This is a genomic window from Cyclobacterium plantarum (genome assembly GCF_011290685.1).
Classification (GTDB): domain Bacteria; phylum Bacteroidota; class Bacteroidia; order Cytophagales; family Cyclobacteriaceae; genus Cyclobacterium; species Cyclobacterium plantarum.
Genome location: NZ_JAANYN010000005.1, coordinates 288358 through 403700, shown reverse-complemented (window position 1 = coordinate 403700; position 115343 = coordinate 288358). Strand labels below are relative to the sequence as shown.

Here is a 115343-nt window from a genome sequence, read left to right as displayed (position 1 = left end):
AGCCACCAATTCATATTTGTGTTTTTGACAGGTTTTCTTTACCCCATTTTCAAAGTAAATGTATTCAGCTTTTGATTCAATACCTGCTAATTTAACTAAATCTTTCAAATGATCATTATACCTTTGATTAGTAATTTTAAGTGGTGATAAGTCATAATCATACTTTTCAAGGATATTTTTTAAGGCTGGATGAAGTGGAATGTTGATATTTTGGTTGGTTTTTTCCGCTGTTATTGCCAATTGTTCATTGAAAATATTGGACTGATTGATTTTAATGGCATCCGAATACCTTAAGCCTGTAAAAAGCTGGATTAAGGCCAAATCCTTAACCCTTTTAATTGAATCCCTTGTGGGTTGGTATTCAATTAATTTCCTGATTTCTGATTCAATGAACACCATTTGTTTTTGTGTGAATGCTTTGGGGTAATTCAGGGATTTAAAACTATCATCAATCACTCCGGTTTTGGAATAAAAATGAAGCACCTGTTTTAAGAATTTAAAAGTTTTGTGAATTGTTGCTGGTTGTTGTCCGGTTCTCAGATACTTATTAGGGTGGTTAGGTTGTGGTGTTTGTAAGTATGTGGAAAAAGCATTAACCCATTTTTGATTTATTTGACTATGGTAGAATTTCTTGCCATTTGAAAAATCTTCCAATCTGGTAACAAGATTGTTTAGTTTATCCCGTAATCTTTTTGTTGCATCAGTTCTAATGGCAATGTATTCCTTAGCAAGGGTAACAAGGTCTTTGATTCCCTCATTTTTTTTGTCTCTGTAAGACTTAAATGAATCAGAGGTAATTGGTACCCCTTGAAGCCTTAAGTCGTTCACAAGGTCTAAAACAGCACCTTGTTCACTTGCTAAAAGTTGGGAGTATTCATTGTAATTAGGATGGGACTTTCTGATTTTACCATTATTCCAATAACGCTTTTCAATCCTGATTGGAGTCTTTACAAAAATCTGATTTCGGTCAAATTCAGTCACGAAATTTAAATAAATGTTGATTGTTCCAATCTTACTTTTTGGATTTACATTCTTTAAAACTGCTTGTATGTTCATTTTAGGAGGTTTTTTTGATTTCCTAAACATAGAAAAATTCAGTCACAATTCAGTCACAGAAGTGTTCAAAAACGGGTGATTTTCGATCTACTAAAAAATTAAAATAGCCTTTAAACGCTGTATAGGGCCTATCTGGACGCGGGTTCGAATCCCGCCAGCTCCACAAAAAAGGCCTGAAAATATTCAGGCCTTTTTTTATATTTGAAAATGTATATTGCGGAACCGATAAATTATCGAAATAAGGGGCACCTTCTAACCAACACAAACCAGCTCCCTTGTTGCGGATTCAAAATAAACTTTAAAGGGTATAAAATAATAAAAGTCGAATCAATAGATTTTGCTGAATATATCCTCCGTGAACCTTTTTGTAGGAATTGCCAAAGGATATTTTTATCAGACCCTCTGAAAAATGAATAAAGGCAGTATTTTTATTGTAAAAAGCTCCATACTAAAAAAAGTACTATTACCACAAGTACGGTAAAAATAATATTTTTATCAGTATCTGAGTATTCGTTTTGACTGATTTCATCAAATTTAGTGGGAGGTTCTAATTCTTTAATTTTTCTAAGGTAACCTTCCAAGTTTAAATCAGGGATTTCCTTTTGGTTTACAAAGCATAAAAAATCAGTAGTTATCCCATCCTTTTTAAGAATTAGAGCATTACCATCAGCAAATACTTCGTTTAAAAGGAGCTTCTTACCTCCAACATTTACCACCAGGGAATCCATGGCAGCCAAATACTCCCATTTACTCTCCTGAATTTCACCTTCTTTGACAATGTACAGGGATTTGTCCTTGCGGAAAATGAGTCGTTGAATATTTAGCTCACCATCCACAATAGTCCAGGGAATATCCACCAGCATGTTTTTTTTGGCTAATCCCTGATTATAGGATTTTAGGGAGGATTGGACATCTTTGAGAAGTTCTTGGAGGAGTTGCATATTTATTATTCATTCAAAAGCCAAGTTCAGTTTTTATTGTGATTAATAATAATTCCTTCAAAACAGAAAAGGGCATGGAAACACCTTCACTTATAGTTGTACTCTTAACTTTATCCCAGGCTTTATCATTTTTGGCAGCTTCAAGAAATTCGTGCCCTTGCCAAGTTAAACAAATTGGTGCCCAATCAGGATTGCCTTTACTCGACATGTCTATTGCTTCGATCAAGTCTGCCTGCCAAAGCAATTTTATGTGGTAGCAATAGCTAATCTTATCAGCATATTCAAATGATTTCCAGTCAAAGGGGGATTGATCCTTTTCTAATTCTAAAAGAATCTTCTTAATTAGTTCTAAATCTCTTTTCATCGTTATTGATTAATAAAAAACAATCAAATGTATAAATTTAGCGAGGAGGAAAATTCAAAAGATTACCTTTCCCCTATTCTTAAGCCAAAAAACTTACTGAATTTATCCATTTCCTCCACATTAATTCCCTCCGCAATATCGACATATTTTTGAAGTGTTACTAACTTCTTATGACCTGTAATCCTTTGAATCACAGATAATGGTATTCCAGCAAGGATTGCATTGGTAATAAAGGTTCTCCTTCCCGTATGGCTGGCTATCAACTTGTATTTGGGGATTACATGGTATTTTTTAATCCTTTTCGCATACTTAACCACCTCCACATCTGCGTTGATTCCTGCTTCCAGACAGCGTTCCTTCACGTACTTATTGAATTTTTGATTGGAAATAGCCAGACTGGACAAATCATAGTCGTATTTCTCCAGGACTTCCTTCAAATTAGGATGCAAGGGAATGCTTATTATTTCATCTGTCTTATGTGTAAGGATATGCAGCATACCATTTACCACCCACCTTTTGGAAATACAGATGCCATCACCAAATCTTAATCCGGTATAAATCAAGACCAGAAAGAGGGATTATTGGTTGGTAGGTTTAATTTGGGGATATTTTCCTGATTTGTACTATTATTTGCGGTTAACTCTGAGTAATTATCTAAATGGTAAAATTGCTTCTTCTTCTTTTTCAACTTATTCTTATTATAATGAAAAATACCTGATCAAATTCGGTATTACAGTTTTTTTTTTAATGTGGATGAGATTATTGCTGGAACAGCCTTATTTCCATTCAGTTGGTTTATTCAGAATATACCCGTTTTGCAACTTAATTTGTTCTTGGAATTGGGAGTCTTTTAGTTTTTTCCGCCCAATGATCATGCTTCCTTTTGCGACATTTTTTACACTTACATTAGATCTATTTGGTGGGAATGCAACAAATACTCGCTTTTGAGGGAATTTTTCATGGATAGCAAGAATAGGAGGAACCAAATCACTATCACCTGAGATCAACATGGCCATATCAAACTTATCTTCCATTGCATCTTTCAACATTTCCACAGCAATATTTACATCTGTCATCTTTTCTTCATTGTCATTCCAAATATGACCACAGCGTTTACATGATTTAGTTTTAGATTTATAATGACCATAAATTATTTGAACTGATGTGGTTTCAAGTGCACTGATATAAGCTCGTTGTCTTTGTTCCTTAGGAGGATTATTGCTGACCATGGAAGTAAAATATTTGATTCCAAATAATTCCTGAGAACTTTTTAGTAAATTATTGGCCAGAAGTTCAACATTTAACCATTTAATATCAGGATAACTTGATGTCATCCCAAAATAAAGGTTAAACCCATCGATGTAAACAATAACCCTTTCTTTTTTTTCCATATTGTTTGGAATTAAAAAATTCCTTTTTAGGTTTGCATTACTAGAACATCTCCAAGAGTAGCTCTCTTGGACCGACGCTTCCCAAAAGGAAGCGTTTCTTTTTTACCTTAACGTTCTAAGATAACCGTTTTCCCATTAAAATCCCTTATTGCTTTCAATTCTTTAGAAATTAGTTTTAATAGAAGTGTATCCCTTTCAGAAATTGATTATTCTTGGTAATTGATTTAGTGCATTAACTTAATCAAAGACGATCGAGCCCATGATCCGACAATTCAGTCAGTTGCTGAAAATACCGGTAGAATGGCTGAGAAAGGAATATCCACTTTAAAAAGCTATATAATTTGCAGGGGTGCCAGGCCAGGATCAACAAAACTCCCTACTCAAAGAGAGCTGCAATCCCCAGAATGGGCACGCAAGCAGGATTGCAAATCCTGATATATCTGGGGTTCGACATTGCAAATGTCGAACAGCTCGTCCCCGATACGCTCCGCGGAATTTGCATTTCCGTGGTACAGATAAGGGGGATTTGTAATCCCCCGAACGAGCTCGGAAACAGGATTGCAAATCCTGATTTATCGGTGGTCCGACAATACAAATGTCGAACAGCGCAAGTGTATTGTATCATTTCCCCGCTCCCATACGTCTTAAACATATGAAGATTTATAAAGTCAAAACCTTGTTGTTTTTCCTCATCCTGATTTTTTCCTGCGAAAATAGCATGGATCCAAATAAAGAGGGTACTGCTGAGGTGGTCATCTCAGTAGCTTCAAGGGGATTTTATCAGTTCCTCATCAAATTCGACGACGATCTTTATTATCCTGAAAACCTACCAGAGGAATTTAAGCTGGTATCTCAGGAACCCATACCTGTGAATATCAAATTTCAACTCCTGGATGACCAGGAAGACATCTTTCAACCAGCTCTAAATGACGTACCTGTTTTCCTGATGGCTGTACCCGTGATCAGGATATTATCGATCGAAAAAATTAAATCAATTTACTAAAGTTTCTGCACTTAATTTATTTCACTCGAATTCGAAGACTTGCGGTAATTTTGTCCGGAATTTTTTACTTGTCAGGGGATTCCTTGAAATGCAGAATGGCAACTGGTCCCAATGATACAGCCCGACTTGTCAACACATCAACCAAAGAGGACCACTTATAAGCCATCGAATCCAAAATCCCAATTTAAGGGGGGGCGTTTGAATTAACCTTTCACCAACCTCAATTGATTGATAGTCCTTCCAATCGGTCATTTTTTACCGACTCTTACTACATCTATAAAAACACCTTTCAAATGCTCGAAATCAGCATCCTTTGTATATAGAGTGGCTTTAGTTACATAGGCTATGGCTGCAATCCACATATCATTTTGACCAATCGTTTTGGATTGACCTGCCTTCAATGTGGGGTGATTGTTTTGACAATATGCTTGGATTTCAGCATAGGCCTTCATTAGTTTTTTATCCTTCCCATCTATGTTAAGGACAATAGCCTTTCCCAAAAGCTTGTCCCATCTCTCGCTTTGCTTTGCTCCATATTTATTCCTTAAGAAAAACCCCTCAATTTCTCCAATAGTGATGGCACTAAATAAAATTATTTTTACGGGATCACTCAGTAAATGATAAGTATCCTCAGTTCTCCTTGCTAAATCATCATTCCGCATATAATGAAGAAGCACCGAAGTATCTAACAATACTTTTTTCATCAATCCAGATCTCTTAGCAATGCTTCAAACTCTTCATCTGTTTCATCCCCAGGCCATGAACCCCAAATCATATTCAAGGGATTGTTTTCCTTCCCTTCCTGTATTTGTCGAGCAATCTGCTCCTCAAGACTTTCATATTTTTGTTTCTTGGAGAAAAATTCGTCCCCTGGTTTAGATTCAAATATCCTCTCTATTTCCAATACTGATTTACTCCCAGGTTTGTAGTGCATGGTCCCTTCAACAGTAGCCTCCCTTCCCCACCATCTTTTAATTTCCTCAGGATTCATGCTTTCTGATAAAAATCCCTCTACAATACCCTCATTGGTTTGAATTTTTACTTTGAGCTTGCTGTAAGTCAATTCCTCAATTATTCCATTCACCAGGGCAGCCTCAGGTTGTGGGATTTCCTCCTCTGCCATTTTAATTTTACTAAAGTCAGACTTTTTAAGGGTAAGTTTTTGAAAAGAGCCCTCCTTCTGAAAGGAAAATATCTCATTGTCATTCAGAAATGATTTTTTGAATTTTAAAAGCTCCTTCATCAAAAGTTTGTCCAACAACTCACTACCATTCGGATTATGTAAGGCTTCATCAAAGGATTCAACAAATAATGCAATGGGTGTTTTATCTGGCAATTCTTGTTGATGTCCCAACATAAAAATATCAGTCTGATATCCTGAAAGTGTCCTTTTAAACTTTTCAGACTCCAAATTAAGAATGGTACTGCCTTTCTGGATTCCAGTTAAAGAAATTTTCAGCGCATCATTTAGCTTGATGTTTTTTTTGGCTTTGCTTAAACCCTTTAGCCTCAATTGAAGGGCGCCCTCGGCAATTTTTCTTAGGCTTTCCGCAATAGATGCTAATCTTTGGAGGTCTATGCTGCCGTTTTTATCGGATGCATGCTCTATTTTAAGTCTATAATTCATCTTATCCTCCTTCCCATTTTAAGTAACCTTATTTCACTTTCAATATATAAAAACTATAGTAAGGTTTCGCTAGTTTAATTTTTAAATTTGAATCTCTTCCCACAGCCTCCAAAACCCATTCATGCTTTTGACAGGCCTTTTAATTTTCAAAGTAAATGCATTCAGCTTTAGATGCTTATCCTGCTAAATTAACTAAAACTTTCGAATGATCATTATACCTTTGGTTGGTAATTTTCAGTGGTGGTAGGACAGGATCAACACAATTCCCTACTCAAAGACACCCGTATTCGCAAGGATGAGTACGTAAGCAGGATTACAAATCCTGACTATCTTTGGTCCAACATTACAAATGTCGAACAGCGCATCTACGTACCGCTCTGCGGGACTTGTAATCCCGTGGGGCAGATGAAGGGGATTTGTAATCCCCAATTCGGAAACCTAAGCAGGATGGCAAATCCTGCATTATCTGAATTTCCTGATTGAAAAGAGTTTCTCTAAAAACCATACTCAGTACCTGGAAACCCTATTTTTTTACCCCGTTTCTTTCATTTTCCTCCACCCTGAAAACCACAATTCTCTCAATCAGGTCAAAAGGAATAGGTTTGGTCAAGGGAAATTGTACGGATCCCTTGCCTTGCTTATAGGGAGCAAGTTCCCTTTCAAATTCAGCATGGCCTGTTGGAGTGGCATAGAAGCCGATATGGTTTTTATAGGCCGCAAAATATACCAGGGGTTTGCCCTGGGTCTTGTATCCGGGCATACCGTAGGACAGAATTTCCTCCGCTCCGGGCGCACAGGCTTTGATTATCTTGCGCATGTGCTGCAAGATGTCTTGAACATCCCTGGGAAAACCGGCCATGTACTTGTCGATTACATCCATATTTACTTTTCCAGAAGGTTTCCCGATTACAGGGGTTTTGCGAAAAAAAAATTATTGAAATGAAGTCTGAAAAAGTAACTTGTAATGAGCCGGCAATTTAGAAACCATTTAAGCCACAATTGTCAATTAAAAATAAGGGTTTGGAATAAAGAATCCATTCATTTAAGCAATTTTTTTAATAAAAAGCCGCCCTGCGGAATTTGTAATTCCGTGGTACCGATAAAGGGGATTTGTAATTCCCGGAACGGGCACGTAAGCAGGATTGCAAATCCTGATTTATCTGAAGCCCGACATTACAAATGTCGGACAGCAATGTTCCGTACCGCTCCGCGGAATTTGCAATTCCGTGGGGCAGATAAAGGGGATTTGTAATCCCCGAACGAGCTCGGAAACAGGATTGCAAATCCTGACTATCTGTGGTCCGACATTACAAATGTCGAACAGCGCAGCTACGTACCGCTCCACGGGATTTGTAATCCCGTGGGACAGATAAATGGGGATTTGCAATCCCCCTGACGTACACCAAAGCAGGATTGCAAATCCTTACTTATCTGTGGCCCGACATTACAAATGTCGAACAGCACATCCACGTAGAATGTGCAACTTACTCCACCCATTTATCCCAGGCCGGAGGGGTCAGGCCCAGCAGATGCTTTACAAAGAAATCCCTCCGCTTCCGCTCACCGTAGGCCCCTCCCGAACTGTGGCCCATCCCGGGTATCATTAAAAATTCGAATTCTTTGTCATTTTTGATCAGTTGGTCTGCAAACTGATACGTAGACGAAGGATCTACATTGTCATCAACCTCTCCCACAATCAGCAGGAGTTTGCCTTCCAGGTTTTTTGCATGCACCACATTCGAACTCTCCTCGTAATGTACATCCACCGGATAGCCCATCCACTGTTCGTTCCACCAGATTTTATCCATGCGGTTGTCGTGGCAGCCGCAGGAAGATACCGCCACTTTGTAAAACTCAGGGTGAAATAGCAGGGCTCCGGCGGCACTTTGCCCGCCAGCGGAGGTGCCAAATACCCCCACCCGCTCCAGGTCCATATAGGGCCGCTCCTTTGCGGCGGCCTTCATCCACTGAATCCGATCGGGAAATCCGGCGTCTTTCAGGTTTTTCCAGGCGACATCGTGAAAGGCTTTCGAGCGATTGGAGGTGCCCATACCATCCATCTGCACCACCACAAAACCCAGTTCGGCCAATTCGTTGAGTCCATTGTAATTGGGCGCAAAGGATTTGGGCACAAAAGCGCTGTGCGGACCGGCATAGATGTACTCGATGACCGGATAGGTCTTTCCGGGGTCAAAATTCGACGGCTTGATGATAAGGCCCCAGATATCCGTTTTGCCATCTCTTCCTTTGGCCCTAAAAATCTCCGGTGCCGACCAACCTTCCGCCAGCAAGGCAGTTATATCCGCTTTCTCCAGTTCCATGATTAGCTCCCCATTTCCGGCATCCTTTAATACGGTGGCCGGCGGAAGGTCTTGCCGGGAATAGTGATCCACAAAGTATTGCTGATCGGAGGACAAAGAAATCTCGTGATTGGCATTGCCTTCGGTCAGCTGAACGAGGTTTTTTCCGTCTATGCCGATTTTATACAAATGCAAATGGTAGGGATCTTCGTTTTTGTTTTTTCCGCTGGCCGTAAAGTAGATCTCGCCGGCTTCCTCATCCACCTGCAGGATTTCCCGTACCACCCATTCTCCCCGGGTTATTTGCCGCAGCAGCTCACCGGTACCGGCGTCAAACAGGTACAAATGCCGCCATCCGTCCCTTTCCGATGCCCACAGGATCTGGTTTTCTTTTTCCAGGTCATTCCTGAAATATTTGCCGCTGTAATCGATAAAGGTGGGACTTTTTTCCTCGATCAGTGTACGCAAGGTTCCTGTTTCGGCATCCATCTCAAATACCTTATACAGCTGATGGCCCCGTTGGTTGTACTCCCAACGGACCGCTGAACCGTCTTTTTTCCAGTTGAGGCGGGTCAGGGCAAATTGATGATCCATTTGGTTTAGTGGTGCTTTCCAGCTGCTGCCATTTTCCAGATTAAAAATAACCGGCACGCGTACGGGTAGAGCATCTCCAGGCTTCAGGTAGTCCCTTTCTATCAGCTTGGGCTGTAGCTGGTCTGGGGGTGATGACGCGATCAGGGTCAATTTCCGGACCTCACTGGGCCTGAATTTAAAGGTAGCTATCTTTTTGCTATCGGCTGACCATTCCAATCGGGCAGCATAATGGTCACCAATGACCCCATCGCTGCTCAATTTTTCCTCCTTGCCCGTAGCCAGTTCTTTTACATACACATTATAATCCCTGATAAACGCTTCCTTATTACCATCCGGAGATGGCACTGGCTTCCCTTCGTATGCCGGACGTATGGTTCCCCAATAGCGGGAATCAGGGGATTCAGACTCTTCGATTTTTTCAAGCCGGCTTTGAACCTCATCCCATTCCCATACCAGCCCCTGGTTTTTGAACTGGATTTTGCCTTTTTTCAATTTGATATCCGTTAATTTCAGTTCCCTTGCTGAAAATTCCCTGCCGGTACTATCGGACAGGGCTTTTGCCAGGAGGTGCCGGTCAAACAAGGGGGCTTTCTCTTTAACTTTCGGATCAATTTTCAGGTAACGGATGCCTTCAGCCGTTCTCACCGAGTAGGTAAGCACATTTCCCTCCTGCCATTGGATACCCATTGGGGAATGGTATACTTTGTCCTTGTAGGCTTCTTTTACAGCGGCAGCCCGTTGGTAATCTTCCAGCCTCCCCTGCCCATACCCCGTCCAGGGAAGTATCAAAAATGTCAGGGTAAAGAGAAGAGGGTAAATTTTCATGGTTCAATTCAATTAAAGGTGTCCGGAAGAATTTCACTCCGCGGAATTTGTAATTCTGTGGTACAGATAAAGGGGATTTGTAATCCCCAGAACGGGCACGAACCCAGGATTGCAAATCCTGAATATCTGTGGTTCGACATTGCAAATGTCGAACAGCTCGGCCCTGTCCCGCTCCGCGGAATTTGTAATCCCGTGGTACAGATAAAGGGGATTTGTAATCCCCCTGACGGGCACGAAAACAGGATTGCAAATCCTGAATATCTGTGGTTCGACATTGCAAATGTCGAACAGCACGTTCTCGTACCGCTCCGCGGGATTTGTAATCCCGTGGTACAGATAAGGGGGATTTGTAATCCCCGGAACACACAGGTAAGCAGGATTACAAATTCTGATTTATCTGAAGTCTTACATGACAAATGTCGGATAGCATGACCCCAGGTGCGGTAAACCCAGCCCTAATATTATCAATTTTTTTAGTATTTACCGCCTTTTTCCCGTTTTGTAACCATTTCTTGTGCTATAATGGAAAGGGCCTATAACAGGAATCAGCACGGGCCCGTTCCAAATATTCTCCATTGGAAAGGGCTTGTTCAATGCAAAAAAAGCCAACCATGCCAACCACTCCCTTTACCCATCAACAAACGCCTATTCCCTCACCGGTTTACAGCCGAATCAATGTGGGGAATTTTATGGCCCGGCTTTTGGTGGAAATTGAATGCCGGGAGCAATGGAAAGGTCAAATGCCCGTACTGTATAACCGAGCCTTAAAAGGCTCATAAAACAGGTCTCGATAATCCTGTAACTACATTTGAACTCTTTGACTAATTAAAAAATAACCCACTATGAAAAACGCACCGTACACCACCTTTGTTTTGATGCTGGCCTGTTCGGCCATTTCCATGTACATCACCATGTATTTCAACACCTATGAGCTAAGTCATGTGTTTTTCAGCTGGACCAGAATGTACATGACCCTGATCGGTATCGGTGGCATGTCCATCATCATGTTTTTGTTTATGCGGAAAATGTACGCCAACAAGAAAAAAAATGTAGCCGTTATACTAGGCAGTATTTTACTGATGGCAAGTGCTACCTTTTTGGTAAGACAGCAGATCCCTATTGAAGATGTGAAATGGATGCGGGCGATGATACCCCATCATTCCATAGCCATCCTGACCAGTAAACGCGCAGACCTAAAAGATCCGGAGGTGAAAAAATTAGCCGATGAAATCATCAAAGCCCAGGAAAGAGAGATAGCCGAGATGAAAGCGATGATCAATCGATTAGAAAATAATCAATAGGAAAAGATGGAAAATATTTGGTTTGACAACTGGGAAAGCCTTATCCGCACCATTTGTTTAACTACCATGGGATACATCGCCATGGTGCTGTTGCTGAGGGTGTCGGGCAAACGGACCCTGTCTAAAATGAATGCTTTTGATTTTATCGTAACCATTGCCTTAGGCTCTTGCCTGGCAAGCGTGGCCCTGAACAAAAACATATCCCTTGCCGATGGGGCGACGGCCATTGGTCTGTTTATCGCCTTTCAATATGTATTGACCTGGCTTTCAGTTCGGATTAAGCCGGTAAAGAAATTAATTACCAGCAGTCCCTCCTTACTGTTTTACAAAGGTGAATTTCTATATCCGGCCATGAAAAAGGAGCGAATCACCATCGAGGAGATTTATAGCAAAGGCCGGCAGGAAGGCATGGCTAGCCTGGAGGATGTAGATATGATCATTTTAGAGACTACCGGTGATATCACCATTATCGAAAAGGCCATTGGGGGTAAGAAATCTACCTATGAAAACGTTAAGGTAGCCACCTGAAACAGCTTCTCTAATCGAAGCCACTTGGGTGTAAATGGGTATCTTCTGACCTGGCAAGAGCTATCTTTTGCATGGCTACCGGTTCACCGGATATTCATTTATCCAATGAAATCCCCTCCTCAGCAGGAAGTAGTCTGACTTCATTTTCCGCTTTGCCTTTAGCGTAAATTGCTCATCGCCGAAAGTGGCTGCCAGTTGATACTCCTCCCCGGCTTCCCGCAAGTGCAAGGTCGGTGTATCGTTCCCTTCAGGCGAACCCGACAGGGAAATCAAACCGTTTTCCCCAACTTCTACTATGGAATAATAGGATTTATCTCCGGAAACCCGCTCTATCAGGAGCGTTTTTCCGTCCAGAATCACCCTCGCCCATTTGGCATCGGACTTAAGGTCTACCATGTCCTCACCATCACTAAGAATTTCATACGCCCCCTCCCAGGGATTATCGAAACTCCTGTAGGATTGGGATAGCACGTGCCCTACCATCATGCTGACCGGCACAAACACCACCATGTAAAACTTCACCAATCGGTAAGCCCATTTCTTTTTCGGGGACAAAAAAGTTCGGGGCTGGTAGCTCAATTGTCCCGGCCTGTGAAGAATAAGCAAGCCGAATAACTGCTTTAGATAGGGAGCAAGGATAAGTACCGAGAATAGCAACAGGTGTGATGAAAGGATTTTCACAGGAACGTCAAAGGAAAAATTGACCAGCACGATATTCGTCACCACGGCAATGGAAAGCATCGCTCCGACTACCACCGTTCGCCGGAAAAGCAAGAGCGCCCCTGCCGTAATCTCCGAAAGGCCCATAAAAACCTTGTATAAATCTGAGTAGCCAAAAAACCGCCAGGCCAGTCCCATGGGCGAAAAATCACCAAAAGACTGGTCCATGGAGATGAGGCTGGGACCGGGGAACTGCCCGATCATAAATTTGGCGACCCCATAGTGGATCAAGGTGAGCCCTACAAAATACCTCGCATAGACAATCATGGAAGGGTAAGTCTTTCGGATCCAGGTAAGTTTGCTTCTCAACAAAAAGAGCAAGACTGCCAGCAGAAAAGACAGCAGCAGCCAGGTTACCAGGTAGACATAATCGAAGCGCGTATCCCCACTTCCCCTGCCCCCATCATAGGCCAGGTCTTCCAGTCCAAGTAACTGCCGACCCACCAAAAAATTAAGGCTTTCCATTCCCAATGAAATGGGAGCAGCAATCAGTTCATGGGCAAAGGGAATGTGCCTTACCGGAAACGGCAGCATAAAAAGGAAGGCATATCCTGCTATCCAAAGCAGCATAAAAGATAGTAAGGGGCTTCTGTTGTCCGTTTTCATAGGCTGGAGTTGAATCGTCTGGGTCTTTTACCAATTCCAGCAACTAAAATAGTAAATAAAATAAAAGCAGTTACTAAAATTAACGGAGATTAACATGGAAATGATTTACGGAATATTTTATTTGATGTAGCATAGCGCTAGTGCTTATTACCGATTTTTCCGCCCTTGTGATCTGAAAAATACAGCTATTTTGTACCCACCCGATAAGTTTAAACCAACTCTTTGAAATAATTAACTGTTTTCAGCAATCAAACTACAAACGCGAAGATTAGGGCCATGCGAAATTTACCGATACCGTCAACACGCCAATTCGAGGAAGAAAACCTACGATTACCTGAATAAGGAAGTTGGTTCGGATCCTTGTGATTGCGGAAAAAGAAGTACCTTGTATACCCTAACTGCCAACGAAAAATGCCAACCACCATCCTGCACCCATGAACCCTTTCCACCCCACCTATCAAACCGACCAAACGGACAAAGAACTCATCCAACAGATTTTGGATGGGAACCAACCAGCGTTGACAAACCTTATCGAGCGCCATCAACCCTTTATCTACAACATCGCCTGGAAAATGACAGGAAGTACCGCCGATGCGGAGGACCTTACCCAAGAGACCCTAATAAAGATTATTTCCAATTTGAGTACGTTTAAACACGAAAGTGCTTTTCAGACCTGGGCTTATCGCATTGCGAAAAATCACTTTCTAAACGATCAAAAAAAGGCACCTAATATCTTTGCCAACAGTTTTGAAGAACTGGGGACTCGTTTAGATGCTGCTCCCAACACAGATTTATCTGAAAGCGAAAAAAAGGACCAGAGAGAAGCCATTCGTGAAGTAAGGCTACAATGCCTTTCGGGTATGCTCCTCTGCCTGACCAAAGAACAACGCATGGTTTATATAATCGGTGATATTTTCGGTGCGGACCATACAATCGGCTCGGAAATTATGGAAATAAGCAAGGATAACTACCGCATGAAATTGAGCAAAGCCCGAAAAGACTTGTATAATTTTATGCAAAACAAATGCGGGTTGGTAAATAAAGCCAATCCGTGCCGGTGCCATAAGAAGGTAACTTTTGCCACCGAAAATGGCATGGTCGATGCCAAAAACCTGCTTTTTAACCGAAAAGAGTATTCAACCTTCAAAGAGCAATTGGAACCTGATGCTGATTTTTTGGTGGACGATGCAGAATTAAAATATGCGGAACTTCACCAGGGCCACAGCTTTAAGACGCAGTTTGAAAAGAAAAACTTCCTGGTAAAAATTTTGGAAGATGCTAATTGGCAACGCCGTTTGAACTTGAACTAAAGACCAAGACAGCTAGAAAAAAATTGCCCTTAAAAAAGGACAAATCCTTCAAAGTCTTTACACATGCCCTCTTTTCTTGTCTAATAGAAAAAACCAACAATTGACCGTTGGGTATGGATAATTCTATAAACAAAAAAGCAAAGAAATAGGCATGAGAGAATACATTGAACAAATCTCTGGAAAATTACCTGATGAGGCTTGGATACTCTATCAACAAAATCTGAAAGCCATGCGGTCGGAAAAAGGACAGCTCATCCTTGGCCTGCACAAGCCCTGCAAAACGATTTGGCACATGACCAAAGGCGCCGTAAGAAAACTTGAAATGGATAATGGCATTGAGAAGACCACGCACTTTTACGTAGCACCAAAAGTATTTACTGTTTTACACAGTGCCCTTACCGGTGAGCCAAGTGATCTTTCGATCATTAGTGAAGAAGATTGCGAGTTTTTAACGCTGGATATTGATCAACTAAAAATTTTGTATCAACAATCCATCTATATAGAGCGAGTGGGAAGAAGAATGGCAGAAGAGGAATTCATTGAAGAATTTAGCATGCGCAGGATGTTTCTCAAGTTGGATGCATTACAACGCTATGAATACCTGGAAAAAAAGCATCCTGAAATTCTTAGACGATTTCAGTTAAAGGATGTCGCCACTTTCCTGGGCGTAACCCCTGAAACATTGAGTAGGTTAAGAAAGCTCAGATTATCGGTTTAGACTGCTTCGAACTTATCATTTGTCAAGTGGATTCAGATAACCCGGTCTTACTTTTATAAAAAATGATAAGACTTTAATGGATACTCAATCTTTCAAGAATCCACTGGATAAAAATCTGTCCGGATACATTAGGACGGGCGTGTGGGCAAGCCTTGTCTCTGCTTGTATGCTAATTGGTATTGGGCTTTTCTGGGTAATACATCCCCTTTCGGCCGAGGCCTCTTTTTCTATCGTTGCCGATTCGGATGCCGCTATCCGGTTCGCAAAGATCACGGCCATTTTTAAGGCAGTGGGCGATGTAGTCCCACCCATTTTCGTGCTGCTCGCCATTGGGTTCCACCAATTTAGGCTGGCGGGCCTGTTTCATGTGGTGACACTCGTGCTGGTCATATTGGTGGACATGATTACCTGGGCGACCTATGTGCCCCAGGTACAGCCGCTGGATGTACTGCAGCATATCCCCTTTGCCATTCCCATCATCATTGCGGCTTATTGCTTTCTCAAACCAATCGCTAAAAATTCATAACAATGCTACTCTTTATACGTATTTTCCTGGTGCTCTATGGGCTGATTGCTGCTGCCACCGGGTTTATGGGCACAACCGCTGCCTACAATCCGGCCGCGACAGATGCCATGACCGATAACAACCATCGCTATGTGGCCGCTATTTGGATGGCTACGTCACTGGCGTTTTTCTATGTGGCCTGGAATCCATCAGAGACCGCTTTATTCCGTTTTCTGATGATTGCACTTTTCATTGGTGGCATCGCCAGAGCCGCAGCACTAACGAATTATCCAGCGACTCCCTTTCTCATTTTCCTGATTGCGATTGAATTGGTTCCAACTGTTTTGATGCTATGGATGCACAACAAACTTTTGACTGCAGGTTCACTTTAAAATAAATCATTGATGATTGATAATTTTTTTTTAAAGTCTTTACACATTTCAACATCTCTTGTCTAAATAAGAAAAAAGATCTCGAATGATAACATCCAATCAAAAAGTACTTATTACAGGTGGTGGTTCAGGCATCGGGCTTGCCCTTGCCAAAAAATTTCTGTCCCATAACAATACGGTGTTTGTTACGGGCAGAAACTTATCCAAACTGGAAAAGATGAAGGCTGAACTTCCTGACATTCATTTTTTTCAAAGTGATGTAACCCAAGAGGAAGATGTCAAAAAGTTGGCGGATGCTATTCAAAATGAATTTGGCGGGATCGATGTCTTAATCAACAATGCGGGAATAATGCTGCTGCTGGATACGGGAGCTGAAAGCAATGATTTGCAAAAACAAGCGGAAGAAATAGCCATCAACTTCCAGGCACCTATCCGGATGTTGCATCATTTTTTACCCCAGTTAAAACGGAGCAAGAATGCGGTTTTGGTCAATGTTTCTTCAGGTTTGGCCTATGTCCCATTCACTCAAGCACCGGTTTATTCGGGCACAAAAGCGGCAGTGCATTTTTGGACAAAATCTATTCGTCCGCAATTAAAGCCGCACGGTATTAAAGTCATCGAATTATTACCGCCTGTGGTAGATACCAAATTAGCCAAAGATGCCGATTTGAAAGCCGATAACTTGAAACCCATGCCACCCAAAAAATTAGCAGACATTTTTTGGAAAAACTACTCCAAGGGCAAGGAAGAAATAACGCCGGGCATTTCAACGGCACTGAAGATCATGGGCCGTTTGGCACCAAAATTCATATTCAAACAACTGAACAAACAACCTATTCCAAATAAATAATATGATGAAATCGAGCATGACGGGATCGTCACACACAGGGATGATTATAAAGCATGCGAGATTCTCCCGAAGGTCGGGACAGGCTATCCCGATAAACCGGGACAAGTTATGGCCGCTAAAAAACAATTATAAACATATGAAAAAGATTCTTCCGTACATTTCGATCATCGGCATTGCCGCATTTGTGGGCAACATGCTCGTCATTGGTTTTGGTTTTGGCAGCTATTGGCAAACGCTGGAACCCATGGAATTTATGAAGCAATTTACGCTTCAATTCCCCAATCTCTTGCCACCCACCATGGGCATTTTATTGCCGGCATTAATCGCCACCATCGCTTTGGTTGTGCAGACAAAAGGGCAAAAAGAAGTGCGGAAAAACTGGAGCTTCGCGCTTGCTGGCTTGGTCATCGCCTGTACCATTACCAGCGTATATCACCTGCCCGCTAATTTGGGTTTTATGGAGTCGGCCTATTCCGCCGAAGAAGCGGTAAGCAAACTCAACTGGTGGATGCGTTTACACTGGGTACGAACGATCACCGTTTTTGCAGCCGCCATTTTTGCGGTAAAAGCCTTTAAGTTAGCCACTATCAAAACGCCATAACAAAAATCCATGGACAATTTCACGATTTTCAATATGCAAACCGTTGCAGGTTTGCTCACGTTTTACTTCGCGTTCAAATGGTTTGTATTCCCAAAACTGGCCAAACTTAGTGTTAACGATGCATTGGTTCCGATGGTGCTTATTCACGGATTACGCTATTTGGGAATGGCCTTTATGGTCGATACCCAGGTGTACGACGAATTCCCGGACGACCTGGCGTTTACCATTGGCATATGGGATTATGCTACCGCCATTCTTGCGGTGATTACCGCCTTTGCCTTGCGCAATAAATGGACCTACGCCATCCCACTCGCCTGGGTATTCAATGTGTTCGGGTTTACGGACCTGATCCTCGCCTTTCCTCAGGTGTTTGCGATTGAATTTTACAAGTACGACCTGGGAACCCTGTGGTGGGCCTTTTCGACCATTGGCGTGGTGAATATGATTTCTCACGGGTATATTTTTTACAGACTTTTCGGCCATCGTACCCGGAACCGTCCGCCTGTTTTGGTAAAAACGTAGAAAGCCAACCGGGCAGGAGACGAATTCCAAATGCTTCTTGTTGGGCGGGGATGGATTTTTGTAGCCCTCGCCCGTACATTTTTAAGAAAACTACTGTCTTGTTAACCTCACTGATTAACAAGCTACTAAGACATACCTGTCAACTGGAAAAGATTTCGCTATCCGGGTATTGCGATAAGGTGCGGCGAAGAGTACAGTTGGTATCCGTCCAGGCATATTGCCGCATCGGCTGCCGCTGTCCGTTTGTTCCTCAAGAGATTTCAAACCCCGAATCAAGCTCAAATCCGAAACCAACCGTTGGTGAAATGGTATTTTTCCGGTATATTGGAATGGTGTTTTTAGGTAATGAAGTTTTTTCAAAGGAATGAACGGAGGAATCCGGAAGAGAATTGGTTGAGGGGCTGGTATTGGGCTGTTTTTATACGCTAGTGTACAAAGGGGAACAGCACTATCCAGACATACAGTAGGTATAAGTAAGCAAAAGGGACTGGTAGGAGAAGGTGCTATGTGCGGTATCATGGAAGTAATTTATACCTGATAGGCTAGTTTGAAATAAGGAGAATAAACCGGTTTTTATGCAATCCTTTTTTTAAAATAAGGCGGATAAAATAGTTACAATAAGCAAGTTACCATTAATAGTTCAACGAACATAAAATCAATGACCAAGTATATTACTTAATTTACCTTTTTAGAAATACGACAATATGAATATTTAATTAAATGTCGTAAAAATGCCGTAAACAAACCAGTACCAAACCGTTATCAAAAATATAGTTTCATTAATAACTTTGAAGAAATTTAAACAGAATTTATAATGAGTATAATTGGGAAAAAAATTAGTGAAACTAGAAAGTCAAAAGGGTTAACTCAAGAAGAGTTAGCCGAATTATCAAAAGTAAATTTAAGAACAATACAGCGGATTGAAAATAATGAAAGTGAACCACGAGGAAAAACATTAATATTAATATGCGAAGTACTAGATATTAATATAGAGGATTTAATAAACAGCAAAAAAATAATTGAAGATAATATTAACAGTAATCTAGTTTACGGATTTAGATTAGCATCGAAAGGAAAACGATTTTTAGCAAATTTAGTAGAATCATTTATCTATTTCATCACTATTTTAATCCCCTATAGAATTTATAAGACCCCATCATTAAAAGAGTTACTTAATGAAAATTCTATTGATTTTGTATTTGCTCCTGTTTTAGGGCTAATTGTTGGTGCCATATTTTACCCAATGTTTATAGGGAATTTAGGACACCGTATCTTTGGTTTGAAAGTTATATCATCAGAGACTGGAGATGACTATAAAAAAGCAGAAGAAGGTGCCATTCGTGAGCTTTTAAAAGGTGTATTGAGTTTTTTTCTTATTCCTATTATCTGGATTCTTTGGGATGATAAAAATCAAAACTTATATGATAAACTGACTAAAACTTATGTCGTAGAAAAAAATGATAAAGGAACAATAACTTATTAAGTAACTAAAAATGGTAGTCTCGTGTAAAATTAATCGCTAGCTCTGCCCTATTTACGAAAATCCTTGGGGGTTTTCTATTCAGTTTGTATTTGCTAAATCAGGTGCTAAACAACGCAACTAATCTTATGCATAAACGTTAGTCAGAATTAAAAAGAACCAAAAATAAAAACGAAACTAAATAGAATTAAAGAACTCAAAAGAGATTGTATTTATTCCAATAGGTGGTATTCGAGGAATCGGGCCGGTAACAAAGCTCGTTTCTTCAAGAGATGAGTCTCTTCCATATGTTTTGTTGGAATTTGATAATGCCGGAAGGGATTATCAAAAACAACTTAAGAAAGGAAGGTATCATGATGAAAAAGAAAGGGTTTTCGGTGTAGGAAATAAAGAATGGGAAATTAAGCTCATAAATATAGCCCGGGCAAGTTTACAAGAGCTTCAAATTGACTATGAGGATTTTTTAGAACCCGGGCGCTTCCGATTTGGGATAAGCTTCATCGCCTTGTTTACCGCGTGCGCGAACTAAATAAAAGCACTCCGACGCCAACCTACGACACATTCAAAGAAGCCATTGAGCACGCAGATCCGGAAATTTGTGCAAATGCCATGATTACGCTAATTAAAATCTGCACCTATCTCTTAAAACAACAAATTAAGCAATTGGAAATTGCTTTTGTCAACGAGGGAGGACTCAGAGAACGAATGACCCGAGCCAGAATTGAACAGCGAAAAAAAGGCAAATTAGTTGTTGGGATATTTTGGAACACCTGGGATGCTGTTTCACGAATCCCAAGTGTCCAAAAAAATCTATTAACCAAACCGCAAACCTGGCGGCCTATGGATTTACCGAAACGCAACGCTCTCGGGTAGGCCCGGAGAAATTCCGAAACCCTAAAAAACCGAGACTCCTCCTGTGCACGGGCACCAACCGAAAGCTGCAGCCTAACAGATCCGCAGCTGCCAGACACCGGCGATCAATCAATTCAGCGAAGGAGAAGTTGCCTCGCTAGCCGGACAGATTGCATTTCAATCACCTCCTTCCCTCTTTTTCAAAAACTCGGGTATTTGATCCCAGCCTTCGTAAGGGGCTTTTAGGGTGTCGGGAACGGGATAGTCAAGCAACATTTTAGCCTTGTTGACTTTTTTTACAGGAATCTCCACCAAATAAAACTCGCCTTTACTAACCGAATAATTTTCTTGAGAACTAATGTTTGTTAATTTCTCTCCTTGAAATTCAAAATTAAAATTGACATAAAACCCTTGCCGTAAACCAGTTTCCTTTCCTACTACCCACCCAACAGCATACTTTTTCTCCAAAGAATCGTAATTTTTCTGATAGAAAAATGCGATAATTATCCAAATGAAAATAAAAGCAACAATTTTCAGTGTAATTTTTAACATCTATTCCCTTGTTTTTATTATTTCACCAACCCCCAATGTTATCGTATTATTAAAATTGGAAATGGTATTAATGACAACCTTATCAATATCAGAATTATCTAAGGTGTTTTTCCATTTCCAATTGAAGCCGCCTACTCCGAGATCAACCAAACTTGCTGTAGTCGATTTTGTACCCCCGATTCCGATCTCACTTGCTAATCCCAAAGCATCCTGAAACCCGGCTTTTGTAGTAAAATCGCCAAAGCCTTGAAAAAGAAAGGCACTTTTTCTAAACACTCCAGCTGCTGCTATGTCAAAAAGGTCAACCTTAGAAAAGTCGCCATTACCCAGGAAACTGAAAATCATTTGTTGGCTTGCTTCAATACCTGAATGAAATAAAGCAGATTTTCCAAAAGCCTCTATCATTCCTCTGACCAAAACCGGCGATGCGACCGCCGCTACCATGCTGCCGGTAATGCCATAGGAAACCATCATGCCAATGCCATCCAAATACCGGCTGTTCCTTGATGCCAGTGCTTCCGATTCGCTGAAATGCAACTTCCGCCCCCGCTGATACAAGTCCCTGGCTGCCTGCAGCCCTTCCCGGTAGGCCGTTTGCCCCAAATTGCGGTAAACGGGGTTTCGACTCTGACGCATTAGCTGCAGTTGTGACTCCAGCTGCATCCGGTTCGTTAGCGATTCAGTTATCTTCTTTCTTTATCAAACTCCGGAATCTCCTCCCCCCTTCACAGGGTGCCACTGACGCTTCCGAGTCCGGGTAGAAAATAAATATTTTTCAATTTTAGCACTCTCCAATTAAGGAAGCGGAGGTAAAATTCGGAAACTTAAAAAAACTAATATAATCGTTCCAGATGCAAAAACCAGGGATAAAAACCCATATTTTTGCTTTTCCTGTTTTGATCTCTTATCAAACTTTTTGAAGTATTTAATGTATTTTTCATTTCGGAAAACAAATAAATGGCAAATAGAGTAGGCCAAAATAAGGCAGAATACAAACGGGTGCCAGGTAAAATTAAAGGGGTAACTTAGCAAACTATTCACAACGAGAAATATTACCCAAATCATAAAAAAGATCAACATAGTTAATGTCGCTCCAGATATCATTATCCCAAAACCATACCGCCTATCTGTCCAGAACTTATTTCCAAATTCCTTTAAACTTGAACCTTGATCTTTAAAGTTTTTTTCCACGGCCGGTATTTTTCCTAAAAGCAAAAAAGGGTTTATCTTATTGGACAGCAAGTGAAGTCTATAATCTAACTTATAGACGCAGTAATGTACAATATTTAACCAAAGTTCTATTTTTTCCATAATAAATATTATTAATGCTATGGGTTATGAAGTTGATCAATTGCAGTCTCCCCAACAAATTCACCAAAATAACTTCCTCCCAAGCCTAAACCAAAACCACCTATAACCCCTCCTAATACGGCACCTGGAATTGCTCCAACTCCTCCAAAAAAAGACCCGGCTGCTCCTCCAATCAATAATCCCGCTTTAGCTCCGGCCACTCCTCCCAAAATACTCCCTGCACTGCCGGCTGCTGCCATTTGCGCATTATAACCAAATTTCTCACCGTCAAGCTGGTATCCGTTTAATGTTAAATAAAAACCAATTCCTGCGGATCCAATCAATGTGGCTTTACCGGCTAATCCATAAGCCTTTGCCGCTCGAAATGCCCCAGCCCTGCTTCCTGTATATTGGTTTCCTCCCCAGCGGGCAGAATAATACTTTTCGTTTTGGCCAAGCCAGAAACCCTGACTGTTGGAAAGTCCTTCAAATCCTCCATAAATACCCCCTCCAATAGTCAATGCAAGGTTTACGCGACCGAGATCGGCCTCGTTATTTTCTAACCTTGAGGCCTCAACATTAACGCCGTCTAGCATTCCTCCATCTCGTGTCCATTCCCCATTACCAAAAATATATTCTGCTCCTCCGGTAGAATGGTAAACCTGACGCTCATACGGTTTCTTCACTTATTCCTCACAATCCGTACAAGTTCCCCAGGATCATTGTACCGTATGGGTTTATTCCACATGTCCGCTTGTAGCCCCCCCCCGGTAGGTCGTTTGTCACAGGTTGCAGTAAAGGGGACTGCTCTCTGCTGCGGAAGCTGTAGTGGCGATTCCAGTTGCATCGGTTTTGCATACGATTCAGTCTCCCTCCCGCTTTTTCAAAAACGCCGGTATTTCCTCCCAGCCTTCATAAGGGGCTTTTAGCGTGTCGGGAACGGGATAATCCCAAAGGATTCGGCTTCTACCTGGTTTTCTAATTGGAACTTCTATTAAATAGGTTTTACTCTCTATATTATTATCTCCGATCGAATTAAAGGAATGCCTTCTTAATCCATTAAAATCAAAGTTAAAACGAACTTGAAAATCCTGTCCATATGGTTTAATGGTATCGCCTAGGATACCCACTGTATATGTTTTTTTATATGATTTGTATTTTTCCTGAATTAAATAGTCAGCAATTACAAGAAACGTAATAACGGCTACTATTTTGCCGGTAGTTTTTATCAAAGTTTCCTTTTTCATATTCTTTAGTTATCCAGTGTGGAGACTTGTCCGACCAAAGTTCTAGCTCCCCCATTAAATGTAGAAATGAAATTAATTGTTGCTCTATCTATTTCTGAGTTATTTAAAAGTTGGCCATATCCGAAATTAAATCCACCTACCAGGCCGTCAATTGTTGAAGCCAAAATCGACTTTTTTTCACCAAGAATGCCAAAAGAATCACTTAGCCCGCTAGATGAATCTAAATCCAATAATGCGTGGCCAAAAAATGCGGACTTACCAAATACTCCAGTTGTCAAAATATCCGCATAATCGACCCCAGCTAAATCCCTTCTAAGAATTAAACTCATCCCCATCTGCAACCCCGCTTCCATCCCCATCCGTTGAACGACCCGGGCACCCAATCCATCCACCAAGCCCCTCACCAGCGCCGGCGAAGCAAAGGCAGCTACCATGCTACCCGTAATGCCATAGGAAACCATCATGCCAATGCCATCCAAATACCGGCTGTTCCTTGATGCCAGTGCTTCCGATTCGCTGAAATGTAACTTCCGCCCCCGCTGGTACAAGTCCCTGGCCGCCTGCAGCCCTTCCCGGTAGGCCGTTTGCCCCAGGTTGCGGTAAACGGGGTTTCGACTCTGACGCATAAGCTGCAGTTGTGACTCCAGCTGCATCCGGTACCCGCGGTTCGGGCGGCTGTTGACCGTCACTACCGGAAGCTGAAACTCCGGACAGCCATCGCAGTCCCCCGCCAAACCGGTAGGGTCGGAAAATAAAAGCGGGTTATTGAATCCAAAGGCCATGGGACTAATGGAGGTGTACATATCAGACAGCTTGTCCATGCCCCAAAACCTTCCCAAAACCGGATCATATAAGCGATTGGGGGTTTGGTACCATCCCAGGCGATCTAACAAGAAACTCCCTGCGTTAAATTTATAATTATTCTTATCCCGATCTTCCGCCCGGTATTCCAGCCCACTGAGCGACAGCCCCCAAGGGTCATAATGGTCTTCCTGCACCACCAGCGGACTCAGGGTCTGCACCCGAAAATCATCAAACCATACATCGGTCTCGGTCTCGTTTACCAAAAAGGCCTCCAAATACCCATCCTTTTCAATATAAAAATTTGTCTCCAATAATTCGTGTTTTCCGGCCGCTTTTTTTGTCAAGGTTCTTTTTTCCTGCCGATAAAGCTTCCCCTCGCTGTCGTATAGAACGTACAACAAATACGCCTCTGGCACCGGTTTGTTCTGCAGTTCTTTGATCAGCAAGTCTGCCAGAGAAAGCCACAGCACCGGATTACCGACGGCCACAGGCGCATTTCCGAATTCTGTCAGGTCGTCCAGCAGGCGGTCTTTCGCCCCACTGCCGAGAAAGGTTTCCGGTTTTACCGACAACGCGCGGCTATCCCGGTATTTGCCCCGGACCGAGAGCCTTATCTGCTCCCCGATCGCTACCTTTTGCCTTCTGGCAGGCCCGAGCATCCTTCCCCGGCCCGCATTCAGCCAAGCGGAATGGCTGCCTCCGGGCGTGCTGTTGTGTTCCACCCCGGCCTGTCGGGTTTGGTCTATCCCTTCAAAATGCTTGTTTTCCTCTTTGCCTCTACCGGGCTCCATGCTGGCCAGGACGGTGGAGCTAATCGGTTTTCTGAGCACCTCCCGGACATTCCCGAGATGGTCCCTGATAAAAAACTCGGGAACCCAGTTTCCTTTTTCCCAAACGGCCCTTCCTTCCGGGTGCAGCAACTGCCGGGGTTTGCCGTCGGCCAGCACCAGTTCGCCCAGCTGATCCGTCCGCTCCATCATTTTGCCTTTTTTTTCCAGCCTTCTATACAGCAACTGTCCTTCGGCCGAATAGGCAAACTGCAGTTTTTCTCCGGAGTCAAACACCACTTCTTGGGGAAGGTCCAGATGGTTGTAGCGGATGCGCTTGATACCCTTGTCGGGGCTGGCCGTTAGGTTGCCATTGGGATCGTACCGGTAATCCCCGGAGACGGGGGCGGAGCTAAAATCCCTTGCAGCAAAACCTGCGTCGGGTACCGCATCGCTGATGCTTTCCAAGAGGTTGCTGTAAGGTGCATAACGATAACTGAGCCGGTCCACTTCTCCGAAGCTGTTTTTTCCTTGCCTGTTGTGCCGGATAAGGCCAAGGAGGTTCCCATTGGCATCGTATCGCATGCCCCTTAGGCTGTACCTGTCCTTTTCGGTGTTTTTTCCAGGAACGGAATAGGAAGCTGCTGTCAACCGGCCCACAGGATCATAGTCAAACCGGTAAGCCCGGTGTTGCCGGTCCCTTCCGCTCCATACCATTTCGGAGATATTGCCATTGAACAAGGGCTTTGGGCCGGTTTCATGGGTGAGCGTCATGGAAAACAAGCCGGGATCCGCGCTCTTGGGCCTGATGGCATTGGTCCAGCCCTGAATATGGCGTTCATATTGGAAAGTAGCCAGGCCACCGAGGTGCTTTTCTTCCATTTGGCCGGTCAACCCGTAGGCATAGGAGGCCAGCAGGGTTTCCTGCTCCTCCCCCATGCGCCGGTAAATGGCACTGAGGTAGCCTTCCGGACTGTACTGGTACCTGTCGGTATAGCGTAGGGCCAGGCTGCCGTGGATTTGGGTTTGCGTTTCCAGGGGCCTATTTCTGAAATCAAATTTAACCGAATTTTCGATGTTCCCGCCCAGGTGGTGTTCCGATAGGGTAAGCACCGACCGACCCATGTCATCGTAATGCGCGACGGATTCCATTAATTGGTCAGAGGCCATATCTTTCACTAATTTTCCTGTGGACAGTCCGGAGGCGGGTAGGGAGCTGATGCCAGTCCCTTTTTCCTGGAATGCCCTTTTACTGTTGCGGTAGTCGTCATAAAAGGTCCGGGTAAGAATCTCTCCTTCTTCACGGGGAAAAGGTTCAGGTGCAAGGGGTTTGTCCGAAGATGTATCAATTTCTACGGGAAAATTCGAGATCCCTTTTGGCTCAAACTTAAAATTCGGTTTCGGTACGATGGTCCGCAAAGCCTGGTACCGGTTCTGCCAGTCGGAAGAGCTAATGGGAAAGGTTTTTCCGTACGTTACCGGTACTATTTCAGGCTTTCCGGGTAGGTATTGGGAGCCTTCCGGGTCCAGGTCTTTTTGCAGGGTTTCCCTATTCCTTTTATCGCTGATAATCCCCGTCTGTACCGGTCTGTTGTGAACATCATATTTCGTGTACCGCCATTGGCCGGCCAACGCCAGGTTGCCGTCCCTGCTGCCAACAAGCCGGTCCCGATCATCGTAAAGGAATTCTTCCCTTGCTTTTCCAGGGATCTTCTTTTCGATCAGCCGCTTTTTGCCATCAAAGCGGTAAAGGAAATACAAGCCTTCGGCTAGTTCCATATCCCGGGAACGCTGCCAGTTGTCGGACAGGATTTCCACTGCTTTGGGAGGGAGAACCACGCGCAGATCGCCCATCCTGTCATAAATGTAGTAGGTGCAGTGCCATCCTGCATGGGCTTCAGAGGGGTTTGGTCCGGCCTGATTCTTTTTCAGTATTTCCCTGCCCAGTTTGTCCGTGTATATCAGGCTTTGGATTCCTTCTCCATCGGTAATACTGCTGACCCAAAGTTCTCCGGCGGCATAGCTTTCCTTGGTAAGCGGCAGGCCGTCACCGTTCACCGTCCAGATACGGACCTGTTCCCCGGCCCGGTTGGGTCGCTCGTGGAATTTTGTTTCCCGTCCCGACCCCGGTCTCCAGGCTTTGCCGGGAGGAGAGATGGTTTGCGGTGATAAAAGATCCGAAGATTGATAAACGATTTCCTGATAGCCATAAGCATCTCCGGTGTACTTCTGCCGGTAGTAGCTGGCATGTTCAGCCTCAAAATCAGGCCGGAATGCACCGGGGACATTGTTGGTTATCGGGACATAGGGAAGGTATTCACGGTCAGGTCTGCCGAAGGAATCGTAATGCAGTGGCTGGACAATGTCCCCACCGCCTGGAGCGGCCCCCTGGCTGACGATCTGTCGTTCTCTGCCCAGCCCATCCAGGTATACCGTTGATATTTTAACCGAGGGAGAACCTTCTAATGAGGGTGTTGCTTTCAGCGGCACTTCCGGGCGAAATGTGCGGATGCTGTTTTCCTGTGCAATAGCGGACTTGTCCGTCCAGGAAAACACTGTCAGAATAGCAAGGTATATCAGTTTGGTTTTCATGGCAATATCGGTTTTTGGGATTGGTAGGTATATGCGTAGTGTTCCAGAATGTCCCAATCCATGTTGCGAATGGTCTCCAGCCTGCCCATGGCATCGTATTCATAATAGCGGGTATGGTTTCTTTGATCTGTATTGCTGCTGATGCCGATCAGGGGTTCATGGGTATAGGTTTCCATAAAGGCATCCTTGGGGTGAAGGCGTAATTCGTCTATCAAAACACCCTGTCCGGAAAGGGTAAGCTTGTCGCCGGTCACTTCCCGTTGGATCAATTGCCATTCATCGGTCAACTGCACAGTTTCCCCCATAAAGCTCCAGTTCGCTGAAGTCCGGCGGCTGGTTCTTTTTGCCCAAAAGGAAAGTAGAAACACACGGTCAGGACTTGCCGGTATCTCCGTTTTGTTGATGGCTCCCCTTCCCAGGTGATACAAGTTTACTCCGGTTTTGGCACCCTTGCTTGAATAGGGGTCTCCTGTGAAAGTCCATCCTCCTTTATCAGCAGTTTCAAAAGAAGTATAGGCAATTTCCGAAGCAGCCGCATTATGAACAGCGGCTGCCATCCACCTGCCCTCTTCAAACCAGAGAAAACTTTGCCTTGGACCAGTCCGGGGCGTCTGCTCCAGGATATTCCCAAACGAATCATAGGATAAAATACTTAAGTCCATAAATGTTTGATGGTCAGCGTGCTTTTTGTGCAGTCCTGCCGGTAAAATTTTTCCATGGTACCTTTTCATTTGGACCTGTTGCTGCTCAACCTGTTGCCCGGCCATTTTTTTTACCTGAGCCAGGCTGGGAGTAATCCTATTGGCATCCATAAGGCCAGCAAGTATGGACTGGTCCCCGGAAGCATTCAAGGCCTCTGGAAGGTTGAATGGATAATAGTAATATTCTTCCAGGTTTGCGTGCCGGGATAGGGAATGGGTCTGCTTTATGGGCAAAAGGTAATTCTCATCATAGGTTGTTGTGCTGGTTTTATCAAAGGCAGTACCGGTCTGGATATCAAACCGAATCTCCTTTATTTCAATGCGGGGATTCCAGACCGTGGTATTGAAATATTTCAGGTACCGGACATCCTGACATCCTCCGGGCCCGTAACCCATGCAAGAAAAAACAAAGTTTTCATGTGAGGCCCTTTCCGATGCCTGATAGGTATAGGTCAATTCCCGGGATTTTTGGAAACCCTCTTTGGTTTGAACAAAATAAATCACTCCGGCTGGCACACCCCTTTTTCCTTCTGCGCTTCGCACGATGCCGAAAGGAGCCACATAGCGGGATTGATCCGGGAAATGCTTTGGGGATAGGTATTGATAATCTGTGCGAAGAATTTCCCCTTCCTCGTTTTCCCTGATCTCCTTAATGTTGGCATAGCCAAAGAAATCCGCACCAGAAGATAACGGTAGCTGAGAATAAGACCGTAATTCAAATTTCAAACAGTGATCTACCAAAATATCATTTCTACCCGGAACCTTTTGGGTGTTGGTATTGAAAGTGATAAAATCGTATTTTGGAAAGGTGGCCAGCGAGCCTGAGGAAATGCTGTCCCCGGCTTGCTCATAGCGATATTGGATGGTTTCGGTTTGGTGGCCAAAATCCTTGGTTATGGATTTGACCCGCAAGCCTCCCGTAGGAACTTCTATCTGACCGGTACCCTCCTGGTTTGGTGGGTTTTTTCTACCTGAAACGGTAGCGGTCACTCCTGCCGTCACGCTGGCAGGACCCTCTAACTGTAGTTGGTATTGGGTGCCTGCTTTCAGCCAAATTTCACCTGTAATGCTCCCCTTTTTGATGGTATTGGAAAGCAAACTTACAAAGGACCTGTCTGCAGGGGAGTACAGGTATACGTCCAGGGAGCCCCGGCAGTCTCTGCCTCGTCCATCGCAATCCACCGAACCGTTCAGCTGAACACTGTACCGGATCAACTTGTGTGTATCAACTTCGGATTCCTGAGGTTCCACCTGAAAATAAGCTTTGGGGCGTTTGCTGTTTACCGAGGCGGAATATATGGGTTGATCCTTTTCCAGGGCTACCGGACTAAAATAATTGTAATAATCATTTGAACGGACCAATACGGTATTGCTTTCCATTTCATAAGTAATGGTCCCACCGGTCGGATAGGAGATTTTTTTTAAGCAACCCATTGCTGCCTTTTCCGGAACCACCAGCCGGTTTGCATTGGCTTGCCGGAATTTCATATACTGCGGGATAAGGCTCCTGTTGTCCTCTCCATTGTAAAAACCCCAATGGTCCTGTGCATTGGAAAACAAATGCGGTAAGGTATTGGCGTTATATTCCAGAAAATACTCCAGCACCTGACTTGTGGTATTTTCGATGACTTTCGTAAGACGAAGCCGTTTCCCGGGCGTAGCCCTGGCTATGAAATCCGGAAGGTTGATGTGTTCGCCCGACAAGGTCGATTGGTAATAATCATGGTCAAATGTAAACGATCTGATGAGCCGGTCCCTGTTATTGAACACCTTGATACCCGAAAGTCTTCTGGACGCAGCGTCTTTCCGGTCATCCTTACTTTCGATTAGTATTTTCCCCAAACCAAAATGAATCGCCTGCAATTGTTTTCCCCGTATGGTTACTTCAGAAAACCCATTGGTCATTCTGTTGGTGCCGCAGACACCGCTTCCGGAAGTTCCACTTAAAAAATAGGAAGCAGATTGGGTTGCCCTGGAATAATAGGATTCGGTATAGTTTTCGTAAAGGAAGGTTATTTCCCTTCCACCATAGGTAATGATTTTACTCAGGTGCCAGGCCGAATGATAAATAGACCGGAAAAGTGCTGATTTGCCTTCGGAGATCGCTTCCGTGATCGTTCGCTCCAGATCTTCGAAAACATACTGGTTTCCTCTTCCGTCCCATACCTTCCATCGGACAATATTCCTGTTAACCTGATCAAATTGAATTTTTAAGTTACTGGCATTCAGGAAGGCAACTTCACCATTTTTATCGAGCACAAATTTTCCGGAAAAGTTGGCGAATGCAAAGTGGAAAATATCCTGCTCAAAATCGATAGTTGCACTTTGTGTGCGGTTATAATAGTCCGCCAATTGGCTGGTAGACAGTTGATCAGGCAACACATCATGCTGGATATAGCCGCTGCTTGACTGGTTATGCTCATCCGGAAGCCCCTTCATGGTCCTGCTAATGCTTCCGCCAGCGTTCAGGGCCCAACCCAGTCCTGCCCATCCCGCTCTCTCTTCCACGCGGATTCCACCGGCATGGTAACTTAGCCGTACCGGAATTTCCAGTTCTTGTTCTGCAATAGCGTACAGGGGGATGTTGATATCCGGTAGGCCGGAATAATGGGATATGCGCGTGTCGGCAAATTTGGCCAGGGCACTCACTTCGGGAGAGGGTGGGGTGACCTGGGCCCTGAATGCCATTTCCTGTCCTAAAGTGACGGCAGGCATCAGGTTCATTTGCAGGTAGGTGACTAAGCAAAACCACCAGTGTTGGTCGCACTTACGGATGGTTTTCATGGTAAAATCAATGGGGTTTCTAAAAATCAAACTGGATTGATTTCTGGTTACCTGCCCATTTGCTTCATCGGCGATAGGGTTGTTTTCATGTTCATCATTTTTGTCCACAGCGCAGTGATTTGTTCTTCGCATCGGACCGGACAGAGGGCAAACTTCCCAACCATTTCCGACAGTAGCCGGGTGGTTTCGGCCGGGGGTATTTAAACTTCCAGATAAGGGGAGGCGGCTTGGATTGATTTTTTCCCTGGCATACGGTGGTTTCAGCCACAGTAATGGCAGCCCTGTTTGTAGGAATAGTAAAGGTTTCATAATAAAAAAGGCATTAGTAGGTTAACACATAGTAATGCCGTACTCCTGTTTACATGGGAAACACAAGCTCGATGAAACGAAAACCTTTAAGCATTAAGTATAGGATATTCAAAAAGTCACCATGGACCGCAACGACACCTAAAGGTTGATAAATTGGTAGATTTGTTTTTTTTAAAAAAAGCTGATTAATGTCAACAGTTTTCGGCTTTGCAGTTGATTGAAAAACCTTTTTGCTCCAAAATACAACGGCTTTTGTATCAAAAAGGACCTTTGACAAACCAATATGTCAGCAAAGAAAACGAGGCAGTTAAAATAGTAGTGTTGGCTTTTCTGATAGTGAAGTTAATTAATTCGTGTAACTATCCAAATTTTTTTGTGGATAAATTTTAACTCCCATCTCCCGTTTTAAGATCATTGAATCCTGAATAATACGCCGGCTACATTGCTACCGTAAAAGTGAACAACGGCTTCGACCAGTCATAGAAGTAGCCTATTCAATGATCAACAAATTCGGATTCAAACCATGGATCAGATCACATCTCTATAAACTGTTTGTAATGCTCATACCGCAGAAATATGTCCCTGACATAGTGGTAAGGTTCCGCTCCCCTCACAAATCCATGGCGGACCACATCATCGTAGTAGTATTCCTTGTCCGCCAGTTTCAAGATGAATTCTTCTACGTTTTCGTCCCAGATGGCCGGGTCTTTTCCGTGCTTTTCTGCCAGCCGCATGGCATCATACACATGACCCGCCCCACAATTGAAGGCTGCCAGGGTAAACTTTACCCTTTGGACGGAATCTTTTACCGATTCGAAGTTGTCCCACATTTTATCCAGGTACTTTACCCCTCCCCTTACATTCTGTTCCGGGTTATAACTATTGGAAACGCCCACTTCCTTTGCCGTGGCCGGCATCAGTTGGATCAACCCACTGGCACCCACCCAGGAGGTGGCCCTTGGATCAAACCTCGACTCCTGGTAAACCTGAGAACAAAGGAAACGCCAATCCCATCCCAACTCAGGGGCATTTTCTTTAATGATACCATCGTATTCGCTGATCCTATTGCCGTTTTTACTGTAAAAATCGCTTTGGATCCTGCCCCTGAAGGATTTCCTGTTTTTGAAATATTTGTTGTAGATGACATAGTAGTCGTCTGACTTTTTCTCCTCTTTGATCCAATCGTTAATGGCTTGAAGCAATTCAGGGGAATTTTGTCTTACCGCCCAGGCGATGCGCTGGGAGAAGGAAATCCTGGTATCAATATGCAATATGGGATAATAGGTCTTGTTGATGGCCGCAATATTGTAGTCGGCCACCGTCCTGTCAATTTCCCCATCCACCACCATCCGGATGATTTCATCTGTAGGTATATTTCCGTCAATCAGCTTAACGGGGATTTCTGCCCCAATCTCATCCTGCAGGTTTTGAAGCCTTTGGGAATAGGAAGTGTTTTCCCTCACCCAAACGGTATCGTCCTCCAGTTCTAGCGTATTGGAAATGACCTGTTTATCAATCTTATAGCCAGGCAGGGAGCGCCAATTGTCCGGCATGCGCTGCACCAGAGCCTGGTGGGTCACATAATGGTATTCCGTAAAATCCACCAGTCTTTTTCTGGGCTCCGTTACCGTCAAACCATAGGCGATCAGATCTCCATCCCCATTGTTCAGCATATCGAATAAATCATCAATATCCTCCGCAACAGTAATCTCAAGCTCCAGATCCAGGTGTTCTGCCAACCGGGACAATAGCTCATACTCAAAACCCATGGGCATTCCCTTGTACAAAAAATAGCTTGTGGAGCTGTAAATAGTGATGGCATGCAGGACCCCATCCTCTTTGATGCTTTCCAGATCCTTTTCCACCTTGTAAGGAACAGTTTCCGGCAGCGATTGGCCATCTTCTTCCCCGGAACCTCTTCTTCCTTGAGAACAAGCTGACATTATTAATAAAACAACAGCAAATAAAGTAGTAATTCTTATATCCATAACCTCCATATTATAAACAAATAAATGAAATTTGCAAGAAATTGTTCAACTAATTTCCTTTGAAGCCCCTTTTTATATAGGTTAAATACCATAAATTAAGTACTGCTAAACCAATGACCAGGTAAGAAAGGGCAATGGGTATCCATCGAAATAGGAAAGTTACTGGAAACATGGATCAAAATCTTTTTTATGAACGTATCTACCGGGTGATTATGCCACTTCACCCTGATATCACCGAAGCAAAAACAGATTATTCTTACCAAAAAGCCATTTACAATGGCTGGACCTGCCCGTCTCCAATAATATTACTTTACAAGTGATCCGGTATTACAAATGCCTCGATGACATAAATCAATGGATAGAAGGGATGTAGATGCAATCTACACCCAGTTTAAAATCGGGAAGTAGCTAAAAAAATAAGTGATCTAAGTGATTTTGAATATTTACATTGGATTTTACAGGTTGTACCTGGCCCAGACCCTTATTCCCTATATTATTTGGTCAAAAATAGATGTGATTTCTATATCATTTTGCCCAAAAATGCCTTAAATTGAATTTGAATTTTCTATGTTGAATATGGAGAGCATACAGTATATATCAGTAGTCAATATCATGATAGGTATTACCATTACCTATTTTGTCCTTGAAATCCTGCTCATGCTCAATGGAATTGATCAGGACACGTCCAATATTCTCTTGCTGGACTGGTCTAAGGGCAAATCCTTCTTTATCCCCTTTGCCCTGGGGGCCATAGGCGGGCACCTGTTTTTGGGAACCTCAAATGCGGCCTTCAAAATGTCCAATGGCATGTTTCCGGTTTTGATTCTTTTCGGACTGACGATAATCATGGTATTGATTGCTTTCAAAGTGCCCTTTAAGAAATCCAAGGCCGTCCTGACGGCTCTTCTAATTGCCGGTTTCCTGTACGGACATTTTTTCTGGTCCATGAATTATACAGTAACGCCATGAGCAAATTCAAAAGGTTTTTAAACAGGCATTTGTCCGAAATACGAACGATCAAGATCATTGTGGCGAGCATGCTGGGATTGATGGTAGTGATTGATATTGTGCTGGTCACTTTGGAAGGAAACGACTTTCCTACCTTCAGCTATGTGGTCAAAGACCTCCGGCATCGGCTGATCTGGTTTACCTTCCTATTTGGAGGGCTGTTGGCCAAGATTTTTTTCAACAGAAAAGCCAGTGACAAAAAAGAAGAACTAACCGGAATGTTCGCTTTCTTTTCCATGGTGCTGCTGCTCTTTGTCATTGGCAGGAGCCTGGAAACAGCACCAGGTTTGTTTCTCCAAATATTGTTGCTGGTAGGCGGTGCTGCTTTGGCTCACCGGACATGGCCCCAATACCGGTAGCTCCAGGGCTTTTTGGTTTGATTCAAGCTTTTGACCTGATTCGGTTACAAAACACCAGGATTTGATGATGCCAATTCGTTCGGAAGCAAGTTAATTTTTCATTTTAGTGCTCGGTTAAAAATATGATTAGGTCTTTTGCCCTAGTTTTTCTATTTTTGGCCCGATAAGTTTCAAAAAGACAAAGGCATGATCTCTCACACCATTAATTTGGCCCTTCGCTTAGCCCGGAATGCAATAGCGCCGGGCTTGGCCCCTTCCCTATTCCGCCCAGACGGCTCCCTGCACCAAACTGTTGGATATGGATTCAACTGACTTTTGGGATGTATTGATCATCGCTGGCTACCTGCTGGGCATTGTCCTGATCGGACTGTTGTCTGTGCGCAAGAAAAACCGTAGCAGCGAAGGGTATTTTTTGGCGGGTAAGTCATTGTCATGGGCCGTGATAGGCGCTTCCCTATTTGCTTCCAATATTTCTACAGTGCACCTGGTAGGGCTTGCCGAATCTGGCTTTACAGATGGCATCGTATGGGGCAATTTCGAGTGGTTTTCCGGAATCGAACTCCTGATCCTTGCTTTTGTGTTCATCCCTTTCTACCTGCGTACCAAAATCACTACCCTGCCCCAGTTTCTGGAAAAACGCTATGACTCCCGGTCCAGGATACTGCTGGCCATATTCAGTATTCTTGCTGCCCTGTTTATGCATATCGGGGTGAGCCTGTATGCCGGAGCCGTGGTATTTGAAAATGTTTTCGGTGTCAGTATCCCATTGTCCATTGTCATCATTGCCCTGGCCACAGGGATCTACACCATTGTGGGCGGACTGACCTCTGTAGTGATCACAGAAACGGTGCAGACGGTAATATTGATTGCCGGGTCCCTGACCATTACGGTGCTGGCCATCTACCGTTTACCTGAGATAGGCATTACTTCCTATGCGGAACTAAAGACGGCTGTAGATCCGGATCGCTTTAAAATTGTAAGCTTCGATGCTGCCAAAAAAGGCTTCACTTTCGCTGACATGCTATTCGGTCACCTGATTTTGGGGATCTGGTATTGGTGTACAGACCAGACCATTGTGCAGCGGGTATTGGGTGCCCGCTCTGAAAAACAGGCTAAGCTTGGAGCCCTCTTTGCCGGCTTCCTGAAAATCCTTCCTGTATTCATCATGGTAGTGCCCGGCATTTTGGCCTTTGCCCTGTTCAGGCAGGAGATCGGAACTGACACCAAAAGCGTCTTGCCGATGATGATCAATCAATTGATGCCGGTGGGGCTGAAAGGACTCATGCTGGCCGCCCTGCTTGCCGCAGTGATGAGCAGTGTGGCCGCTGCAATCAACAGCTGTTCTACGCTGATCGTGTACGATGTCTTCGACAAACTAAAACCCAACCTGGCCGATGTGCAAAAGATTTACATTGGGAGAATTACCGGCGTGCTGGTATTGATCCTGGCCGTAATCTGGTCGCCCTTTCTGGGTAGCCTGGGAACGATTTTCGAATTGATCAACCAAATGTTTTCCATCTTTGCCCCTTCCATTGTAGCCGTTTTCCTGCTTGGGATACTGTCCTCCAGGGGGACAGCCAATGCAGCCTTCTTTACGCTATTGGGGGGAAGTTTATTTGCTGTTGCGGTTTTTTTGGTAGAAAAGTATATCCCCATTGGAGGGATTTCGAATTACATCTCCAGTACTGAGGGGCTGGGCATCAATTGGTTAAAGCAAACTTACCTTAACTTTATTTTCTCTGTTTTGCTATATGCGGTCATTTCCATTTTCGATAAACAAAAACAGGTGATTTTCCCCGGCTTTTACCTGAAAGTCCGCAGTCCATCCTCTCTTGTCAATTGGCTGAGTGTCGCTTTACTGCTTACCATGCTGATTTTGTACTGGACTTTCTATTGAGAAGAAATGGCCTGGCTAAAAAAATTTAAAATTTATTCCAACACATGCAATTGAACCAAAGACCGGTAATTCCTGATAACCCGCTTCCTGTTGTCATCATAGGGGCAGGTGGCATTGTGCGCGATGCCCATCTGCCAGCCTACGCTATGGCAAAATTCCCGGTTGCGGGCATTTATGATCTAACACCCGGAAAAGCAAAATCACTGGAGGAATCTTTCGGGTTGGAGCAGGTTGCATTTGATTCCCTGGATTTGCTTATCCGGAAGGCCCTGGAAGTCGGAGCGGTATTTGATCTGGCTGTACCCGCAGACCAAATTATAGATCTGCTGAAGCAATTACCTGATGGCTCATCGGTACTGATACAGAAACCCATGGGCGAGAACATTAAGGAAGCAAGGGAAATTCTTGCCCTATGCCGGGAAAAGTCCCTGGTGGCAGCTGTCAATTTTCAACTCCGGCATGCCCCATTTATCTTAGCTGCCATGGACCTGATTGATCGGGGGCTGATCGGGGACCTGTTTGATATAGAGTTTAAGGTAGCTGTGTATACCCCCTGGGAATTATGGGAATTCCTTAAAAAGAAGCCACGGGTAGAAATTTTGTACCACAGTATCCATTATTTGGATACGGTCAGGGCCTTTTGGGGAGACCCATCAAGGGTGTTTGGAAGCACCATCCAACATCCCAAAGCTGCTTCATTGGCAGCCACCAGAAGCACAATCGTTCTGGACTATGACACATTCAGACAAGCCCGTATCCTTACCAACCATGGACACGATTACGGATCTAAGGAGCAGGAATCTTACCTGAAGCTGGAAGGAACGCAAGGTGCCATCAAGATACAAATAGGGGTTTCATTCGATTATCCTCAAGGAAGGGCATCCAAATTGGAATATTTCAGCAAAATGGAAAGTGAGAAGGCCTGGCAGGAGGTCCCTTTGGAGGGGGATTGGTTCCCTCATGCATTTATGGGTCCCATGGCATCCTTGCAAAACCGGCTGAAAAATCCAACAGCTACTTTCCCCAATGCCGTGGAAGACGCCTTCCAAACCATGCGCCTGGTTGAAAAATTATACGAATCAAATGAACAGGGTGGGTTACCATTCAAATAAGAAAAGTTCTAAAAAAAACGCTTTGCATAAGGCTGAATAGTCAACTTAGGCAAAACTGCAAACCTGAAAAGAAAAAGGAATGAATAAGTCAATACAAATTAAATCCGGAAGATCGCAGGATGTCCAATATCCTTTAAAAAATGGTGCCGGTTCTGATGCTGTGCATTCTACGCCCATATATGCCTATGCGGTGTGCAAATTACAAACAGACTGCTCATTGGAAGGAATCGGGCTGGCTTTTACCCTGGGTGCCGGGAACAGGCTGGTCTGCGGAGCCATAGATTATCTGGTGCGGTATGTAGAAGGCAGGGAAATCAATGAGCTCATGGCCGATTTTGGAACCACCTACAAAAAAATGGCAGATGACCCTAACCTGAGGTGGCTGGGCCCCCATAAGGGCGTGACCCACCTGGCTTTGGCTTCGGTGGTCAATGCTTGTTATGACCTTTGGGCCAAATCCAGATGCCAGCCACTCTGGAAATTGTTGCTGGATCTTTCTCCTGAGGAATTGACCAACACCCTTGATTTTTCTTATTACGAAGATGTTTTAAGCAAACAGGAGGCCATGTCGCTGATAATTGAGCAAGAGGCAGGAAAGCAAAACCGGATGGGGATCCTTAAGGATGGATACCCGGGTTATGACACTTCGATCGGCTGGTTCAACTATTCTGAAGAGAAGTTGGTACGAAATATTAAAAAATCAATTGATCAGGGTTTTACGGCCATCAAATTAAAAGTTGGGTCAAATGAAGTGGAAAGGGACATCCAAAGGGCAGAATTGGTGCGAAAAACTGCCGGCCCAAAAGCCAGTATCATGCTGGATGCCAATCAGCAATGGAACCTGCCCAAAGCCATCGCTACCTGCAGAAAACTCATGTCCATCGATCCCTATTGGATAGAAGAACCTACCCATCCCGATGATATTCAGGCGCACATCACACTATCAAAAGAAGTACCTATCCCAATAGCCCTGGGTGAGCACGTACCCAACAAGATCATGTTCAAAAATTTTATACAATCAGGTTGCATGGCCTTTAACCAGGTGGATGCAGTCAGGGTTGGTGGCGTGTCCGAGTTTTTACTTATCAGTCTTTTGTCCAAAAAATACAACATTCCTGTGTTGCCCCATGTAGGAGATATGGGTCAGATCCACCAGCACCTGGTGCTTTTCAATCACATTTCATTGGGCCATCCTGCCCTTTTACTGGAACACATCCCTCATTTAAAAACCTATTTTAAATTTCCTGCCCAAGTGGTAGGAGGAAAATACAAAACGCCGCAGGAACCGGGTATGAGTACCGATTTAAAGGACCCTGAAAAAGTAAAAAAAGCCCTTTCCTGTTAATTTTTGCCTACCGTAAAAAAGACCTTAAAACTTTTCATGCAAAAACTTACCCTAATATTAGGTCGTTTGGCCTAATGTTAGTATAATTGGGGCAAATGCACTAAAATAAATTACTGGCAATCAACTTCTAACAAAGCATTGCAGGTATTTCCCATTCCAAAAGGGGAAATACCTAAATGGGTAATCTCCCGAAGGAAAACGAAGAATTTCCAGATTCCCGTTTGGCCAGAAGGTGAAAAAGACTGGTAAAATCCTGATGGAATTGGATTTTCCTGTTTCGGGGATTATGGTTTAGCATTAGAAAGAAGGGACCAGGACTTAAATTTCAAATGATGGCAACAACATACCAAAACACCTCCTAAAAAAAGCTGCGGGTCGAAATTTCCCGAAAACAAGGGGATAAAAAATATGCCTGAAAAAAAGCGAAATACAATCAATAATTATAAACCTAACATACAAAATTATGCTAGCAAATTTACAAAAGTCGATTTGGCTGTTGGCCAGGTATCTCATTTATGGCTTTGGGATGCTATTGCTGATGTTTCAGATAGTAATGGCAACAGGCTTTAAAGAAAAAAATCTTGCCTTTAACGCACATGCCGAAAGTAGGGTGGCAGAGGATGCTCCCATTCAAGGCAAAGTAATGGACGAGGAAGGGAACCCCATTCCTGGGGCAGCCATCCTGGTAAAGGGAACTTCCACGGGAACTTCCACAGATATTGACGGGGACTTTAGTCTTGACGTACCCGATGGAGCCGTATTAGTGGTTTCTTTCTTGGGTTTTGTCACTCAGGAAATCGAAGTGGGGAATCGAACGGATTTGGAAATCACGCTCACCGAAGACATTGCTCAAATGGATGAAGTAGTTGTGGTTGGTTTTGGTACCCAAAAGAAATCGCACCTTACCGCAGCCGTGGAACAAATTGGTAGTGAGTTGATCGAAAACCGGCCCATTAACAGGTTATCTGAAGCACTTCAGGGTGCTGTAGCTGGCTTGTATGTGACGCCGGTTAATGGTGGCCCTGCACAAGAGTCAAATTTCAACATTCGCGGGTATACGGGATTTGGCCAGAAAGGCGGACCTCTTGTATTAGTGGACGGAATCGAGCGTACCATGAGCGATGTAAATCCAAATGATGTAGAATCGGTTACGGTGTTGAAAGATGCTGCTGCTTCTGCCATTTATGGTTCAAGAGCTCCTTCCGGAGTAATTCTAATCACCACTAAATCAGGTACAAAAGGAGAAAAAATACAGGTCAATTACAGCGGTAATTACAGTATAGGATCGCCCATAGGAATGCCCCAATGGGCCAATTCCTGGGAATATGCAGAAAAAATAAATGAGCAATATAGAAACTCATTACAAGCGCCTATTTATACAGAAGAGGCCATCCAAAGAATGAGGGATTATGGTGCCGGATTAATCCCCAATAATATAGTAACCGAAAATGGCACCTATGGTGCACACTGGGACATGAATGGCAACAGTGACTGGTTTGATATCATGTATAAAAGCACTGTTCCAAGTCAACAACACAATGCCAGCGTTTCAGGAGGAAGTAACAATACGGGTTATTATGTGGGTCTTGGGTACAATGAGTCCATGGGGCTCATAAAAGGTTCCGATGACAGGTTGAACAGGTACAATGCGCTCTTAAAAGTAAATTCAGATGTTACGGATTGGCTTAGCCTCAGGATGAGCATGAACTATGTAAGAACAGATGAAACAGCACCCAATTATCGGGGAGGAGGACCAAATTACGGTGACATTTGGCAGAATGCATCCGCATCACTTCCCAATTGGAATGATTTAAATCCGAATGGGAGTCCCTCTTTTCTAAGTAGTGGTCCCTCATTGCGCGGAGAAGGCGGAACCCAAACCAATGAAAGAAACGAAACCACACTTACCGGTGGGTTTACAGTAAAACCATTTAAAGGGCTTGACATTCGGGGAAATTATACCTGGAGAAACCTTACTTCCCACCTTGAGCGCAACACATTTGTGATTTTTGTGGAAGAGGCAGATGGAAGCATCCGAAACTCCGCAAGGTCTGCACAACAAAGTAGTGTAATCCGGCAAATGAATTTTACCAATTACCACACAGCGGATATCGTTGCCGATTACAATACGCAGATTGGGAATCACTCCATAAATGCATTGGTAGGTTACCAGGAAGAATACAACAATTTTTCCCGTTTAGCCGGTGTAGGTAGGGATCTATATACCAATTCGGTACCCAGTATCAGTACCACCTTCAACCCAAATCCAACTGTGAATGACATGTTAACCCATTGGGCTACACAGGGTGTCTTTGGTAGGATGGCATACAACTATGCTGAAAAATACTTTATCGAATTTAATGGCCGCTATGATGCACATTCAAAATTTCCGGCAGACATCAGGTGGTCCTTTTTCCCCTCCGTTTCCGGAGCATGGAATATAGCAAAAGAAAATTTCTGGTCTGTCAATAAAGTAGATGCCTTCAAAATAAGAGCCGCCTATACCTCTTCCGGCGACCCTGGATCTGGTAATTACCTGTACCTTCCAACCATGGGTACCGGTATAGGAAATGGGGATGTATTGCTTGGCGGAGTGAAACCAAACATGGTCTTTATGCCACCATTGGTAAGTTCCGATTTAACCTGGTCCTCACCTCAAACACTTGGGTTTGGTCTTGATGTAGTGGCTATAGAAAACAGGCTCGAGTTGACTTACGATTGGTATCAACGTACCATTTATAATCAACCAGGCCCTGCTAAAATTTTACCAGAAACCATTGGAACCGGTTTGCCAAGTATCAATAACGCAGTTAGTGAGACCAGAGGCTGGGAGTTTTCGATGAAGTGGAGAAATACGGGCAGGTTAGCCGGCAGACCATTTAATTATTCTGCAAGATTTAACATTGCCGATTATATAGGTTATGTGGTAGAATACGACGAAAACATCAATGGACAAAGAAATGGTACCTGGACTCCGGGCGAGGTATTTGGACAGATATGGATGTATGAGTCCAATGGTGTGGCACAAGATATCGCCGATGTGGAAGCAAACGTCCCTCAGGGAGGCGGTTGGTACTACCCGGGAGATCTGATGATGAAAGATTTAAATGGCGATGGGCAGATCAATGCAGGAGAAGGCGGCAGGTGGTATGCCCGGGGAGACCAGGTCATGGCCGGTTATAACTATGGGCGGTACCGGTATGGTATGAATTTGCAAGCCAACTGGAATGGCATTGATCTTTCGGTAACCTTTACCGGTGTACCCAAATGGATTACCTATACCAACAACTTCCACGTCATTCCGGCTGGAAATAATATCTGGAATTCAAAATGGTTTACAAGCCACAGGGAGTTGGGTACCTGGACACCCGAAACACCGGACAATTATTTCCCCAGGCACTCCTTCAAAACCTATGGGGCAAACGACCAATATGTAGAAAACCTGGCCCATCTCAGGGTTCAGAATTTACGACTGGGTTACAACCTACCACAAACACTGCTGGAAAGGATAAAAATGAGAAAGGTGTATGTCTATACAAGTGCTGAAAATCTGGGAATGATTTACTATAAATCAAATTTCAGGTATGAACCCGAAATCCTTTCCAGATACGGCGGAAATGGATATCCTCCACAGCGTCAAATTTCTTTTGGTGTGAACATAGGTATTTAATATAAAAAAATTAACTATGAAATTTAATCTGAAATATATAAGGACATTGCTAATTCTATTTACAATGTCATTTTATAGCTGCGTAGAGGATTTTCTGGAAAGATATCCCTTAGATGCAATGACCGATGCCACCTACTTTACCTCCCCAAATGATTTAAAAGTAATGGCAAATGGCTTTTACAGGCTTTTACCAAGGTACCATTTTCAAAGCCAGGGAAATGGCCCTATGAATAATTTCTTAGATGCCAATACCGACATACAGGTGGGCACCGGTCCTTCCGGCTTTTTATTCCAAAGAGGAGCCTCCGGGCAGGCCCCAGCCACCGATGGCAGCTGGAATGGGAACTTCAACTGGATTAGACAAATTAATTATTTGATAAATAACGCAAGGCGCGTTGATGTAAGTGTTGAATCCAATCAATATACAGGAGAAGCCTATTTTTTCAGGGCCTGGGTCTATCTGAACATGTTGGAGCGGTATGGAGATGTTCCCATTTACACGGAAGTACTGGATACAGATAGTGAACGGTTATATAAAGCAAGAGACTCCAGGTACGATGTGGCTAAATTTATCATTCAGGACCTGGACTCTGCCATTGTTAACCTGGGTTGGAAAAACACTTCTTTTGCTACACCGGGAAGGGTAACCAAAGAAGCTGCCCTGGTGATGAAAGCACGGACGGCTTTATTTGAAGGCAGCTGGGAGCGTTACCATGGATCGAAAAACACCCCATTTGCGGTCGAAGGCAGGGATGGAAGTGAGTTTTTACAATTGGTCGAACCTACCATACAGCAATTGATTGATCATCAGGGCACCAATTTATTTACCAACGGAGGCCCCTTTAATGAGGCCTATAATCAACTGTTTTCCCAGCAAGATGCCTCATCATCTGCGGGGGTGTTTCTATACCGCATCTACGATGTGAATGAAATTGTGGGACATAATTTCTACGATTTGGTAGTTGATAATGCGCAGGCGCTAACCTGGAAACTGGTTGGCAGTTACCTGGATAAAGAAGGGGTTCCGCAAGAACTATCTGCTTTGCCATTAGATTATGCAAGTCTGAATAATTTGGGTGAAAACCTCGATCCGCGCTTCAGACAGTCAGTCTGGACTCCTGACAGAGGACCTCACCAGCAAATACAAGGTTACGGGACTACACCGAGTCCGCTACCCTTAAGGTATCCGCAGCTCAACAACGTTTTCTCGGCAAACTATACCTCAACAGGACTTCGCAGGTGGAAAGGAGCTATTTTGGATAACAATGAATGGCGAAATGGCTCTACCGATGAGGTATTGATACGGTATGCAGAAGGATTATTGGCGCTGGCAGAAGCAAAAGCCATACTGGGTACGATCAATCAAAGTGATTTGGACAAAACAGTGAATCTACTTCGTGAGAGGGTAGGTATGGCTCCCATGTCATTGGCTGACATTAATTCCTGGCCTGTTAATTATTCGGCAGAAAATGGCTTCGAGCCTTCCGAGTCAAATATTGTAAATGAGATCCGGAGAGAACGATTGGTAGAACTTGCTTTTGAAGGACACCGGCAGAATGACTTGAAAAGGTGGGCCGTCTTTCATCAGGTGATCAATGATTGGAAACCAAAGGGTGCCCACTACCAGGAGTTTGTTGATTATTACAATGATCCATCAATATTAGAAGCAGACGGGGTTAACCCGGGCAATACAGGTATTTGGGCCTTGACGATGGGTGAAGATTTTGATATCTTCAGCGATGGGCACATCAATCCATTTTTCCGAAACCCGGATTTTAGATCTTCTGGAGAGGGTTTCTTCATTGAACCAGGCCGTGTATACCTATCCCCAATCCCAAGAAATGAAATTGAGGTATATAGCGATGCTGGGTATGAATTGACACAAAATCCCGGATGGTTCTAAATTAATTGATTTTCAAAAAATGAATGATATGAAAAAGAATATTTTAATACTATATATCCTGGTAATTGCAGGGGTACTATCTGCCTGCGAACCCAGGATTGACTTTGATGAAGGACAATGGGGAGACACTGCCTTTATCACCAATGTAAATATATTTACCTTACAAGCAGATGAGCATGAGCTTCAGGAATATTATGAAAATGAAGAGTTGACACCGGCGCGCAGAAGACTCATTATTTCAACCGGAAATGCGGTGATTGAAGATGAAAATTTCACTGCAACAGTTACCGTACCAGCGGCCGCTGATCTTAGCAGGGCAGGGATCATTATTAACCATCAAAGCATGCGGGTAGAACCTGTTGGGCTTTCGCCTGTTGCTGGTATTATTACCGATTTATCCGATAGAGAATTTATTTACAAGCTTGTTTCAGCCGATGGAACAACACACGATTGGGTGATCAGGATTGTGGAAGGACAATAAGTCCTGAAATTTAAAATAAGTTCTCAAATAAAAAGCAATTCAAGCAGTCAAGTGTATCTTGGCTGCTTGATTTATACCTGGCATTCAAATTATTGCCGAGTAGAAAAATATACAACTACACAAAATCCACAGATTTAATTGCCATAAAGATAACCTATGAACACCCTTAAAATAGCACTGTTTTTTTTACTGCTTCCCTCCTGGCTTGCTGCCCAGGAAACCGTTGATCTTTTTATCTGGGCCGGACAATCCAATGCGCAGGGATATATGGGTGATGCAACGGAATACCCAATAGATGAGGAAGCATTGGATAATGACATTTTATTAAACTACACTGTATCTGGCAAAGAAAGTTCGAATGGTGATTGGATACCCATGCAAGCCCAAAAAGGGAGGTTTCCTTCCGGCCATTTTGGCCCGGAAGTGAGCTTTGCCAGGGAATTGAAAAAAGCCGGCTACCATCCTGCCATTTTCAAATATACCCGGGGTGGAACCGGGCTGAAAAGGGATTGGAAATCACCCGGAGAAGGGGGCATCTATGATGCCATGGTCACAGATTTAAAAAAAGCCGTGGAAAATCTGGAGGAGAGTGGGTATCAGGTTAACATCAGGGGCTTTATTTGGATACAGGGCGAAACGGATGCCGGAGATGATGAAGCAGCTAAAAATTATGAAAAAAATTTAAGTCAACTGATTGCCCATTTGCGGTCTGAAGTTGTAAAAAACGATGCCCTTAAGGTTATTTTGGGGGTAGATGAACAACACTATTTTGTTGTGGAGCGGCCAATTGTTCTTGAAGCCCAGCAAAAAATTGCTCAAAGGGATACGAATATTATCTATACGACCATGCATGGCCTGCCAAAAGCGGATGTTACCCATTTGACGCCTTCGGGATTGGTAACACACGGTCATCGCATCTTTAAAGCTTATAAGGTAGTATCGGATACGAGGCATTTTAGTTCAAATGAACAAACCTTTGCCGATAGGTGGCAGTACATCGGGATTGCTATTGGTTTGGAAGAGAAGCACCTGTCAGTTATATTTTCAAATACAAATAGAAATGGTCTAAGGAATCCCAGCTTTCTTTTTTAAAGTACTGCTGATATTGCCTATGAAAACGTATACCAAATAATCTTAATTTAAGCCGGTTATTAAATGAAAATAAAATACTATAAAATTCTGTTACTCCTTTTTGTCCTTTCTACCAATTCGATCATTGCCCAGGAATCCAATACCAGCTTTTCAGGCGGTGAATTTACATTTTCCGATGTTTCAGGCATTGGATATGAAGCCGGAGTTACCCGCAGGGATCCCAGCGATGTCATCAAAGTCGGAGAAACCTATTACGTGTATTACACCAAAATCCCCGATGCCCAACCCAAATATTGGGGAGCCGGATACTGGGGAGCAAGCGTATGGTGCGCCAAATCGGAAGACGAGGGATTTACCTGGACAGAAATTGGTCAGATGCTAGACGTAGGAGAAAATGGCAAATGGGATTCACAAGCCGTTTTTACGCCAAACATATTTTTCGCCGATGGCAAATACTACCTGTATTATACCGGGGTAAAGCCGACACCAGGAAACCCCAAAGGCGAGTTTGAGAACAATAATATCAGCGACATCACAGCGATCGGTGTGGCGGTAGCTGACTCTCCCACCGGACCTTTCAAGCGGATAAACCAGGAGCCCATTCTGAAAGTAAGTGTGGAGCCTGAAAAATTTGATAGTTACCGGGTGGATGATGCCTCCTTGCTATACCGAAATGGTTTGTACTGGATGTATTACAAAGGCCGATCCCTTCTTGGCGGACAGGGCGGCCCGGCGCACACCAGTATGGGCGTGGCGTATGCCAAACACCCGGAAGGGCCATACACCAAATTCGGAAAAGAAATACTCGAAAGGAGCCACGAAGTATTCATCTGGCCCCAGGGTACCGGCGTGGGTGCCTTTGCTTCCTTATCGGAAACATTTGAATATGCCCCTGATGGAGTTGATTTTATGTCAAACAAGCTCAATGCAAAGGTAAAAGAACGTGCGGTTGCCCCGGGAGGTTTTCGGCCTGACATAACCGATCCTGTGGTTGTAGGAGAAGGATTAAAATGGGGTATATCCATGATTCCAAACAAACACGAATGTTACCTGGTACGGTTCGAGCTAACGTCAAAATAGAAAAATGCAAATAAAAAGATTTATGAAATTGAGATTGATAATGGTAATGTGCTTTTTAGTCTATGGATTAAAGAGTTGGGGGCAGGCAGAAGTCCCCATTCCGACCCAAGCCCAGTTAGACTGGCAAAATGCTGAACTCGTGGCCGTTTTCCATTATGACCTACATGTCTTTGACGGGAAGCCCTACAACCAGGCAAAAAACAGGATTACCCCTATTCCTGATTATAACATCTTTAATCCCGATAAGCTTGATACGGATCAATGGATTAAAGCGGCCAAAGATGCCGGCTTTAAAATGGCCATCCTGACGGCCACCCATGAAACCGGCTTTGCGCTCTACCAAAGTGATGTCAACCCCTATTCATTGAAAGCAGTAAAGTGGAGAGAAGGCAAAGGAGATATTGTCCGGGACTTTGTTAATTCCTGCCGCAAATACGGTATTGCCCCTGGCATTTACATCGGGATCCGGTGGAATTCCTTTTTTGGAGTACATGATTTCAAAGTAAATGGGGATAACGAATTTGCAAAAAACAGACAGGCTTATTACAATAAAATGTGTGAGGGAATGGTAGAGGAGTTGACCTCCCGCTATGGTGACCTGTCCATCATTTGGTTTGATGGTGGAGCACATGGCCCTGAAAAGGGGGGACCGGACGTGCTATCCATTTTTGAAAAGAACCAACCCAATGGCATCTTCTATCACAATACCCAACGTGCAGATATCCGCTGGGGAGGAAGTGAAAGCGGTACAGTCCCCTACCCCAGTTGGGGTACGTTTCCCTTTCCTTTCTCGCATGCTGCCAATCAGGAAGTGGTTCTTAAAAATAATTTTCAACTACTTAAGGAAGGGGATCCAGACGGCAAGCATTACATGCCCGCCATGAGCGATGCCCCTTTGCGCGGATACAATGGTGGGCACGAGTGGTTTTGGGAGCCGGACGATGAGCAACATATCTATCCCCTTGAAAACCTTATGGACATGTACTACAGGAGTGTAGGACACAATACCTCCTTGATTATGGGATTAACACCGGATGCCAGGGGCTTGTTGCCCCAGGCAGATGTACAGCGGTTGAAGGAATGGGGAGATGAAATAAAAAGAAGATTTAGCACGCCTCTGGCAGAAACTTCAGGAAGCGGCAAAAAACTGACCCTTAAATTAAAAGAAAGGACCGCCATCAACCACATCGTTTTGCAGGAAGATATCGCGAAAGGAGAGCGAGTGAGGAAATTTGTATTAGAAGGCAAAACAAAAAAAGGCTGGCAAACCATTTTTGAGGGTTCAGTTATCGGGCACAAGTTGATCCATAATTTCGACGAAATGGAAGTAAATGCGGTCCGGCTAAAAATCCTGGAGTCCATAGGAGATCCGCTGATACACCAATTAAAAGTATTTCACATTAAAAAGTAAGCCCATGAATCGGATAGCCCAATTCCTCCCTGCCATTATTCTTTGTACAAGCTTGCTGTTTATACTTCTTGCATTCACGAGTTTTACAAAGGAAAAAATAAAGGTAGCCTGTGTAGGAGATAGCATCACCTACGGCGCGCGACTGGAGGACCCTGACTCCCATTCCTACCCGGCCCAATTGCAAACGCTCCTTGGCGAAGATTATGCCGTGGAGAATTTTGGCGTTGGAGGATGTACCCTTATCCGGAAAGGTACCCCTACCGTATGGAACGAGTTGCCAAAAATAAAAGCCACAAACCCCGACATTATTATCATCAGTCTTGGCACCAACGACACCTGCGGCTACGGTACCTGTGGAGACCGTAAGTGCTGGGAGTACAAGGATGAATTCGAAAGCGATTACCGGGATCTTGTTGATGAATTATCAAAATTATCTTCCAAGCCCCAAATTTATCTTTGCGCCCCCTCGCCAATGGTGTTGGAAACTCCCGGCCTTGATAGAGAACGCATAGCCGGACTTACTATACGGAAGCCCAGACTTCAGGAACTTATAGGCATGACAAAAAGCGTTGCAGCCGAGAAAAACGTCCATTTCATTGACCTGAATGCGCCTTTGGATCACCGACCGGAACTGTTTACTGAAAGTGATGGGGTGCACCCCAATAAGGAGGGTTACAAGGCCATTGCCGAACTGGTATTCCGCAAATTAGGAAATGAAATTACTTACTAAGGTGAGTTCGGGTTAATTACACCTCAAACCGGTTACTTCATCAAGCAAACAATATGCTGTAGCAGCTATGGTGTGGCAGTCACGATTTACCGGAGATTACCAGGGTTTCCACCGCACAAAACCCTTTTAAGCCTACCGATGAAGGTTTTAATAGTAAATTAGGCCCAACTCATGTTACCAGGAAATGATTGCATTTAAATATAAAAACATGAAATCGAGCCTGCCCGAGGCAGACAGGCATGACGAGAACGTCACACAGTGGGATGATTATCAACCATGCGACCTGCCTGCCGGTAGGCAGGGATTCCCTGTCCGACGACAGGCGGGCATATGACCACTAAAGAACAATTATAAACAAATGAAAACAATGCGTAACCTAGTGATACTATCTTTAAGTTTATTTTTTGTGTTTTGCTTACAGGCAGGTGCTCAACAACAGGTACCGATTCCAAGTCCTGCGCAATTGCAATGGCAGCAGGCTGAACTGGCAGCGTTGGTTTGCTGGGACATGCATGTATTTGATGGTGAATTTTATGTTCAGCCCAAAGCAAGAATTACCCCGGTAGAAGATTACAACACCTTCAATCCACAAAAGTATGATATGGACCAGTGGATCCGGTCGTTGAAAGATGCCGGGTTCAAAATCGCCATTTTTACCGTAAGCCATGAGACCGGCTTCTTTTTTCACCAAAGCAACGCTACCCCCTATTCCATGAAGGCCTTGAAATGGCAGGATGGACAAGGAGACATCCTTCGCGATTTCAAGGCAACTTGTGAAAAATACGATATACTCCCGGCCGTCTATATCGGTACACGCTGGAATGCCTTTTATGGTGTCTATGACTTTAAAGTTCAGGGCGAAAATGAATTTGCCCGCAATAGACAAGAGCACTACAACCGAATGATCGAAAAGACTGTAAAAGAAATCTTCACCAATTACGGCGACTGGGCAATGGTCTGGTTTGACGGAGGTGCACACGGGCCCGAACAAGGAGGGCCGGATGTATTATCCATTTTTGAGCAACATCAACCCAACAATATTTTTTACCACAACCTCCAACGGGCGGATATTCGCTGGGGTGGAAGTGAAACCGGAACAGTACCCTATCCTAGCTGGGGAACCTTCCCCTACCCGGCAATTGGTGCCGGTGAAAGTGCCAAAAAGGAAATTGGAGCCAATAATTTTGAGCTCTTAAAAACCGGAGACCCCAAGGGCAGCTATTACATGCCTGCCATGAGCGATGCCCCATTACGAGGACATGGCGGCCACGATTGGTTTTGGGAGCCAAATCGTGAACACATTATTTATCCGCTTGAAGACCTGGTAAAAATGTATTATAATTCAGTAGGTCACAATTCTACATTGATCCTGGGCGTGACGCCCAATGCGGATGGCCTGATGCCGGAGCCTGATGTAAAACGCCTAAAAGAATTTGGAGAGGAAATCGATCGGCGATTTTCCAATCCCCTGGCCCGGATTTCAGGTAGGGGAAACAACATTTCCCTTAGCCTGGAAAAATCGCAAGCGATTGACCATATAGTATTGCAAGAAGACATATCGAAAGGGGAACTAGTACGCGAGTTTATACTGGAAGCCGAAATAAATGGGAAATGGACTGAGGTTTACAGGGGCTCTTCCATTGGCCATAAGCACATCGTAACCATAGATCCGATACATACGGATAAAATTCGGTTTGTGGCCAGGTCATCCAGAGCTGAGCCTCAGCTAAAATCCTTATCAGTCTACAAAATTGACCCAGCACATTAATATGATTGCACACTTGCTCCGATACACCTTTCTATTGGTGCTGCTCCCATCTGTAGGCCACTTACAGGCTGCACCTGCAGCGGATAAGCCACCAAACATTCTTTTTATCCTGGTGGATGATTTGGGTTATCATGATCTGGGCTACACCGGGAGCCGTTTTTATGAAACTCCACATATTGACAAACTTGCCCATGAAGGTATGGTATTCACCCAAGCCTACGCAGCAAGCCCCATTTGCTCTCCTTCCAGGGCGGCCATCATGACGGGAAAGTACCCTGCCAGATTAAACCTTACCGATTATATCCCCGGCAACCGGCACTACGGGCCCCATCCGGACCAAAAACTTGCATCCCATCCCTTCAAGTTATTTCTCGATCCCGAAGAAACTACCCTGGCGGAAGCCTTTAAATCAAATGGATATGCCACCTTTTTTGCCGGAAAGTGGCATTTGGGCGAGAAAGAGATGCATTATCCGGAAAATCATGGGTTTGATATCAATAAGGGCGGAAACCATACCGGGCACCCTGCTGGTGGTTATTTTTCACCCTACAATAACCCCCAATTACCTGATGGACCGGAAGGAGAGTACCTGACGGATCGGCTAACGGATGAAACCATAACATTTATTGCACAAAAAAGGGAGCAACCGTTTTTTGCCTTCCTGTCCTATTACACGGTTCATTTGCCCCTGCAGGGAAAGCCTGAAAAAGTAGAAAAATACAGGAAAAAGCGCAATACCTTGCAGTACAAGGGGGAAGAATATGAGCAGCGAGATGAAACCTACATCAAAAAGCAGCAGGATAATCCCTATTATGCAGCCATGGTGGAAAGCCTGGACGAAAATATCGGAAGGCTGATGCAGGCCCTTTCCCAATCCGGGCTTGACCGCAATACCCTGGTCATCTTCACTTCCGATAACGGAGGCATGGCCACAAGCAATATCATGGACCAAATACCTACGTCCAATGCACCCTTAAGGACCGGCAAGGGCTATCTACATGAAGGAGGCCTTGGTGTTCCCCTGATTTTCCGATGGCCTGGCAAAATTAAACCCGATAGCAAGAGCAAGGAACCTGTAACCGGGACCGATCTTTTTCCCACACTACTTGAAATGGCAGACCTGGCACTTTTACCTGAACAACACAGCGATGGGATTAGCCTGAAACCCCTTTTAGAAGGGAAATCGATGGCCGAAAGACCCTTATTTTGGTATTTTCCCCATTACAGTGGCGGGCTTGGCGGAAGACCTGCTGCAGCTATCCGGGAGGGGGATTATAAATTAATCCATAATTTTGAGTGCAATAGCAGCGAATTGTATCAAATAAAAAGGGATAGGGAGGAAAGTGCTGACCTGGCTGAGAAACTCCTGAAGAAAAGCGCCCGATTAAATAAAAAATTGCAAAACTGGCTGGGGAAAATGGGGGTAAAATTGCCCTATCCCAATCCATCCTATCAACCCGAAAAAAAATGAAAATAGAAGAACTATCTGGCAATATCCTGGCATTCACCCTTCTTTGTTTGTTTGCAACGGCATCTTGTACCGGCAAGGAAAAAAAACAACCATTACCCTATTACATGGAGCTCAGTTTCCCCAATCTGGCCCAGAGCTGGGATGAGGGCATTCCATTGGGCAACGCTATGCTGGGCGCACTAATCTGGCAAAAGGAAGGCAAACTGAGGTTTTCACTTGACAGGGCAGATCTTTGGGATCTTAGAGAAACGAAAAACCTGGACTTTGAAAACCATGATTTCAACTGGGTGAAAAAACAATGGGAAGACAAGCAATATGGCGCAGTACAAAGGCAATATGACCTTCCGTATGACACCCTTGCCGGACCTTCAAAAATCCCGGGAGCGGCACTTGAATTTGATATTTCCGAATTGGGCGAAATAGCATCCGTCATACTGGATCTTCAAAAAGCGAGCAGTGAAATCCGATGGGAAAACGGTACAATATTAAGGACCTTTGTACATGCAACCGAACCGGTTGGTTGGTATCGTTTTGAAAACCTCAAAGTTGACCTGTTGCCAGAAATGGTACCCCCTCCTTACGCGGTAGCCGGACCATCCGAAGCCCTGGATCCGGTCAGTGGACAGGACCTGCGAAGGTTGGGCTATCCCCCTGGAACGCTTTCAGAAGAAGAAAATACCATTACCTATGAACAAGAGGGATGGGATGGGTTCCGTTTTCAGGTGAATACGAGATGGAAAGAAAATGGAAACCAACTGGAGGGAAGCTGGAGTATTAGTTCCGGAAAGAAGGGTCAGGAGACATCCAATTTGGCCGAAAAGGTTACAGAAAAGGCTTTTAACAAGGGCATGGAGGATTACCAGAAGAGTCATGTTGCCTGGTGGGATTCTTTTTGGCAGCAGTCCTCTATAACCCTTCCCGATACACTTTTGCAGCGGCAGTATTACATGGACATGTATAAACTGGGTGCTGCCGCCAGACAAGGGGCACCACCCATTTCGCTTCAAAGTGTCTGGACTGCAGACAACGGCAAATTACCTCCCTGGAAAGGTGATTTCCACCATGACCTGAATACCCAGTTAAGCTATTGGCCTACCTATAAAGGCAACCACCTGGCCCTTGAAAAAGGTTTTTTGGACTGGCTCAATCAACACAAGCCCACCTTTGAAAAATACACCAGAGCATATTTTGACAGCAATGGGTTAAATGTACCCGGGGTAACCACCCTGGAAGGGGACCCTATGGGTGGCTGGATACAATATGCTTTTGGACCTACCGTAAGCGCCTGGCTGGGACATCATTATTACCTGCATTGGCGGTACTCCATGGACCGGGAATTTCTAAAAAACGAGGCCTATCCATGGATCAGAGAAGTCGCCATTTTTTTAAGGGAGCTTTCAATTAGAGGTGAAGATGGGAAAAGAAAACTTCCCTTGTCTTCCAGCCCCGAAATTCATAATAATGAAGCCCGGGCATGGTTTGACAAGATGACCAATTATGACCTGGCCCTTGTTCGTTGGACCTATACCACCGCAAGCGAACTCGCTTTGGAACTTGGCAATCCGGATGAAGCGGAAGAATGGAATACCGTATTGGCCGAATGGCCTGATTATGCCATTGACGAGACCGGACTCCTGGTGGCTCCCGGCGAACCCTTAAAAGAGTCTCACCGACACTTTTCCCAGATCATGGCCATTCACCCCCTTGGGCTGATAGACCCGTCTAATGGGGAAAAAGACCGTGAAATCATCGAAAATACCATTGCCAGGTTAGACGAATTGGGCTCCTCCTACTGGACCGGCTATTCCTTTGCCTGGCTGGGAAACCTCAAGGCCAGAGCAGGAGATGGTGAAGGTGCCGCCAGCGCCTTGCGGGATTTTGCATCCTCCTTTGTCTTACCCAACAGTTTCCACGTAAACGGCGACCAATCCGGAACCGGCAAGTCCAATTTTACCTACCGTCCCTTTACGCTGGAAGGAAATTTTGCCTTTGCGGCCGGGATACAGGAGATGTTGATTCAGAGCCATTCTGGAGTTGTCAAGCTTTTTCCTGCAATTCCGGAGGATTGGAAATCGGTAGGGTTTGAAAAACTTCGGACTGAAGGAGCCTTTCTGGTATCTGCAGAAAGCATTGAAGGAAAAGTGGAAGAAGTCATCATTTACTCGGAAGCGGGGGGAGTTATTCCGTTGATCAACCCCTTTCCAAATAAAGACATTGCAGTTAAAGGCAATGCGGATATTCAATGGGAAGAAAACACACTGCTCATATCCATGCTTGCCGGAACGGAAATCAGCTTGAAACTAAAATAATACCGAAAAGAGGCAAAGTTGCAAGGGGTGCTGAAAGGAAAAAGGGTCTCTTGCTCCCTTCAGATTGAAAATAAAAATATTGCTCCTTCAGGTGAAGGAGCTACTTTTATCCGTATGCGGAAAAGTAAGAACCGTAAAATTTAGTGTAAGTAGATGAGTTTTTTTACTTTTGTCCTCAAGGTTAACCCTACACCGGTTTAGCAGTAAAAATGACAAAAAAGAGCAAAACAAATACCAAGCAGCGAATCATGGATACTGCCGTAGACCTTTTCAATAAAGATGGGGTTCAAAGCATTACCAGCAGGCATATTGCCAAAGAAATGGGTATAAGTTATGGCAACCTTGACTACCATTTTAAAAACAAGGAAGTACTTTTGCTGGCCATATACAAGCAAATGAGGGCCGAAATGTCCGATTCCTACAAGGCCGCTGATCCTGCTACAGGGAGTTTTGATCAGATCCACCGGCTACTGCTTCATTTGGAATCCTTTCAATATAAATTCCGGTTTTTTAACCTGGATGTTTTGGAAATTTCCCGTTCCTACCCAAAAATCAACCGGCTTCTGAAAAACACCCTAAGGATCCGGAAACAACAAATGTCAGACCTGTTTAAACGGGCGATCGAAGATGGCTATTTTATCAAAAGCACGGAAGCCCACATCGAACAACTGCTTTTGTCCATCAGGATCATTATTACTTTCTGGCTATCACAAGAGGAATTGCTTTCCAATTCCAAATCGAAGAAAAACAGCAGTGGCATGTCGGACAATATCTGGAAACTGCTTTTTCCTTACATGACGGAAAAAGGACAACTTTTATTCCAGGAGCTGGTGGATGGTTCTAGGGGGTAGTGCAAAGACATGATCTTTCTAAATAAGAATAAATTTTATTGAATTATCCATAAACTGGTAAAAGATCAATTCAAAAAGTTTATGACAACATACGGAATTTTTACCTTTCAATCCTCACCGGAATGGTATAAACCCGGGAGAACCACTTGATTTTGGCAATACCATTTTCAGAGAACTTTCCCGAGATGCCGGTTTTTATTCCTCCAATTTATCTATCCAAAATAAGACGCTAGCGGTATAAAAAAACAGATCTCAATGGATATAAATTCGGTCTTTACGTTAATCCAAATTCATTCCCTTTTTAGATGATAGCATACTATAACTCAGTAGAAATAAACAATTTACCAATTTTCAAACCTTTCAGGATCAATTTCCCAAAATGTCTCGTTACAGTCCCAAATATAAATTTTCCGATTCAGCATAAATGCCATAGTACGGGGTAAACCACATGTCAGGTACTCCTTTTGCGATAAGTTGGGAACTTGACTCAATTCCATCGTTTCCAGATTCAATAGGTATATATCTGTTGATATTAGAATTGCTTTATTGGCAATGACGAAAACTTCATCTGTTGCAAGGCCCCTCCCTCCCAATTCTGGAAATCTTTTCGAAAGGTGCCAGGTTTCTGTAATTACATCAAATTCAAAAAGTCCGGTTTGATCATCTCCAGTCCCATTTGGTTCACCAATAGCAAAGTGTTTCCCCTTATAATGAAAAGGAATGGTCCTGCCATTAATGTGCCTCCCTACTGCTTTATCAGGAAGACGGGTCCATTTCTCAGAATTGAGATCAAATTTGTACCTTAATTTATGATCTTCTCCTAATTCGTGTCCAATTCCGCCCTCCAGATAAAGATCATCGTTTATAATATGCACCAAAATTGGCCTCCATTGGTCAAAAGGTAAATCCGGTAAGCGTTTTATTTCCCCACTTTTCATGTTAAACACAAAAAATGCCCTATTGATTGGATTGTAATTAGAAGTTTGCCCCCCTCCAATGTACCAATTTTCTCCATGTGCTGCGGAGAAAGTATAAGTCAATACATGCGTTCCAAGTTGCAAAGCACGAAGAGGGGTCATAGATTTATTTAAGATGTCAATTTCGAAGATTTCCTTATTCCCCAAAGCATAACCCTTACCGCCGAAACTAGTCATGTTTCCATAAGGCAGATAGTCTGGAAGTGAAATCGAAGGAATCGGGTTATTCATTATCGGAATATCCGGATCGGTTAATTCAATTTTTACCGAATTTTTTGATACCTTATCAAAAGTCTGGAGCTTAAAATCGTTCAATCTATTGAACCTAAAGTCCAGGCTGACAAAACGAAGAGAAAGATTTACGCTATCCGAATTTTCGTAGTTAATCTCATAGGCCCGACCGTTTAACACCCCTTGGTGGAAATAAGGGGCCCAATAGTTAAAATTCCGTCCCTTGATAATAAATCGATCACCATATCCAATTTTAAGATGCTGGCCTGGGTCAATTTCTGTAGGATTATATTCAAAAATACCTGACCCTAAATTGTACATTTTCCCTCTGATTTTGAGCGCCACAAAATTTTCCTTACCCGCAATCACTGGATTGGGCTTAAAAACGATCTTATTCGGGTCGGCAGAGACGATAGTTACAGAATTAAGATATTCGCTTTCAGGAGGTTGGGAGTTAGAGACCACTATTAAGTTGGGATCTTCCAGATAGTCCCCATATATTTCCACAGTGCCTCCATAGTCGATTTGCTGGATGGGTAAATCTGCAAACGCTGGCTCCCGAAAAGGAATATGAAGACTCAACTCCATCTTTTTATCCAAAATATCCAGAGCTATCTCAAAGACATCCTGCTCACCATTGCTGTCGAATCGGTGAAAATCCGGTATGAGAAACTTAAAGGAATTTTTTTGAACATCAGTTATTCTTGCAGTTTCATTTTGAAAGGTAACCTGGTAGTTGGAAATCAAGCTGCTTAAATTTTCACCATATACAGTCACTGTATCTCCAAAAAATATGGGCTGATTGTATTCAATTTTTTCAAAGATAAAACCAACGGCCCCTTTACTGACAAATCTGTGGGGTTCTGAGTATACCACCCCGGACAGCGTTTTTATAAAAGCCACCACATAGATAAACTCTCCCTTTACCATGGAGTGATCCGCTTTTAGCATAAAATATTTTTCTGGCTTTCCACTTTGTTTCACCTCCTCAGCGTAGTCTGGCCTTGGGAGAAAATGCGTACCATAAAGAAACCCGTATTCAAGGATCTCCTCACTGCCAAAATCATAAATATTGGCAGCAAATTGGGCTCCAGATTCGTCAATTTCCTGAACAAAGGCCACGCTAAACCGTGGGGTCGTTCTAGGCGTCATTTCTGCATATTCACAACCTGTAAAAATCAATATAAACGCCGTAGCCAAAAGTTGAACTTGCTTTTTCATAGCCTAAACCCCACCATAAAAGTGGAAATAATTTGGTTGTAATTGAACTGATTTTTAGCTAGCGTAAGGCCATAGCCGTTGTTAGCATACTCCATCTGAAGTTCTGAAACAATGCCCCATTTTTCTTTAAAATTGAAATGTGTTCCCAGTTTAAAAGCAGGTGAAAACTGAACAGGTGACTGGATGTATATCGGTTCTTCCGATAATTCCACCACTACAGGTTCAAACTTGGTTTTGAAATCAATGATACTGCCAACGCTTTTAAATTGGTTAAACCGGATAACGACCCCAGCTCCCATGTAATATTCATGTCTGGGAGACCTTAACACAAGATAATCTAAAAATACCGGTGTTGTTATCGTGTTGACTGTAAACTCCTCAGTTGCCGTATAGATATAATTTTGAGTGTTCAGTTCGGCATTCATTTTATTTTTTACCCAGGAATAACCGACGGCAAGGTCAAAGGCTATTCTTGGAGTTCGCCGCCATTGATCCAACTTAATTCCTAACCCCAGGAAAGGTGCAAAATTTGTATCAAACACATGTTGTGTTCGGTCGGATAAAGAAACCGGATAGGTTTGAAACAAAGAACCACCAGCCATTCCTAGCCAGGAAACCCTTAGCACCGGAATCTCCTCCACCAGCAACTCATAGGGTAAATTTTCGCAATGGTGATACTTCATGATAATGTCAATATATCCACCTTCGGTATGATTGGTTTTCGCGATCCTTTCCTGCAATTGTAAGCCGCAGGGACCGTACAACATGTAATTGAGAATACCTGTAATTCGTTTGCGCCTCGTCATTATTAAATTTCCGCGGACTTCTCTTTGGTTGGATGATTCGGTCAGTTCCAAATAATCTTTCTCACTTTCAATAAAAAAGCGGCTATTGTAGGAAAATAGACTTACTTTTCCCCTCAGGATTATCTGTAAAAAGAACAACTCACTTTCTTCTTTCCCTGGCAGAAAACGGCTTTCAAATGTTCTGCCATTGGACAATCCGAAACCTTTAAGGTCATTAGGCGAATACTGAAATTCCCTACCTTCCTGGTCTATAAATTTTATCGAGCCTGCACTGTTGAAATCAAAGGAGCGGGGTATCTTTCCATTTAGTTTTACGCCATCCCGGGTTAGGATGTAATCGCTTGGAGCATCCTGTCCATTTACCGAAGAATAAATAAAAACCCAACAAAAGATGCCAATAGTGAAAAATTTGGCCATTTTCATATACGAATAATTTGGTGTTTAATTTTCTAAAAAAAGGGTTAGCGCTGTTTTTAGTGGTTTGGCGCAATCGTAAATCATTTGAACGCTCAGCCTTAAACTAAAAAATCACCTTACAAAAAATTCAAAAGTTTCAACGCTAATTCAATGTTTTAGAAAATTTCACCGCAACATTAAATAAAAAAAATCAAAAAAAATAAAGATTGTTTTATTTTATTTTTTTTTGAAAAATATACCGTTAATTCTGTTAATGTTGATGCTAAATTTTAAAGTTCCAAATAAGCACAGAGAAATCCTGTTCTAGCTACCAGATTCCACATAAAGGCCAATTTTGAACAACCAATGACATCAAATCGAATTTTCCGCAAGTACCCACAACATTTCCTCCTCTCCTTTCCCACAGGTGAGGAGTAACTGATTCTTTACAATGTCAAAATGTGTCATTTGTATCAGTGCAGAATAAAGCTTTGACTCGTATTCATTTACGTTGCCATGAATAGATGCAATGAAAGTAGTAACAATCCTGCCACCACTTTGGATAGTGTTACCGGAAAGTTGGAAATCTCCGGAGAAGCCATTAACAGGTCCGGCACCGGAAAAAATTTGATAATCCACCAATTCTTCATTACTGGAAACTTCCTCTGTAAAAGTGATCCTTATCCTGCCTGGTGTAACTCTACCATCATCATTTCTGTACAATTCACAGGGCGGATAATAGTCAATCCATCGTAAGGTTTTGTGTCTAAAGCCCATAAAAGCCCATATCTTATAAATTTCGTGGTCTCCGGATAGAATGGAGTACGGAACGGGACAAGCAGGGTTCTCATCTTCCATACATGCACCCGATAGTATCAAAAATGTTAAGGTAACCTAGTCTGTCTTGTTATTCATAAGAAAAATTATTTAATAATACCTCTACGAAAAATGATGTGATCTCGTCCCAGGTACCGAAAGATATATGTAAGAAAATAATGCTTTAACCATTCCCCTTTGGTTGCATTCACCTATTGAAAAATGAGGGGACTGTATGGGTACTTCCCGGAAGGAGTCAGGAATTCTTGTCCGCATGCGCACATTTTTGTTCGAATAACTTTCGTGAATGAATGTCAACATTACATTTTCAACACAAATGCGGGCTTTTGAACTGGCATGGAAGTGGTGTAAGTTCACGCTGAAATAAAACGGTAAATTGACCTGAAATGGAGTTTTATTTTGCGGACGAAGGCATTAACATTAGGCATCATGTGGAAAAATTATATTAAAATCGCCTGGAGAAACATCAGCAGAAGTAAGGGATACGCATTTATAAACATTGCCGGACTGGGGATCGGCATGGCCGCTTCTATTCTCATACTTATCTGGGTGCAGTTTGAGCTATCTGTCGACCGCTTTCATGAAAATTCAAATCGGATATATGCCGTCTGGAGAAATGCAACCATGCAAGGCCAGGTATCAACCTGGGACTATACACCAGCTCCCTATGCCCCAGCCATGAAAGCGCAGTTTCCAGAGGTGGAAGAAGTAGCCAGGATCACCGAATGGGACCAACAACTCTTAACCGTGGGTGAAAATAATTTCTATGAAGAGGCCACTTTTACCGACCCCGGATTTTTTGAAATATTCAGCTTTGAAGCCCTGATAGGTGACCCAATTATTGCATTGACGGAACCAGGAAATATTGTTCTGACTGAATCCGTTGCACTTAAATTATTCGGCCAGACCTCAGCTCTGGGTAAAATAGTGACGGTAAGCAAGCAATGGGATTTTGCCGTTGGCGCAGTGATAAAGGACTTACCGGAGAATACCGCTTTCCCTTTTACAGCCTTTCTGCCTTTCAAGAAATTGGAAGCCGAGGGCTGGACTGATGCCTATTGGGGGAATAATTCCTACCGTACCTTTGCCTTGTTAAATGAGCATGCCGACCATGCTGCATTCAATCAGAAGTTTGCGGACTTCACTACCAGTAACTCCGATCTGGAAGACATTTCTGATTTTCTTTTCCCTATTCGTGATCTTCACCTCTATTCCAAATTCGAAAATGGAAAGTCTGTAGGGGGAAAAATCGAAATGATCCGGATGTTTGGCATCGTCTCCATTATTGTTTTGGTGCTTGCAGCGATTAACTTTGTGAACCTGAGTACTGCCCAAAGTGACCAACGGTCCAAAGAAGTGGGAATCCGGAAGATCTCCGGTGCAGGCAAAGGCATGCTGATTGGCCAGTTCCTTGCCGAATCTGTATTCATCGCACTCACCGCCTATTTGCTGGCCATCACCATTGTATCCCTTTCTTTTTCCTGGTTTAAGGGTTTGGTGGGCCAGGAATTGCCCAACCCGCTTACCCAACCCTACTTTTGGGGGATTTCTGCCGTTTATATTTTTGTAACAGGGATACTGGCAGGAAGCTATCCGGCATTTTTATTAAGTGCTTACCAGCCCACAGCAGTTTTTAAATCCCAAATGAGAACAAGGAGTAACCTTGGATGGAAGCCTCGGGAGGTTTTGGTGGTTTTTCAGTTTGCCGTTGTGGTCACCCTCATATCCTGTGTATGGATTGTGCAGGATCAGATGAGGTTTGTCCAAAACAGAGATTTGGGAATGGACAAGGAGAACCTGATTTTTCATCCGGTAACGCAAAGTATCAGAAAGAACAAAACGGCACTTCGTCTTGAATTGCTGGCCCTTCCGGAGGTAGCCGAGGTCAGCTATACCTTTTCTCCCTTAACCAGTATTTATAGCAACACTGATGGAATGGAATGGCAAGGCAAAGACCCGGAATACATGCCAAATATCAGTCGCATGGGAACAGATGCAAACCTGGTGAAAACAGCCGGAATGGAATTGATAGCGGGAAGGGATATTGATATTTATTCCTATGCCAGTGACAGCCTTTCGGCAATCGTCAATGAAAAAGCGGTTGAGGTGATGGGGTTTGAGGACCCCATTGGTCAGGTGGTCAAGGATGACGCCTATTCCTTTACCATTGTGGGCGTAGTAAAGGATTTTATTGTGGAATCTCCCTTTGATGAAGTGTCTCCGATCATGGTAATGGGGCCAAAGCGCGACCTGAATTTCATCCATATCCGGTTTGAAGAAGCAGCTGATTATTTGAATTCCCTCGCCAGGGTTGAGACCGTTTTCAATAAATTCAATCCCGACTCCCCTTTTGAATACCGATTCGTTGATCAGGAGCATGCCCGCAAATTCATATCCCATGAACGTACCGGCAGGCTTACATCCTTGTTTACAGGCCTCGCCGGGATAATATCCTGTATGGGGCTTTTTGGATTGGCGACCTATATAGCAGAACGGCGTAAAAAGGAAATCTCTGTCAGGAAAGTATTGGGTGCATCAATTGGTAGTGTGGTGGCGTTGATCTCTTCTGAATTCACCAAACTGGTGCTGATCTCCGTGATCATAGGCATCCCGCTTACCTGGTATTTTATGAGCGACTGGCTGGAAACATTTGCTTACAGGACTACTATTGACTGGTCCTTGTTCGTATGGACCGGTGGCATGACACTTTTGATTGCCTTATTGACGGTAAGTACCCAGGCGATCAAAGCCGGGCTAGTCAATCCGGCAGAGACGCTGAAGAGCGAGTAATTGGATGTTATGATAATTTATGATCAGGAAAAATTGATCAGTGATCACATGAGTTTCCGTTCAGGTGATAATTCATATGGTGACCTTAAGATAATCAAACCAAACAAATGAACCACAACGGGAATGGCTATTGAAAAAGGGGATTGGCCAATTTACCAATGACGGATTTAAAACTGATTTCTAAAAGGTATTACTTGGGAAAAATTTGAAAAATAGAAGAACTATATTTTAAATATGCAAAGCGCACTGGCCCGACAAAAAACCGAACCTGTCCTGACGGTAGTCAGTGGCCGGTCCTGAATTTTTTCAGGGGATGCGCAGGAGGCTTATGGGAATGAAGGCTTTTTTTACTCCTGGTCAAAAAATCGGGTCAGAATGCAAAATAAAGACAAAGCACTTCCTAACCAATATTGCTCAATAGGTCAGCAGGACTGTAAATGGGTAAATAGGGAGAGGACAATTTAATAAAACCTTGATCCAAAGTAACGATCGCATTGACTTCGTTCTCAAGCGCAATAAAATAGTGAATGGCATCTTCAATATCCTGCTGTTCTGATTTCAGGGCATTCAGAACATTTTTTTTATTGCCATCCAAAAGCTGAAATTTCAAAATAACCATCTCCAAAATCTCTTTTGCTACTGCTACCCCTTTTGCCTTCGTTAAATAATAAGCACAAATTTGAAGTATGGTTACGGTTACATAGCCCTCAACCTTTTTATTGTCAATCAGCATAAATATCTTTTCTATCGTTTCAGGCTGCAAATTTCGCTCAAGAAAAAAATCCAAAAGAACATTGGCATCAAACAGGATTTTGCTCATTGCTTTCTTTGTTTTTTGCTTTGTAGTATTCCTCATTAAAATCAAAATCCTTGGGATAATCCACCTTGGATTTAGGCAGGGTTTTCACATACTCCAACAAGGACTTATCTTCGTGAAGTCTGGTTGGCCGATTCAATAATTCTTCAAAGTGCTCTTCCACTATTTGGGATAGACTGGTTTGCCTGAGATCTGCATATTTTTTCATTTTTTGGATCAGATCATTGTTTACAGTGAGGTTTAGTCGATTCTTCATAATACAAATACCTATTATGCGTATAATATTAATAAATACGTATAAAAAAGTCAATAAGTTTATTGGATTGCTTAGAAAGTGCTTTGGTTTCTTTAATTTTAGTTTGGCACCAACCATCCTCCTCGGTTATGTGAAGGGGACAGCTCGAAATGAAAAACCTGATATTTTTCCGCCAATTTGCCCGTCAACGGACACTTTTGTCCGTTTGGGAAATCAAAGGATCATTGAATGGGGCTTTTATGCACTTTCAGCTGGATTATCAATGGCATAGAAGTAGAATAAATAGTAATTGAATCCGATAAATCCCGGCTGAAAAAACTCCCTTCCAAAAAAAGGGCTATTCCTTTTTTCCTATTTTTAACTGATTTCGAATCCAAAAGGCAGAAATAAGGAATTCTGGCCAATCCAAAGTAAAGGAAAAGACCTGTAACAGGGTGTTGCGGAAAGCCAGATTTAATCATGTTGGATTTGTGGAGAAATGGGTGCAGCTGAAAATTTATGCCTGAGTTAGTCTTCAATCATATTTACTATTAACATGTTAAAAAATTACTTTAAAATCGCCTTTCGCTACCTATGGCAAACCAAGATAAGTGCCCTCATTCATATAGGCGGGCTAGCTGTAGCCATGGCCGCTGCTGTACTTATTCTTCTCTGGAGCCAAAATGAGTTGCGTTTTGATACCTATAATCCGGGGGCAGACCGTATATATTTGCGGGCAGATGTTGACACCATCAAGTCGGAATACGCATTTAATGGTTTTTCGTCTTACCCAATTTACGAGGCCATTCAGCAAGCTATCCCTGAGATAGAACAAATTACAACGGCGGGTACCGACCTGAGCAGAAAAGTTGTAGAAATTAATGGCCTATCATTCAAAGAATCGAATGGGTTGATCGTGGGCAAGGACTGGATAGACATGTTTGACTATAAGGTTTACCAGGGAAGCCTGGATTATTTTTTCAATCATCCCCGTACGGTTATCCTCACCCGGTCCAAATCCGCCCAATATTTTGGAGACCTGCCCCCATTACAGCAGACCCTCTATATCGATTCCATTCCATATTCAATTGCTGCTATTATCGAGGATATCCCGGCAAACTCTTCTTTCCAACAGGATGTCCTGGTATCAAATTCCATTTACAAGGAAACAAAAGAGGGTATCGAAAACACCGCATCATGGGGCATGTATACACAGCTTTTGTTTTTAAAATTACACCGGGGCGCATCCCTTGAGGAAGCAGAGCAAAAAATAGCAGAAATCATTGCCGGTAATAGACCACCCTGGATGGCAGATTCGCCCAGGCGAACGAAATTGGTCGCACTGAAAGATTTGCATTTTGAGACGGGCCTTCTGGATCAAATCATTCCGCATGGAAACACCCTCAATCTTTGGGTTTTTTCTATTCTTGCTGTTTTACTGCTTGCCGTAGGCAGTGTCAATTTTGTCAACCTGTCCATTGCCAGGATTGGGAGCCGGATAAAGGAAATAGGGATCCGGAAAACAGTGGGTGCCTCTAAACATCACCTATTTATCCAGGCAATGGTGGAAACCTTTCTTTCCATTACCATGGCTTCAGGGCTTACCTTGCTGCTGGTTTTCCTGGTGCTTCCGGAATTCAATGCATTTGTAGAAAGAAACCTTGTGCTCAACCTGATGGACCTTGATGTATTGTTGTTAATTTTGGGGGTGGTTGCATTGGTTTTTATCATGACCGGCCTTTATCCGGCAATGGTACTGGCTACATTGAAGCCTGTAAGCTTGTTAAAAAGCCAGGTTTTGACAGGGATCAGCCGGCAGCATTTCCGAAAGTGGCTGGTAACCGGCCAACTAATTTTTACCATGGTAATGCTCATTGGAATCGTTACGGTCCATCATCAATTTGCCTTCATACAGCAGCAAACCGATCATTACCAAAAAGACCAGGTATTCAGACTACATGTACCCTTGCCTTTAGGGTTCGGGTTTGGTGACGTTGAGGCAAAGGAACGCCACAGGAGCCGGGTCAATAGCATTAAAGCCAGTTTGCTGGCAAATAATGCGATCCAGAATGTTTCCCAGGTCAATGGTACTTCCATCCTGGATGACAAAAGAAAACAGCCTGTCGAGATTTTTTGGTCTGGGTATGCAAAACCAACAGCACCAACTGAAGCCGTCATTATCTGGGCGGATGAAGAATATGCCGCATTGGCCAACCTGACCCTGGTTTCGGGTCGCTGGTTTGAAGCGGAAAATACCGCAGACATCAACAACCTGGTCATTAATGAAACTGCTGTTAAAAATTTTGCGCTTCAGGAACCTGTAGTGGGCACCTCATTTACTACCAGGTCATATCGAACAGGGTCGGAAGAAACCGGAAGAATAATTGGGGTGATCAAAGACTATCATCACAAGAGTCTTCATGAACAAATAGATCCCATTGTGTTTTCCCTTGATCCATATGGAGCCTCCTCCTATTTGGTGAAGGTAAATGCGGGTGCTGCACCTCAGGCCCTTGACCATGCAAAAAGAGTTTGGAATGAATTCACCCCTGAGCATCCTTTTGGATATACTTTCCTGGATGAAGAATTTGACCGGTTGTACAAAGATGACCGGAAAGCTCTGACCCTGAGCCTGGTATTTGGCGGATTGAGTATTTTGCTTTCCAGCCTGGGGCTGCTTGGAATGATCTCTGTATCCATTCAGCAACGTACCAAGGAAATTGGTATTCGCAAGGTGATGGGTGCCAACGTTACAGGTATCATGGCACTTCTAAGCAGGGATCTGATGAAATTGATTTTGATTTCCTTTGCCATAGCCAGTCCAATTGCCTGGTATGGCATGAACCGCTGGCTGGAAAACTTTGCTTACAGAATTAATATGAACTGGTGGATATTTGCCGGGGCAGCAGTGATTACGGTACTGATCACAGTTCTCACCGTAAGCTCGCAAACCCTGAGAGCCGCCCTTAAAAATCCTGTTGAGTCCTTGCGCACCGAGTAGGTCCGTAAAGACGATATCCCGACGTAGTCAGGGTTGAGTCAAGCCGAACCGAGTGAAGAGTGACGAAAAAATTCTATCTCAATTTATTTGGTCCAAAAAATCTCTTGGGTGAAAAACAGGAAGAGAAGGTGAAGATAGTCTATAGTCTTTGATATTTCTGGTGATAAAATAATCCGCACCAGAGTGAAGTGCCGTATAATATTGAAGTGTATCTTCCTTGTCCTTGAATTGAGATGCCAAAGCTTCCATCAACGCAGGTTTACCGGCATTTACGATATTACAAGCCCCCATAAAATTCAATAATTTTGAAGATGCTTCCGGTAATTTATAGATGTCATAGGACAGGTAAATAAGATTTGCCAAACTGCTTTCAGCAATTTGAAGTGACAGCTGATCTTTAGCCGCCAAATCAAGCAGTTTAACTGCATCTGCAAAATTGGGAGCTCTTTTTGAAATGATATCAAAAGCCACATCCGTATCCAAAAATACATTAGGCAAACTTCCTTTTAACATGCGATCGAATTAATGCTTTATCATCTTTCGTAGGGATACTACTTGAATTTTCAAGAATTTCTAGCAGTCGCTCTGCTGCCCTTTGTTGCTCAGTCTTAATTTCGTATGACCCGTCTTCCTCAAATAACTCCTCAAACATCCTGGAAAGAGAAATACCGCGGCTTTTGGCTCGCCTTTTTGCAGCATCTATGATGCTTTTGTTTACGGTCAAGGTTAATTTCGTTTTCATTATTGATCAATTTGTACGCTTATATTCAAAAATACGTGTCTTTAAGCAGTTATTGAAATGCTGCGGTTTGAATTTTCAAAAATGAATCTTACTCCGGACAGCCCGAGTGTGCAGACAACCGGAATGCGATAGCAACTGATTATTGCTTGAGGGTTGAGACGAATTCGCATTACTTAACATGATCTTTCATGTTAAGTTACAATTAGTTATATTCAGATATGGAAAAAAAGGACAGCAAATCTCTTCTAAAAGAACCCGATTTGAGCTACGGGAACTATACCTATGCGGATTACCTGACCTGGGATATGGAGGAGATGGTCGAACTGATCAAAGGAAAAGTGTTCAAAAAAGCCGCTGCAGCTCCAAAGAGAATTCATCAAAGTTTGGCTGGAACGCTTTACACGGAATTTCATCTGTTTTTAAAAGGTAAAAAATGCCAGACTTATATTGCTCCCTTTGATGTCCGGCTTCCGGTAAAGTCAAAAAAAGATGACAAAATACTCACTGTTGTACAGCCGGATATTTGTGTGGTGTGTGATATGGAAAAGCTGGACGACAGGGGCTGTATCGGTGCCCCGGATCTGGCGGTGGAAGTCCTTTCACCCGGCAACAAACAGCTTGAACTCCAAAGTAAGTATGAGGTTTATGAAGAAGCCGGAGTAAAAGAATATTGGTTGATGGATCCCGAAGGACAGACCCTCCTGATATACAGGTTGATTCAGGGCCACTATCAGCCAACTCGCTTAATGACTTCAGGGGATATCGCAAAATCCCTGGCTATCGTGGGATTTGAATTGGATTTGGAAGTATTTTTTGCTCAAATCAATTGATTTTTTTCTTTTGACATGCTGAACTTGCCAATAAATCTCCAATATTGTAAGAAAAAAAATCTCAAGTAGCATTAAATCCGCTGGCCCAAGCACCTGCAGAAATCTGTTTAATTTGTAAATTAGGGAGTGAATCGCTGATTTTTCTATGTCCAGGCTACTGAAATCTTCCTATTATTTCCCTTTACTAATCACCATCGATGACAGGGAACCGCCTGCATTGGAAGAGGTATTCAGTAAAATGGGAAACATGATCATCCACCGCCAACGTTTATCGGCTGGAGATTATCATTTTGACAGGGATCTGCTGGTAGAAAGGAAAACTATCCCAGATTTTTGTACGTCTATAAAAGACGGTCGATTGTTCCAACAAGCAAAAAAACTGGCTATGGGCAAAGTGCCTGCCTGCATCATTCTGGAGGGAAGGAAAAGGGATTTTAAGGAAACCGACTTTTCACCACAGGCCATTCAAGGTATTTTGCTATCCCTCTCCTTGTCGTTCCGAATCCCAATATTGAGAACCAAAAATTATCAGGAGTCAGCAGCCGTTATGTTGCAATGCTTCAAACAACTTACCAAAGACAAGCTGGAGGAACAGCGGTTTTACCCACGCCCCATACCTTTTAAACGGAAGAGACAGGTTTTGCTTAAACAACGAATCCATATTCTGGAAAGCTTTCCGGGGATAGGCGTTGATCGGGCGGAAAGGCTGCTGATGAAATTCGGCAATCTTTATGGGGTGTTTATGGCAGGGAATGAGGAACTCCTGAAGGTGCCGGGCCTGGGGAAAAAGACGGTCGAGCGCTTTATGGAAATTTTGAAAAAATAAAAAGAGGCGATGGGATTTATTAGCCAGTTCAATTGCTCTTTTATCTTAACTTCGCGTATTGATTCCAAATTTTTATATTAAATTTGCGATTTAATTCGCAATATTTATGATTAATAGAGAAATTGCTATCAAGATATCGCAGCGTCTTGGTGATAATAAGGCTATTATATTGCTAGGTCCAAGGCAGGTCGGAAAGAGTACCTTATTGAGAGAAATATCAAAAGACTTGGCAGCTCCAATCACTTGGTGGAACGGAGATGATGCCGACATACGTGGTCTTTTGGAGTCACCAACGTCCAGCCTTCTCCGCTCGTTACTGGGTAAAACACGTACTCTGGTGATTGATGAAGCACAGCGTGTTTCCAATATTGGATTGACAATCAAGCTAATTGTAGATCAGTTGCCCCACATAAAAGTGATTGCAACCGGCTCCTCATCATTTGAATTGGCAAAGCACCTCAATGAGCCCTTGACAGGACGAAAGTGGGAATTCCATCTTTTTCCTTTTTCATTTGATGAATTGGGGCACCACCATGGCTTACTGGAAGAGAAACGTCTGCTTTCGATCCGCTTGGTTTATGGTTGCTATCCAGAAATTGTTAACTATCCTGGCGAGGAGGAAATCAGGCTAAAACAGTTGACCGACAGTTACCTTTATAAAGATATTCTAACCTTGGATCGCATACAAAAACCGGAGAAAATGGAAAAGCTGGTACAGGCTTTGGCTTTTCAGGTGGGAAGCGAAGTATCTTATCATGAACTTGGCCAGCTCATCGGGTTAGACAACCAAACAACTGAAAAATACATCCATCTTCTCGAAAAGGCATTCATTGTTTTCAGGTTAGGTTCACTCAGCCGTAACCTTCGCAACGAATTAAAAAAGAGCCGCAAATTTTACTTTTATGACAACGGTATTCGCAATGCGGTAATCAACCAATTCAGCCCTGCAAACTTGCGACAGGATATTGGTGAATTGTGGGAAAATTACATCATTAGCGAACGGGTCAAATTGTTAGCTTATCGTCAGGCAAATTTTAACCAGTATTTCTGGAGAACCCACGCCCAGCAAGAAATTGATTATATCGAAGAACGAAATGCCAGAATGAAAGCTTATGAATTCAAATGGAACCCAAAAGCGAAAAAGAACTTCTCCAAATCCTTTCTGAATGCTTATCCAGCAACGGAGACAGCGGTTATCACACCTGATAACTATGTACAATTTTTGACGGAACTTTAAATGCGGGTTTAACCTTCCGGAAATGCCTCGTTTCTCACCTGAACCCCCATTTGCTCCAATGCTTTTTTTAGTTTTAACCAGGTCTTGGTTTTTAGCGTACTGGCAGCATAAATTTTTGTTTGGTAGTCCCGGGTGATAAGCCTGAGTCTATATGGCCCCTTGCCTGGGCTTTCAAATACAACCTCCTCGATATTACTTAAAGTATAAACATGTTTTTTCCAGAATAAGTAATGGTAATGAACGAAAAAATAGTCCTTTGTCAAGCCAAAGTAATGCGTACCGAAGGCAAGAATAAGAAACCAAACAATTCCGACCAAAGCAAGAAAAATAAATACATCATTGTGGTTTGGTGGAACTATAAGCAAATGCCACAGGAAAGCTCCGATGATAATCCATAAAATTGAGGCCCTGAAATTGACAAAAGGATTTCCTTTAAAAAATTCCTCACCCTCGATTCGAAGCGTATTAAAATTTCGAATTATAGCAGCTTTTGGTGAAGAAGTATTGTGAAATCTCCTTTCCAATAACACCTTTAACTCCGGACCATTGGAATACATCATGTCGAAAATGTATTTCTTTGTACCATCTTTGAAGGTAAGGCAAGCTCCTTCGTCAGGAAGGGAAATACCCCAGCCAAAAGGAAATTTCCCAGTCAATTCCAGTACAGCTACATCCTTTAAATCATAGGCTTCCCTGCCGAATGAAATCCGATCATGATGAAGCCTGATAATAGGTGCATTTCTGAAATACATGATCAAAAAGAAAATGCCAAACACTAGCATAAAACCACCCATAAACAACAACAGATAATCCCCAACCTCAAAATCCGGTGTTCCCCATTTTCCATAGAAATCCAGGATGACAAAAACACCAAATCCTCCCATGAGTAAAACCATTAGTACAAGTAAGAAATAAAATCGAAAGAAATGCCTTTTGGTTGTAAAATGTTCCATTTAGAGATTAGAGAATAGTATAAAACGCCTTACAACTAACGAATTAATCTCTGAAAATCCAATCTTTGTAAGTTGAAAAAGAAATTAATTGCTATTCTCATTAATGAGACGAACCTTGGGGCAAACGCACCGCAGGGGGAAGTGGGCTTTTGCCCGCCAGCGAACAACAATGTACGATAAAAAAGCACAAAAAAGCCACTTCAGCCCTTAACAGCTGTTTGGAGATGTTTTTTTACTGGTATGGAAGTAGATATGATTTATTGTAAGCCTCGCTAAGGCATTACCTGATCTTAACAAAAGTTGCCGGTTAATCGTGAATGAGCTGCCTATTGTTAAGTTGGTAAAGAGATAAGGGAGGCTGAACTTGAGTTGAAAGAAAATCATTAGCTGTAGACGATGATAAAAAACTATTTTAAAATTGCGCTTAGAAACCTGCTTCGGGACAAAACTTTCACTGCGATCAATATACTGGGGCTGGCCATTGGGATGGCCTCCTGCCTGCTGATCCTGCTTTCAATAATCAGTGAGCTGGGGTACGACAGTTTTCATGACAAGTCAGACCGCATTGTTCGGGTAGTCTTTCGTGGATCCATACAGGGGGGAACAATGAATGAAGCGCATGTCATGCCCCCGGTAGCAGCTGCCCTGAAGGCAGATTATCCTGAGGTAGAGCAGGCTACCCGCCTCCGGAAAATGGGAAATCCTAAAGTCATTTATGGGAACAGCGCTTTCCGAAACAGGGCAGCTGCCTTTGCAGATGCCAATTTTTTCCAGGTGTTTACCTTTCCATTGATCCAGGGGGATCCAACTCAGGTTTTAAACGAACCCCACAGCATTGTCATTTCTGCATCTACCGCACAAACCTATTTTAAGGGGGAGAATCCAATAGGAAAAGAGCTTTTGATCGGGGATGACAGGGAGCTGTTCACCGTTACGGGTGTCATGGCAGATATGCCGGCCAACTCCCATTTTCATTTTGACCTTTTGGCTTCCATGGCGACCTTCCCTCCAGCCCAAAACCCTTCCTGGATGGTTTCAGAATTTTATACCTATCTATTGCTTCAACCCGGCTATGATTACAAAAACCTGGAAGCAAAACTTCCCCAGGTAGCCGAAAAATACATGGGCCCGCAGTTGGAGGAAGCCATGGGAATCAGTTACAATCAATTCAAGGAAGATGGAAACAATATCGGCATCTTCCTGCAGCCACTCACTTCCATTCATTTGCATTCTGACTTGATGGGCGAACTGGGACCAGGTGGGGATATCAGGTATATCTACATTTCCGGGGCTATTGCCCTTTTTATGATCCTGATTGCCAGCATCAATTTCATCAACCTTTCCACAGCAAGTGCCGGCAAAAGGGCCCGGGAAGTGGGTGTTCGAAAAGTACTTGGGTCAGAAAAGCAGCAACTCGTTGGGCAATTTCTGGCCGAATACACCCTATTGAGCCTGTTTGCACTATTAATAGCCATGACATTGGTGAAATTATCGCTGCCCGTGTTTAAAAATCTTGCAGGAAAAGACATAGACATTCAGTATTTTTCCAACTTATGGACTGTGCCCGCCCTGCTTTTATTTGGGCTGATGGTAGGGGTACTTGCCGGCATATATCCGGCATTTTTCCTTTCTACTTTCAAGCCTGTTTCCGTATTGAAAGGATCCTTTTTCCCAGGCTCAGGCAGCATGGGCAAACGATCCTTTAGTTTGCGCAGCGGATTGGTCATATTCCAGTTCGCCGTGTCTGTAATACTGATTATAGGCACAATCGTGGTTTACAACCAACTGGAATTTATCCAAAATAAAAACCTCGGTTACAACAAAGATCAGGTTTTGATTTTTCCAGATGCCCGGTACCTGGGAAACAATACTGAAGCATTCCGTCAACAGCTGCTTCAGGACTCAAGAGTCGCAAACGTAAGTATTTCAGGATATCTGCCTTCAGGACCATCCTTCAATAATAATTTCTTTTTGTATCCGGATGGCGACGTCCGCAGCCAAGTGAAAACCTTGAGGTATGAGGTAGATGCCGATTACATACCCACCCTGGGCATGGAATTGGAGGCAGGTAGAAATTTTTCGGAAGCATTTGGCTCCGAACAAACCTCCATTATTCTGAATGAGACTGCGGCCCGGGCATTGAACTGGGAGGAGGATGCACTGGGCAAGACCCTTTCCCATCATGACAATGAGGGAAACCAAACAAATTACCAGGTCATTGGCATCGTGAAAGACTTCCATTTCAGGTCCCTGCATGAACGCATCTTTCCATTGGTCATGGTGAAAGGAAACAGCCATGGGGCTGTCATCGCCAGGATCAACACCGATGAGCCAGGAAGCTTATTGGAGGACATCAAATTGCAATGGAATACACTTGCTGCAGAGGAGCCCTTTGCGTACTCATTTTTGGACGAAAGGTATTACCAAACCTATCAGGCAGAGCGAAGGATGGGATACATCCTGATGGTATTTTCAGGCTTGATCATTTTTGTTGCCTGCTTGGGCTTATTTGGGTTGGCTATGTTTACCGCAAAACAGCGCAATAAAGAAATCGGAATCCGAAAGGTTCTTGGTGCGGATGTATCGACCATTGTGAGCATGCTTTCCAGGGAGTATATAAAGTTGGTGCTTTTGTCAGCCTTCATTGCCTTCCCAATTTCCTGGTGGCTGATGAACCAATGGTTGGAAAGCTTTGCTTACCGGATAGATATTTCCATCTGGACCTATTTGGCTGCAGGAGGATTGGTTTTACTGGTGGCCTGGTTGGCCGTTGGCAAGGAGGCCATTAAAGCTGCTTTAGCGAATCCAGTGAAATCTTTGCGTAGTGAATAGGAGAAGTGGTCTGAAATGAATGGTTAAGGATATTATTTGCCTCGGTTGATTTTCCTGCCTTGCCTGTCTCGACCAATGAAATACTATCTCAACAACAATGACCAAGGCAAATGATCAATCGATTTCTATACTGAATTTATTTTGGGTATTGTACTTTTCTGCTTTTCCCATCGATACCATCCACCGGTCATAGGCTGCCTTATTTAGCCATTGGACCAGATAATGATCCTGTAAGTGCCGGGCGTTTGCTGCTTCGGATGCCAATTTTGATGCTGTTTCGTAATCATTGCTATTATCGCTGTGGTGAAAGATAAATGCTGCATAAAATTGGTCAATAGGCTTGAGGTCCTCAGTTCCTTCATCAATCCTTTTTGCCTGATTCAATCTTAAGTCATCCCTTTCTTTGAGTTTACTCAAATAAGGAATATAAGATTTCAACTGTCTCCTGTCATTCTGATCTGTCTCATAAGCGTATTGCAGTCGCTCACTGGTGGATCCGGAATCCAAAATCGCCGTATCATAAGGCCGGAGCAAGGCAGACAGTAGACCAAAAATACAAACAGCAATTATAATAATTGGAATGCTAAAATATCTTTTGCTCAATTTTCTAAATTTAGAGATGATCCATACGGGAAATAAAAAAAGGAGGGATATCAAGGTAAAAAACAGCCATAAAAATTCTAAGCCTATAACTTCATAGGAAATAAAAATCACCGAAATACCTATTGATAAATAAAATATGTTTTTTTTCATTGAATCATCATCTTTTTGTCAGGCTGCCGGAACCTGAAAACCTGACATCAGTCCTTTCCGGGTTTCCCCTGTAGGACACATCCCCGGAACCAGATCCCCTGACAGAGATAATCCGATTAACACCTATTGCCGTATCACCAGAACCTGATGTACGAATTGAAGCCTCCTGCGCCAACAAATCCAAACCTTCAAAGTCACCGGAACCTGATTGCCTTATTTCTATTCCATCTACTTCCCCCGCATGAACTTCCATGTCACCAGACCCACTCAGGTTTACATTCAGGTTTCGGGCTTGAAGATTACTGAAACTGGCATCACCAGATCCCGACACGGTAATATCCAGGTCAGTAGCCACAATAGCAGATAGACTTTTAAAATCTCCTGACCCGCTGTTTCTAATGGCTTCCAGTTCGGTGAATGTAATGTATACCTTGAGGTTGATATTTCTGTAATTCCCTTTTTCGAGATAAACCCGAAGGGTCTGGTCTTTTACTTCTGTTTTTACTCTTCTGAGGTCCAAGTTTCGGGATTCCAGCCTAACCCCAGGCTGATCCCCTTTTTGGATAACCACATCCCAACTTCCTCCTGTGGAAAGCTTTTTGAAATAATCCAGATTTCTGGTCTCAACATTTTGAGCCATAACCTGCAAACTGAGAAGGGCAATAAAAAGCGATAATAGTGGAATCCGGATTGCTTTCATGGTACTTCAACTTTTTGGTCTGAAAAACTTTTTACCAAAAAGGTGCCAATCTAAAAACGCTGATAGGGGCCACCTGAACAAGGTTTAAAGATTCCTCTGTTCGGATCACTACACTGAATGTCCGGTTACGAACAGAGATTGATCTCCTTTAACCCTATTCTGTGAAAAGTCTGTCAACAAAACTTAGACTTATAAACTCAATCCGCTAAAAATAAACGTGTTAGGGCATAATCTTTGTTGCCTTTTAAAAAGAAGGAAAGCCAGATTGGTTTTCGATACTTACTATAAAAATCTGTAATGCTATGGGAATTGTTAAAATAATAGAGGTAATCGCCAGCTCTGAAAAAAGTTTTGATGATGCTGTTCAGAATGCGCTTAAGGAAGCCTCCAAGTCGGTAAAAAACATCAAGTCTATTTATGTCAAACATTTTAATGCCAACGTAGAAAATAACCAAATTGTCTCTTATGGCGTGAATGCCAAAGTCTCCTTTGAAGTTAACGCCTAATGAACCCAAAATACCAAAGAGGTTACTGTGATGTCCTCTTTGGTACTTTTTATTCTGTTTTTAAAGTATAGACCACTTTCATTCTGGCAGCATGCAGTGCCTGAAAGGTTACTGTAAGGTATGCAATGGAAAGTATTACCAATGCAGCTACCGGGGCAAACCACCATTCAAAATCTATGCGGTATGTATATCCGGATAACCATGCTTTCATCAGCCACCAGGCAAATCCCCTTATCGCAATTTTCAAATGGTTTTAAAACAAGGTCTCAAGGAGGAGGTAAACTAGATATGAAATTGCTCCCGGATGTTTTCCGTCACCACTTTACCATCAAATAAATTGATGATCCGGTGGGCATAATTGGCATCATGCGGTGAATGGGTGACCATCACGATGGTGGTTCCTTCATTGTTCAGTTCCTCCAAAAGCCGCATGACTTCCTCCCCATTGGCCGAGTCCAGGTTACCTGTAGGCTCATCGGCCAGGATTACTGCCGGTTTGGCCACTATGGCACGGGCAATGGCCACCCTTTGCTGCTGACCTCCGGATAGCTGTTGGGGAAAATGGTTTTTCCGGTGCATGATATTCATCCTCGTCAAAACCTCCTCCACCTTCTTTTTCCTTTCGTCAGAAGGAATTTTAAGGTACAGCAGGGGCAATTCCACATTCTCAAAGCAGGTGAGTTCGTCTATCAGGTTAAAACTCTGAAAAACAAATCCGATATTTCCCTTTCTAAGTTGTGACCGTTGTCTTTCGGAATATTTGGCCACTTCCTTTTCCAGAAAATGGTATTCGCCCTCATCGGGATTGTCCAGCAGACCAATGATGTTCAGGAGGGTAGATTTGCCACATCCGGAAGGACCCATAATGGCCACAAACTCCCCTTTTTTAATTTCGATATGAATATCGTCCAGTGCGGTGGTTTCTACTTCTTCAGTGGTATACCGCTTTTTTAAATGATTGGTTTTGATGATGTTTTGCATGTTATTAATTTATGAATTAAACCTATAATTAGGGAAATAGCTGTATTGGCTGTGAATTGGATTGCTACCCATTTTATTTTTGTATGGTGCTATCGATTAAGGTTCAGCACTTCATTTTTACCGAAATTTTCGTATCCGCTGACGATCACTTTTTCTCCGGGCTGTAAGCCTTCTATCACTTCATAATATTCCGGGTTTTTCCGGCCCAGTCGGATGTCTCTTTTTTCCGCATTTTCACTTTCTTCATCCACTACAAATACCCAATTCCCCCCTGTATCCTTATAAAACCCGCCTGTGGGCAATAAGGTGGCCTGTTCACTCTCCCCAAGTTCCAGCCTTATCCTTACCGTCTGACCCCGGCGAATTCCGGTGGGTGCATTGCCGGTAAAGACCATGTCGACCTCAAATCTCCCTCCGGTCACATTGGGATAGATTTTAGAAATTTCCATCTCAAAGGTTTCATCTGAGAAACTAAAGGTACCTTTCAAACCGGTACTAATCCTGGGCAAATACAATTCATCAATGGGCACCCGGGCCTTAAATTTATCAATAACATCGATTTGTCCATAGCGCTCTCCCGCATTGATGGACTGCCCTACTTCAATCTGTTCCGTGGTCAATTGACCGGTGATGGGAGCTTTGACCAGGAGGTTATCCAAAATATGCCCCACCCCGTTCAGGGACTGGTTCATTCTTGCCTCCGATTCCCGCAACTGCCTTTTTTGAATGGAACGGGCAATGGAGTCATTTCGGTAAGATTCGTAGGTTAGCCTTTGCCTTTTCAGGTTGTATTCGTATTCTTCTTTCACCTCTTCCAACTCCCGGTCAGAAATCAGCTTTTTGTTGTGCAATTCTCTAAATCTTTCGTATTGTGGTTTCAGCAGGTTGATCTGATAATCGATTTCGGCAAGCTGAGCCTGTTGGCTGAGGTCATTTTGATCCAGAAGCAGCCGGGTTTGTCTCAGGTTATTGATTTGAAAATAAAGATCTGTCTCCCTTTGCATTACCTCCAGTTGAAGGTTGGAATTGGTCAGCATCAGTATGGTATCCCCCTTTTCCACCATGGAGCCTGATTCCCGGATGATCTCCTGTATGTTTCCCCGCTCAATGGCATCGAGATAAAAAACTTCCCCTGGTTCTATGGTCCCGCTCACAGGAATATAATCGGTGAATTCTCCTGTTTTGACGGTGGCAATGGTAATACGTTCCCTATTCACATTCATACTGGACCGGGCATCTGCAAAAACCAATTGGTACAGCACAAAGGCCACCAGCAGGGTTCCTGCGAGTAACATAGCAATCAATTTTGGGGTCCAGGTTTTTTTTTCAAGCTTTCTGTCCATCTCTTGGAGCATCATTTTAATTCCCCTTCTATTTGCCAATTAACATGCCATCTATAAAACCCTTTCCTATTTGCATTGAAAGCTATTTTGCCAAGCAAAGCTCATTTTTTTCGAACAAATTTGTCCGCCAGCGACCAAAATTGTATAAGAGGGGACATGCGCCACCTGCAGGAAAAATTAAGCAGGATTCAAAAAATATACTTAAATTCCCCCTAATGCCCGTTTATGGGAAAAGTTTGTCCGACTGTATCAATTCGGTACAGGTTTTGGCCTTCCCTGAATAACAGTAAGAAATCCAAGTCTATATTTATGAAAGCGCAAAAAGCCGGTAAAATCCTGATCATTGATGACAATGAAGACCTGCTGAAAGCAGCGAAAATTTATTTAAAAAGGCATTTTGGCCAGGTGGATACGGAAACCAACCCCGGCTTGTTGCCGATCATGATGTCAAACGAACAGTACGACGTTATTTTATTGGACATGAATTTCACCAGGGATGTCAGCAGCGGGCAGGAGGGATTTTATTGGCTGGACCGGATCCTTGAGCTTGACTCCTCTGCCGTAGTGGTGCTGATCACCGCTTATGGTGATGTGAATACCGCCGTAAAAGCCATTAAAGAGGGGGCCACTGATTTTGTGCTTAAGCCCTGGGAAAACGAGAAATTACTGGCCACCCTTCACTCTGCCCTGCAACTCAGGCAGTCCAAATTGGAAATCACCCAACTAAAGGACCAACAGCAGCAATTTTTCCAGGACATGGACCATAAATTCAAGGACATCATCGGGCAGAGTCCGGCCATGATGAAAGTATTTGAAACCATAGAGCGGGTAGCAGGAACGGATGCCAATGTGCTGATACTGGGAGAAAATGGTACGGGCAAGGAGTTGGTGGCCAGGGCCATTCACCGGAACTCCAAACGACACAGAGAGGCTTTTGTAGGTGTGGATTTGGGATCTATCACCAGTACCTTGTTTGAGAGTGAACTGTTTGGCCATAAAAAAGGCTCATTTACAGATGCCCGGGAAGATCGGGCCGGGAGATTTGAGCAGGCACACAAAGGCACCCTTTTCCTGGATGAAATTGGCAATCTGCCCCTTCCGCTTCAGGCCAAGTTACTGGCCACCCTCCAAAACCGGGAGGTAACCCGGGTGGGAACCAATAAATCCGTTCCCATAAACATCCGGCTTATTTCCGCTACCAATATGGCCATCCACAACATGGTTTACGACAACAGTTTCCGGCAAGACCTCCTGTACCGGATCAATACCATCGAAATCACCCTGCCTCCCTTGAGGGAAAGGATTGAGGACATCATGCCACTGGCCAATCATTTTATAGCCATTTATGCCAAAAAGTACAATAAAGACATCCGCAAAGCCGGGGAAAGCCTGATCAAAAGAATGCAAAAATATTCCTGGCCGGGAAATATCCGCGAATTGCAGCACAGCATTGAACGTGCGGTCATCATGTGTGACCGAAGTGTGCTTCAGCCGGAAGACCTGTTCATGCAAAAGCCTTCCGGTCCTGAAAATCAGGAAGAAACCATCAACCTGGATCACTACAATATCGAGGATGTGGAAAAAATCCTGATCCGCAAAGCACTGCAAAAACACAATGGACACATCACCCGGGCAGCAGAGGAACTTGGCCTCACCAGATCATCCCTATACCGAAGACTGGAACGTTATGGGCTTTAGGTCATTTGCTTTTGGGATCACCATCAGGGTGCTGTTGATCATTCTGCTGGTACATTTGGGCATGTATTTCTATATGAAGGAAAATAGCCTGCTGCAAGGTTTTATCTTTTCCCTGATACTGGTATTTCAAACCTTCAACCTGATTACTTTTAGCAATACCACCAACAGAAAAATCACCCGTTTTCTGGATTCCATCCGCTATTCAGATTTTTCATCCACCTTTACCAAAGACAGCAAGCTGGGAAAATCATTTAAGGAAATGAACCTCTCCTTCAATGAAGTGATCAATGCCTTCAAAAAAACCAGGGCGGAAAAAGAAGAACAGATGCTTTTCCTGCAGATCATGATCCAGCACATCAACACCGGCATCCTTTCCTTTGAAAGCCGGGGACAAATAGGCGTGATCAACGGAGCTGCCAAACAGCTCCTTCAGATTCCCCAGTTTAAGGACATCCATGATTTGGGCAAGCTTTCAAAAGAATTGCTGAAAATGGTCCTTGACCTCCACCCGGGGGGTTCATTTTCCATTAAAATCAATGCCGACCTGCATTTAAACGTCCAATCCGCTGCATTCAAAATGGAAGGTAAAAGCTGGACTTTGCTATCCTTTCAAAATATCAAATCAGAACTACAGAAAAATGAATTAAAGGCCTGGCAAAACCTGACCAAAGTGCTGCGCCATGAGATCATGAACAGCATGACCCCCATTGCCAGCCTGGCCAATTCTTTGGGTACCATTTTAGAAGAAGACCTGGAGGAAGTAGCAAGCGGTTTAATGATCAATAAAGACAGTTACCTGGATCTTTCAGAAGGTTTGGAAACCATTTCAAAACGGAGTACAGGCCTGGTGGACTTTGTGAATGCTTACCGGGATTACACCAATATTCCCCCACCAAAAATCAGGCGGGTAAGGGTGAAGGATATGTTTGAAAACATTTGTACATTAATGAAGGAAGAATTACCCCAATCAGGAATTAGCCTGGAAACCAGTATCCAACCCACAGGCCTGGAAATCATTGCTGACAGAGAAATGATACAAATGATCCTGATCAACCTGGTCAAAAATGCAAAGGAGGCCATGGAAAAGGCCAACAACCGTTCTATCCAGTTAAATGCTGCTTCCGACCCCCACGGCCATCCTTATATTCAGGTTACTGACCATGGGGAGGGCATCGTCCCGGAAGCCCTGGAACGGATATTTGTACCCTTCTATACCACCAAAAAAACGGGGAGCGGCATTGGGCTGGCCATCTCCCGGCAGATCATGAACCTTCACCAGGGAAATCTGGAGGTAGCTTCTGTTCCCGGTGAAAGGACCACATTTACCTTGTTTTTCGGTTCGGGTTAGGGTTCAGGAAACAACCCATGGAAAATTGATAGAACCTAAGTTCGACTGAATTTCGTTAAAAAACCGTCATTCCGAGACCTAACATTTTATTAAACGCAGAAATCGGGATGACGATAGGTTTTTTGCATTATATGGGAATATAAACTTCTCATTGTTTAATAGATAATTATGAGTTAAAGGTTATTTTTAGTATTTTACCATGTTTTTAATGTACTTTTGGCTTGATCCAAAAGTACCAAAAGATCAAGACAAAAAAATCCTTCCCCCCACATACCTCCCTCACCCTCCCGAAAAAAATCGGGACAGGCTCGGTTTTTTGTCGGGCCAGTGCTCTTTTCGTATTAAAATATATCTCTTCTTTATCAAAAAGAACTGATTCAATTACGTCACCGGTAGGCTAAGCATTTAGAAAATACACCAATCAGGATGATATTGTTTGTTTTTCAACACATTGATTTACAGTGATTTAACAAACACGTCATCGGTAGAGCCTGTTATGAGCGGTGAAAGCCTTAGGAATCTCCAGCCAAACGAGACTGCCACATCCTTTCCCAGCTCCTATACCCACAACAAAGAGTTCGCAGTGACGATTCAATTGGTTTTTATTGACGATCTTTATTCGAATTCAGTTTAGAATACTTCCTGAATTTCATTTATAAATAAAAAAACTTCTTCTTTTTCTCCAAATGTGGAAACACCATATTGCTTAACACTTTCTAAAAATTCCCTTTTACTTACCCCTACAAACTTTGCTTCCTGTTTTTTTAAAAAGTTAATAGAGACAAGTTTAAGAACTATTTTTTCCTCAAATCAGTTTTTAGGTTGAAGAATTACATAAAAACTAATTATAATGGATATAACTAAAAAAGCAAAAGAGGAATTGGAAGACCGTCTTGATAAAATTGAAGCATTCATCGCCTCAAAAGGTATCGGCTCCACCTACCTTAAAAAAGCACAAAAAACACAAAGAGATATCAACCTGGCGCTTGTATTAAGTGGCGTAGTTACCATTGCCGGCCTAGCCCTCTGGATGAAACTCAGAAATACCCAGGATTAGATTTTTAAGGGATTAGGGAATACTTCCCATGGCATAATCCAATATGATTTCCTGGAAATACAGGGTATATTGGGCCTGTACATGATCCGATTGGGCAGTGACCCACTGCTGATTGGCTTGGGCCAGGTCCACAAAATTGCTTACCCCTAAGCGGAACCTTTCCGAAATGGCCTCCCGGGCCTGTGCTGCTGCTTTGAGTTGCAATGCAGTGGATGCCTGCCTTTGTAAGGCACCTTTATAATTTTCAAGAGCCAACTTTACTTCCTGGGAAATTTTCCTTTCCAGGGCTTTACTTTCCAGTTTCTGGTTCATCATATTCGCCCTTGCCCGGGTAATGGCCGCCTTGTTGTCGAAATTATTGAAAATGGGGATGCTCAGGTTCAAGCCAAAAATCCGCTGGGGGTACACGGTCAACAGCTGATCCCTGATGGTCCTTTCATCCAGAGAGGTGAAAAAGGTATTGTAATTGAAAAATGCAAACAACTGCGGATACCTGGATCCTTTTGCCGCTACCAACAGCCTTTGGTTTCCCTGCTCCAGCAACTGCTGTTCCCTGAAATCCTTTCTCTGTTGTAAAGCCTGCTCATAAAGTGCAGGCAAATCCATGCCCAACCATTCATTCCTGCTTTGCTTCAAATCCACAGCCTGCGGTTTGGGTAAAATATTGGGCTCCAGTTGCAGGGTTTCGGCCAGGGTCCACAAATCTGTTTCCCATTGAATCCTCGCATTTAAAGCTACTGTCTCCAACCGGGCTACCTCCGATTGTTGGTTGTACTGATCCGAAAGCGTGCGAAGACCAGCTTCCACAAAACCTTCAATTTGTTCCAACTGCTTCTTTTGGTTTTGGAGATTTTCTTTGGCAATGGTATACAACTGTTCATCCAGTAATGCCTGCAGGTATTGCTGTGCGATGGTAAATCTGACCTCTTCCTGGGCCCTGCCCAGGGCAAATTCCCCCGCCTCCTCAAAATACCTGGATGCCCTGGATTCATTAACCCGTTGAAAGCCGGAGAATACCGGGACCTGGGAATTGAGCCCGGAAGATATCCTGTTATTGATTTGGTTGGTTACGATCAGCTCGCCTTCCACCTGCTGAAATTGCTGGCCTACCTGCCTGCCGAAACTGTTATTGATATTGAGCGACGGAAGCTGCCTCAAGCGGGCATTAAGGCTATTCATGCGGAGTACCTGCTGCTGGTTTTCCAATACTTTCAAATCCATCTGCTGCTCCAATCCGATGGCCACTGCCTCCCCGAAGGAAATGGGAATGGTATCCTGCGCCCAGGCTTCCACACCGGCAAGGAGGAGCATCATCGGTATAATCATTAATTTCTTCATATCAAAGTCGGATGTCTTTAGCAATTTTTCCGTCAAGCATTTCTATGAGGCGGTTACCATAATCGGCATTTTCCCTGGCATGGGTAGCTTGGATGATGGTGGTTCCTTCCTGGTTGAGTTCCCGGAACACTTCCATGATTTCTTTGGCTTGTGCAGAATGCAGGTTTCCGGTAGGCTCATCCGCCAGTAACACCCTTGGTTTTCCGGCTATGGCCCTGGCCACACCTACCAGCTGTTGCTGCCCCCCAGAAAGTTGCTCCGGAAAAAGGTCCTTTTTGGCCACCATATTGAAGCGATCCAGCAGTCCGGCCACTATACCCTTTCTATCTGATGAAGGTACATTTCTGTAAAGCAAAGGAGTCTCGATGTTTTCGTAAACGGTCAGCTCATCGATCAGGTGATAAGCCTGAAAAATATATCCGAATTGGGATTTGTGTAAGGCAGCACGCTGTTTGTTTTTCATGGAAGCAATGGCCTGCCCGTCAAAAATATACTCCCCTTCAAAATCTTCGTCCAGCAGGCCGATGATGTTGAGCAGGGTGGATTTTCCCACACCTGAGGGCCCCATCAGGGTAATGAAATCCCCTTGTTCAATCTGAAGGTGAATGCCTTTTAAAATAAATATCCTTTGGAACCGGGATGCGATAAATTTGTCGATTTCTTTTAACTGTATCATGAAAATGAATTGATGGCCAATGCTGTGATCTCCATTGCAGCGATTAAGCTTGTTTCCACTTCCATGCCATAAAAAAATAGCAGATAGAGGCTAATTAGAGGCATTTTATACTTTCGTGGGGATGCTTCAGGCGAACACCTTTGTCCGCTGGCGGACAAAGCGATGGGTTGAAGTATTGTTGGGATGTTGGTGGTTCGAATGGTCATCCGGTAGACGCACCAAGCCACTCGCAGGCCAAAAATAAAAGTTTAAAAAATACTATCCATTTTTAAAGGATCACTGGCATTTCAGTCCCCTTTTGGACTTAATCCTTCATCTTTATCCAATCCATGTTTCATTTCGAATTGATTCCTTTTGATTTCAAAACGTTCCAATTCGGCATTGATTAAATCCAGGGATTGATTGTATCTGGAAAATAAATCTCCCATATTTTTTTCCATATCTGAGAAATTGAATTCCATGGCATCCATCTGAAGTTTTGAAGACTTTTCCACCATAGCCACCTGACTTTTTTGAAGGTCTTCCAACAACCTTAAAGCCCTATCCATTTTTTCTAATTTTTGCCTATTATCCATAACTTTTTAATGATTTTTTGTTCATTTATTGAAACAATAGCGCAAGAATTGTACCGAAGAATCTCAGGCCACAATAAACTGAACCCAAGCCATGTATTGGATCAACCTCCCGGCTTTAAAATTTCTTCCGGATCAAAACACTTTTTCCAAACCGATGCTTCTTCAGGTATTTCGTCGAAACCGGTGGTTGGTGCCTTTCGGGTTCAGACCTTGAAGGGCCAGTATACTTCGGATTATTAGAAGCAATGGTCGACCTGCGGGGATTCGGCTTGGAGACGGCGGGCGTTAGGAGAGGTTAGCTTCAAGCCAATTCCTGACTTCTTAAATATACTGGTTTTTAAAGTTACTCGTTTCTGCTCTCTGTATCCAAGGTGATGTTGTGGCACCGTTTTTATTTTTACCTGGGTATTGGATTTATTTTTATTTGCCCACCCACAGCTCTTAAAACTTTCATGATTGTTTCAAATTGAGGCTTTGCACCAGTTGACAGCGCTTTATACAAGCTTGGCCTGCTCATCCCCGTTTCTTCAGCTATTTTTGTCATTCCAATAGCTTTTGCAATGTGACCAAGTGCTTCAATCATATCATCATTATTTCCTTCCTCTAAAACAGAATTCAGGTATTCGGCAATCATTTCATTGCTTTCTAAATAATCCGAAATATCAAATTTTGTTGTTTCCATTTTTTTACTTCTTGATCTTTTTCCAAATTTCTTTTGCTTTTTCGATGTCCTTTTGTTGAGTTGATTTTTCTCCACCGACAAGAAGAATAATTATTTGTCCATCCTTCTCCTTGAAATAGATTCTGTACCCTTTCGCATAGTTTATCCTCAATTCATGAATTCCTTCCCCAACGGATTTACAATCCCCAAAATGTTCATCATTCTCAAGTTTTTGGATTCTGAACAAAATTTTCGCTTTTGCTTTCAAATCCTTTAACTTTCTTAACCACTTGTCAAATTCAAAAGTCTTTTCAATAAAGTACATCTAATTTTTAGCTGTCAAATGTAATCTCGCAATGATAATCATCCCACTGTGTGACGATTTCGTCATGGTCGATTTATTGTATTCATTTAGATACAATATTACGTGATTTTTCCAGATTTAAAAAGTTGCTTCCTATTTTACCAGTGACCTCTTAAAATGTGCCACAACATATTATATCACTGACAAAAATCAGGTTTATCCACCCAAAATAAGTAAACAACCCTGATTTATCCGGTTTTGGTATCGGGTTATCACAGTACCCACCCGATCACGTAAAATTTACTGTAGTTTCTGCTGTAGGCTGGTTTCTCCCTGCATGAAAATTAGATAAGCACCCCACTTGTAATCAGGTCCCATGCCTTTCTTAGATACACGAACAATATAGTGGATTTTTCTTGAATGGGTAGGAGTATGTTTCGAAAAATCCAATCCGTCCATAAAAAAAGCTGATGGCCAGATAATACCGGGTAGAAATAATTGAAAAAATCATACTTCTGCAATCCCCAGAGGTACTTCACAAGTACCCCCCTCCACTTATAAAGTGACTCCCCCCAGTTCCGAACTGCGAAAAGGGAGTTCAAACTGACAAGCGTGTAGTTAGGAACTCCAACGCTGTGGTTCGGAACTCGATCGTTGCGGGTCGGAAGTCCCCTTTTGCCTTTCGGAACCGCACATTTTGGCCTAAAAATCAGCACTTTCCGGGTAAATTATAAAATTTTTGACATTTTGACCGAAAATGATGGCGTTTCTAATTTGAAAGGGGTACTACCGAAGTGGGGGAGAGTACTTCGGAACCCGGCCTGTCAGATTCTGAACCGGAAGCTTGCAGTTCGGAAGTGGGTCATCTCAGTAAAAAGGTGGGAAATTGTGACTTTTTGGCGGATCATTCGAGTAAAAAGGCGCAAGCTTGCCCCTTACAAACGGAGCGTTTCTATTCGAAACCGCAGCATTGATGTCCGGAGGCTTAATGCTGAGGCCTGGAACCAAAACATCAAGGTTATTATTAGGAGACTGGCTGGAAATTTTTAAGTTTGAATCATCTAAAGACTCAAGTACCTTCTTCAATATCAATTTTTTCCAATGGATTTAATATTTTTTTGTATCTACCCAAATAACCTGCTTTCAATAAACCGTAAAAAGGAGGATTTAATAACGGTTGTATTCGGACCGGATATTTAGCCCCTGCCATTACCTGGGTGTTTTATAAAAAATGCAAAAAAACCTTCTCTTTTTATTTAGATCTTCAATATTTTAGTACTTTTGTTTTCAGCATGAGTGAAAATCGCCTAAATAGAAGCCATAATCTTAAAACAGGTTTGTCTGAAGCCTTGTTCAGCTTTTTGCTTCTTATTGGCTTTTTGCTTACTGGGGTTTTTTCCACCGTTTTCGCCAGCCAGGAAGGCCCGGAAGCGAATGGGGAAAATGAGACTTATGTCTTACAGCCAACCGAAGACTCCGGCAATTTTCCCAACCCTTTTCCTTTACCACATGAGCCGGAACCTGAAAATTCCGATGAATCCGGAAAAAAAGAAAAAGGGGATGATGAATCATCCAAATGGGCAACGGCAACAAGAGTGCCCGAATGCCTTACCCACAACCTGACAAGAGGAACATTCATTAATTGCCTTTTGTCTCTCCACAACAGGAGGACGCCCCAGCTATACGTGCTCCACCATTCCTGGAAAAGACACCTTTCCTGATTGATTTCACCATAGAATCCAGCTACTGATCACCAAAAGCAGCTGCATTTCGATACAGCCTTGTCCTGGGTTACCCCATTTCATGAGGCATGCTGTATCCTTTCATTAAGGTTCAAATCAATCAATTCTTTACAACAATGAAAATTTTAAACCTAATTATTGGGTTTGTGACACTGTCCATAGGCAGTTGTACCCACAAGGAGCATCACGAGCAGGAAGCGCCCAGGCTTGTGGTGACCAGCCCTATTCAAAAGGACACACTGATCTACCATGAATACGTCAGTCAAATTCATTCCGTCCAACACATTGAGCTTCGCGCGTTTGAAAGAGGCTACCTCAAGGAAATTTACATAGATGAGGGACAGTCGGTCAAAAAAGGCCAATTGCTCTTCCAGATAATGCCTGTCATTTACCAGGCAGAAGTAAAAAAAGCACGGGCAGAGGCCAGCTTCGCCGAATTGGAATACGAGAATACCAGAAGCCTGGCAGATAGCAATATTGTCTCCCAAAACGAACTGGCACTGGCAGAAGCTACCCTGCAAAAAGCACAAGCCGAGCTGTCCCTTGCGCAGGCCCACCTTGCTTTTACGGAGATCCGGGCACCTTTTGATGGCATCGTTGGCCGGTTTAAAGATGTACGGCTGGGAAGCCTGGTGGACGAAGGGGAGCTACTCACGACACTTTCGGATAACAGCAAAATGTGGGTGTATTTTAACGTGCCGGAGGCCGAGTACCTCGACTATACCATGGGCGAAGAGAAAGGGGAACGAACCATAGTGAAGCTCAAATTGGCAAACAATGAGGTTTTCGAAAATGAGGGGGCCGTAGAAACCATCGAGGCTGATTTTAACAATGAAACCGGAAACATTGCCTTTCGGGCCACCTTTCATAACCCAAAAGGAATTTTGAGAAATGGACAAACCGGGAATATTTTAATGCCTACCTACCTCAGGAATGCTTTGCTGATCCCACAAAAAGCCACTTTTGAGATTTTGGACAAAAAATATGTCTATATGGTGGATGAAAACGATGTTCTCAGCGCCAGGGAAATCACTGTCGGCGCAGAAATACCGCATGCGTATGAGGTAACTGAGGGATTGAACAAGAAAGACAAGGTACTGGTAGAAGGGCTTAGGAAGGTTAAAGCCGGTGATAAGGTCAGCTACGATTTTCACCGGCCTCAGGAAATTCTGACCGCACTGCACCACTTGCACGCTGAATAAGTAAGGACCCTAAACTTTATTAACATGTTCAATAAGTTCATTCAAAGACCGGTCCTTGCGCTGTCTATTTCTATCGCTATTGTCTTTTTGGGGTTACTGGCAATGTCCAGCCGGCCGGTGTCACAATTTCCTGAAATTGCTCCCCCAAGGGTAAATATCTTCATTGCCTATCCCGGATCCAGTGCGCAGGTGCTGGTAGAGTCCACCTTGATTCCGCTGGAGCGCGCTATCAACGGGGTTCAAAATATGCAGTACATTATTTCCGATGCAACCAGTGCGGGAGAAGCCACTGTTCAAATCGTATTTGAACCGGGGACCGATCCCAATGCTGCGGTGGTAAACGTCAAAACCCGGGTGGACCAAATCATGAATAACCTTCCTCCTCTTGTACAGCGGGAAGGTATCATCATCACCCCCATACAGCCCAGCATGCTGATGTACGTCAACTTATTCAGCACTGACGACAAGGCGGATGAAAAATTTCTCTATAACTACGCCAATGTGCACATACTTCCGGAATTGCAGCGAATCAGCGGTATGGGGCGGGCCCAAATCCTGGGAAGCCGTCAATATGCCATGCGCGTATGGCTCCATCCGGACCGGATGAGGGCCTATAATCTCTCCACGGAAGAAGTGATGGAAGCCCTGGAAGAACAAAGTGTGATTGGCAGGCCTGGCAGGTTGGGGCAAGCTTCCGGAAAAACTGCCCAATCCCTGGAATATGTATTGACCTACAAAGGTCGGTTTAATAAGCCGGAAGAGTACGAAAACATCATTGTCCGGGCTAATCCTGAGGGGGAAACGCTGAAATTAAAGGATATCGCCAGTGTGGAACTGGGCAGTGAATTCTTCGATATTTATTCCAACAAGGACGGTTATCCCGCAGCATCCATTGTGTTGAAACAAAATTACGGGACCAATGCCAGTAAGGTAATCGAAGATGTAAAAGTAAAGTTAAAGGAATTGGAAACAGACTTTCCTCCGGGAATGGCCTATGAAATTAACTATGATGTATCAAAATTTGTAAATGCTTCCGTAGATAAAGTGGTCCATACACTGGTGGAAGCATTTGTCTTGGTTGCGCTGGTGGTATTTCTTTTCCTAGGCGACTGGCGGTCCACGCTGATTCCCATCATTGCCGTACCAGTATCGCTGATAGGGGCTTTTCTGTTCATGCAATTATTTGGCCTGACGATTAACCTGATCACGCTTTTTGCACTGGTTTTGGCTATAGGTATAGTGGTGGATGATGCTATTGTGGTGGTAGAGGCCGTACATGCAAAGATGGAAGAAACGCACCTAAGTCCCTTTAAGGCAGTCAAAAAAGTACTTGGCGAAATAAGCGGGGCCATCATAGCCATTACGCTGATCATGACTGCTGTATTTATTCCTATAGCCTTTATGACCGGCCCGGTGGGGGTATTTTACCGGCAGTTTTCCATTACCATGGCCAGTGCAATCATCCTCTCAGGTATTGTAGCGCTTACGCTCACCCCGGTATTGTGTGCCATGATTTTGAAGAATAACCATGGAAGGCCTAAACGTAAAACGCCCATCAATCAATTCATCAATTGGTTCAACCGAAATTTTGAAAAATTAACGGGTAAATACACCTATCTGCTGACGCGGATTGTGGACAGGCGGGTGGTTACTTTTGGGATATTGATGGCTTTTGGTTTTGGTATTTTCTCGGTAAACCAAATACTGCCATCGGGCTTTATTCCAAATGAAGATCAGGGGATGATTTATGCCATTATCCAAACGCCTCCGGGCAGCACCCTGGAAAGAACCAACGATGTCTCCAGAAAGCTGCAGGAAATTGCCGAAGAGGTTGAGGGGATACAATCGGTATCTTCCCTTGCCGGATACGAAATCCTGACTGAAGGCAGGGGATCCAATGCAGGAACCTGTATTATCAACCTTAAAGACTGGTCGGAAAGGAGCCAGTCCCTGCATGAAATAATTGAAGAACTTGAGGAAAAGACACAGGATTTGGGGGCTGTGGTAGAGTACTTCGAACCTCCCGCGGTTCCGGGTTATGGTTCCTCGGATGGATTTTCTCTCAGACTTTTGGACAAAAGCAGTACCATTGATTATCAGGAGTTTGACAGGGTAAATACCGATTTCATGGAAGCCCTTGGCAAACGGGATGAACTAGCCGGTTTATTTACATTTTATGCGGCCAACTATCCCCAGTATGAACTCCTCATTGACAATGAATTGGCCATGCAAAAGGGGGTGTCTATAGGCAAAGCCATGGAAAATTTGGATATTCTGATCGGAAGTACTTACGAACAGGGCTTCACGAGATTCAATACTTTCTTTAAAGTATATACCCAGTCGGCTCCTGAATACCGGAAAATGCCTTCTGATGTGCTGAATTTGTTCATCAAAAATGACCGTGAGGAGATGGTGCCCTATTCCTCTTTTATGACCATGAAAAAAACACAGGGGCCCAATGAAATCACCCGGTTTAACTTGTATACCTCCTCTTCGATAAGGGGAGTACCGGCCCCAGGGAAAACCAGTGGCGATGCCATCAACGCCATCCGCGAGGTTGCCGCCCAAACCCTGCCCCAAGGCTATGACATTGCCTGGGAGGGTCTTTCCTACGATGAATCCCGTAGAGGTAATCAGGCCCTGTATATTTTTATCATTGTACTGATTTTTGTGTACCTGGTGCTGGCCTCCCAATACGAAAGCTTTATCATACCGCTGGCCGTTATCGTATCCCTTCCTGCCGGCGTATTCGGTTCCTTTCTATTGCTAAAAGCCATGGGATTGGCAAACGACATCTATGCCCAGATTGGATTGATCATGCTGGTGGGGCTCCTGGGGAAAAATGCAGTACTGATCGTGGAATTTGCCGTGCAAAAACACCAGCAAGGTGCCACAATTTGGGATGCTGCAATTGAGGGAGCCAAAGTCCGGTTCCGTCCTATTTTGATGACCTCTTTTGCATTTATTGCAGGTTTGATTCCATTGGTGACGGCTACCGGACCCGGCGCAATTGGCAACAGAACCATTGGCGCATCAGCACTGGGTGGAATGCTATTCGGAACCGTATTCGGGGTACTCATAGTCCCCGGGCTGTACTACATTTTCGGTGGAATGGCCGATGGTAAAAAATTAATTCAGGATCAGGACGAAAATCCGTTGACCGAATCTTTTGTGGAAAGCAACTCGGAAGCTACCCTGATTAAAAAAATGAGAAAGTTGGGTCTGCTATTAAAAGTAGCCAATCGAAAAAGAAAGAACAATGGATAACCGCATATTATATAAAATCATTATAGTGCTTTTCATCCTGCTGCTGGCATTGAGCTGTAATGTCCCGCAGACGGCTGTCAAAACCGCAAACAAGATGGTTCCTGAGGCATACCCTTATTCCGGAGATTCCACCAATACTGGTAAACTTGACTGGAAGGCCTATTACCGGGATGAAAATTTGATTGCACTTATCGATACTGCCTTGAAAAACAAACAGGAACTGAAGATCATCCTTCAGGAAATTGACATCAGCAAGGCAGAAGTTAGATCCAGAAAGGGTGAATATTTACCTTTTGCAGAGATCCGGGCGGGTGCAGGCCTTGAAAAAGAAGGGAGATACACCCGGCATGGGGCTGTTGATGAGCAACTGGAAATCCGGGATGGCAGGAGTTTTCCCGATCCTTTTTCCGATTTACTGATTGGGGCTTTTGCCAGCTGGGAAGTGGATATTTGGAAAAAACTGCACAATGCGAAAAAAGCAGCAGTGTTCAGGTACCTGGCGAGCCGGGAAGGGAAAAACTTCATGGTTTCGCAATTAATAGCTGACATCTCCGAATCGTACTATGAGCTGTTGGTATTGGACAAGCTGCTTGACATTATAGAACAGAATATCAAAATCCAGTCCAATGCGGTCAAGGTGGTGCGACAGCAAAAATCTGCCGCCCGGGTAACGCAGCTTGCTGTAAATCGCTTCGAAGCCCAATTGCTCAATACCCAGAACCTGCAGTTTTCCATCAAACAAAACATCGTTGAAACTGAAAACCGGCTGAATTATTTGACCGGAAGCATACCCCATCCCATAAAAAGAAATTCAGCCCAACTGAATCAGCTTACAGTTGACAGTTTGCAGGCGGGTATTCCCGCTCAATTGCTGGTCAATCGTCCGGATGTAAGGCAAGCGGAGTTAGAATTGAAAGCTGCTAACCTGGACCTGAGGGTGGCAAGGGCTAATTTCTTACCCTCACTGGGAATCAAAGCAGGAATTGGATTTCAGGCTTTTGATCCGGCATTTCTGGTTCGACCCGAATCCATTCTCTATAATTTAGCCGGCGATATCATGGCGCCGCTTGTCAATAGAAATGCGATCAAAGCCGCTTACAACAGCGCCAATGCACGCCAGATACAGGCAGTGGTGAAATACGAACAGACAATACTGAATGCGTACACCGATGTACTTAACCAGATGTCTAAGATTCGCAACTATACAGACAGCTATCAGACCAAATCCAGAGAAGTCGAACTGCTGATGGAGTCTATCTCCATTGCCAACAGCTTGTTTAATGCCGCAAGAGCCGATTACGCAGAAGTATTGCTGACCCAAAGAGAAGCACTGGAGGCTAAAATGGATTTGTTGGAAATCAAAAGGCAACAATTACAAACCAAAGTAAATGTCTATCGTTCGCTGGGAGGAGGCTGGAACTAAAAGGCAAGTCAAATTTCACTATTTCGTGTTCCTTGAACAACGAAAATAGGATTAATCAGGACTGTTTGTTCTAAAACTACAGTCCTGATTTTTTTTTAACCAATAGTCCTGTTCGCATTGGACTGGTCTATATTTTACAATGCCGGATAGTCCCGAATTTGCAGTAAAGCTTAGAGCATGACAGGAAAAATACCCGGTTGCTACTTATCAATAAAATATTTTAATCATTGATTTGGAAAAACAAGCGGACTACTTCTTGCTTTCTATTTCCCTTTTTTTGAAATTGATGGAGAAAATTCAGGGTTAAAACCCCTTTCGTCAATAATAGCCAAACCCTACCTGAACCCCAAAAGTACCCGGTACGGTTATCCCTTTAACCAAGCAAAAAAAAACGCATGTTCGGATCCGTCATTCTGGAAGTTGTTATCGGACTGATATTTATTTATCTGCTATTGAGCCTTTTGGCCACCACCGTCTCCGAGCTGGCCATGAACCTGATCTATTCCCGGGGCAAAAACCTGCACCTTGCCCTTCAGACCATGCTGGATGATGAAGAGGACGTACTCTGCAAGAAGTTTTTTGACCATCCCCTGATCCAGAAACTGAAGAAAAAAGGGGATAAAGGATTTCCTTCCTACATCAGGAATGAATATTTTTCCAAAGTGCTCATCGAGCTGCTATACAAGGATAATGATGGTCAGCTGGAAAATATCGAAGCAGCCATCAATGACCTGCCGGATGGCAAGACCAAAGAAGTGCTCCAAACATTTGCCCGGGATGCCCGGGGAAATATCGAAACGTTTAAGGAAAACATCGAAAAATGGTACCAGGAAGTCATGGATCAGGCCACAGGCTGGTACAAAGTCAATGTGCGAAAAGTTTTGTTTGTATTGGGGCTTATCATCAGCATTGTATTCAATGCAGACACCATACGCATGGCCGAAAAAATATCCAATGATCCTGAAGCCCGGCAGCAAATCGTCGCTATGGCCTATGAATACATGGAAAAGGAAGAAGGGCTTAATTCAACCACTTCGAATGAGCCTGATTCCAATCTGGTTCAGCTAAGAGCAAAGATTTACGATTTAATTGATGAAGAAATAGAAACCACCACTTCGGTTTTAGGTATGGGCTGGAACGATGCACCCAGGGCCAATATCAGGTTCTTTTCCAATTTATGGCCAGATATTGCCTGGTGGAGCTATGTACTCTATAGCCTGCTGGGCTGGATCATCACCGCCTTTGCCATTACCCTGGGAGCCCCATTCTGGTTTGATCTGCTCAAAAGGGTCATGAGCATTCGGGCATCGGGAGAAAAGCCAGCAGATAAAAAGTAGCGGCCTTTATTTTAAGTTGAAATGTTTTTATTATTGTCCCTGCTTACATCCGAAACAGTTAATCAATAAGAGGTGTATTGTATTGAATATCCAGGATCTCCAAATCCAGCCAGGTCCAGGGCCCTTCCTCGAGTTGCCAGGTAGCTTTTAAATGTGAGGGTACTTTAATACCGTCAAAGGCACTGTAAGCATCTACTGTAAGCACCCAGGCATATTTCCTGGCATCTGACTCATTACCCTTATACCGCATGGCTATGAATTTGACAAAATTTCCAGCCTCATCGAAGTAAAATTTTCCACTTCCCGAAGTTCCCTTATAGGTCATGATGGCTTCTGCAGAATAATCATCGAGGATTTTCCATTGGATATAGGGACTTAAGGCCAGTGATGGAAACCATACCAATTCACCCAGGAATCGCTGGAGGGTCCCCTCATCCATCTTTTCTCCCTTTTCATCAACAATACTGACCAATGAATTCAGCTTAATCAGCATCTCCCCCTTTCCGTCTTTAAACCTATCCCGACCCTTGATATGGACCAAAGGCATCATGCTTAAATCTACGGTCCAGATAAATGCCGGTGCCTCCATAAAGGTATATTGCAAAGCTTCTGCAGGGTACCAATCCTTTTGCTCCGGCTTCATTTTCATCAAAGCCTTTTGCTTCACCCTGCCATTTTTGATTTTCGGTTTCCCGATGATGCCGGTGGTTTTTAACCAACGACTAACAGGATCGGGCAGATGGTGTAAATCCTCCTCTGAAACCAATACCTGCCCTGAAAAATCCAGGGTAGAAAATAGCTGGCTGGTTTCCCTACTGATCTTTTCATCCATTCTCCAGGAGCCAAAAGCAACGGCCACAATGACTAAAATGATCAAATTTGGAATCATACCGTATTTAGCAGCTGTCCAGAAGCTGATCACCAAAAACACCGATACCAGGACGGCCACTGCGGCAGGAAAAACCCACCATTCGAGGTTCAACAAATACCCGAAAACTGACAAGAAAAACAACAATGCCGCCAATAGCCATACCACACCAAGGGGCTTGGAAATGTCAGCTGTCAATTGCGTTACTTCAGCCCATCCAAAGGCCTTAAAGAAACCCAGCAAATGGATGGCTCCATGGATAAGCAGTACAAGAATCACAATTATTTTCATGGTTTACGCTTTATTTTTTTCCGGATACTTCCAAATGCTTCAATATCTTCCCCGTCCTCATCCAATTTGATTTCATGGTAAATGGATTGAAGAAACGGATCATATTTAAGCGTGTAACTTACAGGACAAAGTTTCTATTTGGATTAAGACAGTGGTACTATTGATATTCCCGAGAATTTTCCGTGCTACCCCATTTCTTCATGAAATTGAGGCATTTAACTACCCAACTACATTCATCATAATCTTTTTATTACCACAAAATTAATGGAACAGCACATATAAGTTTATGACCTCAGCCAAGGAAAAAGATGACTCTTATCAGGGAAAAGGAAATACCTGAAACGAAAGCAATGATCAAGCGTTTGGAAAACAATTAAACAGGAATACTGAATACAGCTGCACAGACATGCATCAGTAATCAAACAGGGAGCAGGGTTATCAACCTCCCCCTTTTAAATGACTTTACAAAAATATTAATGAAAAAATGGAAAATATTTGGTCTGAAAGCTGGGAAAGCCTGATCAGAACAATTTGTTCAACGACCATGGGATACATTGCAATGGTGTTTCTATTGAGAGTATCAGGAAAAAGAACAGATCCAAAATGAACGTTTTTGATTTTATGGTCACCTTTGCCCCGGGACTCTGACTGACGGGTGTTTAAAAATCTTCCCGTCAAAAGCGGATAAGTTGGTATTTTTTTTGTAACTTCACCTGAAATCATGATAACAAAATTTTTCCATCGTATAATATCTTGTGGTTGCTCTCAAAAGCATCCAAAAGTTTTGCTTTGTGGGCACAATAAAGCCTTCATCAGCTAAACCCTCTACTCCCCATATACAGGTAGAGGGTCGTATTTTTAACACGCATCCCTTTACAGGATGACTGTCACTATATAATTGTTCAATCTATTAACAGACTATAATCATGATACCAGTTATCAAAGCAACCGATGTAGAAACCATCCTGAAAATGGTACGCAACCTCACCCCGGAAGAAAAAACGAAAGAAGTAAAACAATTGGTTTACGAAATTCAAAAAGCGAAAAAAGTCCCTGATGATAAACTGCCTCAGAATGTCATTCAATTAAACAGTTACTTTGAAGCCCGTTTTGAACAAGGCGGTCAGCAAATAGCCATGAGTCTGGTTCACCCAAAAATTGCGGACCTGAGCAACCAAAAGCTGTCCCTCTTTTCCCCTCTTGGCGTTGCCTTGATCGGTTTTAAAGAAGGAGATCGCATAGAATGGTCCCTGCCCGGAGGGAAAAGAACCATCCACATCCTTAAGGTTTCTAACCCTGAATGCATCAAGGTGAATTAAAATAAATTTCTTAAATCAGTCAAAAAATGATAAAATGGGCATATAGCATCAGAAACAAAGGCAAACTTTCATTGCTTCTTATGGTCATTGTTGGCGTGGTACTTCTTAACCATTTTAAGGAGAGGAGTAATGCCGAGAAAATGAGTAAAGCCATGACTGCCATGTATCAGGACAGGCTGATGGTGGAAGGATATATATATGACATTTCACGGGCTTTTTCAGAAATCAGCAAGCAATATCAGGAAAGCATAACCGAAAACCCCCAGTACCTCAATCAGAAAATTGAATACATAGATAATCGGATCGAATTGTTTCAAAAAACCCAACTGACAGTGGCGGAGGAGCAACATCTCCGCCATTTGGCAGAACGGGTTGAGAAAATCAAACAATCTCCATCGGGCAGGCTTCTTGTATCTGAAATGGAAAAGCACATTATGCTTTCCCTGGCTGAATTACAAACACTCTCGCATATTCAAATGGAAGAAGGAAAGGCCATTATATCACAAACGGAGAGAATCATTCATTCAGGGGAACGCCTCGCCCAACTTGAAATAGTCGCATTATTACTTATTTTGGTTCTGGTCCAAACCCTGATCATTTCTACCAAAAGCTTCAACCTGGGCCATAAGCTTCCTTTTAAATTGAACTGAAAAAGGCAAGCAAATTGATCAAACCATAAATCCGGCCTGATTCGACAAAAAAAACCATTCTTCCAATCAAAGTCTCCTGTCTCAGCCTCCCCTCAAATTGACTAGTGGTACCTATTATTTGTAAATAAATTGGAATTCAACAGCTTTAAACACCTATCGTTATCTAGATTTCCAGGGTTTGTAAATGTTATTTCGGGCATTGACCATTCAGTTTTTTTTAGAAAATCTTAGGCTGATTCCAGAAATACGAATCGGAAAAAAATTCAGAGAAAAATTGAAATACCAGACAAATTACGTTATATTAGGGGACAAATTTCCACTAAAGTAATGGCCAAAAAGTCCTCTAAAGTAAACGAACCTGCAGTTGCCACCTATCAAAAGGCCACAATCACTGCTCAAGACATTCTGGGGCTGGATGTAAGTGAGTTGAGTGAGCCTTTAAATCGGGTAGAGACTTTCCGCCATGGATTGGGGAAAAAATCCTTTGAAAGCCTAAAAGAGGTCTCCGGCCTGGATAATAACACCTTAGCTGCAGCTTTGGGAGTTTCTGCCAAAACCCTTCAACGGAAAGAGGTTTTTGATACCATACAGTCCGAAAAAATGTATAAACTGGCAGTTTTGTATGCCTTGGGCAATAACTATTTTGGAAAAGAAGGGTTTAGGCGTTGGATGGAGCGGCCCCTTTTCTCCATTGGCAATATCAAACCCATAGAATTAATTGATGTTTCAGAGGGGCTTGATTTATTAAAGGCTGAAATCATGCGTTTGCAGCATGGAATTGCAGTTTAGCAAGAACCATGAAAGTGTACAGGATTGCTTTGACGAAATACTGCGATGCCAGTGGTGAAGGGGCAAAACTATATGGTGGAAGATGGAATCTACCTGGTAGTCCGGCTTTATATGGGAGTTCTTCTGTTTCTTCTTCCTTGCTGGAACGGTTTACAATAGACGCAGAACTGTTTTCCTCCGAGCGCTATATCCTATATTCGGTTATGGAAATCGATGTTCCAGGTGAATGGATACACATTCCTGATGTAGAGGAATTGCCCTCAGAATGGGATGCCATACCTCCTAAGGTAATGTCACAAGCATATGGGTCTGACTTGTTGAAATCCGGAATGCTTTGCTTCGGCGTACCCTCTGTAGTCGATCCAAGCTCTTTGAATTTTGTCATCAATCCCTTATCGGATAAGGTCAATTCCATACATTTTAAGGTCTATCCGCTACAACTTGATCATCGGATTGTCAGGTAACTGCACCATAATCCCAGCTGAATTGGTTTCCCTCTTGTGTTGAATTTGGCAACATCCCTGATAAAGAAACTTTAGAAATTCCTCGTATTTTTCAGCTATATATAGCTAAAAAAAACCAGGTATGGGATACAAAACCAAAGTTAAGCTAATCAAAAGCCTATTTAGCTCCGACTACCACGGTCCACTCCCGGATTTTCCAGGATTTCACCAGCCCGTTTAGCATATAAGGATCCTGCTGTACAAATTTCTCTACCGTTTTAATGTCTTCGCAACGGAACACCAGCACGGCCTTATCCGCTGGATTAGCCAAAGCCCCACCCATAATGAGGTGTCCATCCCTGAAAAAAGTGGCTGCAAGTGCCAGGTGCTCATTCCGAAAGGGAGTCCTTCTTTCCACATAATCTTCGGTTACTTCATAGGTAAGCAGATAATGGTTCATGTCATCAGGTTTAAACTTTAGCTTACAATTCTACGGATTTATGGTAGCATTTTAAAATTTACCCTCCTTGTCTGGTGAAACATTGAAAATATACCCAGCAGTACGCTTATGCTCAGCTAATTAAATCTTAAAAAAGACATTGCTCCCTGTATTTATGATCCATAAATACTTATATTGTAGCAGCCAAACCTGCTTCCACTCTTTTTTCAGGAAAGGTATTGCTATACAACCAACCCAACATTCTACTATGGAGGATTCAAGTCAAAATGAAGGCACATCCCCAATGAGCAATTTTGAAAAACTGCTTCCTGAAGGATCTGACAATACCAACCCTAATTTCTTGCAGGGAATGGCAGCCATTTTCAATGGCTTGGGAATAGGATTATTTTTGGGGATTTTGCTGGGACTTTCTGTTTCCCCGGTCGTCAGTGGTGTTATAGGATCCATTTCTTCCTTGCTGGCCATCCTTATAGGGTTGAATGAGAAATTCCTTGACCCCATCAAAAGCCTCCGGATTGGAGCCTTTGGCCTTTTTTCGGTAGTAGGAATTATCATAGGCCTTTACATCAGAGCAAATGATCCATTTGCTCCCACCCTTGCCGATAAAATGGAAGAATATCTGGCCATAGGTTACACGGAGGCTGAAGCCAAAGCTTTTGTTACAGGATTTATCCGTGCAGACTCCTCCTCCCTTGCCATCAGGCAAGCCAATGTGCTTTACTCTTCTGAAATAGAGATTGGAGCATGTGATTTTTTGGTATATGCCAATGTAGAAACTGCTCCTTCAGAGGTTTACAATACCTTTGAAACGGCAGGAGGAATATGGACCGAATTTGTGAATCAATTTAAAAAAGACCTACCTGAATCCCTCGCTGCCACTGCACTGCTTGCATTGAGAGACAGTTTCTGCAATGCTGGCCAGGGGACCGTAGTGGTAAGTGAAAACCTCAGGAATCTGGGGAATGAAAGCAGCCTCCAGGAGATAGATAAAGCCTTTGAAAAGGCTGATCCACCCTGGGACAAGCTCCATGAGGAATTTGGCAAACACTACAGCCAGGAAGAAAGGAAACAGGTCTATCTATCGTTAATCAAAGTGCTTAAACATGAATAAATGTACCTGGATATTGCTTCTGCTTTTGCTATGGAGCACCCATCTATCCGCCCAAAACTTTAATCCCAATAAAGTAAAGAATTCTTTGGTCAAGGTAATTGTATCGATCAACAACAGGGAATCCAACTCCCTGACGGGTTTCCTCTGGAAAACTCCCGACCAGATTGTGACTTCCCTGCATGGCATGAGCCCAACAGGAGAAATCAGGATCTTGTATTCCGGACAGGCCTGGAGAAAAGCACGGATAAAAAAAATACTTCAAAAAGCAGACCTTGTGCTTCTGGAACTGTTGCCTGGCCAACCTGCACTTCCGGCAGGAATGGTCCCAATAAATGCCTTCCATCCAGAGAAAGTACCCATAGGCACTGATGTGTTTGCCCTGGGCTACAATGGTGGGGCTACCGGAAGTTCTTCCAGGCAAATGAAAAAAGGCTATGTAGATCCTGAAACACTGGCAGAACTGATTCCCAAAAAGGACTTAGATGCCTTGAAAAGAATAGGATTCCCTGCACTGGACCTGAACATTTTTTACCTTGAGGGCAGCCTGCTGCCGGGTTTTTCAGGTGCCCCGGTTTTTGATGCCCAAAGCCGCCTCATAGGGATTGGCGATGGGGGATTGGAAAAAGGAGCCAGCAATGTAAGCTGGATCATCCCCGCAACCTACCTGCCTGAACTGGAAAACTCCTCCATTTCTGCACTTCCAGCCGGATTTGAAAACCTGACACAACTTTTTTCAGCGACAGCAAGAATAGAAGTAAATGCCCCGGAAATTGAGGAAAATACCCGGGTAAGCGACCAATTTCTTGAAAGTAGTTATAGCAAAATGGATGATCTCCCCGTAGAAGCCATAGGTTTTGAGTTTTACGCCACCAAAAATCGCTCCCTAATAGAAATGATGGATACTTCCGACGATCCTGAAAATATTCAAAAACTGGCGGATGAATTTTCATTGGATATCAACATACAGCTGGATTATGAAAACATGCGTTTTGATATTTATGAAGACATCAACAATGGCGTGGTACTCGCCATACCAGAAGGTCGCGCACTGCAATTCAACCCGGCTGAAGAGGCCTTTCAGGTAAGCAACTTTGATGGGAATGACATGCAACTTTATTTTTACGGCATGCAAAGTGATTTTTCCCAAACCGATTTTGAGGAATTACTGGTGCTTATGGGAGAGATTATCAACCAAAATTTTGCCCTTCGCTATGGCATGAGCGGATTTACTATAGATGAGGAATATTCCACCTGGGACGAATTTGAAGGAGGTAGAAAAATAGCATGGATCCTGTCTTTGGGCAATGAATACCTCATGGGGCAAGATGGCCTGCAATATGGGTTTTATGTGTACATGACCCTGCTGATGACGGAAGAAAAAACATTTATGGCCATCGCTACCATACCGGTTCCTGTAGAAATGCTGACCTTGGCCATGACCTATGGGCTGGACTGCAACAATCCCGGTATGTACGCCGGGTATTGTACCTATTTTAACCAGGTGTTTAAGACCTTTGCCGCAGCGCACATGATCAATTTCGCTTATTGAACCAAGACTGCTTTGCATGCCAATCCAGGGGTCCTTTCCCAAGTCAGGAGGGGATTTCAACGGAAATAACTTTTTATAGAGTTGTTTAAGGTTAAAAAAATCCTGCAGGATTTTTGGGAGTGTAGGGTACAAGGTAAAGCTAGGGTTATGGCCGTTTTTGTCGGTCTCAATTCGTTCCCAGGGTAATATTTATAAATCTCCTGGCCACTGTGGAATTACCGAACCGGCCGGGGAAAGACCGCCAAACTTTCAGCCCCTTGCTCACCTACTGCCTGCACCGCAAAGAAGTAATTGTCTTTGGAATATGGCAGTTCCATTTCCAGGTCTTCGGTATAGAATTTCCGTTCCCACATGGCCGAACTCGTTTCCCGCATCAATATGTAATACCCCCTTGCTGTTCCATGCTCAGGAGCCTCCCAGCGCAGTAAGGTGGAATTGCTAAGCCCACTGATATCCACTCCCACGGATTCCGGAACCGATGGGGCCGTGGCCAGATTTGCCAGTACAGCCAGGTTAACGGCGGTATTTTTTCGCAGGTATTCGTAGTCTATATGCTCAATTACATCCCCATAGCGGATCCCATCTTCGGTTCGCAGGTCCTGGTGCTGCTGGTAGTAATTTTCATTCATCTCACACACACGAACGGCCGTAAAGCCTTCCCGGGAGAATGGGGTATGATCCCCTCCCCTTAAAAATCGGTCATTGCGGTAAAGTAATTTTATTTCAAGTTGATCCACATAGCGTTGTCCCACTTCCTTGATGTACCTGGCCAATTGCCTGGACTTACTGTCATTTTCCGCATTGGTTGCGCGCCGCAAAGCTGCCATTTCTTCCGTTTCCATTAATGGTACTCCCTCACTAAATACCCGCAATTGGGTATTATTCCTAATTTCGGTACCGCTGGAGGCACTGTTACCGATCATGTCATTATTGATCATGGCTACCAGGTTCCAATTTTCTTCCCTTGCCCTCCTGGCCAGATGCGCTGCTCCGATCAGGCCTTGCTCCTCACCGGACACGGCAACGAAAACGATTGTGGCGGGGAAGGATTTCCTGCACATGATTCTTACCATCTCTATAAGTGCCACTACACCGGAGCCATCATCATTGGCACCTGGCGCATCGTCCTCGGCGTTCATGATATCTGACACCCGGCTATCAATGTGTCCGCTAACGATAAAGACCCGGTTATCCGAAGGATCAGTGCCTTTCAGTGTTGCCATTACATTTCCCATACGGGTGTCTTCCAAAACCCGCCTGCCGTTAGCCTCCACCGTAAAATAGTCGATTTCGGATGTCAACCTTCCATTTGCAGCATTTTCAAAGGATTGAAATTGCTGCAAAACATACTGCCTTGCCGCTTCAATACCCCTGACCTCCCCGTCCTGGCTTAGACTGTGCCTGGTACCAAAGCTGACCAAACCCTCCAGGTAGGATTCGAGACTGTCTTTGGAAATATCTTGCACCATGGCCGCTATAGCAGGCATCCGGTGTACGGCCGGAACCTGGGCCTTATTTGAAAAAGGCAATAAAAAGAACAAAAGGACAGCTATTTTTTTCATAGGTAAATCTTTTTTGGAAGGTTAAAGCTACTACGAAAAAATCAGAATATGGTACTCATATCAAAACATCTAACCCTCAATCATATCATTTCCGGAATTGATTACAGTATTTTTGTCCATACTGGTAAAAACCAAAGAAATACCTGAACTGAAACCACATCCGGGAGGTTACGCACTTGAAGGACCCAAATAATCCAGTTCTTTAAAAATTATAGCACAACATTTGATAGGTAGTATTAAACTTAATCAACACTTCAAGGTATGTCAGCTCTATTCATTTTTCAGCGCTTTTTTCTATTTGGCTTATTATTCATTCAGATCAGTTGCGCCCGAAACCCGGTCACAGGCAAAAAGCAATTGGTGTTCATGTCCGAAAAACAGGAAGTAGAAATGGGTAAATCTTCTGACCCCGAAATCATGGCTTTTTTTGGCCGGTACGATGATCCTGAATTACAGGCATTTATTACAGAAAAGGGGAATGAAATGGCAGCCGTATCGCACCGCCCAAAACTGGATTATGAATTCAAAATCGTTGATTCTCCCGTCATCAATGCCTTTGCCGTACCGGGTGGTTTTGTGTATTTCACAAGAGGTATCATGGCCCATTTCAACAATGAAGCAGAGTTTGCCGGGGTGCTGGGCCATGAAATCGGCCATGTCACGGCCCGGCATTCTGTCATTCAGCAGCGCAATGCCATGCTGGGCCAATTGGGAATGATTGCCGGAATCGTATTGGTACCCCAACTTTCTGAATTTGTGGAACCTCTTTCTCAAGGCATGCAACTGGCGCTGCTGAGTTTTGGTAGAGATGCTGAGCGCCAGTCTGATGAGCTTGGCGTAGAATACTCTTCGAAAATAGGTTATGATGCCGTGGAAATGGCTGGTTTTTTTGAAACCCTGGAAAGAAAGCAGGCAAAGGAAGGGGGTAGCCCAGTACCGGAATTTCTTTCCACCCACCCCTCTCCTGCAGAAAGAAATGTAACTGTAGCCCGGCTGGCGCAAAATTGGAAAGAAAAACTGGACCTGAATGACACAAAAGTCAACAGGGAAGCTTATCTGAAAAGAATAGAAGGCCTGGTATACGGCGAAGACCCAAGACAAGGATTTGTGGAAAATCAGGTTTTCTATCATCCGGAATTAAAGTTTAATTTTCCCGTGCCGAATGAATGGAGCCTTCAGAACAGTCCCCAACAAGTGCAAATGGCCCCAAAAAGCGGGGAAGCAGTCATGTCGCTGACACTTAGTTCTGGCGATAACCTCCGGGAAATGGCCGACCAAATGGTAAAGCAATACCAACTCGAAGTGCTTTCTTTAAGTGATGAAAAAGTCAATAACCTGAATTCCCTGCAGCTGATGGCAGAACAAAAACAGGAAAATGGCAATAACATCCGGCTTTTGGTTTACTATATACAGCTAAACGATATGACCTACAGGTTGATGGGCCTGGCTGAGAGTAGTAATTTTGGAGGCTATGAGCAGGATTTTTTGGGTACCATGAAAAATTTCAGCGAACTGAACGCAGCAGATAAGCTGAACCGCAAACCCGAAAGGTTAGCCATCCGAAGCATCAATCAGGCCATGACCCTGGAGAAGGCACTTAAAAATCACAAGATTCCGGATAGCCGCCTGGAAGAAATGGCCATATTAAATGGCATGCTACTGGACGAACAGCTGCCCGCAGGAACACTGATCAAGGTAGTGGAATAACCCCTTCTGGAATTCAAGACCGGATTTCGGCCAATTTTCAATCACTTATGGGATTATTTTAAGCAATAGTCTAAATTAAAATTCTATTTTTAATTACAAACCCTTATTTTACAAGATATTAAACGCATGTGAAATTTCTTTGAAAAAAGCGATCAACGGAAACACCAAGAAGGGCTATGGCCAAGGCGACCACTTATATCGCAGTTACAGGACACCGGGACCTCAGGCCTGAAGATTTACCTGAAATAAAAGTTAAGGTAAAAGAAAAATTAATCCAGATCACCCGGGATAAGGACCTTGGTACATTCAGGTTATTAAGTGGAATGGCCGAAGGGGCCGACCAATTGGTCGTTGAAATAGCCAGGGAAATAGGAATTCCTTCTACGGCAGTACTGACAGCCCAAAACCAGACAATGGAATTACCTAAGGGTTTGGACAGACACATCCTTCCGGTTCATAATCCAAGTGAGAACGAAGAAAACTACTTTGAAGCTTTGGGAAATCACCTCCTTGCAGAAGCCAGGCATATTTTGGTACTTTGGGACGGGGTTTACAATGGCAAAAGAGGAGGTACTTCAGCAGTTGTAAAATGGGCTTTGGAGGGAGACTATAAACTTAACCTTCATCACCTGGTAGTACCAAGGTCAATTAATCCCTACCCTTTGGCAAGTCTATTGCCAAAGAGCCTGGCTTTTACTCAGGAAAAATTTCACCGTATACCCTTTACTGTTCATTTTAGCTGGGTTGAAGTAGCGCTTCCCCTGGTAAAAAAAGAACAATTCTTTAAAAAGATATGGAACCCAATCGGCCGAAAATTAGGCTCCCAGGTTTTCCTTTCTTTTGTATTACCCATGCTTCTCGTGCTTTCTACCCTTGCACTGGGTACCTTCGGCTTCCTACAAATCCTTCCTAATCTGGATTTCCACAATGCCCTTTTCATGGCCGTTAACCTGATCACATTCAACAATTCAGTGATCGAAAATTCTGCGGTCCCCATTGCCTTAAACCTGGCCAGATATATGGGACTTCTAACAGCTTTATCAGCCTTTACCATTGCCCTGTATTTTGCACTTGGACAGGAAAGGCGCAGGCTTAAACTCATTTTCTGGCAGCGTTTCTATCCTCATCAATATATAGTGGTACTGGGAGCCGGGGAGAAAAGCTTGACACTGGTAAAGGATTTGTGTTCCTGCCGGAAAAAGGTAGTGGTGGTTAGCCCTGAAGAAAACCAACCCTTTACTTCCGAAATACAAGGGACAGGAGCAATATGGGTCAAAGGGAGCACAAACGCTGCCAGCCTTTTAAAAAAAATCTACCACCAAAAGGCCGATGAAATCTACCTGCTGGATGAGGATGACACCAACAATGTCCGAACCACACTGGAACTGGACAGGATTTCCGGAAACATTCCCAAACGACAAAGGTGGTTTGTACATCTACAAGACAGCAGTCTCAAAACCTTGTTGTATAGTCATTTGGAAAGCTCATCCAGAGACCGGATGCATATCTTTGATATCTGTGAAAATACCGCACGAAGATTACAATTGTTCTTCCCATTTGACCGCTTTTATCAAAGTCCAAATGCGGAACAAGCCATGGTGGTCATTGTGGGATTCGGGAAACTAGGCAAGGAAATAGCACTAAACGCCTTAAGACTGGGACACTTTCCCGGAAAAAAACGCCTGAAAGTCAGGGTCTTTTGTCACAACGCCATGGCTGCCAGAGAAGAATTTTTAAATAGCTATCCCGTGTTCAATACCCATCCTAAAGCACATCACCTACAAGAACTAATAGCGGACCTCTGGGAAAAAGACAGTCTTGAATTTTATGACCTTCCACAGGAAGATGCCGCCAGGCTTTCCGGAAAATCTCCTCTTTTTGCCGAAATACTGCAAACGAAAAACACGGTAAGCCTTTACATCTGTTTGGAGAATGATCTGAATTCCGGTGCTTACCTCTCTTTGCTTTTGCCCAAACTCAATCGTTACAAGCAACAAAAAGACTGTAACCTACAGGTATTTTGTTATTATAAATTCCCTAACAAAACAGAGGAAAAAAACACAGAATACCGGTTAAACCAATTGGCCCCGGAGGTTCCTGTGCGCTGTTTTGGCAATCTCCTTGAGGAATGTACCGCTTCAGCAATCCGCGACCGTGCCCTGGATGCTTTACCCAGGCAAATCGCCTACTGGTACATGCAAGGCTATGGTGACCGAAGTTTGGAAATTGACCGGGTCTGGCAGGAGAGCAGTGAACAGGAAAAGGAATCCAACAGGCATGCGGCAGATCACCTTTGGGTAAAACTTCGATCAGTTTGGAGGGAGATTGACTGGAAATTTCATCCCGAAACATTCGAGCCACTGCTTGACCCGGACATCGTTGCTTTTCATGAAAAAAGACTAAGCCAGGCCGAACACCGGCGCTGGTGTGCAGAATTATTACTTCAAGGTTTCAGGCCCCTTCAGGATGAGCCCGGGGTCATGGAAGCCTGGGAGCAATGGGAAGCCTATTGGTACAAACAGGGAGGGAAAAAAATTCTGAAAGCAGAAAAACTACACCTGGACCTTCGCCCATTTGATGCTCTTGATGAACAGGAGCAACAAAAAGACCTGGACCAAATCCGTACTATCCCTAAAATGTTACAAGCCATCATCCGCTCTTAAAAATTCAATCCATCCCAAATACTATGAATTCACAGGAATTAATCAAACGCTGTTTTGTCATTGGCCCCATGAAAGACATGAGCAGGCTCAACCTGCTGGCAAGAAAGATCGTGGCACCCCTGGTAGGACCCCATGGTTTTACGGTGATCACCCCCGAAGAAGGCAATATCGGTTCGGTCATGGACCAGGTCCTGTTATACCTGGAACAAGCCGATATATTGGTCGCAGACATTACGGGTAATAACCCTAACGTCATGTATGAATTGGGAATTTACCATTCCTTCGGTAAACCTTCTTTGATCGTCAAAGACAGTTCTGTCTCAAATGAACAGGAGCAAACCCCTTTTGACATCGCTGCCTACAGGTTTTTAGACCTTCCTTTTGATGATACTGAGGCATCAAAAGCCCTCTTGAAACCCCGGTTTGAGGACATTATCAAGGTATTGGGTGAAATTGACTGGTTTCCCAATCCGGTAACCCGTTTTTACAATGCGCCAATCGCCGAAATTCCCACAGCTGTGGGCCTGTCAAAAAACTACCTGAAAAACTTCCTTTCCATGATTCTTCCCAAAGTATTCATGAGGTATGAAGACAGCGATGACTTCGAACTGAAAGTATATGAAGTAACTGGAAAGGACGACAAGGGCAACCCCATTGAACGGCAGCTGGATCAAAAACAACGGGAAAAGTTGCAGTTTGAAATCCTGATTCCTGATAAAATGCACATGGCAAACCATGACTACATCCGGAATCTCCAGGAGGGGAAACTGATTGATTTTGTAGGTGCCAAAGTCATTCGCCGTTCCCGTCCATTCAATCTTTATCTACGGTATGATGAAACCGGAACCCCGGTGCTAATCGATATTCCCACCGTATTGGTCACCCTGAATGAATCCATTCAGCGCCGGCGCGGTCTGCAGGAAACGCAAATAGACAATTCAGAATGGCTTTTGCTGGAAACTCAGGAACTTGAACGCTTTGCCACCAAGTGTGAATTGTTTCGTAAAAAACTGGAAACCGAATTCCCCAGCACCAAAAAGAAAATTCGAATCGTATGGCGGTGGAATCCGGAAATAGCAACCCTTGATTGAAATTGACGTGATTTAACCACTTAATGGCAAGTCTGATGCCTACCTTGGGTTAACTCCTCTTTCAAGAGTAGGTCATATGTGATGGATAAAAAATAGTTTATACCCTGATATTTAACTCGCCTTAGTGGGATAATGTATGGTAGTATCTTCCTGTTATGGATTCGAGGGAATTTTTCTCACCTCCTCTTACGACAATTTAAGACAGATTTGGCCTAAAATCAGTTCGGAATCAGGTAATAAAATTAGCCGGATCAAATTTAAACCCCTCCATTTTTGGAAATATCAAATAATAGCCAAAAGAGATGAAAATGCACCTCACCATTTTCGAAATAAAAAAGCCATAGCCAGATTAATTACCTGACCATGGCTTTTAGCAATAGATTCAAATTAACTCAATTATTAATTATTGATCAATACATCTGCGCTCAGGTTGTTGTTATTACCTGCAGGAGGATTATTGTATCCTCTGGCCAGGATGGTATAAACTCCACCAGATCTCAAATTTAAATCCGGAATGGACAATACTTCCTCTCCATTATCTGTCAAATTTACCTGGAAAGATTGAACCCCGCTTTCGACAGCCATAAATGAGGTCGGGTCCAAATAAGCATTTCCATCTGCCAACACGGTTGTTTCATCTTCTACCGACCTGACCAGATTTACTTCCGGAGAATCGGGAGATAGGTGAATAAAACGTACGGCAGCCTCTCCTGAGGATAAGGATAACACTTCATCTTCTACCAAAAATGCCTGAATATCATCATATTCATTTACATAGAATAATGAATATGCAGCTTCTGGTTCAAAATTAAAAGTAGTATCCACCACTACATTTGAAGCATTAACCGGACTAACACGCATGGTCCTTTCTCCTGCATAGAAATTGAGATAATTGGAATAATCCGAATATCTAAGTGGATAGTAATTGATGCGTCCGTTTTCCATTAAGATATCCAATGGAGGGGAATCAGGTGAGGCATTGTATAGCCCTACATAGGATATGTCCGGTAGGGGAACAGGGTCGTCATCCCCTACATCACAAGCCGATATCACAACGGCTATCATGCCAACACCAATTGCGGACATTATTGGAAATCTTTTCCTTTTTATAAATTTATTCATTTTTTCTAAGAACATAATATTAAATAAATTTAAAATTTAAGATTTATTGAATACAATATATAACGACACAATTGTCATGCCGAATCCCGCCAATGGGGGACTGCAATTTTTGGTAATTGGGGGTGTTACCTCGGAAGGAAATGATATTAGATATTTTGAAAAGTTCCGCCCCGTTAGCAAATTTCACATCATACCTATCTGTAAGATTCTGATCTTCCTAAATGAAAGGAACCGTGAGGCAACCTTCAAAAGCACAACAGCCATATTGCCTGCTGCCAGATTAAAAGAATTTTTTGTAGGGAATTTCTATTGAAAACGAAAGCCTTTTTTGGTACCAGTGCCATACTGATAAAAAACAAGGCTTTCTTATCCTTCCATGCTTGTTTTGTAAACTTGGGCAATAAACTTACTCACTTTGGGAAAATGAATGGAGCACAAATCTCAATCCTTCCTGCTTTCAAAATTGGGTACCAGCTCCCTGTACCATTTTTCTAGCTCATTGCCCCTAAACACGAACAGGTAGAATTCGTCATCGTTCGGAAAATTGCGGTAGGAAAGCACTTCTAGCGGCACTCCCCCTTCGAGACGCTTCTCCGCGATAGTATAATTGTTGCCAAGAATTCCGGTAACCTGTTCTCTGGACATTCCCAGCTCCAGTTGGTTCATATTATTGCTTCTCAGGGAGGCAAAAAGATGCGGTGAGCAGGAGGAAAGAATTATCAATATAAAAACCACAAAAAACAACTGACTTCTTATCATAACTGATCTAGTTTACCCTTACTACACGTAATCCTTAAAAAAATGGTTGTCACTAATCTGTACGAATACCGGGAATGCCAGGCAAAAGAGAAAGTATCGCTGATTATTAAACGTTTCAATTAGTTTTAATCTTCATTTGGTTGTACCTTAGGGAAAATCATGGCCCAAATCGATCGACGGTTACTATTTGATTTGAAATCCCTTTCTAAAAGGATATGAATTGGCTTGATCAACGATCTCAAAAAAAAAGAGTCTGTAGGGATTCAGCAAAGCTGCTTTTTCGGCTCCTTTTTCCTGGTGCTCTGGGAGGCCGGCTTTTATTCATTTTTCTATTTTTCACACTTGCTTTTTGCCAACGAAAAAAAGCCTCAGAACGGGCCAGCGCTGCAGTCCAAAAAAGCAATCTGCTTGAAAATTTCACCTTTTCTATGGATACCCTGATGGTGGATACAGGAGATCAACTGATCAACTTTGGCATCCCATTTATAGGGGCAGTTTCCCCGAATGGCTTGTACTACCATATCCTCGACTACAAAACATTGGAATTTCAGCGGATACATCTTGACTCGTTAAAACTGATTGATACATATTCTCTTGAAAAAGACGGGCCCGATAGCCCGGGATTTACGTTTACCTTTCAGCCACTCGGTGAGGGCCTTTTCTTCTTTCCCGCTTTCGGGAAACCATCGATCATCCGGAAATCTGGAATCAAGGTTCGATCCTGGAATCTGAATCAGGAAAAAATTATTGAAGGATTCCCCGTAGAATCGGCAACAGTAAACAACAGGATTGTATTTGACGCTAACCTGGACCAATTGTATTCACTACCTTTTAACTATGAAACCCGGGACTATTACCTCACAGTGCTGGACTCCATAGGTGAGCGGAAAGTGATGGTGCCTCTACCCGAATTCCAGAAAGCCCATTTATTCACCATCCGTACAGGTGGACCTGAAGGCGGTGGCCTGAAGATTGAGTTGCCGTTTTTACAACATTTTAATGACAGGGTACTTATTTCCTGCACGGTCGGAAACGGAATTTACGTCTACGAGTCCAGATCCGATAGTCTTTTTTACAGGCGATTTCCGCTCAAATTGGTTCCTCCGGAAAAAACAGGAGAAGTTAAAAACCAGGTTCATAGCCAGCAGGAATTTGAGAGAGAATTGGAAAAACTGTCTACTCAAATCAGCCACTGGAATTTTATCAGGGACGAAAAAAGCGGAAGGTATTTCCGGTTTGCCACTAGGGTACTGTCCCCAGAAACTGAATCAACCGCCGCCAAACTCGAAATCTTCCTTATGGCCTATTCTGAAGATCTGGAACTTATCGGAGAGACAAAAATCAAGGGGCTGTCTACCTTGCCAAAGGGCGGATTTTTCAAGGATGGTAAGCTATGGAGCCATGTCAATGTGGCCGATGAATTGGGATTTGCCGTGATGGATTTAAAATTCTAACCATTCCCTGATAAATAAGGCAAAGAAGGATACAAACCACTATTCAAAGAGGGGCCAGTGCGAGGTTGAAAAATAGCTCCATTAATTCTCTTTCAGCTCCAAAAACACCATTCTGTAGTCCTCACTATCGAAATAAACATACAGCCTGTTGGCATCAATTTCAAAGTAGACGGCATTCTTCAACGCTTCTGTATAGGAGATATGGTGGCTTTCTTCCGGAAAAATAATGGTGCCGCCTTCCGGAAAATCCCAATAGGGCAAGCCAACTTCAAACTCAATAGCTCCCTGCTCATCATAAGAAAAACAGGAATGAAGTACCCCCAGATGGGTCCTGCTTTCCAGTTTAAATCTTCCCTGACATGCTTGATCTTCCTCAGCCCATTCCTGATCCATTAACTTCAGGTAAAGTGGAAAATCATAGTCATCCAGCCTATTATCGTATCCTCCCTGATAATGGGTAAGATGAGCCAGTCTCGCCGTACAGGTATAGGGGTAAAAATTGCCTGTTTCCAGATGTTCAAAACCGACAAATTCCCAATTGCCTATCAGCGGTATGGGGTCTCCCTCCTGATCCAAATCAAATCCGCAGACCGGATAGGCGGGGTCTTCTGTAGTCTCCTCCACTTCCGCAGGCCCTTCCATTTCTTCCGGCTCCCCGGGTGAGGAAATATCCTCAGAACACGAAAACACAAGCATCAATAAAACAAGAAAGGCAGTATTTCTTACCATAGAACCCCTTTTTTAACTAAAGAACGCTTAGTTAAGGTTATTAGTATTCATTGCCACTAAATGGCTGTCCCAGGACCAGTTTATCCCCAGAATCATCGACTTCAAAAAGTTTTGGGATACGTATGTACCGGCCGTTCTCCCCTACCCAATGGCTGTGGACTGCCATCAGCAACTGTCCCTCAAAAGTCCTGAACAACATCCCATGTCCATAGTTTGGGGGAGTAAAGGGCTTTTCATCGTGAATCCAGGGACCATCCAAAGTCCCGCTTTCCGAATAGGCTACTCCCTGGGTATAATCACCAAACACCCAACTGGTCCAGAGCATGCCCAGCTTTCCGGTCTGGGTTCTGAATAACCAGGGTCCGTCCGTGACCTTGTTGGGAATGGTGTCTCCGTTTTCATTCCGCTCCCGGCTCCAGGGGGATTCACTGGCTTTGAAAAGGAGCTTGCTTTCTCCCACCGAACCACTCAGATCGGGTTTCAATTCGATTCTTTCGATGGTACCGTCCCAGTTTTGCAACCATTCGTAGCAATAAACCATATAAGGCTTCCCGTCTTCATCCACCCAAAAAGTCCCGTCCAGGGTCGGTTTATCGGCTGGCAGGTAGGTAGGGTCTTCCATGGACCGGTAAGGTCCTTCTGCCTTATCGCTAACCAAGATATGGGAGGCCCTGCGCTCGATCACATTCCCTTTTACCATATCGATTTTCACCTCCCTATTGGTAAAGGTGGCAAAGTTATAATACTTGTCTTTATACTGATGCAGTTCGGCGGCCCAGATCATGGGTCGGGGACCCATCCAGGAATCAGGATCGGTTTCGACAACCCGGAACGGCCCGGTCCAGAATTTAAGGTCCCTGCTTTTCCAGAGCAAAGCTCCCGTTCCGGTCATGTAATACATGGAAGTTTCGGGATCTGCCAAAATACAGGGGTCGCTTAACCGAATGGAATCCAATGGGATATTTTCCCTGATTTCAGACAGCCGGTCTTGGGAATAGGCAAGAGGCTGCAGGGCCAGCATAAAAAGTAATAAGGTAATCAACTGTTTCATAGGATTGGGTCTGTTAAATTGAAATGCAAAGGAGCAAAAAGGAAATGGCGGAATGGCTTTCAAAAAAAAGACACCA

General features: G+C 43.5%; 98 protein-coding genes (1 of these 98 running past the window's edge). 54 read left to right on the top strand and 44 right to left on the bottom strand.

Going from position 1 to position 115343, the window contains the following annotated elements; all coding sequences use genetic code 11:
* The 5 genes from G9Q97_RS14075 to G9Q97_RS14055 form a co-directional block, all read right to left on the bottom strand.
* Positions 1–1056, bottom strand: the 5' portion of a protein-coding gene (locus G9Q97_RS14075) for a tyrosine-type recombinase/integrase (protein ID WP_166147866.1). The gene continues 177 nt to the left of window position 1, outside the view; 1056 of the gene's 1233 nt are visible here — the first part of the coding sequence; its start codon is at positions 1054–1056; the stop codon falls past the left edge of the window.
* Positions 1057–1484: 428 nt separating this feature from the next.
* Positions 1485–1919: a hypothetical protein gene (locus G9Q97_RS14070; RefSeq protein ID WP_166147864.1), complete on the bottom strand. Its 435-nt coding sequence runs from the start codon at positions 1917–1919 to the stop codon at positions 1485–1487.
* A gap of 91 nt (positions 1920–2010) precedes the next feature.
* The gene (locus G9Q97_RS14065) at positions 2011–2361 is read right to left on the bottom strand and encodes a DUF2513 domain-containing protein (RefSeq protein WP_166147863.1); all 351 of its coding nucleotides are present in this window, start codon (positions 2359–2361) and stop codon (positions 2011–2013) included.
* Between the two features lie 62 nt (positions 2362–2423).
* Positions 2424–2924: a tyrosine-type recombinase/integrase gene (locus G9Q97_RS14060; RefSeq protein WP_166147861.1), complete on the bottom strand. Its 501-nt coding sequence runs from the start codon at positions 2922–2924 to the stop codon at positions 2424–2426.
* A gap of 213 nt (positions 2925–3137) precedes the next feature.
* Positions 3138–3752, bottom strand: coding sequence for an NYN domain-containing protein (locus G9Q97_RS14055; protein ID WP_166147859.1), 615 nt, complete (start codon positions 3750–3752; stop codon positions 3138–3140).
* A gap of 652 nt (positions 3753–4404) precedes the next feature.
* Here G9Q97_RS14055 and G9Q97_RS14050 point away from each other — a divergent pair.
* Positions 4405–4755 carry a hypothetical protein gene (locus G9Q97_RS14050; RefSeq protein WP_166147857.1) on the top strand — a complete coding sequence of 117 codons (351 nt, stop codon included), beginning with the start codon at positions 4405–4407 and terminating at the stop codon, positions 4753–4755.
* 248 nt (positions 4756–5003) lie between these two features.
* Here G9Q97_RS14050 and G9Q97_RS14045 read toward each other — a convergent pair whose 3' ends face one another.
* From G9Q97_RS14045 to G9Q97_RS14030, 4 genes are all read right to left on the bottom strand, one after another.
* Entirely contained in the window at positions 5004–5459 is a 456-nt protein-coding gene (locus G9Q97_RS14045) for a type II toxin-antitoxin system VapC family toxin (protein WP_166147856.1), read from the bottom strand.
* Positions 5459–6382, bottom strand: a complete 924-nt coding sequence (locus G9Q97_RS14040; RefSeq protein WP_166147854.1) for a hypothetical protein — start codon at positions 6380–6382, stop codon at positions 5459–5461. Before G9Q97_RS14040 ends, G9Q97_RS14045 begins: the two co-directional genes overlap by 1 nt.
* 523 nt (positions 6383–6905) lie before the next feature.
* Entirely contained in the window at positions 6906–7262 is a 357-nt protein-coding gene (locus tag G9Q97_RS14035) for an iron chaperone (RefSeq protein WP_166147852.1), read from the bottom strand.
* A gap of 604 nt (positions 7263–7866) precedes the next feature.
* Positions 7867–10101, bottom strand: coding sequence for a S9 family peptidase (locus tag G9Q97_RS14030; protein WP_166147850.1), 2235 nt, complete (start codon positions 10099–10101; stop codon positions 7867–7869).
* Positions 10102–10712: 611 nt separating this feature from the next.
* Here G9Q97_RS14030 and G9Q97_RS14025 point away from each other — a divergent pair.
* From G9Q97_RS14025 to G9Q97_RS14015, 3 genes are all read left to right on the top strand, one after another.
* Positions 10713–10880 (top strand): hypothetical protein, encoded by a 168-nt coding sequence (locus G9Q97_RS14025; protein ID WP_222851995.1) that lies wholly within the window; start codon positions 10713–10715, stop codon positions 10878–10880.
* 63 nt (positions 10881–10943) lie between these two features.
* On the top strand, positions 10944–11402 hold the full coding sequence (locus tag G9Q97_RS14020) for a DUF305 domain-containing protein (protein WP_166147847.1): 459 nt from the start codon (positions 10944–10946) through the stop codon (positions 11400–11402).
* A 6-nt stretch (positions 11403–11408) separates the two neighbouring features.
* On the top strand, positions 11409–11930 hold the full coding sequence (locus G9Q97_RS14015) for a DUF421 domain-containing protein (protein ID WP_166147845.1): 522 nt from the start codon (positions 11409–11411) through the stop codon (positions 11928–11930).
* Positions 11931–12005: 75 nt separating this feature from the next.
* Here G9Q97_RS14015 and G9Q97_RS14010 read toward each other — a convergent pair whose 3' ends face one another.
* A complete protein-coding gene (locus G9Q97_RS14010; protein ID WP_166147844.1) occupies positions 12006–13256 on the bottom strand; it encodes a hypothetical protein in 1251 nt (416 codons plus the stop codon).
* A gap of 434 nt (positions 13257–13690) precedes the next feature.
* On the opposite strand from G9Q97_RS14010, the gene G9Q97_RS14005 reads away from it, so the two are divergent.
* The 9 genes from G9Q97_RS14005 (at position 13691) to G9Q97_RS24795 (ending at position 20507) form a co-directional block, all read left to right on the top strand.
* Entirely contained in the window at positions 13691–14566 is an 876-nt protein-coding gene (locus G9Q97_RS14005) for an RNA polymerase sigma factor (protein WP_166147842.1), read from the top strand.
* A 151-nt stretch (positions 14567–14717) separates the two neighbouring features.
* Positions 14718–15284 (top strand): Crp/Fnr family transcriptional regulator, encoded by a 567-nt coding sequence (locus tag G9Q97_RS14000; RefSeq protein WP_166147840.1) that lies wholly within the window; start codon positions 14718–14720, stop codon positions 15282–15284.
* 76 nt (positions 15285–15360) lie between these two features.
* Positions 15361–15810 (top strand): hypothetical protein, encoded by a 450-nt coding sequence (locus tag G9Q97_RS13995; RefSeq protein ID WP_166147838.1) that lies wholly within the window; start codon positions 15361–15363, stop codon positions 15808–15810.
* Between the two features lie 2 nt (positions 15811–15812).
* Positions 15813–16181 carry a DUF4345 family protein gene (locus G9Q97_RS13990; protein ID WP_166147837.1) on the top strand — a complete coding sequence of 123 codons (369 nt, stop codon included), beginning with the start codon at positions 15813–15815 and terminating at the stop codon, positions 16179–16181.
* 85 nt (positions 16182–16266) lie between these two features.
* Positions 16267–17031, top strand: coding sequence for an SDR family oxidoreductase (locus G9Q97_RS13985; protein WP_166147835.1), 765 nt, complete (start codon positions 16267–16269; stop codon positions 17029–17031).
* Positions 17032–17167: 136 nt separating this feature from the next.
* Positions 17168–17632, top strand: a complete 465-nt coding sequence (locus G9Q97_RS13980) for an anthrone oxygenase family protein (RefSeq protein ID WP_166147833.1) — start codon at positions 17168–17170, stop codon at positions 17630–17632.
* Positions 17633–17641: 9 nt separating this feature from the next.
* A complete protein-coding gene (locus tag G9Q97_RS13975) occupies positions 17642–18154 on the top strand; it encodes a hypothetical protein (RefSeq protein ID WP_166147831.1) in 513 nt (170 codons plus the stop codon).
* Positions 18155–18968: 814 nt separating this feature from the next.
* Positions 18969–19637, top strand: coding sequence for a helix-turn-helix domain-containing protein (locus G9Q97_RS13970; RefSeq protein WP_166147829.1), 669 nt, complete (start codon positions 18969–18971; stop codon positions 19635–19637).
* 513 nt (positions 19638–20150) lie between these two features.
* On the top strand, positions 20151–20507 hold the full coding sequence (locus tag G9Q97_RS24795; protein WP_222851994.1) for a four helix bundle suffix domain-containing protein: 357 nt from the start codon (positions 20151–20153) through the stop codon (positions 20505–20507).
* Positions 20508–20663: 156 nt separating this feature from the next.
* Here G9Q97_RS24795 and G9Q97_RS13960 read toward each other — a convergent pair whose 3' ends face one another.
* From G9Q97_RS13960 to G9Q97_RS13925, 9 genes are all read right to left on the bottom strand, one after another.
* On the bottom strand, positions 20664–21038 hold the full coding sequence (locus G9Q97_RS13960; protein ID WP_166147827.1) for a hypothetical protein: 375 nt from the start codon (positions 21036–21038) through the stop codon (positions 20664–20666).
* Entirely contained in the window at positions 21039–21674 is a 636-nt protein-coding gene (locus G9Q97_RS13955; protein ID WP_166147826.1) for a hypothetical protein, read from the bottom strand.
* Positions 21675–21833: 159 nt separating this feature from the next.
* Positions 21834–22349, bottom strand: coding sequence for a hypothetical protein (locus G9Q97_RS13950; RefSeq protein ID WP_166147824.1), 516 nt, complete (start codon positions 22347–22349; stop codon positions 21834–21836).
* A gap of 17 nt (positions 22350–22366) precedes the next feature.
* Positions 22367–23014: a hypothetical protein gene (locus G9Q97_RS13945; protein WP_166147822.1), complete on the bottom strand. Its 648-nt coding sequence runs from the start codon at positions 23012–23014 to the stop codon at positions 22367–22369.
* The gene (locus G9Q97_RS24790; protein WP_222851993.1) at positions 23011–23175 is read right to left on the bottom strand and encodes a hypothetical protein; all 165 of its coding nucleotides are present in this window, start codon (positions 23173–23175) and stop codon (positions 23011–23013) included. Before G9Q97_RS24790 ends, G9Q97_RS13945 begins: the two co-directional genes overlap by 4 nt.
* A gap of 16 nt (positions 23176–23191) precedes the next feature.
* Positions 23192–23575 (bottom strand): hypothetical protein, encoded by a 384-nt coding sequence (locus G9Q97_RS13940; RefSeq protein WP_166147821.1) that lies wholly within the window; start codon positions 23573–23575, stop codon positions 23192–23194.
* A 5-nt stretch (positions 23576–23580) separates the two neighbouring features.
* Positions 23581–27738 carry a DUF6443 domain-containing protein gene (locus G9Q97_RS13935; protein WP_166147819.1) on the bottom strand — a complete coding sequence of 1386 codons (4158 nt, stop codon included), beginning with the start codon at positions 27736–27738 and terminating at the stop codon, positions 23581–23583.
* A complete protein-coding gene (locus G9Q97_RS13930) occupies positions 27735–31532 on the bottom strand; it encodes a hypothetical protein (protein ID WP_166147817.1) in 3798 nt (1265 codons plus the stop codon). Before G9Q97_RS13930 ends, G9Q97_RS13935 begins: the two co-directional genes overlap by 4 nt.
* 533 nt (positions 31533–32065) lie before the next feature.
* Positions 32066–33475, bottom strand: a complete 1410-nt coding sequence (locus tag G9Q97_RS13925) for an MltF family protein (RefSeq protein WP_222851992.1) — start codon at positions 33473–33475, stop codon at positions 32066–32068.
* 612 nt (positions 33476–34087) lie between these two features.
* Here G9Q97_RS13925 and G9Q97_RS13920 point away from each other — a divergent pair.
* The 16 genes from G9Q97_RS13920 to G9Q97_RS13845 all read left to right on the top strand — a co-directional run bounded on the left by G9Q97_RS13920 (position 34088) and on the right by G9Q97_RS13845 (position 56007).
* Positions 34088–34489 carry a hypothetical protein gene (locus G9Q97_RS13920; protein WP_246255670.1) on the top strand — a complete coding sequence of 134 codons (402 nt, stop codon included), beginning with the start codon at positions 34088–34090 and terminating at the stop codon, positions 34487–34489.
* Entirely contained in the window at positions 34486–34887 is a 402-nt protein-coding gene (locus G9Q97_RS13915; RefSeq protein ID WP_166147813.1) for a hypothetical protein, read from the top strand. Before G9Q97_RS13920 ends, G9Q97_RS13915 begins: the two co-directional genes overlap by 4 nt.
* A 298-nt stretch (positions 34888–35185) precedes the next feature.
* Positions 35186–36784, top strand: a complete 1599-nt coding sequence (locus tag G9Q97_RS13910; RefSeq protein ID WP_166147811.1) for a sodium:solute symporter family transporter — start codon at positions 35186–35188, stop codon at positions 36782–36784.
* 44 nt (positions 36785–36828) lie between these two features.
* Positions 36829–37896, top strand: coding sequence for a Gfo/Idh/MocA family protein (locus G9Q97_RS13905; RefSeq protein ID WP_166147809.1), 1068 nt, complete (start codon positions 36829–36831; stop codon positions 37894–37896).
* Between the two features lie 79 nt (positions 37897–37975).
* Positions 37976–39241 (top strand): enolase C-terminal domain-like protein, encoded by a 1266-nt coding sequence (locus tag G9Q97_RS13900; RefSeq protein WP_166147808.1) that lies wholly within the window; start codon positions 37976–37978, stop codon positions 39239–39241.
* 463 nt (positions 39242–39704) lie between these two features.
* The gene (locus tag G9Q97_RS13895; RefSeq protein ID WP_166147806.1) at positions 39705–42911 is read left to right on the top strand and encodes a SusC/RagA family TonB-linked outer membrane protein; all 3207 of its coding nucleotides are present in this window, start codon (positions 39705–39707) and stop codon (positions 42909–42911) included.
* Between the two features lie 64 nt (positions 42912–42975).
* The gene (locus tag G9Q97_RS13890) at positions 42976–44814 is read left to right on the top strand and encodes a RagB/SusD family nutrient uptake outer membrane protein (protein WP_166147804.1); all 1839 of its coding nucleotides are present in this window, start codon (positions 42976–42978) and stop codon (positions 44812–44814) included.
* Between the two features lie 28 nt (positions 44815–44842).
* Positions 44843–45295, top strand: coding sequence for a hypothetical protein (locus G9Q97_RS13885; RefSeq protein ID WP_166147803.1), 453 nt, complete (start codon positions 44843–44845; stop codon positions 45293–45295).
* A gap of 156 nt (positions 45296–45451) precedes the next feature.
* On the top strand, positions 45452–46387 hold the full coding sequence (locus tag G9Q97_RS13880) for a sialate O-acetylesterase (protein ID WP_166147801.1): 936 nt from the start codon (positions 45452–45454) through the stop codon (positions 46385–46387).
* 63 nt (positions 46388–46450) lie between these two features.
* The gene (locus G9Q97_RS13875; RefSeq protein ID WP_166147799.1) at positions 46451–47467 is read left to right on the top strand and encodes a family 43 glycosylhydrolase; all 1017 of its coding nucleotides are present in this window, start codon (positions 46451–46453) and stop codon (positions 47465–47467) included.
* Positions 47468–47489: 22 nt separating this feature from the next.
* Positions 47490–48878 (top strand): alpha-L-fucosidase, encoded by a 1389-nt coding sequence (locus tag G9Q97_RS13870; RefSeq protein ID WP_166147797.1) that lies wholly within the window; start codon positions 47490–47492, stop codon positions 48876–48878.
* Positions 48879–48882: 4 nt separating this feature from the next.
* Positions 48883–49608: a DUF459 domain-containing protein gene (locus G9Q97_RS13865; protein WP_166147796.1), complete on the top strand. Its 726-nt coding sequence runs from the start codon at positions 48883–48885 to the stop codon at positions 49606–49608.
* 367 nt (positions 49609–49975) lie between these two features.
* Positions 49976–51376, top strand: coding sequence for an alpha-L-fucosidase (locus G9Q97_RS13860; protein WP_166147794.1), 1401 nt, complete (start codon positions 49976–49978; stop codon positions 51374–51376).
* Position 51377: 1 nt separating this feature from the next.
* Entirely contained in the window at positions 51378–52847 is a 1470-nt protein-coding gene (locus G9Q97_RS13855; protein WP_166147792.1) for a sulfatase, read from the top strand.
* Positions 52844–55156 (top strand): glycosyl hydrolase family 95 catalytic domain-containing protein, encoded by a 2313-nt coding sequence (locus G9Q97_RS13850; protein WP_166147790.1) that lies wholly within the window; start codon positions 52844–52846, stop codon positions 55154–55156. The genes G9Q97_RS13855 and G9Q97_RS13850 overlap by 4 nt, the downstream gene beginning before the upstream one ends.
* Before the next feature lie 209 nt (positions 55157–55365).
* Positions 55366–56007 (top strand): TetR/AcrR family transcriptional regulator, encoded by a 642-nt coding sequence (locus G9Q97_RS13845; RefSeq protein ID WP_166147788.1) that lies wholly within the window; start codon positions 55366–55368, stop codon positions 56005–56007.
* Between the two features lie 341 nt (positions 56008–56348).
* Here the strand turns inward: G9Q97_RS13845 and G9Q97_RS13840 are convergent, their stop codons facing one another.
* The 3 genes from G9Q97_RS13840 to G9Q97_RS13830 form a co-directional block, all read right to left on the bottom strand.
* Complete coding sequence (locus G9Q97_RS13840; protein ID WP_166147786.1) at positions 56349–58436, bottom strand: hypothetical protein; 2088 nt, start codon at positions 58434–58436, stop codon at positions 56349–56351.
* Positions 58433–59665 (bottom strand): hypothetical protein, encoded by a 1233-nt coding sequence (locus G9Q97_RS13835; protein ID WP_166147785.1) that lies wholly within the window; start codon positions 59663–59665, stop codon positions 58433–58435. Before G9Q97_RS13835 ends, G9Q97_RS13840 begins: the two co-directional genes overlap by 4 nt.
* 345 nt (positions 59666–60010) lie before the next feature.
* Positions 60011–60496, bottom strand: coding sequence for an META domain-containing protein (locus G9Q97_RS13830; protein ID WP_166147783.1), 486 nt, complete (start codon positions 60494–60496; stop codon positions 60011–60013).
* Between the two features lie 408 nt (positions 60497–60904).
* Here G9Q97_RS13830 and G9Q97_RS13825 point away from each other — a divergent pair, with 408 nt between their 5' ends.
* Complete coding sequence (locus G9Q97_RS13825) at positions 60905–63265, top strand: ABC transporter permease (protein ID WP_166147781.1); 2361 nt, start codon at positions 60905–60907, stop codon at positions 63263–63265.
* Positions 63266–63665: 400 nt separating this feature from the next.
* On the opposite strand, the gene G9Q97_RS13820 is transcribed toward G9Q97_RS13825, so the two are convergent.
* Together G9Q97_RS13820 and G9Q97_RS13815 are read right to left on the bottom strand one after the other, a co-directional pair.
* Complete coding sequence (locus G9Q97_RS13820) at positions 63666–64085, bottom strand: type II toxin-antitoxin system VapC family toxin (RefSeq protein WP_073094312.1); 420 nt, start codon at positions 64083–64085, stop codon at positions 63666–63668.
* Complete coding sequence (locus tag G9Q97_RS13815) at positions 64066–64338, bottom strand: DUF6364 family protein (protein ID WP_166147779.1); 273 nt, start codon at positions 64336–64338, stop codon at positions 64066–64068. The genes G9Q97_RS13820 and G9Q97_RS13815 overlap by 20 nt, the downstream gene beginning before the upstream one ends.
* 535 nt (positions 64339–64873) lie before the next feature.
* On the opposite strand from G9Q97_RS13815, the gene G9Q97_RS13810 reads away from it, so the two are divergent.
* Positions 64874–67318, top strand: a complete 2445-nt coding sequence (locus G9Q97_RS13810; RefSeq protein ID WP_166147777.1) for an ABC transporter permease — start codon at positions 64874–64876, stop codon at positions 67316–67318.
* 78 nt (positions 67319–67396) lie between these two features.
* Here the strand turns inward: G9Q97_RS13810 and G9Q97_RS13805 are convergent, their stop codons facing one another.
* Together G9Q97_RS13805 and G9Q97_RS13800 are read right to left on the bottom strand one after the other, a co-directional pair.
* Positions 67397–67831 carry a type II toxin-antitoxin system VapC family toxin gene (locus tag G9Q97_RS13805; protein WP_166147775.1) on the bottom strand — a complete coding sequence of 145 codons (435 nt, stop codon included), beginning with the start codon at positions 67829–67831 and terminating at the stop codon, positions 67397–67399.
* Complete coding sequence (locus G9Q97_RS13800; protein ID WP_166147773.1) at positions 67809–68060, bottom strand: DUF6364 family protein; 252 nt, start codon at positions 68058–68060, stop codon at positions 67809–67811. Before G9Q97_RS13800 ends, G9Q97_RS13805 begins: the two co-directional genes overlap by 23 nt.
* A gap of 218 nt (positions 68061–68278) precedes the next feature.
* Here G9Q97_RS13800 and G9Q97_RS13795 point away from each other — a divergent pair, with 218 nt between their 5' ends.
* The 3 genes from G9Q97_RS13795 to G9Q97_RS13785 all read left to right on the top strand — a co-directional run bounded on the left by G9Q97_RS13795 (position 68279) and on the right by G9Q97_RS13785 (position 70953).
* Positions 68279–68890, top strand: a complete 612-nt coding sequence (locus G9Q97_RS13795; protein WP_166147771.1) for a Uma2 family endonuclease — start codon at positions 68279–68281, stop codon at positions 68888–68890.
* 145 nt (positions 68891–69035) lie between these two features.
* Positions 69036–69716: an ERCC4 domain-containing protein gene (locus G9Q97_RS13790; protein WP_166147769.1), complete on the top strand. Its 681-nt coding sequence runs from the start codon at positions 69036–69038 to the stop codon at positions 69714–69716.
* Positions 69717–69822: 106 nt separating this feature from the next.
* Positions 69823–70953 (top strand): ATP-binding protein, encoded by a 1131-nt coding sequence (locus G9Q97_RS13785; RefSeq protein ID WP_166147768.1) that lies wholly within the window; start codon positions 69823–69825, stop codon positions 70951–70953.
* Positions 70954–70961: 8 nt separating this feature from the next.
* Here the strand turns inward: G9Q97_RS13785 and G9Q97_RS13780 are convergent, their stop codons facing one another.
* Positions 70962–71906: a hypothetical protein gene (locus G9Q97_RS13780; RefSeq protein WP_166147766.1), complete on the bottom strand. Its 945-nt coding sequence runs from the start codon at positions 71904–71906 to the stop codon at positions 70962–70964.
* Positions 71907–72302: 396 nt separating this feature from the next.
* Here G9Q97_RS13780 and G9Q97_RS13775 point away from each other — a divergent pair, with 396 nt between their 5' ends.
* A complete protein-coding gene (locus tag G9Q97_RS13775; RefSeq protein WP_166147764.1) occupies positions 72303–74738 on the top strand; it encodes an ABC transporter permease in 2436 nt (811 codons plus the stop codon).
* Positions 74739–74852: 114 nt separating this feature from the next.
* On the opposite strand, the gene G9Q97_RS13770 is transcribed toward G9Q97_RS13775, so the two are convergent.
* Both G9Q97_RS13770 and G9Q97_RS13765 read right to left on the bottom strand, forming a co-directional pair.
* A complete protein-coding gene (locus G9Q97_RS13770; protein WP_166147762.1) occupies positions 74853–75341 on the bottom strand; it encodes a hypothetical protein in 489 nt (162 codons plus the stop codon).
* Positions 75342–75498: 157 nt separating this feature from the next.
* The gene (locus tag G9Q97_RS13765) at positions 75499–76191 is read right to left on the bottom strand and encodes a head GIN domain-containing protein (RefSeq protein WP_166147760.1); all 693 of its coding nucleotides are present in this window, start codon (positions 76189–76191) and stop codon (positions 75499–75501) included.
* A gap of 302 nt (positions 76192–76493) precedes the next feature.
* Between G9Q97_RS13765 and G9Q97_RS13760 the strand changes: the two genes are divergently transcribed.
* Entirely contained in the window at positions 76494–76697 is a 204-nt protein-coding gene (locus tag G9Q97_RS13760) for a dodecin family protein (protein WP_166147759.1), read from the top strand.
* Positions 76698–76746: 49 nt separating this feature from the next.
* On the opposite strand, the gene G9Q97_RS13755 is transcribed toward G9Q97_RS13760, so the two are convergent.
* From G9Q97_RS13755 to G9Q97_RS13745, 3 genes are all read right to left on the bottom strand, one after another.
* Positions 76747–76944, bottom strand: coding sequence for a hypothetical protein (locus G9Q97_RS13755; RefSeq protein ID WP_166147757.1), 198 nt, complete (start codon positions 76942–76944; stop codon positions 76747–76749).
* Positions 76945–76979: 35 nt separating this feature from the next.
* Positions 76980–77678, bottom strand: a complete 699-nt coding sequence (locus G9Q97_RS13750; RefSeq protein ID WP_166147755.1) for an ABC transporter ATP-binding protein — start codon at positions 77676–77678, stop codon at positions 76980–76982.
* 89 nt (positions 77679–77767) lie between these two features.
* Positions 77768–78973 carry an efflux RND transporter periplasmic adaptor subunit gene (locus G9Q97_RS13745; protein ID WP_246255668.1) on the bottom strand — a complete coding sequence of 402 codons (1206 nt, stop codon included), beginning with the start codon at positions 78971–78973 and terminating at the stop codon, positions 77768–77770.
* A gap of 357 nt (positions 78974–79330) precedes the next feature.
* Here G9Q97_RS13745 and G9Q97_RS13740 point away from each other — a divergent pair, with 357 nt between their 5' ends.
* From G9Q97_RS13740 to G9Q97_RS13730, 3 genes are all read left to right on the top strand, one after another.
* The gene (locus G9Q97_RS13740) at positions 79331–80719 is read left to right on the top strand and encodes a sigma-54-dependent transcriptional regulator (RefSeq protein WP_166147754.1); all 1389 of its coding nucleotides are present in this window, start codon (positions 79331–79333) and stop codon (positions 80717–80719) included.
* Complete coding sequence (locus G9Q97_RS13735) at positions 80637–82067, top strand: sensor histidine kinase (RefSeq protein ID WP_246255666.1); 1431 nt, start codon at positions 80637–80639, stop codon at positions 82065–82067. The genes G9Q97_RS13740 and G9Q97_RS13735 overlap by 83 nt, the downstream gene beginning before the upstream one ends.
* 850 nt (positions 82068–82917) lie before the next feature.
* Positions 82918–83124 carry a hypothetical protein gene (locus G9Q97_RS13730; protein ID WP_166147752.1) on the top strand — a complete coding sequence of 69 codons (207 nt, stop codon included), beginning with the start codon at positions 82918–82920 and terminating at the stop codon, positions 83122–83124.
* Positions 83125–83136: 12 nt separating this feature from the next.
* Here G9Q97_RS13730 and G9Q97_RS13725 read toward each other — a convergent pair whose 3' ends face one another.
* The 5 genes from G9Q97_RS13725 to G9Q97_RS13705 form a co-directional block, all read right to left on the bottom strand.
* Positions 83137–84462, bottom strand: coding sequence for a TolC family protein (locus G9Q97_RS13725; RefSeq protein ID WP_166147750.1), 1326 nt, complete (start codon positions 84460–84462; stop codon positions 83137–83139).
* A gap of 1 nt (position 84463) precedes the next feature.
* Complete coding sequence (locus G9Q97_RS13720) at positions 84464–85138, bottom strand: ABC transporter ATP-binding protein (protein ID WP_166147748.1); 675 nt, start codon at positions 85136–85138, stop codon at positions 84464–84466.
* Between the two features lie 287 nt (positions 85139–85425).
* A complete protein-coding gene (locus G9Q97_RS13715; protein WP_166147746.1) occupies positions 85426–85713 on the bottom strand; it encodes a hypothetical protein in 288 nt (95 codons plus the stop codon).
* Positions 85714–86110: 397 nt separating this feature from the next.
* A complete protein-coding gene (locus G9Q97_RS13710; RefSeq protein ID WP_166147744.1) occupies positions 86111–86395 on the bottom strand; it encodes an addiction module antidote protein in 285 nt (94 codons plus the stop codon).
* Positions 86396–86399: 4 nt separating this feature from the next.
* Positions 86400–86699 (bottom strand): type II toxin-antitoxin system RelE/ParE family toxin, encoded by a 300-nt coding sequence (locus G9Q97_RS13705; RefSeq protein ID WP_166147742.1) that lies wholly within the window; start codon positions 86697–86699, stop codon positions 86400–86402.
* A gap of 1271 nt (positions 86700–87970) precedes the next feature.
* Here G9Q97_RS13705 and G9Q97_RS13700 point away from each other — a divergent pair.
* The 5 genes from G9Q97_RS13700 to G9Q97_RS13680 all read left to right on the top strand — a co-directional run bounded on the left by G9Q97_RS13700 (position 87971) and on the right by G9Q97_RS13680 (position 95649).
* The gene (locus G9Q97_RS13700) at positions 87971–88399 is read left to right on the top strand and encodes a hypothetical protein (RefSeq protein ID WP_166147741.1); all 429 of its coding nucleotides are present in this window, start codon (positions 87971–87973) and stop codon (positions 88397–88399) included.
* Between the two features lie 137 nt (positions 88400–88536).
* Positions 88537–89622: an efflux RND transporter periplasmic adaptor subunit gene (locus tag G9Q97_RS13695; protein WP_166147739.1), complete on the top strand. Its 1086-nt coding sequence runs from the start codon at positions 88537–88539 to the stop codon at positions 89620–89622.
* A 24-nt stretch (positions 89623–89646) separates the two neighbouring features.
* Positions 89647–92889 (top strand): efflux RND transporter permease subunit, encoded by a 3243-nt coding sequence (locus tag G9Q97_RS13690; protein ID WP_166147737.1) that lies wholly within the window; start codon positions 89647–89649, stop codon positions 92887–92889.
* Entirely contained in the window at positions 92882–94312 is a 1431-nt protein-coding gene (locus tag G9Q97_RS13685; RefSeq protein WP_166147735.1) for a TolC family protein, read from the top strand. Before G9Q97_RS13690 ends, G9Q97_RS13685 begins: the two co-directional genes overlap by 8 nt.
* Positions 94313–94707: 395 nt before the next feature.
* On the top strand, positions 94708–95649 hold the full coding sequence (locus G9Q97_RS13680) for a hypothetical protein (protein ID WP_166147733.1): 942 nt from the start codon (positions 94708–94710) through the stop codon (positions 95647–95649).
* 58 nt (positions 95650–95707) lie between these two features.
* Here the strand turns inward: G9Q97_RS13680 and G9Q97_RS13675 are convergent, their stop codons facing one another.
* Positions 95708–96808: a DUF6544 family protein gene (locus G9Q97_RS13675; RefSeq protein WP_166147732.1), complete on the bottom strand. Its 1101-nt coding sequence runs from the start codon at positions 96806–96808 to the stop codon at positions 95708–95710.
* Positions 96809–97734: 926 nt separating this feature from the next.
* Here G9Q97_RS13675 and G9Q97_RS13670 point away from each other — a divergent pair.
* The 4 genes from G9Q97_RS13670 to G9Q97_RS13655 all read left to right on the top strand — a co-directional run bounded on the left by G9Q97_RS13670 (position 97735) and on the right by G9Q97_RS13655 (position 100030).
* A complete protein-coding gene (locus G9Q97_RS13670) occupies positions 97735–98127 on the top strand; it encodes a GreA/GreB family elongation factor (protein WP_166147730.1) in 393 nt (130 codons plus the stop codon).
* A 26-nt stretch (positions 98128–98153) separates the two neighbouring features.
* Entirely contained in the window at positions 98154–98777 is a 624-nt protein-coding gene (locus G9Q97_RS13665) for an MCP four helix bundle domain-containing protein (protein WP_166147728.1), read from the top strand.
* A gap of 327 nt (positions 98778–99104) precedes the next feature.
* Positions 99105–99566 carry an antitoxin Xre-like helix-turn-helix domain-containing protein gene (locus G9Q97_RS13660; RefSeq protein WP_166147726.1) on the top strand — a complete coding sequence of 154 codons (462 nt, stop codon included), beginning with the start codon at positions 99105–99107 and terminating at the stop codon, positions 99564–99566.
* An 8-nt stretch (positions 99567–99574) separates the two neighbouring features.
* Positions 99575–100030: an RES family NAD+ phosphorylase gene (locus G9Q97_RS13655; protein WP_166147725.1), complete on the top strand. Its 456-nt coding sequence runs from the start codon at positions 99575–99577 to the stop codon at positions 100028–100030.
* 157 nt (positions 100031–100187) lie between these two features.
* On the opposite strand, the gene G9Q97_RS13650 is transcribed toward G9Q97_RS13655, so the two are convergent.
* Positions 100188–100469, bottom strand: a complete 282-nt coding sequence (locus G9Q97_RS13650; protein ID WP_166147723.1) for a YciI-like protein — start codon at positions 100467–100469, stop codon at positions 100188–100190.
* A 247-nt stretch (positions 100470–100716) separates the two neighbouring features.
* On the opposite strand from G9Q97_RS13650, the gene G9Q97_RS13645 reads away from it, so the two are divergent.
* Together G9Q97_RS13645 and G9Q97_RS13640 are read left to right on the top strand one after the other, a co-directional pair.
* Positions 100717–101580: a hypothetical protein gene (locus G9Q97_RS13645; RefSeq protein WP_166147721.1), complete on the top strand. Its 864-nt coding sequence runs from the start codon at positions 100717–100719 to the stop codon at positions 101578–101580.
* Complete coding sequence (locus G9Q97_RS13640; protein WP_166147719.1) at positions 101573–103129, top strand: S1 family peptidase; 1557 nt, start codon at positions 101573–101575, stop codon at positions 103127–103129. The genes G9Q97_RS13645 and G9Q97_RS13640 overlap by 8 nt, the downstream gene beginning before the upstream one ends.
* A 215-nt stretch (positions 103130–103344) precedes the next feature.
* On the opposite strand, the gene G9Q97_RS13635 is transcribed toward G9Q97_RS13640, so the two are convergent.
* Entirely contained in the window at positions 103345–104691 is a 1347-nt protein-coding gene (locus G9Q97_RS13635; RefSeq protein ID WP_166147717.1) for a M20/M25/M40 family metallo-hydrolase, read from the bottom strand.
* A gap of 261 nt (positions 104692–104952) precedes the next feature.
* On the opposite strand from G9Q97_RS13635, the gene G9Q97_RS13630 reads away from it, so the two are divergent.
* From G9Q97_RS13630 to G9Q97_RS13620, 3 genes are all read left to right on the top strand, one after another.
* A complete protein-coding gene (locus G9Q97_RS13630; RefSeq protein ID WP_166147715.1) occupies positions 104953–106398 on the top strand; it encodes a M48 family metalloprotease in 1446 nt (481 codons plus the stop codon).
* A gap of 176 nt (positions 106399–106574) precedes the next feature.
* Positions 106575–109061 carry an NAD-binding protein gene (locus G9Q97_RS13625; RefSeq protein ID WP_166147713.1) on the top strand — a complete coding sequence of 829 codons (2487 nt, stop codon included), beginning with the start codon at positions 106575–106577 and terminating at the stop codon, positions 109059–109061.
* 23 nt (positions 109062–109084) lie between these two features.
* Complete coding sequence (locus tag G9Q97_RS13620; protein ID WP_166147711.1) at positions 109085–110152, top strand: STING domain-containing protein; 1068 nt, start codon at positions 109085–109087, stop codon at positions 110150–110152.
* A gap of 399 nt (positions 110153–110551) precedes the next feature.
* On the opposite strand, the gene G9Q97_RS13615 is transcribed toward G9Q97_RS13620, so the two are convergent.
* Positions 110552–111238: a DUF4397 domain-containing protein gene (locus tag G9Q97_RS13615; RefSeq protein WP_166147709.1), complete on the bottom strand. Its 687-nt coding sequence runs from the start codon at positions 111236–111238 to the stop codon at positions 110552–110554.
* Positions 111239–111715: 477 nt separating this feature from the next.
* Entirely contained in the window at positions 111716–112033 is a 318-nt protein-coding gene (locus tag G9Q97_RS13610; RefSeq protein WP_166147707.1) for an outer membrane protein assembly factor BamE, read from the bottom strand.
* 215 nt (positions 112034–112248) lie between these two features.
* On the opposite strand from G9Q97_RS13610, the gene G9Q97_RS13605 reads away from it, so the two are divergent.
* Positions 112249–113487 carry a DUF4221 family protein gene (locus tag G9Q97_RS13605; protein ID WP_166147705.1) on the top strand — a complete coding sequence of 413 codons (1239 nt, stop codon included), beginning with the start codon at positions 112249–112251 and terminating at the stop codon, positions 113485–113487.
* Between the two features lie 81 nt (positions 113488–113568).
* On the opposite strand, the gene G9Q97_RS13600 is transcribed toward G9Q97_RS13605, so the two are convergent.
* Both G9Q97_RS13600 and G9Q97_RS13595 read right to left on the bottom strand, forming a co-directional pair.
* Positions 113569–114216 carry a hypothetical protein gene (locus tag G9Q97_RS13600; RefSeq protein ID WP_166147703.1) on the bottom strand — a complete coding sequence of 216 codons (648 nt, stop codon included), beginning with the start codon at positions 114214–114216 and terminating at the stop codon, positions 113569–113571.
* A 40-nt stretch (positions 114217–114256) separates the two neighbouring features.
* Complete coding sequence (locus G9Q97_RS13595; protein ID WP_166147701.1) at positions 114257–115267, bottom strand: glycoside hydrolase family 43 protein; 1011 nt, start codon at positions 115265–115267, stop codon at positions 114257–114259.
* Between the last annotated feature and the right edge of the window lie 76 nt (positions 115268–115343).

Coding starts and splice junctions, on each gene's coding strand:
- G9Q97_RS14070 (WP_166147864.1), bottom strand. CDS start 1,919: ATGCTGGTGGATATTCCCTGGACTATTGTGGATGGTGAGCTAAATATT.
- G9Q97_RS14065 (WP_166147863.1), bottom strand. CDS start 2,361: ATGAAAAGAGATTTAGAACTAATTAAGAAGATTCTTTTAGAATTAGAA.
- G9Q97_RS14055 (WP_166147859.1), bottom strand. CDS start 3,752: ATGGAAAAAAAAGAAAGGGTTATTGTTTACATCGATGGGTTTAACCTT.
- G9Q97_RS14050 (WP_166147857.1), top strand. CDS start 4,405: ATGAAGATTTATAAAGTCAAAACCTTGTTGTTTTTCCTCATCCTGATT.
- G9Q97_RS14045 (WP_166147856.1), bottom strand. CDS start 5,459: ATGAAAAAAGTATTGTTAGATACTTCGGTGCTTCTTCATTATATGCGG.
- G9Q97_RS14040 (WP_166147854.1), bottom strand. CDS start 6,382: ATGAATTATAGACTTAAAATAGAGCATGCATCCGATAAAAACGGCAGC.
- G9Q97_RS14035 (WP_166147852.1), bottom strand. CDS start 7,262: ATGGATGTAATCGACAAGTACATGGCCGGTTTTCCCAGGGATGTTCAA.
- G9Q97_RS14030 (WP_166147850.1), bottom strand. CDS start 10,101: ATGAAAATTTACCCTCTTCTCTTTACCCTGACATTTTTGATACTTCCC.
- G9Q97_RS14025 (WP_222851995.1), top strand. CDS start 10,713: ATGCCAACCACTCCCTTTACCCATCAACAAACGCCTATTCCCTCACCG.
- G9Q97_RS14020 (WP_166147847.1), top strand. CDS start 10,944: ATGAAAAACGCACCGTACACCACCTTTGTTTTGATGCTGGCCTGTTCG.
- G9Q97_RS14015 (WP_166147845.1), top strand. CDS start 11,409: ATGGAAAATATTTGGTTTGACAACTGGGAAAGCCTTATCCGCACCATT.
- G9Q97_RS14010 (WP_166147844.1), bottom strand. CDS start 13,256: ATGAAAACGGACAACAGAAGCCCCTTACTATCTTTTATGCTGCTTTGG.
- G9Q97_RS14005 (WP_166147842.1), top strand. CDS start 13,691: ATGAACCCTTTCCACCCCACCTATCAAACCGACCAAACGGACAAAGAA.
- G9Q97_RS14000 (WP_166147840.1), top strand. CDS start 14,718: ATGAGAGAATACATTGAACAAATCTCTGGAAAATTACCTGATGAGGCT.
- G9Q97_RS13995 (WP_166147838.1), top strand. CDS start 15,361: ATGGATACTCAATCTTTCAAGAATCCACTGGATAAAAATCTGTCCGGA.
- G9Q97_RS13990 (WP_166147837.1), top strand. CDS start 15,813: ATGCTACTCTTTATACGTATTTTCCTGGTGCTCTATGGGCTGATTGCT.
- G9Q97_RS13985 (WP_166147835.1), top strand. CDS start 16,267: ATGATAACATCCAATCAAAAAGTACTTATTACAGGTGGTGGTTCAGGC.
- G9Q97_RS13980 (WP_166147833.1), top strand. CDS start 17,168: ATGAAAAAGATTCTTCCGTACATTTCGATCATCGGCATTGCCGCATTT.
- G9Q97_RS13975 (WP_166147831.1), top strand. CDS start 17,642: ATGGACAATTTCACGATTTTCAATATGCAAACCGTTGCAGGTTTGCTC.
- G9Q97_RS13970 (WP_166147829.1), top strand. CDS start 18,969: ATGAGTATAATTGGGAAAAAAATTAGTGAAACTAGAAAGTCAAAAGGG.
- G9Q97_RS13960 (WP_166147827.1), bottom strand. CDS start 21,038: ATGTTAAAAATTACACTGAAAATTGTTGCTTTTATTTTCATTTGGATA.
- G9Q97_RS13955 (WP_166147826.1), bottom strand. CDS start 21,674: ATGCGTCAGAGTCGAAACCCCGTTTACCGCAATTTGGGGCAAACGGCC.
- G9Q97_RS13950 (WP_166147824.1), bottom strand. CDS start 22,349: ATGGAAAAAATAGAACTTTGGTTAAATATTGTACATTACTGCGTCTAT.
- G9Q97_RS24790 (WP_222851993.1), bottom strand. CDS start 23,175: ATGCAACTGGAATCGCCACTACAGCTTCCGCAGCAGAGAGCAGTCCCC.
- G9Q97_RS13940 (WP_166147821.1), bottom strand. CDS start 23,575: ATGAAAAAGGAAACTTTGATAAAAACTACCGGCAAAATAGTAGCCGTT.
- G9Q97_RS13935 (WP_166147819.1), bottom strand. CDS start 27,738: ATGAAAACCAAACTGATATACCTTGCTATTCTGACAGTGTTTTCCTGG.
- G9Q97_RS13930 (WP_166147817.1), bottom strand. CDS start 31,532: ATGAAACCTTTACTATTCCTACAAACAGGGCTGCCATTACTGTGGCTG.
- G9Q97_RS13925 (WP_222851992.1), bottom strand. CDS start 33,475: ATGTCAGCTTGTTCTCAAGGAAGAAGAGGTTCCGGGGAAGAAGATGGC.
- G9Q97_RS13920 (WP_246255670.1), top strand. CDS start 34,088: ATGTTGAATATGGAGAGCATACAGTATATATCAGTAGTCAATATCATG.
- G9Q97_RS13915 (WP_166147813.1), top strand. CDS start 34,486: ATGAGCAAATTCAAAAGGTTTTTAAACAGGCATTTGTCCGAAATACGA.
- G9Q97_RS13910 (WP_166147811.1), top strand. CDS start 35,186: ATGGATTCAACTGACTTTTGGGATGTATTGATCATCGCTGGCTACCTG.
- G9Q97_RS13905 (WP_166147809.1), top strand. CDS start 36,829: ATGCAATTGAACCAAAGACCGGTAATTCCTGATAACCCGCTTCCTGTT.
- G9Q97_RS13900 (WP_166147808.1), top strand. CDS start 37,976: ATGAATAAGTCAATACAAATTAAATCCGGAAGATCGCAGGATGTCCAA.
- G9Q97_RS13895 (WP_166147806.1), top strand. CDS start 39,705: ATGCTAGCAAATTTACAAAAGTCGATTTGGCTGTTGGCCAGGTATCTC.
- G9Q97_RS13890 (WP_166147804.1), top strand. CDS start 42,976: ATGTCATTTTATAGCTGCGTAGAGGATTTTCTGGAAAGATATCCCTTA.
- G9Q97_RS13885 (WP_166147803.1), top strand. CDS start 44,843: ATGAAAAAGAATATTTTAATACTATATATCCTGGTAATTGCAGGGGTA.
- G9Q97_RS13880 (WP_166147801.1), top strand. CDS start 45,452: ATGAACACCCTTAAAATAGCACTGTTTTTTTTACTGCTTCCCTCCTGG.
- G9Q97_RS13875 (WP_166147799.1), top strand. CDS start 46,451: ATGAAAATAAAATACTATAAAATTCTGTTACTCCTTTTTGTCCTTTCT.
- G9Q97_RS13870 (WP_166147797.1), top strand. CDS start 47,490: ATGAAATTGAGATTGATAATGGTAATGTGCTTTTTAGTCTATGGATTA.
- G9Q97_RS13865 (WP_166147796.1), top strand. CDS start 48,883: ATGAATCGGATAGCCCAATTCCTCCCTGCCATTATTCTTTGTACAAGC.
- G9Q97_RS13860 (WP_166147794.1), top strand. CDS start 49,976: ATGCGTAACCTAGTGATACTATCTTTAAGTTTATTTTTTGTGTTTTGC.
- G9Q97_RS13855 (WP_166147792.1), top strand. CDS start 51,378: ATGATTGCACACTTGCTCCGATACACCTTTCTATTGGTGCTGCTCCCA.
- G9Q97_RS13850 (WP_166147790.1), top strand. CDS start 52,844: ATGAAAATAGAAGAACTATCTGGCAATATCCTGGCATTCACCCTTCTT.
- G9Q97_RS13845 (WP_166147788.1), top strand. CDS start 55,366: ATGACAAAAAAGAGCAAAACAAATACCAAGCAGCGAATCATGGATACT.
- G9Q97_RS13840 (WP_166147786.1), bottom strand. CDS start 58,436: ATGAAAAAGCAAGTTCAACTTTTGGCTACGGCGTTTATATTGATTTTT.
- G9Q97_RS13835 (WP_166147785.1), bottom strand. CDS start 59,665: ATGAAAATGGCCAAATTTTTCACTATTGGCATCTTTTGTTGGGTTTTT.
- G9Q97_RS13830 (WP_166147783.1), bottom strand. CDS start 60,496: ATGGAAGATGAGAACCCTGCTTGTCCCGTTCCGTACTCCATTCTATCC.
- G9Q97_RS13825 (WP_166147781.1), top strand. CDS start 60,905: ATGTGGAAAAATTATATTAAAATCGCCTGGAGAAACATCAGCAGAAGT.
- G9Q97_RS13820 (WP_073094312.1), bottom strand. CDS start 64,085: ATGAGCAAAATCCTGTTTGATGCCAATGTTCTTTTGGATTTTTTTCTT.
- G9Q97_RS13815 (WP_166147779.1), bottom strand. CDS start 64,338: ATGAAGAATCGACTAAACCTCACTGTAAACAATGATCTGATCCAAAAA.
- G9Q97_RS13810 (WP_166147777.1), top strand. CDS start 64,874: ATGTTAAAAAATTACTTTAAAATCGCCTTTCGCTACCTATGGCAAACC.
- G9Q97_RS13805 (WP_166147775.1), bottom strand. CDS start 67,831: ATGTTAAAAGGAAGTTTGCCTAATGTATTTTTGGATACGGATGTGGCT.
- G9Q97_RS13800 (WP_166147773.1), bottom strand. CDS start 68,060: ATGAAAACGAAATTAACCTTGACCGTAAACAAAAGCATCATAGATGCT.
- G9Q97_RS13795 (WP_166147771.1), top strand. CDS start 68,279: ATGGAAAAAAAGGACAGCAAATCTCTTCTAAAAGAACCCGATTTGAGC.
- G9Q97_RS13790 (WP_166147769.1), top strand. CDS start 69,036: ATGTCCAGGCTACTGAAATCTTCCTATTATTTCCCTTTACTAATCACC.
- G9Q97_RS13785 (WP_166147768.1), top strand. CDS start 69,823: ATGATTAATAGAGAAATTGCTATCAAGATATCGCAGCGTCTTGGTGAT.
- G9Q97_RS13780 (WP_166147766.1), bottom strand. CDS start 71,906: ATGGAACATTTTACAACCAAAAGGCATTTCTTTCGATTTTATTTCTTA.
- G9Q97_RS13775 (WP_166147764.1), top strand. CDS start 72,303: ATGATAAAAAACTATTTTAAAATTGCGCTTAGAAACCTGCTTCGGGAC.
- G9Q97_RS13765 (WP_166147760.1), bottom strand. CDS start 76,191: ATGAAAGCAATCCGGATTCCACTATTATCGCTTTTTATTGCCCTTCTC.
- G9Q97_RS13760 (WP_166147759.1), top strand. CDS start 76,494: ATGGGAATTGTTAAAATAATAGAGGTAATCGCCAGCTCTGAAAAAAGT.
- G9Q97_RS13750 (WP_166147755.1), bottom strand. CDS start 77,678: ATGCAAAACATCATCAAAACCAATCATTTAAAAAAGCGGTATACCACT.
- G9Q97_RS13745 (WP_246255668.1), bottom strand. CDS start 78,973: ATGTTACTCGCAGGAACCCTGCTGGTGGCCTTTGTGCTGTACCAATTG.
- G9Q97_RS13740 (WP_166147754.1), top strand. CDS start 79,331: ATGAAAGCGCAAAAAGCCGGTAAAATCCTGATCATTGATGACAATGAA.
- G9Q97_RS13735 (WP_246255666.1), top strand. CDS start 80,637: ATGGACACATCACCCGGGCAGCAGAGGAACTTGGCCTCACCAGATCAT.
- G9Q97_RS13730 (WP_166147752.1), top strand. CDS start 82,918: ATGGATATAACTAAAAAAGCAAAAGAGGAATTGGAAGACCGTCTTGAT.
- G9Q97_RS13725 (WP_166147750.1), bottom strand. CDS start 84,462: ATGAAGAAATTAATGATTATACCGATGATGCTCCTCCTTGCCGGTGTG.
- G9Q97_RS13720 (WP_166147748.1), bottom strand. CDS start 85,138: ATGATACAGTTAAAAGAAATCGACAAATTTATCGCATCCCGGTTCCAA.
- G9Q97_RS13715 (WP_166147746.1), bottom strand. CDS start 85,713: ATGGATAATAGGCAAAAATTAGAAAAAATGGATAGGGCTTTAAGGTTG.
- G9Q97_RS13710 (WP_166147744.1), bottom strand. CDS start 86,395: ATGGAAACAACAAAATTTGATATTTCGGATTATTTAGAAAGCAATGAA.
- G9Q97_RS13705 (WP_166147742.1), bottom strand. CDS start 86,699: ATGTACTTTATTGAAAAGACTTTTGAATTTGACAAGTGGTTAAGAAAG.
- G9Q97_RS13700 (WP_166147741.1), top strand. CDS start 87,971: ATGAGTGAAAATCGCCTAAATAGAAGCCATAATCTTAAAACAGGTTTG.
- G9Q97_RS13695 (WP_166147739.1), top strand. CDS start 88,537: ATGAAAATTTTAAACCTAATTATTGGGTTTGTGACACTGTCCATAGGC.
- G9Q97_RS13690 (WP_166147737.1), top strand. CDS start 89,647: ATGTTCAATAAGTTCATTCAAAGACCGGTCCTTGCGCTGTCTATTTCT.
- G9Q97_RS13685 (WP_166147735.1), top strand. CDS start 92,882: ATGGATAACCGCATATTATATAAAATCATTATAGTGCTTTTCATCCTG.
- G9Q97_RS13680 (WP_166147733.1), top strand. CDS start 94,708: ATGTTCGGATCCGTCATTCTGGAAGTTGTTATCGGACTGATATTTATT.
- G9Q97_RS13675 (WP_166147732.1), bottom strand. CDS start 96,808: ATGAAAATAATTGTGATTCTTGTACTGCTTATCCATGGAGCCATCCAT.
- G9Q97_RS13670 (WP_166147730.1), top strand. CDS start 97,735: ATGATACCAGTTATCAAAGCAACCGATGTAGAAACCATCCTGAAAATG.
- G9Q97_RS13665 (WP_166147728.1), top strand. CDS start 98,154: ATGATAAAATGGGCATATAGCATCAGAAACAAAGGCAAACTTTCATTG.
- G9Q97_RS13660 (WP_166147726.1), top strand. CDS start 99,105: ATGGCCAAAAAGTCCTCTAAAGTAAACGAACCTGCAGTTGCCACCTAT.
- G9Q97_RS13655 (WP_166147725.1), top strand. CDS start 99,575: ATGAAAGTGTACAGGATTGCTTTGACGAAATACTGCGATGCCAGTGGT.
- G9Q97_RS13650 (WP_166147723.1), bottom strand. CDS start 100,469: ATGAACCATTATCTGCTTACCTATGAAGTAACCGAAGATTATGTGGAA.
- G9Q97_RS13645 (WP_166147721.1), top strand. CDS start 100,717: ATGGAGGATTCAAGTCAAAATGAAGGCACATCCCCAATGAGCAATTTT.
- G9Q97_RS13640 (WP_166147719.1), top strand. CDS start 101,573: ATGAATAAATGTACCTGGATATTGCTTCTGCTTTTGCTATGGAGCACC.
- G9Q97_RS13635 (WP_166147717.1), bottom strand. CDS start 104,691: ATGAAAAAAATAGCTGTCCTTTTGTTCTTTTTATTGCCTTTTTCAAAT.
- G9Q97_RS13630 (WP_166147715.1), top strand. CDS start 104,953: ATGTCAGCTCTATTCATTTTTCAGCGCTTTTTTCTATTTGGCTTATTA.
- G9Q97_RS13625 (WP_166147713.1), top strand. CDS start 106,575: ATGGCCAAGGCGACCACTTATATCGCAGTTACAGGACACCGGGACCTC.
- G9Q97_RS13620 (WP_166147711.1), top strand. CDS start 109,085: ATGAATTCACAGGAATTAATCAAACGCTGTTTTGTCATTGGCCCCATG.
- G9Q97_RS13615 (WP_166147709.1), bottom strand. CDS start 111,238: ATGTCCGCAATTGGTGTTGGCATGATAGCCGTTGTGATATCGGCTTGT.
- G9Q97_RS13610 (WP_166147707.1), bottom strand. CDS start 112,033: ATGATAAGAAGTCAGTTGTTTTTTGTGGTTTTTATATTGATAATTCTT.
- G9Q97_RS13605 (WP_166147705.1), top strand. CDS start 112,249: ATGAATTGGCTTGATCAACGATCTCAAAAAAAAAGAGTCTGTAGGGAT.
- G9Q97_RS13600 (WP_166147703.1), bottom strand. CDS start 114,216: ATGGTAAGAAATACTGCCTTTCTTGTTTTATTGATGCTTGTGTTTTCG.
- G9Q97_RS13595 (WP_166147701.1), bottom strand. CDS start 115,267: ATGAAACAGTTGATTACCTTATTACTTTTTATGCTGGCCCTGCAGCCT.